The 97,060-nt window shown below is 61.6% G+C and carries 87 protein-coding genes, 7 pseudogenes and 1 riboswitch; of the genes and pseudogenes, 46 read left to right on the top strand and 48 right to left on the bottom strand.

All coding sequences use genetic code 11. The features are described 5' to 3' along the window. Window positions 1-402: pseudogene (locus tag GGQ66_RS23165) on the top strand (hypothetical protein); the annotation flags it as partial. After that, a pseudogene (locus GGQ66_RS19505) lies at window positions 341-673 on the top strand (ATP-binding protein); the annotation flags it as partial. The pseudogenes GGQ66_RS23165 and GGQ66_RS19505, both read left to right, overlap by 62 nt. Window positions 674-772: 99 nt before the next feature. Here the strand turns inward: GGQ66_RS19505 and GGQ66_RS23160 are convergent. From GGQ66_RS23160 to GGQ66_RS19465, 7 genes and pseudogenes are all read right to left on the bottom strand, one after another. Further along, window positions 773-1,407 (bottom strand): annotated as a pseudogene (locus GGQ66_RS23160) (IS3 family transposase); the annotation flags it as partial. Between the two features lie 88 nt (window positions 1,408-1,495). After that, a pseudogene (locus tag GGQ66_RS19490) lies at window positions 1,496-1,639 on the bottom strand (IS256 family transposase); the annotation flags it as partial. A 142-nt stretch (window positions 1,640-1,781) separates the two neighbouring features. Next, window positions 1,782-2,354 carry a GNAT family N-acetyltransferase gene (locus tag GGQ66_RS19485; protein WP_183794771.1) on the bottom strand — a complete coding sequence of 191 codons (573 nt, stop codon included), beginning with the start codon at window positions 2,352-2,354 and terminating at the stop codon, window positions 1,782-1,784. A gap of 39 nt (window positions 2,355-2,393) precedes the next feature. Then, window positions 2,394-2,825 (bottom strand): pseudoazurin, encoded by a 432-nt coding sequence (locus tag GGQ66_RS19480; RefSeq protein ID WP_183794769.1) that lies wholly within the window; start codon window positions 2,823-2,825, stop codon window positions 2,394-2,396. 13 nt (window positions 2,826-2,838) lie between these two features. Beyond that, window positions 2,839-3,615 carry an ABC transporter ATP-binding protein gene (locus GGQ66_RS19475; protein WP_183794767.1) on the bottom strand — a complete coding sequence of 259 codons (777 nt, stop codon included), beginning with the start codon at window positions 3,613-3,615 and terminating at the stop codon, window positions 2,839-2,841. Next, window positions 3,612-4,622 (bottom strand): FecCD family ABC transporter permease, encoded by a 1,011-nt coding sequence (locus GGQ66_RS19470; RefSeq protein WP_183794765.1) that lies wholly within the window; start codon window positions 4,620-4,622, stop codon window positions 3,612-3,614. Before GGQ66_RS19470 ends, GGQ66_RS19475 begins: the two co-directional genes overlap by 4 nt. Window positions 4,623-4,645: 23 nt before the next feature. Beyond that, on the bottom strand, window positions 4,646-5,656 hold the full coding sequence (locus GGQ66_RS19465; protein WP_183794763.1) for an ABC transporter substrate-binding protein: 1,011 nt from the start codon (window positions 5,654-5,656) through the stop codon (window positions 4,646-4,648). Window positions 5,657-5,753: 97 nt separating this feature from the next. Beyond that, a riboswitch (cobalamin riboswitch) is annotated at window positions 5,754-5,945 on the bottom strand. Window positions 5,946-6,428: 483 nt separating this feature from the next. Between GGQ66_RS19465 and GGQ66_RS19460 the strand changes: the two genes are divergently transcribed. From GGQ66_RS19460 to GGQ66_RS19405, 12 genes are all read left to right on the top strand, one after another. Beyond that, the gene (locus GGQ66_RS19460) at window positions 6,429-7,928 is read left to right on the top strand and encodes an NAD(P)-binding domain-containing protein (protein WP_237358998.1); all 1,500 of its coding nucleotides are present in this window, start codon (window positions 6,429-6,431) and stop codon (window positions 7,926-7,928) included. After that, window positions 7,921-8,565 (top strand): 2-hydroxychromene-2-carboxylate isomerase, encoded by a 645-nt coding sequence (locus GGQ66_RS19455; RefSeq protein WP_183794761.1) that lies wholly within the window; start codon window positions 7,921-7,923, stop codon window positions 8,563-8,565. Before GGQ66_RS19460 ends, GGQ66_RS19455 begins: the two co-directional genes overlap by 8 nt. Next, window positions 8,562-9,563, top strand: a complete 1,002-nt coding sequence (locus tag GGQ66_RS19450) for a dipeptidase (RefSeq protein ID WP_183794759.1) — start codon at window positions 8,562-8,564, stop codon at window positions 9,561-9,563. Before GGQ66_RS19455 ends, GGQ66_RS19450 begins: the two co-directional genes overlap by 4 nt. A 29-nt stretch (window positions 9,564-9,592) precedes the next feature. Continuing rightward, complete coding sequence (locus GGQ66_RS19445) at window positions 9,593-10,666, top strand: ABC transporter substrate-binding protein (protein WP_183794757.1); 1,074 nt, start codon at window positions 9,593-9,595, stop codon at window positions 10,664-10,666. A gap of 20 nt (window positions 10,667-10,686) precedes the next feature. Further along, a complete protein-coding gene (locus GGQ66_RS19440; RefSeq protein ID WP_183794755.1) occupies window positions 10,687-11,742 on the top strand; it encodes an ABC transporter ATP-binding protein in 1,056 nt (351 codons plus the stop codon). Beyond that, complete coding sequence (locus GGQ66_RS19435; RefSeq protein ID WP_183794753.1) at window positions 11,742-12,617, top strand: ABC transporter permease; 876 nt, start codon at window positions 11,742-11,744, stop codon at window positions 12,615-12,617. The genes GGQ66_RS19440 and GGQ66_RS19435 overlap by 1 nt, the downstream gene beginning before the upstream one ends. A gap of 8 nt (window positions 12,618-12,625) precedes the next feature. After that, the gene (locus GGQ66_RS19430; RefSeq protein ID WP_183794751.1) at window positions 12,626-13,414 is read left to right on the top strand and encodes an ABC transporter permease; all 789 of its coding nucleotides are present in this window, start codon (window positions 12,626-12,628) and stop codon (window positions 13,412-13,414) included. 7 nt (window positions 13,415-13,421) lie between these two features. After that, window positions 13,422-14,933, top strand: a complete 1,512-nt coding sequence (locus GGQ66_RS19425) for a carboxylesterase/lipase family protein (protein WP_183794749.1) — start codon at window positions 13,422-13,424, stop codon at window positions 14,931-14,933. Window positions 14,934-14,977: 44 nt separating this feature from the next. Further along, window positions 14,978-15,934 carry a LysR family transcriptional regulator gene (locus tag GGQ66_RS19420; RefSeq protein ID WP_183794747.1) on the top strand — a complete coding sequence of 319 codons (957 nt, stop codon included), beginning with the start codon at window positions 14,978-14,980 and terminating at the stop codon, window positions 15,932-15,934. 207 nt (window positions 15,935-16,141) lie between these two features. Continuing rightward, entirely contained in the window at window positions 16,142-16,846 is a 705-nt protein-coding gene (locus tag GGQ66_RS19415; protein WP_183794745.1) for a GntR family transcriptional regulator, read from the top strand. A 119-nt stretch (window positions 16,847-16,965) separates the two neighbouring features. Then, the gene (locus GGQ66_RS19410; RefSeq protein ID WP_183794743.1) at window positions 16,966-17,928 is read left to right on the top strand and encodes a dihydrodipicolinate synthase family protein; all 963 of its coding nucleotides are present in this window, start codon (window positions 16,966-16,968) and stop codon (window positions 17,926-17,928) included. Between the two features lie 218 nt (window positions 17,929-18,146). Continuing rightward, complete coding sequence (locus tag GGQ66_RS19405; protein ID WP_183794741.1) at window positions 18,147-20,228, top strand: carboxy terminal-processing peptidase; 2,082 nt, start codon at window positions 18,147-18,149, stop codon at window positions 20,226-20,228. Between the two features lie 144 nt (window positions 20,229-20,372). Here GGQ66_RS19405 and GGQ66_RS19400 read toward each other — a convergent pair whose 3' ends face one another. The 4 genes from GGQ66_RS19400 to GGQ66_RS19385 all read right to left on the bottom strand — a co-directional run bounded on the left by GGQ66_RS19400 (window position 20,373) and on the right by GGQ66_RS19385 (window position 25,453). After that, on the bottom strand, window positions 20,373-21,740 hold the full coding sequence (locus GGQ66_RS19400) for an enoyl ACP reductase FabMG family protein (RefSeq protein ID WP_183794739.1): 1,368 nt from the start codon (window positions 21,738-21,740) through the stop codon (window positions 20,373-20,375). A gap of 322 nt (window positions 21,741-22,062) precedes the next feature. Beyond that, window positions 22,063-22,986, bottom strand: coding sequence for an N-carbamoyl-D-amino-acid hydrolase (locus GGQ66_RS19395; RefSeq protein WP_183794737.1), 924 nt, complete (start codon window positions 22,984-22,986; stop codon window positions 22,063-22,065). Then, on the bottom strand, window positions 22,983-24,236 hold the full coding sequence (locus GGQ66_RS19390) for a Zn-dependent hydrolase (RefSeq protein WP_183794735.1): 1,254 nt from the start codon (window positions 24,234-24,236) through the stop codon (window positions 22,983-22,985). Before GGQ66_RS19390 ends, GGQ66_RS19395 begins: the two co-directional genes overlap by 4 nt. Continuing rightward, window positions 24,233-25,453 (bottom strand): diaminopropionate ammonia-lyase, encoded by a 1,221-nt coding sequence (locus GGQ66_RS19385; RefSeq protein WP_183794734.1) that lies wholly within the window; start codon window positions 25,451-25,453, stop codon window positions 24,233-24,235. Before GGQ66_RS19385 ends, GGQ66_RS19390 begins: the two co-directional genes overlap by 4 nt. A gap of 117 nt (window positions 25,454-25,570) precedes the next feature. On the opposite strand from GGQ66_RS19385, the gene GGQ66_RS19380 reads away from it, so the two are divergent. The 6 genes from GGQ66_RS19380 to hydA all read left to right on the top strand — a co-directional run bounded on the left by GGQ66_RS19380 (window position 25,571) and on the right by hydA (window position 31,884). Next, on the top strand, window positions 25,571-26,464 hold the full coding sequence (locus tag GGQ66_RS19380) for a MurR/RpiR family transcriptional regulator (RefSeq protein ID WP_183794732.1): 894 nt from the start codon (window positions 25,571-25,573) through the stop codon (window positions 26,462-26,464). Between the two features lie 136 nt (window positions 26,465-26,600). Continuing rightward, the gene (locus tag GGQ66_RS19375; protein WP_210287339.1) at window positions 26,601-27,680 is read left to right on the top strand and encodes an extracellular solute-binding protein; all 1,080 of its coding nucleotides are present in this window, start codon (window positions 26,601-26,603) and stop codon (window positions 27,678-27,680) included. Window positions 27,681-27,682: 2 nt separating this feature from the next. Further along, entirely contained in the window at window positions 27,683-28,789 is a 1,107-nt protein-coding gene (locus tag GGQ66_RS19370) for an ABC transporter ATP-binding protein (protein WP_183794730.1), read from the top strand. A 3-nt stretch (window positions 28,790-28,792) separates the two neighbouring features. Next, window positions 28,793-29,662: an ABC transporter permease gene (locus GGQ66_RS19365; protein WP_183794729.1), complete on the top strand. Its 870-nt coding sequence runs from the start codon at window positions 28,793-28,795 to the stop codon at window positions 29,660-29,662. Window position 29,663: 1 nt separating this feature from the next. Further along, window positions 29,664-30,440 (top strand): ABC transporter permease, encoded by a 777-nt coding sequence (locus tag GGQ66_RS19360; protein WP_183794727.1) that lies wholly within the window; start codon window positions 29,664-29,666, stop codon window positions 30,438-30,440. Window positions 30,441-30,453: 13 nt separating this feature from the next. Beyond that, window positions 30,454-31,884: a dihydropyrimidinase gene (gene hydA, locus GGQ66_RS19355; protein WP_183794725.1), complete on the top strand. Its 1,431-nt coding sequence runs from the start codon at window positions 30,454-30,456 to the stop codon at window positions 31,882-31,884. A gap of 33 nt (window positions 31,885-31,917) precedes the next feature. Here the strand turns inward: hydA and GGQ66_RS19350 are convergent, their stop codons facing one another. Together GGQ66_RS19350 and GGQ66_RS19345 are read right to left on the bottom strand one after the other, a co-directional pair. Next, window positions 31,918-33,072, bottom strand: a complete 1,155-nt coding sequence (locus GGQ66_RS19350; RefSeq protein WP_183794723.1) for an iron-containing alcohol dehydrogenase — start codon at window positions 33,070-33,072, stop codon at window positions 31,918-31,920. A 102-nt stretch (window positions 33,073-33,174) separates the two neighbouring features. Then, the gene (locus tag GGQ66_RS19345; RefSeq protein WP_183794721.1) at window positions 33,175-33,909 is read right to left on the bottom strand and encodes a FadR/GntR family transcriptional regulator; all 735 of its coding nucleotides are present in this window, start codon (window positions 33,907-33,909) and stop codon (window positions 33,175-33,177) included. 282 nt (window positions 33,910-34,191) lie between these two features. On the opposite strand from GGQ66_RS19345, the gene GGQ66_RS19340 reads away from it, so the two are divergent. The 11 genes from GGQ66_RS19340 to gabD all read left to right on the top strand — a co-directional run bounded on the left by GGQ66_RS19340 (window position 34,192) and on the right by gabD (window position 46,158). Beyond that, entirely contained in the window at window positions 34,192-35,436 is a 1,245-nt protein-coding gene (locus GGQ66_RS19340; RefSeq protein WP_183794719.1) for a branched-chain amino acid ABC transporter substrate-binding protein, read from the top strand. A 96-nt stretch (window positions 35,437-35,532) separates the two neighbouring features. Next, entirely contained in the window at window positions 35,533-36,474 is a 942-nt protein-coding gene (locus tag GGQ66_RS19335) for a branched-chain amino acid ABC transporter permease (RefSeq protein ID WP_183794717.1), read from the top strand. A 3-nt stretch (window positions 36,475-36,477) separates the two neighbouring features. Beyond that, window positions 36,478-37,698 carry a branched-chain amino acid ABC transporter permease gene (locus GGQ66_RS19330; RefSeq protein WP_183794715.1) on the top strand — a complete coding sequence of 407 codons (1,221 nt, stop codon included), beginning with the start codon at window positions 36,478-36,480 and terminating at the stop codon, window positions 37,696-37,698. After that, complete coding sequence (locus GGQ66_RS19325; RefSeq protein WP_183794713.1) at window positions 37,698-38,450, top strand: ABC transporter ATP-binding protein; 753 nt, start codon at window positions 37,698-37,700, stop codon at window positions 38,448-38,450. Before GGQ66_RS19330 ends, GGQ66_RS19325 begins: the two co-directional genes overlap by 1 nt. Window positions 38,451-38,470: 20 nt before the next feature. Next, entirely contained in the window at window positions 38,471-39,172 is a 702-nt protein-coding gene (locus tag GGQ66_RS19320) for an ABC transporter ATP-binding protein (RefSeq protein WP_370686392.1), read from the top strand. A 22-nt stretch (window positions 39,173-39,194) separates the two neighbouring features. After that, window positions 39,195-39,662: a VOC family protein gene (locus GGQ66_RS19315; RefSeq protein WP_183794709.1), complete on the top strand. Its 468-nt coding sequence runs from the start codon at window positions 39,195-39,197 to the stop codon at window positions 39,660-39,662. A gap of 10 nt (window positions 39,663-39,672) precedes the next feature. Continuing rightward, window positions 39,673-40,410: an SDR family NAD(P)-dependent oxidoreductase gene (locus tag GGQ66_RS19310; protein WP_183794707.1), complete on the top strand. Its 738-nt coding sequence runs from the start codon at window positions 39,673-39,675 to the stop codon at window positions 40,408-40,410. 19 nt (window positions 40,411-40,429) lie between these two features. Further along, window positions 40,430-41,185, top strand: coding sequence for an SDR family NAD(P)-dependent oxidoreductase (locus GGQ66_RS19305; RefSeq protein WP_183794705.1), 756 nt, complete (start codon window positions 40,430-40,432; stop codon window positions 41,183-41,185). A 31-nt stretch (window positions 41,186-41,216) separates the two neighbouring features. Then, the gene (locus GGQ66_RS19300; protein ID WP_183794703.1) at window positions 41,217-43,406 is read left to right on the top strand and encodes an alpha-ketoacid dehydrogenase subunit alpha/beta; all 2,190 of its coding nucleotides are present in this window, start codon (window positions 41,217-41,219) and stop codon (window positions 43,404-43,406) included. 14 nt (window positions 43,407-43,420) lie between these two features. Further along, window positions 43,421-44,680 (top strand): pyruvate dehydrogenase complex dihydrolipoamide acetyltransferase, encoded by a 1,260-nt coding sequence (locus tag GGQ66_RS19295; RefSeq protein ID WP_183794701.1) that lies wholly within the window; start codon window positions 43,421-43,423, stop codon window positions 44,678-44,680. A 26-nt stretch (window positions 44,681-44,706) separates the two neighbouring features. Further along, entirely contained in the window at window positions 44,707-46,158 is a 1,452-nt protein-coding gene (gene gabD, locus GGQ66_RS19290; protein WP_183794699.1) for an NADP-dependent succinate-semialdehyde dehydrogenase, read from the top strand. A gap of 34 nt (window positions 46,159-46,192) precedes the next feature. Here the strand turns inward: gabD and GGQ66_RS19285 are convergent, their stop codons facing one another. From GGQ66_RS19285 to GGQ66_RS19240, 10 genes are all read right to left on the bottom strand, one after another. Then, the gene (locus tag GGQ66_RS19285; RefSeq protein WP_183794696.1) at window positions 46,193-47,806 is read right to left on the bottom strand and encodes a GMC family oxidoreductase; all 1,614 of its coding nucleotides are present in this window, start codon (window positions 47,804-47,806) and stop codon (window positions 46,193-46,195) included. A gap of 7 nt (window positions 47,807-47,813) precedes the next feature. Beyond that, a complete protein-coding gene (locus GGQ66_RS19280; RefSeq protein WP_183794695.1) occupies window positions 47,814-48,632 on the bottom strand; it encodes a shikimate dehydrogenase family protein in 819 nt (272 codons plus the stop codon). Between the two features lie 41 nt (window positions 48,633-48,673). Then, window positions 48,674-49,483 (bottom strand): 3-oxoacyl-ACP reductase FabG, encoded by an 810-nt coding sequence (gene fabG, locus GGQ66_RS19275; protein WP_183794694.1) that lies wholly within the window; start codon window positions 49,481-49,483, stop codon window positions 48,674-48,676. 1 nt (window position 49,484) lies between these two features. Continuing rightward, window positions 49,485-50,189, bottom strand: a complete 705-nt coding sequence (locus GGQ66_RS19270; protein WP_183794692.1) for an ABC transporter ATP-binding protein — start codon at window positions 50,187-50,189, stop codon at window positions 49,485-49,487. Next, window positions 50,176-51,993 (bottom strand): branched-chain amino acid ABC transporter ATP-binding protein/permease, encoded by a 1,818-nt coding sequence (locus tag GGQ66_RS19265; RefSeq protein WP_183794690.1) that lies wholly within the window; start codon window positions 51,991-51,993, stop codon window positions 50,176-50,178. Before GGQ66_RS19265 ends, GGQ66_RS19270 begins: the two co-directional genes overlap by 14 nt. 8 nt (window positions 51,994-52,001) lie before the next feature. Further along, window positions 52,002-52,889 (bottom strand): branched-chain amino acid ABC transporter permease, encoded by an 888-nt coding sequence (locus tag GGQ66_RS19260; RefSeq protein ID WP_183794688.1) that lies wholly within the window; start codon window positions 52,887-52,889, stop codon window positions 52,002-52,004. A gap of 97 nt (window positions 52,890-52,986) precedes the next feature. Beyond that, window positions 52,987-54,189 (bottom strand): ABC transporter substrate-binding protein, encoded by a 1,203-nt coding sequence (locus tag GGQ66_RS19255; protein WP_183794686.1) that lies wholly within the window; start codon window positions 54,187-54,189, stop codon window positions 52,987-52,989. A 38-nt stretch (window positions 54,190-54,227) separates the two neighbouring features. After that, on the bottom strand, window positions 54,228-55,961 hold the full coding sequence (locus tag GGQ66_RS19250; RefSeq protein WP_183794684.1) for an acetolactate synthase catalytic subunit: 1,734 nt from the start codon (window positions 55,959-55,961) through the stop codon (window positions 54,228-54,230). Continuing rightward, window positions 55,958-56,959, bottom strand: coding sequence for an NAD(P)H-quinone oxidoreductase (locus tag GGQ66_RS19245; protein ID WP_183794682.1), 1,002 nt, complete (start codon window positions 56,957-56,959; stop codon window positions 55,958-55,960). Before GGQ66_RS19245 ends, GGQ66_RS19250 begins: the two co-directional genes overlap by 4 nt. Beyond that, window positions 56,956-58,002: a zinc-dependent alcohol dehydrogenase gene (locus GGQ66_RS19240; protein ID WP_183794679.1), complete on the bottom strand. Its 1,047-nt coding sequence runs from the start codon at window positions 58,000-58,002 to the stop codon at window positions 56,956-56,958. The genes GGQ66_RS19245 and GGQ66_RS19240 overlap by 4 nt, the downstream gene beginning before the upstream one ends. A gap of 130 nt (window positions 58,003-58,132) precedes the next feature. On the opposite strand from GGQ66_RS19240, the gene GGQ66_RS19235 reads away from it, so the two are divergent. From GGQ66_RS19235 to GGQ66_RS19210, 6 genes are all read left to right on the top strand, one after another. Continuing rightward, window positions 58,133-58,849 carry a GntR family transcriptional regulator gene (locus tag GGQ66_RS19235; protein WP_183794677.1) on the top strand — a complete coding sequence of 239 codons (717 nt, stop codon included), beginning with the start codon at window positions 58,133-58,135 and terminating at the stop codon, window positions 58,847-58,849. A gap of 388 nt (window positions 58,850-59,237) precedes the next feature. Beyond that, window positions 59,238-60,032 (top strand): shikimate dehydrogenase family protein, encoded by a 795-nt coding sequence (locus tag GGQ66_RS19230; RefSeq protein WP_306414084.1) that lies wholly within the window; start codon window positions 59,238-59,240, stop codon window positions 60,030-60,032. Window positions 60,033-60,040: 8 nt separating this feature from the next. Then, a complete protein-coding gene (locus GGQ66_RS19225; protein WP_183794675.1) occupies window positions 60,041-60,853 on the top strand; it encodes a sugar phosphate isomerase/epimerase family protein in 813 nt (270 codons plus the stop codon). A 163-nt stretch (window positions 60,854-61,016) separates the two neighbouring features. Continuing rightward, window positions 61,017-62,777 (top strand): FAD-dependent oxidoreductase, encoded by a 1,761-nt coding sequence (locus GGQ66_RS19220; RefSeq protein WP_183794673.1) that lies wholly within the window; start codon window positions 61,017-61,019, stop codon window positions 62,775-62,777. After that, a complete protein-coding gene (locus tag GGQ66_RS19215; RefSeq protein WP_210287338.1) occupies window positions 62,767-64,527 on the top strand; it encodes an FAD-dependent oxidoreductase in 1,761 nt (586 codons plus the stop codon). Before GGQ66_RS19220 ends, GGQ66_RS19215 begins: the two co-directional genes overlap by 11 nt. Beyond that, complete coding sequence (locus tag GGQ66_RS19210; protein WP_183794671.1) at window positions 64,514-65,125, top strand: NIPSNAP family protein; 612 nt, start codon at window positions 64,514-64,516, stop codon at window positions 65,123-65,125. Before GGQ66_RS19215 ends, GGQ66_RS19210 begins: the two co-directional genes overlap by 14 nt. Before the next feature lie 55 nt (window positions 65,126-65,180). Here the strand turns inward: GGQ66_RS19210 and GGQ66_RS19205 are convergent, their stop codons facing one another. The 4 genes from GGQ66_RS19205 to GGQ66_RS19190 form a co-directional block, all read right to left on the bottom strand. Further along, entirely contained in the window at window positions 65,181-65,975 is a 795-nt protein-coding gene (locus GGQ66_RS19205) for an IclR family transcriptional regulator (protein ID WP_183794669.1), read from the bottom strand. A gap of 141 nt (window positions 65,976-66,116) precedes the next feature. Further along, window positions 66,117-67,283, bottom strand: coding sequence for a 4-hydroxybenzoate 3-monooxygenase (gene pobA, locus GGQ66_RS19200; RefSeq protein WP_183794667.1), 1,167 nt, complete (start codon window positions 67,281-67,283; stop codon window positions 66,117-66,119). A 21-nt stretch (window positions 67,284-67,304) separates the two neighbouring features. Then, window positions 67,305-67,868: an NIPSNAP family protein gene (locus GGQ66_RS19195; RefSeq protein WP_183794665.1), complete on the bottom strand. Its 564-nt coding sequence runs from the start codon at window positions 67,866-67,868 to the stop codon at window positions 67,305-67,307. Window positions 67,869-67,962: 94 nt separating this feature from the next. After that, window positions 67,963-68,862: a helix-turn-helix domain-containing protein gene (locus GGQ66_RS19190; RefSeq protein ID WP_183794663.1), complete on the bottom strand. Its 900-nt coding sequence runs from the start codon at window positions 68,860-68,862 to the stop codon at window positions 67,963-67,965. Between the two features lie 118 nt (window positions 68,863-68,980). On the opposite strand from GGQ66_RS19190, the gene GGQ66_RS19185 reads away from it, so the two are divergent. Genes GGQ66_RS19185 through GGQ66_RS19175 form a run of 3 tightly spaced genes read left to right on the top strand, consistent with a single transcriptional unit; the run spans window position 68,981 to window position 72,214 of the window. Beyond that, a complete protein-coding gene (locus tag GGQ66_RS19185; RefSeq protein ID WP_183794661.1) occupies window positions 68,981-70,690 on the top strand; it encodes an FAD-dependent oxidoreductase in 1,710 nt (569 codons plus the stop codon). After that, window positions 70,687-71,466 (top strand): SDR family NAD(P)-dependent oxidoreductase, encoded by a 780-nt coding sequence (locus tag GGQ66_RS19180; protein WP_183794659.1) that lies wholly within the window; start codon window positions 70,687-70,689, stop codon window positions 71,464-71,466. The genes GGQ66_RS19185 and GGQ66_RS19180 overlap by 4 nt, the downstream gene beginning before the upstream one ends. Next, window positions 71,459-72,214 (top strand): SDR family oxidoreductase, encoded by a 756-nt coding sequence (locus GGQ66_RS19175; RefSeq protein WP_183794656.1) that lies wholly within the window; start codon window positions 71,459-71,461, stop codon window positions 72,212-72,214. The genes GGQ66_RS19180 and GGQ66_RS19175 overlap by 8 nt, the downstream gene beginning before the upstream one ends. Window positions 72,215-72,289: 75 nt before the next feature. On the opposite strand, the gene GGQ66_RS19170 is transcribed toward GGQ66_RS19175, so the two are convergent. From GGQ66_RS19170 to GGQ66_RS19145, 6 genes are all read right to left on the bottom strand, one after another. Further along, window positions 72,290-73,012: an ABC transporter ATP-binding protein gene (locus GGQ66_RS19170; protein WP_183794654.1), complete on the bottom strand. Its 723-nt coding sequence runs from the start codon at window positions 73,010-73,012 to the stop codon at window positions 72,290-72,292. Window position 73,013: 1 nt separating this feature from the next. Next, window positions 73,014-73,775, bottom strand: a complete 762-nt coding sequence (locus GGQ66_RS19165; RefSeq protein WP_183794780.1) for an ABC transporter ATP-binding protein — start codon at window positions 73,773-73,775, stop codon at window positions 73,014-73,016. A 2-nt stretch (window positions 73,776-73,777) separates the two neighbouring features. Next, on the bottom strand, window positions 73,778-74,752 hold the full coding sequence (locus tag GGQ66_RS19160) for a branched-chain amino acid ABC transporter permease (RefSeq protein ID WP_183794652.1): 975 nt from the start codon (window positions 74,750-74,752) through the stop codon (window positions 73,778-73,780). Further along, window positions 74,749-75,627, bottom strand: coding sequence for a branched-chain amino acid ABC transporter permease (locus GGQ66_RS19155; RefSeq protein ID WP_183794650.1), 879 nt, complete (start codon window positions 75,625-75,627; stop codon window positions 74,749-74,751). The genes GGQ66_RS19160 and GGQ66_RS19155 overlap by 4 nt, the downstream gene beginning before the upstream one ends. Before the next feature lie 93 nt (window positions 75,628-75,720). Continuing rightward, complete coding sequence (locus tag GGQ66_RS19150) at window positions 75,721-76,848, bottom strand: ABC transporter substrate-binding protein (RefSeq protein ID WP_183794648.1); 1,128 nt, start codon at window positions 76,846-76,848, stop codon at window positions 75,721-75,723. Between the two features lie 301 nt (window positions 76,849-77,149). After that, on the bottom strand, window positions 77,150-78,049 hold the full coding sequence (locus GGQ66_RS19145) for an NAD-dependent epimerase/dehydratase family protein (protein ID WP_183794646.1): 900 nt from the start codon (window positions 78,047-78,049) through the stop codon (window positions 77,150-77,152). 190 nt (window positions 78,050-78,239) lie between these two features. On the opposite strand from GGQ66_RS19145, the gene GGQ66_RS19140 reads away from it, so the two are divergent. Then, a complete protein-coding gene (locus tag GGQ66_RS19140) occupies window positions 78,240-79,304 on the top strand; it encodes a Gfo/Idh/MocA family protein (protein WP_183794644.1) in 1,065 nt (354 codons plus the stop codon). A 9-nt stretch (window positions 79,305-79,313) separates the two neighbouring features. On the opposite strand, the gene GGQ66_RS19135 is transcribed toward GGQ66_RS19140, so the two are convergent. The 3 genes from GGQ66_RS19135 to GGQ66_RS19125 form a co-directional block, all read right to left on the bottom strand. Further along, window positions 79,314-80,162: a shikimate dehydrogenase family protein gene (locus tag GGQ66_RS19135; protein WP_183794642.1), complete on the bottom strand. Its 849-nt coding sequence runs from the start codon at window positions 80,160-80,162 to the stop codon at window positions 79,314-79,316. 86 nt (window positions 80,163-80,248) lie between these two features. Continuing rightward, on the bottom strand, window positions 80,249-81,178 hold the full coding sequence (locus GGQ66_RS19130) for a LysR family transcriptional regulator (protein ID WP_183794640.1): 930 nt from the start codon (window positions 81,176-81,178) through the stop codon (window positions 80,249-80,251). Between the two features lie 4 nt (window positions 81,179-81,182). Next, entirely contained in the window at window positions 81,183-83,084 is a 1,902-nt protein-coding gene (locus GGQ66_RS19125) for a bifunctional sugar phosphate isomerase/epimerase/4-hydroxyphenylpyruvate dioxygenase family protein (RefSeq protein WP_183794779.1), read from the bottom strand. Between the two features lie 116 nt (window positions 83,085-83,200). Here GGQ66_RS19125 and GGQ66_RS19120 point away from each other — a divergent pair, with 116 nt between their 5' ends. Continuing rightward, a complete protein-coding gene (locus GGQ66_RS19120) occupies window positions 83,201-83,896 on the top strand; it encodes a TetR/AcrR family transcriptional regulator (RefSeq protein ID WP_183794639.1) in 696 nt (231 codons plus the stop codon). Here the strand turns inward: GGQ66_RS19120 and aroQ are convergent. From aroQ to pcaD, 11 genes are all read right to left on the bottom strand, one after another. Further along, window positions 83,874-84,311: a type II 3-dehydroquinate dehydratase gene (gene aroQ / locus GGQ66_RS19115; protein WP_183794637.1), complete on the bottom strand. Its 438-nt coding sequence runs from the start codon at window positions 84,309-84,311 to the stop codon at window positions 83,874-83,876. The two genes, GGQ66_RS19120 and aroQ, sit on opposite strands and share 23 nt — an antisense overlap. Next, entirely contained in the window at window positions 84,308-85,177 is an 870-nt protein-coding gene (locus tag GGQ66_RS19110) for a shikimate dehydrogenase (protein WP_183794635.1), read from the bottom strand. The genes aroQ and GGQ66_RS19110 overlap by 4 nt, the downstream gene beginning before the upstream one ends. A gap of 56 nt (window positions 85,178-85,233) precedes the next feature. After that, window positions 85,234-85,995: an amino acid ABC transporter ATP-binding protein gene (locus tag GGQ66_RS19105; protein ID WP_183794633.1), complete on the bottom strand. Its 762-nt coding sequence runs from the start codon at window positions 85,993-85,995 to the stop codon at window positions 85,234-85,236. Between the two features lie 13 nt (window positions 85,996-86,008). Continuing rightward, a complete protein-coding gene (locus tag GGQ66_RS19100) occupies window positions 86,009-86,848 on the bottom strand; it encodes a transporter substrate-binding domain-containing protein (protein ID WP_183794631.1) in 840 nt (279 codons plus the stop codon). Between the two features lie 51 nt (window positions 86,849-86,899). Continuing rightward, a complete protein-coding gene (locus GGQ66_RS19095) occupies window positions 86,900-87,550 on the bottom strand; it encodes an amino acid ABC transporter permease (protein ID WP_183794629.1) in 651 nt (216 codons plus the stop codon). A 10-nt stretch (window positions 87,551-87,560) separates the two neighbouring features. Further along, window positions 87,561-88,229, bottom strand: a complete 669-nt coding sequence (locus GGQ66_RS19090; protein WP_183794627.1) for an amino acid ABC transporter permease — start codon at window positions 88,227-88,229, stop codon at window positions 87,561-87,563. Window positions 88,230-88,597: 368 nt separating this feature from the next. After that, window positions 88,598-89,659, bottom strand: a complete 1,062-nt coding sequence (locus GGQ66_RS19085) for a 3-carboxy-cis,cis-muconate cycloisomerase (RefSeq protein WP_183794625.1) — start codon at window positions 89,657-89,659, stop codon at window positions 88,598-88,600. A 5-nt stretch (window positions 89,660-89,664) separates the two neighbouring features. Continuing rightward, window positions 89,665-90,285, bottom strand: a complete 621-nt coding sequence (gene pcaG / locus GGQ66_RS19080) for a protocatechuate 3,4-dioxygenase subunit alpha (protein WP_183794623.1) — start codon at window positions 90,283-90,285, stop codon at window positions 89,665-89,667. Between the two features lies 1 nt (window position 90,286). After that, window positions 90,287-91,027 carry a protocatechuate 3,4-dioxygenase subunit beta gene (gene pcaH, locus GGQ66_RS19075; RefSeq protein ID WP_183794621.1) on the bottom strand — a complete coding sequence of 247 codons (741 nt, stop codon included), beginning with the start codon at window positions 91,025-91,027 and terminating at the stop codon, window positions 90,287-90,289. Beyond that, complete coding sequence (gene pcaC, locus GGQ66_RS19070) at window positions 91,024-91,443, bottom strand: 4-carboxymuconolactone decarboxylase (RefSeq protein WP_183794619.1); 420 nt, start codon at window positions 91,441-91,443, stop codon at window positions 91,024-91,026. Before pcaC ends, pcaH begins: the two co-directional genes overlap by 4 nt. Window positions 91,444-91,445: 2 nt before the next feature. Next, on the bottom strand, window positions 91,446-92,243 hold the full coding sequence (pcaD, locus tag GGQ66_RS19065; RefSeq protein WP_183794617.1) for a 3-oxoadipate enol-lactonase: 798 nt from the start codon (window positions 92,241-92,243) through the stop codon (window positions 91,446-91,448). An 87-nt stretch (window positions 92,244-92,330) separates the two neighbouring features. On the opposite strand from pcaD, the gene pcaQ reads away from it, so the two are divergent. From pcaQ to GGQ66_RS19045, 4 genes and pseudogenes are all read left to right on the top strand, one after another. After that, entirely contained in the window at window positions 92,331-93,263 is a 933-nt protein-coding gene (pcaQ, locus tag GGQ66_RS19060; protein WP_183794615.1) for a pca operon transcription factor PcaQ, read from the top strand. Window positions 93,264-93,405: 142 nt separating this feature from the next. After that, a pseudogene (locus GGQ66_RS23425) lies at window positions 93,406-93,582 on the top strand (IS6 family transposase); the annotation flags it as partial. Then, window positions 93,574-93,909, top strand: a pseudogene (locus GGQ66_RS23150) (flavin reductase family protein); the annotation flags it as partial. The pseudogenes GGQ66_RS23425 and GGQ66_RS23150, both read left to right, overlap by 9 nt. Window positions 93,910-94,483: 574 nt before the next feature. Then, window positions 94,484-94,690 (top strand): annotated as a pseudogene (locus GGQ66_RS19045) (IS3 family transposase); the annotation flags it as partial. A gap of 117 nt (window positions 94,691-94,807) precedes the next feature. Here the strand turns inward: GGQ66_RS19045 and GGQ66_RS19040 are convergent. After that, entirely contained in the window at window positions 94,808-96,613 is a 1,806-nt protein-coding gene (locus GGQ66_RS19040; protein ID WP_370686391.1) for a methyl-accepting chemotaxis protein, read from the bottom strand. Window positions 96,614-97,060 lie beyond the last annotated feature (447 nt).

Raw genomic sequence — 97,060 nt, 5'->3', positions numbered from 1 at the left:
CTCAAGATACTTGCCGCCACGATTAAGGCCAGATGGATCTGTGAACAGGCACATCAGCAATTGAAGGAAGAGCTCGGTCTCGACCACTTCGAAGGCCGATCATGGACTGGATTACATAGACACGCCTTGATGACCATGATCGCCTACGCCTTTCTCCAAGCCCGCCGCCTCAAAGCTGCGGGACGGAAAAAAGAGTCGGCGGCCCACCGCCACAACCGAGCATGCCAGCGATTAGACAAGCCATTCTCGACCTCTTCATGCGGTCGCCACCCGGCAGATGCCCGCACTGTCAGAAGCTGCTGGCACACGCCCGAGAATCTAAACTGCCAAAGTAGTGCTAGACGGTCGGTTCCCTCGATTGGTCGACAAGCTCGCACGTGTTCAATTGCTCATCTTGGATGACTGGGGAACCCATGCGCTCAGCGATCAGCAGCGGTTGGATCTCCTGGAAATCTTCGAAGAGCGCTACCGCAGGAAATCCACCCTGATCACCGCCCAACTCCCCGTGGCGCAGTGGCACGAAATGATCGGCGAACCGGCTATCGCTGACGCCATCCTCGACCGTATCGTTCATAACTCTCACCGAATTGCTCTCGAAGGCGAAAGCATGAGAAAGCAAAAGCGAACCTTCCTCTTGACCGACGCGCCAAACGTCGAAATCAATAACCCATGACATCAACCAGGCGAACGAAAGTCGATCCCGCAAGACTGTCCGCGATTTATTGAAACAACTGTCCGGGATTTACCGGAATCGATGTCCCGTTAATCCGAAATCCGCATATTGGGGGCCGCCGTGGTCGCTGTCGGTCGTCTTCTTGTAACGTCGTTTCTGCAAAGCTTTCAGTCCATTATCCCGCATCAGGCGCGCCACGCGATGACGCCCCACCTGAATTCCGTCTTCCTGAAGCTCAACCGTCATGCGCGGGCTGGCATAGGTTTCGTGCGACGTGGAAAATTGTGAGCGGATATGCGCCAGCAGAACCATGTCGTCCTTCTGCCGCCGACTGAGCGTGCGACCCTTCCAAGCGTAATAGCCGCTCACACTCAATCCAAACAAAGCGCAACTGCGATGAACGGGTATCGAAACCTTCTCCGTATCGATAACCCGAAACATCACCTCGTGGTCTCCTTCGCGAAGAAGGCGGCTGCTTTCTTTAATAAATCGCGCTCCTGGCGCAAAATCTCGTTTTCCTTGCGTAGCCGCGCCAGCTCCCGGCTCGTATCCGAATGCGGTCCCGATAAAAGCGCCGCTTCTCGGTGTTGTGTCAGCCAGCATGTCAGCGTCGATTTTCCGATTCCCAGATCTTCGGCAATCTTCCCAACGGGGCGGCAACTCGTCTCAACAAGACGCACTGTTTCTGCACGGAACTCCGGCGTCACGCCCGCATGGCGGCCACGACCGCCCAATGTCTTCTTCTCTTCTTTAATGGATCAAACTCCTATCAAATTTGAGGAGTTCGCCCTCCACTTTTTCCGGGCAAGTCCAAAGGTCGTTCTTCTCGCCATAGGCCGCGCCAGTCTTTAAGCCGATCTCCAGCTCCATCAGCTTTTCGGCCGCAAAGCCAATCATCTCCCGCAGCAAATCCGCGTCGGCGCTCTTCTCAACGAGTGAACGAGGGTCCATCATGTCTTTGGTCATCGGTGGTCTTTCCATCATGTTGTGCTTGAACAACCCAACCCTACCGGCAAATCCCGATGACCACCCTTATTTAGCTACACCATCTCCCGGGACACGATCTCGCCCGCGCGTATTCTGAGGGACCTTTGTTCTGGATGGACCCTCAACAGAGTGGTTTGTCAAAATCGACGCTCATATCAACTCGCCCGTTGGCGTCGTAGGAAAACCGGCCAAATTCCCGGTAACCGCAATGCTCCCAGAACCGCAAGGTCGACGCGGCGAGCGCGTCGGCGTGAAGATAGGATATTTGGTAGCCGAGTTTCAAAGCGGTCTCTTCCAGTCGGGTGACAATCCTTGTGCCCAGCCCCTTTCCCCGCATGCACGGCGCGAGATAGACGCGGACGAGCTGGCACACAGCAGCGTGTTGATCGTATCGCGGACCGAGGCGGGCGACCGTGCCAGGTTTTCGGGAGAAGCCATGGAGCCCGCCTGTAGCGATCATGTTGCCGGAAGCGTTGTAAACCACGCAAAATGCGCCACGGCTGGCCTCGGCATACCAGTTTCCGTCGCCGGTCTGCAGCAGGGCATCAAGATCTGCGTGCCACTGCGCATGGTAATCGATGGCATAGGTCTGCCGGATCATCTCCAGACAGAAATCCCGTGCTTCGCGATTAATACACCGCTCCTGACTGCCATCAAGAAACTGGAGTTCAAATTGTTCGTTGTCCGACGTCATCAATGAAGGTTCGTCCTCAAGCCTGTCGAAGGCGTTCGCTCACGGGGCGTTATTCCTGCGGGCAAGGATTTCCAGCATGCGTTTGCGGGCTGCGACGGGCAAATCGGCGGGCAGGTCTGCTTCTGTAGCGCCCCTGTTCCCGACCTGGATGAGCATGGCCATGCCCATCGTGTAATGGGGTGAGCATTTGATGCCCCAGATCCCCTCTGCCGTCAGCGTCACCTCGATCTCCTCATTGATTTTGCCAGTGAACTTCTTGCCATCGCCCGGGATCATCCCGGCAATGGTCGCGGCATTGTGGCCGGGATCGGCGGCAATGAACCTGACCGTGTCACCGGGCTTGATAACCAGATATTCCGGTTCGAAGGGCATCGGTCCCGTGTCGTTGCGGTTCAGCATCTTGACATCGAATGTCTCGGCCATGGCCGGCACGGTCATCAGGCAAAGCAGGAGAAGGCTGCGCAGCAGCATGGTTCATGTCCTTTCAGGTGAGACTGCGAAAAGAGAAGAGGGGCCTTCCGCCGGCCGGATCGGGAATACGCATCGCCTCGACAGCAAAAATCTCGCCGATGATTTCAGGCGTCAGCACTTCCAGCGGAGGACCAAGCGCGATGCAGCGCCCGTTTTTCATCGCCAGAATACGATCGCAGCGCAAAGCGTGGTGCATGTCATGCAAGGCGATGACGATAGTTGCCGGCAATCGTTCGACCAGATCGAGAATGGCGATCTGGTGATGGATATCGAGGTGGTTCGTAGGCTCGTCCAGCAAAAGGATCGGGGTCGCCTGCGCCAGTGCCCGGGCGATCTGCACGCGCTGGCGCTCGCCGCCCGAAAGTGAAGACCAGTCGCGGCATACCATCGTCTGCATGCCGACAACGCCGAGGGCCTGCGCAACGGCCTCGTCATCCTCCGGGCCCCAGGGGCGTAGAGCGCTGAGCCAGGGGGTACGCCCCAGCTCCACGGCGTCGCGTACCGTGATGCGTTCACCGGTATCCGCTTGCTGGGCCACGAAAGCTATGTGCCGCGCGATCTTGCGACGACGCATATGCGCCATGGAATGGCCGCAAATGTTGATCTCGCCACGGCTTGGCCGCACCAGCCCGGCAATCATATTTAGCAATGTCGATTTCCCGGATCCGTTCGGTCCGATCAGCCCAAGTGTTTCTCCGGGTTTCAGGGACAGGTCGATGTCCGAGACGATTATTTTACCGTTGACCGTGCGACTGACGCCCGTGAGGTCCAGAACCGAGGTGCTGGTCATTGCTTCCTGCCCCGTATCATGATGACGGCGAAAGCTGGTGCGCCGACCAGTGCGGTGACGACGCCGATAGGCAGGACCTGTCCCGGAAGCGCGATACGCGAAACCACATCGGAAACGACGAGAAAAACCGCTCCGGCCAACGCCGTTGCGGGCACAAGCCGGCTGTGACGCGAGCCGACCAGAATGCGCATGGCGTGCGGCACGACAAGGCCGACGAAGCCGATCGCACCTGCAAGCGATACCATGATCGCCGTGATCAGCGTTGCCGTTCCGATGAGAACGATCTGCGTGCGGTGCACGTCGACGCCGATGGACGCGGCGCTATCCGCGCCGAACGTGAAGGCATCCAGTGACCGCACATGCCATAGAGAAAGGCCAAGGCCCAGCCCGGCCATCGGCAGGGCCAGCCATGTGTCCGGCCAGCGAATGCCCGAAAGGTTACCCAGCAACCAGAACATGATGCCGCGCGCCTGTTCGGCGCTGGCGGATTGCGCAATGATCAATGCGGTCAACGCGTTGAACATCTGTGAGCCGGCAATGCCGGCCAGGATGATGACGCCAGCCCCGCGCGCACCGGTGCTGCCGCCAGCCGCATGGGCAAGCAACGCCACCAGCGCAAATGCTGTCAACCCGCCCGCAAAGGCGCCGGCCGACATGCTGACGATCCCCGCACCGATGCCGGCCACGGACACCGAGACGGCGCCTGCGGAAGCGCCGGCCGAAATGCCGAGCAGATAGGGTTCCGCCAGTGGATTGCGCAACAGCGCCTGCAAAATCAGACCGGACAGGGCGAGGCTGGCCCCGCCACAGGCCGAAACAATGGCGCGTGCCAGCCGGTAGTTCCATATGACGCTCATGTCGATGGCATCGACTTCAGCATGCGAAAGGCCTAACTTGACCGAGAGGACATCGATGACCGTGGCAAACGGAATACGTGTTTCTCCGATGGCGGTGCCAAACATCAGCGCCGCGGCCAGAACAACGGGAGATAGCCAGAACCATCTCATATGACGGGCCGCGATACCGTTTCTCACTTGGTCAACCCGAAACCGGCCAGTGCGCCGGACAGCTTTTCAAGTGCGAAGATGGCGCGCACGGAAGGGTCCATTGCGTTCGCTTCAAGTGTCAGAATGCGATCTTTCTTGACCGCTTCCATCTCCTTGGCCAGCGGATCGCTGGTCAGATATTCGCGCTTGACCGCGATGTCGTCGGCGGGGAAGCGGCGACGGTTCATCTCGGCAGTCACGATGAAGGTGGGCTTTGCCTTGGCGATGGTTTCCCAGCCCACCGTCGGCCATTCTTCCTGCGAGGTGACGATGTTCTTCACGCCCAGTTTCGAAAGCATCCAGCCCGGTACGCCGTTTGCGCCGGCAACATAGGGATCGATCTCGATGTCTGCCGAGGAATACCAGAAGACGCCGGAAACATCGGCGGGAAGGTTGAGCGCCTTGGCCTTGGCGACGGCGGCCTCTTCCTTTGCCATCAGATCAGTGATCAGCTTGTCGCCGCGTTCCGTCACGTCGAAGATCAGGGCCAGTTCCGAAATACCCTGATAGAGCAGTGCGGTGTCGAACAGCTTGGTCCGCGCGCCATCCATGCTCTGCGTGTTGTCCTTGCCGACGCATTCGGTCGGCATGATCCAGCTTGCGATCTTGGCATCGTCGAACATCTGGCGTGTACCGACCGCGCCCTGAGGACCGATCATCCATTCATAGGGGGTAACGACCAATTCCGGCTTCTTCGCAACGACGCTTTCAAAACTGGGTGCATTGTCGGCCAGGCGCTCAACCGTCTTGTCGATCTCGGCCAGTTCCGGCAGGACAGGATTGATCCAGAGCGCGGTGCCCTTCACCTTCTCGCCAAGGCCGAGCATATAGAGAATTTCGGTCGTGCTCTGGCCAACGCTGACAACGCTTTCAGGCGCTTTCGCAATGTTGATTTCGTGGCCGCAGCTCGTCAGCTTGAGCGGATACTCCGTTCCCGCAAAAGCCATGGGTGCAAGGCTCAGGGTGGCGGCGATCGCCACTGTCAGTCTCAACATAATGTTTCCTTCCGCTCCATTATGGTCGAACGGGCGAAAGGCGGGTTGATGCTGGCATGGGTGCCGGCAACAGTCCCCACTCGAGCCGACCCGCTCGGTTGGTAAATCTGCGTCGGCAGGTCTCCTGACTGACGGGTCGTCGCTTCCTCGACCTTCCCGAACGTGAGTTCAGTGGTATCTTCGAGTTCAGCTCGCCGCCTACAGTTGCGGGGGCAGTTCCGGTTGGCTGCTGGAGCAGCTACGGATTCCCTATTAGTTCCTTTCGGAAACCGACACCCAGTCCGTAGCTTTTTAAAACGGATACTGCAACCGCTGCTCGCCTCATTTTTCCATTGCATACGGCAGGTAGGTCAAACGGATATGAGCCGATGTGGCCATGGCCATAGGGAGGGAGCGTTGATCGTATCGCAACACAGGCGGTTATTTTTTTTGGAACGGGTTTCGCGGAGAAGCGGATTAAAACGGGGACGCGTTGTGGGCTTTTGAAGCTCAAGACCGCGGCTGCGTCCCCGCGACGGAAACCGTGAATCATACCCAGTTTCATTAAGGGGCCGTCAGCCCGGGCAGCTTGTCGTGCAAGCGCTGCACCCTCGTTCATCCGGCCTTGTACCCGGGCGCATTTGCGCTGTCCGGAGCCTTATCCGGCCATGTTTGGTGAAAGTTTATCGCGAACGACCGGTTTCATGGATTGATTTTTCTTCCCGTCGCTTGCGTTCTGTGATTTTTATGATGCTGAAATAGAATTCATGGCAATCATTAATTCGAAAAAGACATGATTGAAGACACGGAAAAACATGGACCGCACATGCGTCCCTCCGGCCTGAAGGCTCTTGAGGACAGGCTGGCGCATGAACTGCTCCTCCTTGAGCGTCCGGCCAGGCCATGGGTGCCGCCAACCGAGATCGACGGAAACCGTGTTCTGGATGTCGCCGTGATCGGCGCGGGGCTTTGTGGTCTTACCGCACTGGCGGCGCTGCTTTTCGCCGGCATTGATAATGTAAGGGCGTTCGACAGGGCGCCTGCAGGCCGCGAAGGTCCGTGGGTGACGTCTGCGCGCATGGAAACGCTGCGCACCCGCAAGGAGCTTGCCGGCCCGGCGCTCGGGGTTCCCGCGCTGACCTATCGCGCGTGGTTCGAGGCGCAGTTTGGCGCGCAGGCTTACGAGGACATGGTGCTCATTCCGCGTGAAAGCTGGATGGATTACATGGTCTGGTACAGGCGGGTTCTGTCGCTGCCGGTGGTCAACGATACCGCGCTTGTAAAACTCACGCTGCGCTCCGACGGGTTGCTGGAACTCGATCTCGACGGGCCTGCCGGGTACAGCCGTGTTCTGGCGCGACGCGTGATCCTTGCGACCGGTCTGGATGGTCTGGGAGCTCCGAGGCTGCCGGATGTCGCCGCGACGGTGCCGTCCCGCTACGTGCGCCACAGCGGCGATGTGTTCGATGTATCCGATTTCCGGGGCAAGCGCGTTGCGGTGGTCGGCGCCGGTGCGTCCGCAATGGACAACGCGGCGGCGGCGCTTGAAGCAGGGGCGGCCCGCGTTGATCTTTTCATTCGCCGAAAGGACATTCCCCGCGTCGAGAAATTTGGCGGCGTTGCCGGTCTTGGCATGACCCACGGTTTCATCGGCTTGCCGGATGAAGATCGCTGGACTTTCATGGCTGAAGCGGAGCGCACGCAAATTCCGCCGCCGCGTCACAGCGTTCTGCGGGTTTCGCGCCACGAAAATGCGTTCTTCCATCTCGGGAGCCCGATTGAGGCGCTGACCGAGACGGTTAACGCCGTGGAGATTTCGACGCCGAAGGGGCGTTATACGTCGGATGTCATCATCTTCGCTACGGGCTTTGATGTCGACTTCGCGCGGCGCCCGGAATTCTCCGCCCTTCAGGGGCGCATTCTCTTGTGGCGCGATGCCTATCAGCCGCCCGCCGATAACCGCAATGATGCGCTCGCCAGCTATCCCTATCTCGGGCCTTCGTTCGAGTTCATGCCCAAGCCCGGCCTTGGCGCGGCGGAGGCAGAAACGATCTCGCGCATTTACTGCTTCGCTTACCCTGCGGTTCCCTCGCACGGGAAGATCACCAGCGGGATTCCGGCCGTCAGTTTTGGCGCTGAAAGGTTGGCGGAAGGTATCTCGCGTTCGCTGTTCGTCGAGGACCGGTATCGCCATATCGAAGCCTTCATGAGCTACGACGGCTCGGAAATCCTGGGCGACGAATGGTGCGATGCGGATGCGCAACAGAACGGACAGGAGATTGCCAATGGCTGAGCAGGCTGCGAAACTTGAAATATTCTACGGGATATCGTCGCCCTGGGCCTATTTCGGCGCGCCGCGCGCGGTGGAGATCGCCAGGGCCAACGGGGCCGAGATCGTCTTGCGTCCCATTCGCATCATCGAAGCCAATGGCGGCATCCCATTGCGAAAGCGCCCGGATGCGCGCCAGCGTTACCATGCCGTGGAGCTTGATCGCTGGCGTCGTCATCTCAACATGCCGCTGAACCTGACGCCAAAATTCTATCCCTGCGCCACCATCGAACGCGCTGCGCAAGCCGTGATTGCCGCGCAAAAAGCTGGCCTCGATGCCATCAGTCTTTCCTTTGCGATCCAGAGGGGGTTGTGGGCCGAGGAACTCGACATCGCCAACCTGGATACGCTGCGCGCGATCGCCACCGAAACCATCGGTCCCCAAGGGGCGGCGCTGGTGCGAGACCCCCAGCCCGATGACATTGTTGCCGAATGGCACGGCAATCTTGCGGAAGCCGAGCGTCTCGGGATCTTCGGAACGCCCACATACGTTGTGGATGGCGAGTTGTTCTGGGGGCAGGACAGGCTGGAATTCGCAGGCCGCGCTCTGGCGGCATCGAAGCAGAAACACACAACATCCGCTGTGAGGACATTCCGATGACCGATGCCGCCAAACTTCACGACGAAGCCATCGTTATCGATGGTTTGCAGACCTGCCAGTGGAGCCGGTCCGTGTTCGAAGATATGCGCAAGGGTGGCCTGACGGCCGTCAATGCTTCCAGCCTGATCTGGGAAAACTTCCGTGAAGGCATCGGCTATATCAGCGAGTGGAAACGCTTCCTGCGCGAGAACGACGATCTCATCCGCCCGGTCCGCACGGTTGCCGATATTCACGCGGCGAAGGCCGAGAACAAGACCGGCATCATCATCGGCTGGCAGAACACGTCGCCGCTCGAAGACAAGCTGGATTATGTCGAGATCTTCAAGGATCTGGGCGTCGGCATCATGCAGTTGACCTACAATACCCAGAACTATTCCGGCGCGGGTTACCTGGAGGAAAATGATAGCGGACTGACCGGCTTCGGCCGCGAAGTGGTTGCGGAAATGAACCGCGTCGGCGTGTTGTGCGATCTCAGCCATGTGGGCGACAAGACGACCGCGGATGTCATCGACAGGTCAAAATCGCCAGTCTGCATTTCCCATGTTCTGCCGCGCGCTTTGCGCGATGTAAAGCGCAACAAGCCGGATGAACTTTTCAAGGCATGTGCCGAAAAGGGTGGCCTCATCGGCGTCAGCCTTTTCGCGCCCGGTCTTGCCGCCGGTAACGATGCGACGGTAGACGATTACCTCGATGCCATGGCTTATGTCATCGATCTGGTCGGTGAGGATCATGTCGGCATCGGGACGGATTTTTCGCAGGAGCGTCCGCGCCCCGGCCCGTGGCAGATCTGGGCCAACCGCGACAAGGGCACGGCCCGCACGCTGACCGAGTTTGCAACCGTCAAGATTTCAAAGCCGAAGGGTATCGAGCGTATCGGCGAAGTGCCGAACGTCACCGAACGAATGCTGGCGCGCGGCTGGAGCGAGGCGCTCGTTCTCAAGCTTCTCGGGCAGAACTGGCTGCGCGTACTCGACGCCGCCTGGCGGCCCGCAAACTGATCATGCAACACCAAACGGAGGCAATCGAAATGAAAAATGCTATAAAAGGCCGCAAGGCCGCGACCTTCGCCGGCATCGTAGCCGCCGGCATTGCATTCCTTTCCGGCACTGTCTTCGCACAGGACGCGACGAAGGGGACCGTCAACGTTGTCGGTTTCTCCGGTGTGTTTGCCGATAACTACCAGAAGTTCATCATCGATGCCTTCAAGGCAAAATATCCAGGCATCGAGGTGACCTACCAGCAGAGCAAGAACTCGGCGGAAACGCTGGCATTGCTGACGCTACAGCGCGCCGATCCGAAGGTCGATGTCGCGCTGATCGACGTTTCGGTGGCAATCAAGGCCAACAAGGAAGAGCTGTTCACCAAGCTCGACGCTGCCAAGGTGCCGAATCTTGCCGATCAGCCGGAATGGGCACGTATCGATGGCGACCGTTCCGTTGCATTTTCGCAGGATAACCTCGCCATTCTCTATAACACCGACAAGGTGAAGACCCCGCCCACGAGCTGGGCCGACCTTGTCGATCCACAGTACAAGGGCAAGATTGCCGCCAAGCTTTCCGATACGCGCGGCGTTATTCTGCTGCCGATCCTGACCCGGTTGAAGGGCGGCGACTACAAGAACTCCGTCGATCCGGGCATCGAATTCCTCAAGCAGATCGCACCGAGCGTTTCCACGTTCGAACCGGCGCCGGATTGCTATGCCGTCGTGCAGAGCGGCGAGGTCGACCTTTCCATTTGCTGGAACGGTCGCGCGCAGTACCTGCATGACACGCAGGGCGGCAAGATCGGTGTGGCTCTGCCCAAGGAAGGCTCCATCGGCCAGACCAACACCATCGGCCTTGTCGAAGGCTCGAAGAACAAGGAAGCGGCTGAGTTGTTCGTGAACTACGCGCTTAGCGCGGAAGCTCAGGCGACCTTCGCCGAAAAGAGCTTCTACGGCCCGGTCAATACCAAGGTTTCGCTGACTGAGCCGGTAGCCGCCCGCATCTACGGCACCAAGGAAGCGCAGGCCGCGCAGTCCTCGCTGGACTGGAACTTCGTGGCGGACAAGTATTCGGCATGGATTCAGCGGATCAACCGCGAGGTTATCGCGGCGAACTGAGAAAAGAGGCAGAGGACGCCATGGCCGATCACCACCTCGAGATCGATAATCTCGTGAAGACCTATCCGGGCGCCCTCAAGCCCTCTGTCGACCGCGTCAGCCTTTCCCTGCCACGCGGGGAAATGCTGGCGTTGCTCGGCCCTTCTGGCTGCGGCAAGACGACGATCCTGCGCATGATTGCGGGTCTTATTCCCGTGACAGCGGGTGAAATTCGTCTCGATGGCCGTGGCATATCGGCAATACCGGTTCACAAGCGCAACATGGGCATGGTCTTTCAGGCCTATGCCCTGTTTCCGCATATGACGGTTGCCGAAAACATAGGCTTCGGGCTGGAAATGCGGGGTGTCGGCAAGGCGGAGAGAACCGAACGCGTGCTGAAAGCACTCGATCTCGTCAAGCTCTCCGGTTATGGCGAGCGCCGCGTTTCGCAGCTTTCCGGCGGCCAGCAGCAGCGCGCCGCGATTGCCCGGTCGCTGGTCATCGAACCCGCTCTCCTGTTGTTCGACGAGCCGCTGTCCAATCTCGACGCCAAGCTGCGTGACGAGATGCGCGATGAAATTCGCGACATCCAGAACCGGACCGGCGTGACCAGCATTTTCGTGACGCATGATCAGGATGAAGCCCTCTCGATGGCTGACAGGCTGGCGGTCATGTCCGAGGGACGGCTGGAACAGATCGGCACGCCGCGGCAAATTTTTGACCGGCCGAGAACCGATTTCGTTGCGTCCTTCATTGGCGCCGGGTCATTTCTGACGGGCACGGTTGTCGCGCCGGGCCGCGCGGACGTGCCCGGGCTTGGCATCCTGCATTTTACAGGTGACGTGCCTGCGGGCGGCAAGGCACGATTCCTCGTCCGGCCGCATCGCTTTGTGCTGGGTGAAGGCGTCAACGCCTTTTCAGGTGTCGTCGAGCATGTGGTCTATCGCGGCCAGATACTGACGATTGCCGTGCGTGCGGGCGATCATCGTCTTCAGGCCGACCTGCCCACCCATGCCGCAACCCTTCCGGCGAAGGGGGACCGCGTAACGCTTTCCGTCGCGCCCGATGACGTGACGCTGGTCGGGGAGGCCGCGTGATGGCGGCGGTACGCCATTCCTCCAGCGACGGATCGTCCCATCGGGGCATGCTGCTCCTGCTGCTTTTGCCGGGGCTTCTGGCGCTGTTGACGACATTTCTCCTGCCGTTGATCTGGCTGGTTCGAGCGTCCTTCGCCTCGTCCGCCGTCGCGGCGCTGAAGGGTGGCGACTGGACGCTCGAATCCTATCGCACGGTACTGTACGACCCGTTTTACTGGAAGGTTGCCTGGAACACGCTTTATCTCGGCGTCAATGTCGCGATCTTTGCCGTGGCGCTGTCCTATCCCATTGCTCTTTTTCTCGCTCGCACGAAAAGCCGCTGGCGCGGTGTGCTGACGGCGCTGGCCGTTGCGCCTCTGCTCACGTCTTCGGTTGTGCGGACCTATGGCTGGATGGTCATTCTGGGCGATAGGGGCGTGATCAATGCCGCTCTTCAGTCGTCCGGACTGACGGATGGCGTTATCCGCCTGACGAACAACTATTTCGGCGCAACGGTGGCGCTGGTTGAAATTCTGATGCCCTACGCCATTCTGGCCATGTTGAGTGGCTTTGGCCGGCTGAACACACAGTTCGAGGAAGCAGCGGCCCTGCTTGGCGCCAATCGTTTCCGCGTTTTCACGCGCATTATCCTGCCGCTTTCGCTGCCGGGCGTGCTGACCGCGGCCCTTCTTGTTTTCGTTCTGGCGATTTCTTCCTTTGTCACGCCGCGCCTGATGGGCGGCGGGCGCGTGTTCGTGATCGGCACGGAGGTCTACAACGAAGCGACGGTAACGTTGAACTGGCCGCTGGCCGCCGCACTTTCGGTGCTGCTGCTGGTGTTGTTCGGCAGCGTGATCCTGATTTACCAGCGCGCCATGCGCGCGCTTGAAACGTGAGGCCGCCCATGGATGCGAAACTCGCCCGCTTCGCCTTCGCGCTGCTGATCACATTGCTCTACCTGTTCCTGCTGGCGCCGATTATCGTCGTGCTCGTCATTTCCTTCGATACGCGGCAATACCTTGCCTTTCCTCCGGAAAGCCTGTCTTTCGGTTCCTACGCCAAGGTTTTTGCCAATGTGAAGTTCATTTCAGCCTTCTGGCGCAGCTTGGGTATCGGCCTGTTCGTGGGCCTCGTTTCGATCTTTGCCGGTCTGCTTCTGTCGCTTGCGCTCTCGCGTCACGATTTTCGTGGCAAGGGCGCGATCAATTTCCTGATCCTCGCGCCCTTTCTCGTGCCGCATATCGTGCTAGCCGTCGGTGTCATGCTGGTGCTCGGTCCGCTTGGGCTTCTCGATAGCTATTCGGGCATTTTCCTTGCGCATCTGGGCATTACCACACCCTATACGGTGCGGACGATTACCATGAGCCTGATGGCGGTGGACCGCCGTATCGAGGAGGCGGCCCGTGTCCATGGCGCTTCGCCCGCGATGGTGCTGTGGCGCATCACGCTACCGCTGGTTCGGCCCGGCCTCATTGCCGGCGCGGTGATCGCCTTCCTGATCTCCTTCGATGAAGCGACCATTTCTCTGTTCATCGTTTCGGTCAAATCCTCGACGCTGCCGACGGAAATCTACCACTATCTCGAATATTCGACCGATCCGCAGATCGCTGCGCTTTCGGTGATCCTCATCCTGATTTCCGTGGGTGTCGTGGTGGTCGTGGAGCGGCTGATTGGCCTGCGCAAGGCATTGTGAGGGGCGAATGACGATTGTGGAAACCGCGAAAGGCGTGCTCCGCGGCAGCGTCGAAAAGGGTGTTCATGCCTTTCTCGGCGTGCCCTATGCCGCGCCGGTCACGCCTGAATTGCGCTTTGAAGCGCCGCAGCCGGTTTCCGCGTGGCAAGGCGTGCGGGATGCGACGAAGCTCGGCCCCGTTTGCCCGCAGATCCCCACTTACGGTCCGGTCGGGACGGCTGCCGCCTCCAGACTGGCCTTCGGGACGGAGTTTCTGACGGTCAATATTCGCACGCCCGATCCGGCAGGCAAGGCGCCGGTATTGTTCTGGATTCACGGCGGCGGCTATGCGGTCGGTTCCGCCAACGAGGCGGTGTTGCAGAGCGGCGCTTTCGCGGCAAGTGGAATTGTCGAAGTGACGGTGAACTACAGGTTGGGCGCGCTCGGCTTTCTGCATCTGGATGGCAGGCCGAATAACCGCGGGCTTCTCGATCTCGTTGCGGCACTGGGGTGGGTGCGTGACAACATTGCGCTGTTTGGCGGCGATCCCGAACAGGTGACGCTTGCAGGCCGGTCCGCCGGCGGCTTCGCAGTTGCCGCGCTTATGGCTATGCCTGCCGCGCGTGGCTTGTTTCACCGCGCCATGCCGCAAAGCGGGGCCAGCACCGCGGTCTCTTCACCCGAAGACGCCATCAAGCTTTCGCGTCGGCTCCTGTCGGCCGTGGCGACTGGGAATGTGTCGCTCGAAGACATTCCGTTCAGTCGGCTACTCGAAATCCAGCGCGACCTTTGCAACGAGTCCTATGAGCGGCATGATTTCGCCCGCGATGGTTCGGCGGCGATGCTCGGTGTTCCCTTCGTTCCGGTGATAGATGGCGTGAGCCTGCCGGAGCATCCGGAAGCTGCCGCTGCGGCCGGGCGAACCGCACCCGTGCCGATGATGATCGGCTGCACGACTGCGGAATATCTGACCCACGCCACGGCGCAGCCCGAGATGGATTTCGATCTCTGCGCTGCGTTGCTGCACGAACGGGTTCTGTCGCGTGGATTGAGCGGCCGTGAAATCGTTGACCGTTATCGTCGCGAGTTGCCAACGCATGATGCGCGAGGCATCTGGCGTGCGGTGGCGGGCGATCTGGTTTTCCAGCTTCCGGCCGTGCGGTTTGCGCGGTTCCATTCCCGTGCGCAAACCGTCTTCAAGTATCTTTACGGTGGAATTGAAGCCAATGAACGCGGCTCGGCGCATGGCGCCGAGGTCGGCGCGGTGTGGTTCCGGCCGGGGCGCGAAGAGCGTGAGTTGCCTGAACGTCAGCGTGTTACCGACACCGTTTTCGCGACTGCAGTCCACGATCTCTGGGCGACCTTCATCCGGGATGATCTGCCGGTTGCGCGTGGCGGTGCATGGCCGCCTTACACGGAGCTTGAGCCGGCCGTTCTCCGACTGGAGCCGGATGGCTTCCATGTGGCGACAGACCCCTTCGACGGGCGTGAGGCGCTGTGGCTCAACCCGGCTGGCGAAACAGGCGAGAACGCGGCATAAGCCGCGTGGCACGGAAGACGTGAATTCTCGTGGCGGAGTGAAAAATGGTGTCTGACTATCTCGATACACGGCAACTTGAAGCCTTTGTCGCCGTTGTTTCGATTGGCAGCGTAACCGGCGCCGCCAAGGCGTTGGGAAAGTCGCAACCGGTGGTGACCCGGCTTGTTCAGGATCTCGAAGGCGAACTGGGCTTCGCGCTTCTTCATCGCAATGGTCCGCGCATCACGCCGACGGAAAAAGGTGTGGCGTTCTTTTCACAGGCGGAGCTGTTCCTGAGCGGTCTGCGAACCATCAGCGAGCGGGCTCGGCGCATCGAATCTGCCCGGCCGACCGCCATCGAGGTCGCTTCCATTCCCGCCATTGCCGCCAGCCTTTTGCCACGCGCACTTGCGGCTCTCTCTGCCGAGCGGTTTCCCGATCACGTTCATCTACAGAGCATATCATCGGAAAACGTGGTGCAGGCGGTGGTGGCCGGAACGGCCGATCTGGGCGTGGTGAGCCTTCCGCTCGATAATCCCGGTATTGACGTTCACTGGCTGGGCGAGGTGCCCTGCGTCGCCGTGGTGGCGGACGATCATCCTCTGGCGGACAGAGATATTCTCACGGGTGATGATCTTGCCGGTAGGCGCCTTATTGCCTCCGCCAATCCCTTCCGGCTTCGGATGCGGATTGATGAGGCCCTCGCGAAGCTTGGCGTCTCTCCTGCTGCGGTCATCGACAGCAACGCTACCTATGTGTCGCTGTCGCTGGCGCGGATGGGGCTCGGTATCGCGATCGTGGAACCCGTGACACTCTGGGGGCTTCCCGTGCAGGGTGTGAAGGTTCTGCCTCTTTCATTCCGGATTCCGTTCCAGTGGGGTTTTGTGACGGCCGCGGGTCGACCGGTCGTCTCCGAAGTGGAGCAACTGGTTGCCTCCGCCCGCCAGATCGTGGCCGATATTCCTCAAGCCGTTGTCTATGACACACTGGCGCAGGTTCCGACTTTTGACAGGAACGTGTAAGCGCGCCCAGGCGGCATTTTCTCTCCGTACAATTTCCGACAACGCGATTTGCGGCTTCGGGACGCAGACCGTGACCTGCGCTTGCCTTGGCGTTTTGGTTGTGCGGCGCAATCGTATTTCGATTGGACGTTCGCAAACGTGAGCAAGCACTATATAAGGTTCTCCCCTAACGCCGGTCGCCACCGGTAAATTAGCGAGGAGATGACAATGACGGATACCGAAGCGAACGCGCCGAACGAGCGCAAGCGTGGATCGGGTGTTCGTCTTGTCTACGACCTCCTGCGGGATGAAATTCTCGATCTCGTTCTTCCACCCGGTAGTCCGATCGATGAAGTACAACTGGCCGAACGGTTCAAAATGTCGCGAACGCCGATCCGTGAGGCGCTTGTTCGGCTTGCAGGGGAGGGTCTCATCGATACGCTGCCGAACCGGTCGACCATGGTGGCGAATGTCGACTTTCTCAACATGCATACCTATTTCGACGCGCTGGTGCTGATGTATCGCGTCACAACGCAACTTGCGGCGAAATACCATCGTGCGGCTGACCTCGATATCATTCGCGGTCATCAGGCGGATTTTGCCAAAGCCGTAGAAGCGCAGGATGCCCTGGCGATGATCGCAACCAACGCCGCATTTCATCTGGCAATCGCCGAAGCCGGCAGAAACCCTTATTTCACAAGCCTGTTCAAGCGGATACTGGATGAGGGGCGTCGTATCCTGAGGCTTTATTATCAGTCCTACGAGGATCGTTTGCCCCACCGTTTCGTGGAGGAACACAACGAGATGATCGAGGCGATTGCCGCCCGCGATCTTGAACGGGCCGAGCGTCTGGCTCGTGAACACGCAGAGCAAATCGTGCGTCAGGTGCAGAAACTGCTTGTCCGTGACGACCGTCTGGAGATTCGGCTCTAACTCACTAAATTCTTGTCGACAAATAAAATACAAATATGTAAACAGGATCGAACAGGGTGGGTTCGGCCTCCATTGGGCGCGTGCTCTCCTTCGAATTCACGATTGAAGAGGAGCGAAAGATGGCGGCCAATATTTTTTCTGGCATCGTCCCTGCATTGATGACCCCGGCCAAGAGCGACAGAACGCCTGACTTCGATGCGCTGGTGCGCAAGGGCAAGGAACTGATTGCGTCGGGCATGTCCGCCGTTGTCTATTGCGGTTCCATGGGCGATTGGCCGCTTTTGACCGACGCCCAGCGCATGGAAGGGGTGGAGCGTCTGGTCAAGGCTGGCGTTCCTGTCATCGTCGGTACCGGTGCCGTCAATACGGCCACCGCCGTCGCCCATGCCGCTCACGCCCAGAAGGTTGGTGCGCAGGGTCTCATGGTCATCCCCCGCGTCCTTTCGCGCGGCACGGTCATCGCCGCGCAGAAGGCCCACTTCAAGGCTATCCTCTCCGCCGCACCGGAGCTGCCGGCCGTCATCTACAATAGCCCTTATTACGGTTTCGCAACCCGCGCCGACCTGTTCTTTGCCCTGCGCGCCGAACACAAGAACCTTGTGGGCTTCAAGGAGTTCGGCGGTCCTGCCGACATGCGCTACGCCGCCGAAAACATCACCAGCCGCGACGATGACGTCACCTTGATGATCGGCGTCGACACTGCTGTGTTCCATGGCTTCGTCAATTGCGGCGCAACGGGCGCCATTACCGGTATCGGTAACGTGCTGCCGAAGGAAGTCATTCATCTGTGCAACCTGTCGCAGGCTGCCGCCAAGGGCGATGCCGATGCCCGCACCCGCGCGCTGGAACTGGAGCAGGCGCTCGCTGTCCTCTCTTCCTTCGATGAAGGCCCGGATCTCGTTCTCTTCTTCAAGCATATGATGGTCATGAAGGGGAACCCGGAATACACATTGCACTTCAACGAGAGCGATGTGCTGTCGGACAGCCAGCGTGGTTATGTCGAAGCGCAACTCAAGCTGTTCGACAACTGGTACGCCGAGTGGAGCAGGTTGCCCGGCGCCGTACAGACGTACAAGGCCTGATTTGTCCTGATCCTCCGGGCCAAAGGCTTTACGACCTGCAATGCACCGCCGTGGATACTTCGTCCGCGTCGGTGCATTGCAGTCAAGGCCGGCCAGCGCAAGTCCCCACAATCCGTTCAAACATAAATCGTCCACAGTCGCGACTTAAGCAGAAATTTCGATCATTATCCCCTCATCACGCTATAAAGATTCGATTTCGCAACGGGAAGCTAAGCTGAATGCGCCTTGGATACGGTTTTATTGCTCTCATTCTTGCCATCGCTCCGCCGGCCTATGCGCTTGAAGCCGGGGCTTTACCGGTTCTGGCACCAAATGAGCAGCAGGCGCAGGCAGCGCATCTAAGCGCACAGTTCCTGACGCGGTATGCCTACAAGTCCGTTCCGCTCGACGACGCCTTGTCCGCGAAGATCATGGACCGGTTCATCAAGTCTCTCGATCCGGACCGCAACCTTTTCCTGCAAGCGGATATCGACGGGTTTATGGTCGACAGGACGAAGCTCGACGATGCCATCGCGCGTGAAGACCTGAGCATCCCGTTTTCGATTTTCAATGTCTATTCGCAACGGGTTACCGAGCGCATCAGCCATGCGCGCGATTTTCTCGGCCAGAACTTCGATTTTACCGTGCAGGAGAGCTATTCGCTGCCTGACGAAAACGGTACCTGGCCGAAAACGGAGGCGGAAATCAACGATCTCTGGCGCAAGCGGGTCAAGGCCGACTGGCTGCGGCTCAAGCTGGCGGGGCAGGGCAATGCGGCAATCCGGGAAACGCTCGATAAGCGCTACAAGAACATTCTGGCGCGTGTTCATACATACAAGAGCGATGACGTTTTCCAGTCGTTCATGGCCGCCTACACCACATCGGTCGATCCCCATACCGACTATTTCGGTGCGGCGGCTTCGGCCGACTTCGATATTTCGATGAAGCTTTCGCTGGTCGGCATCGGCGCGGTTCTGCAGGATCGTGATGGGTATACCACGGTGCGCGAACTTGTGGGCGGCGGCCCAGCACAATTGTCCGGCAAGCTTGCTCCCGGCGACCGTATCGTCGGTGTCGGTCAGGGCGAAGACGGCGCCATTCAGGATGTTGTCGGCACCCGTCTCGATGCCGTCGTGCAGTTGATCCGGGGAGCGAAGGATTCGGTCGTGCGCCTCGATATCCTGCCGGCGGATGCCGGGGAGGGTGGCAGCCACCGGGTGATCCGTCTCGTTCGGGACAAGGTCAATCTGGAGAAGCAGGCCGCGCAGAAGACGGTCCTTCCCGTCAACGATGATGGCGTCACGCGCAAGATCGGCGTGATTGCCCTGCCGACATTCTATGAGGATTTCGACGCGCGCCAGAAAAACGACAAGGACTATAAAAGCGCAAGCCGCGATGTGGCCCGGCTTCTGGGCGAACTGAAGCAGGAAAAGGTCGATGGCGTTCTGATCGACCTGCGGGACAATGGTGGCGGTTCACTCTCCGAGGCGATCGATCTGACAGGTCTGTTCGTCGGCAAGGGCCCGGTGGTTCAGCAGCGTAACGCGGAAGGCAAGATCAGGATCGAAAGTGACGACCTGCCCAAGCCTGTCTGGGACGGGCCTGTCGGTGTTCTTATCAACCGGGGTTCGGCATCGGCCTCCGAGATTTTTGCCGCGGCGATACAGGATTACGGCCGCGGTGTGATTATCGGTGAACCCAGCTTCGGCAAGGGCACGGTGCAAACGGTTGTCGATCTTGATCGGGTCGCAAAGAGCAACGAGCCCAAATTCGGCCAGTTGAAGTTTACTGTCGCCCAGTTCTTCCGTGTCGATGGGGGGACAACGCAGCTTCGTGGTGTTGCGCCCGATATCAGCTTGCCCGGTCTGACCGACCCCAAACTCCTTGGGGAGGCAAGCTACGACAATGCGTTGCCCTGGGCCCAGATCAAGCCAGCCAGCTACAAGATGGATACCAAAGTGACTGCCCTTCTGCCGGAACTGCAGAACCGGCATGCGGCTCGTGCGAAGCAGGACCCTGACTTCCAGCGCTTCATGGAGGACGTGGCAGAACTGAAGGCGCAGCGCGCCAAACGGACAGTCTCGCTTAACGAAGCCGAGCGCCGCAAGGAGCAGGCGGCTCTTGAAAATCGTCTGAAGGCTGGTGCGCAGGACAACTCCGATCCGCTTCGCCGGAAAGACGATGGTCTGCAGTCGGATGAGCGTGGTCTCATGGCGGATATTGCCATGGAAAATGCCCGCAAGAATGCAAAGGATGTCCTGAAAAACGCGGCGGCTTCCATCGTTGCCGATCAGGCCGAACTGCTGGCCCAGTCACGATAACATGCGGTTTGACCGCCATGGAAAAGCGCCGGAGAACGTTCCCTCCGGCGCTAAGGCTTGCCTGCCACTGCGGTATTGATTGGGGCGAAACCCGTTGCCATTTACACCCGATGCAGAGCCCCGGTTGCGGGTCCGACCGCGCCCTCAAGCCGTCTTGAGACGGGGCGCGTCGGTGGCGGTTGACGAAGTTGCCGTGTTCTTGTGGGAAACATTGAGACACTGCGCCACGATGTCATGGTTGAGCCACAGGACGGGACCGGCGGGTTCGGACGATGAGCCGAAGATGAGCTTGCCGGTTGCGTCGACGACCAGCGTGCTCAGGTGGTCGCTGATCAGCGCCTTGCCATCCTTGTGCATCTGCGTGATCTCATGCGACGTGCCGATGGTTAGGTCAGCCTGCGCCTGACTGTTAGGCATCGGCCATGCCGAGAAGCTGTAGAACGGGATCATCACGTCGCTGGCCTGCAAAGCGGTGATCTTTGCGATGACGTCCTCCATCGAGAAACCATCGGCCAGAAGCGCTTCACATGCCTGCCATTGCGCTTCCGCCCACGCACCGCCGCCTTCCTTGCGCAAGGCCAGAAGGAGAGGGATCAAGGGAAGCTCGATGCCCGTGAACACGTCGGAAGAATTGGTGCGGATCTCGGGGCAATTGTAGACGGTCGCCTTGATGCCGGCGTTCCACGCCTTCTTCGCGATGCCTTCCAGCCGCATTTTGGCATAACCCTGCGTGTAGTTTGTGTAGGTCTGCCAGCGATACTCGCCGTTCATGAGAATGCCGGTGCCGTGATACCCGTAAGCGGTGTAACGCACCTGGCCACCCGATGCCTCGACCCGCTCCCGGATCGCAGAACTCAGGTCGATGAGGTGGCCAAAGGTATCTGCGGATACCGCGTCGAAATTCTGAAGGATCAGTTTGCCGAGATCGCTGTCGAGCAGGGTCTGCGACGACATATGCCGCGCTCCCGTTCCCTTGTAGATGCGGTTGGCAAGCACCAGGAAGACTTTCGCCTTCGGAATGCCGCCAGCCATCGTATGGGCGAAGAACACATTGCGGCCAGCCGGGATCATGCCATCGAGAACGGCCATGACCTTGGAGACGGCATCGGTGAACCGCTGGGTTCCAACCTTACGGCATTCCTCGATATGGGCCCAATCCAGCTTGTCGCTTTCCCAGCTTGCGAGTGTCATGTCCGCGAGAAGATCGGTCGGTGTCGGGCTGCCGGCGGGTGCATCGAGATCGAAGCCGGCCATGACCGGGATGTTGATGATCTTGCCACCCAGCCGGGCTTCGGCAGCGGCAAGTTCCTCAGCATCCAGCGGTCTCAGCGCGTTATTCTCGTCGCGGCGACCGACCGTGATCCCGATGATCTCCATTTCCGCCTTTCGGGCTTCTTCGAGAAGGCCCGTCGCATAGCCACGGCCGAAAAGCTCACCGAAGAGGACAAAAATGTCGCCCTTACGAAACACGCGGTTCTCAGGAAGTTGCTGCAGAGCGATCGGGTTTTTCATGGGATACGTTCTTCTATCAGGCGTCGACGACCAGTTCAGATCATTATTGATCCCTTAATGACTGTATTGGCGCGGTACAGGAACTCATTTTGCGTGACAGAGCATTGCAGAACGTGAACCTTGCCTCTTCAGCGGAGGTAAGTTGTTGTATTTTATGATTATTATGAATGCGCAAGCGGTCGTGAAAAAATTGTGCCACCCGGCCGGCGCGGTGACGCATGAGGTTCCGAAAAGATTGTTTCAGCGTTGCGTGGCGCGCCTGACGATTCGATGCCTTGCGAGTGAAGCCCCGTTTCGCCGGGGCTTCACTCTCGCACAATGATCAGACCGGGTCGGTCGCGGTCAGAGCCGTGTAGATCTCCGGCCGGCGATGCAGGCGGAAATTGAAGATGTTGGCGCGGATTTCCGTGCAGCGGTCGAGATCGCAATCATGGACGACCAGTTCGTCGCCAAGCGTGCTGGCCATGGCGACGATCTCGCCTGTCGGGGCGATGATGCAGCTTTGGCCGATAAGATCGCAGCCTTCTTCCTTACCCGCCTTTGCGACGCCGATGATCCACATGCCGTTCTGGTAAGCGCCGGCCTGCATGCACAGGTGGTTGTGAAAACATTGCAGGTGGTCGTGTTCCGGCGCCAGTGGGTAATGGACTGGCGTGTTATAGCCGATCAATACCATTTCGGCGCCGCGCAGAGCCAGTTCGCGGTAGGTTTCAGGCCAGCGGCGGTCGTTGCAGATGGCCTGCCCGATCTTGCCACCAAAGGCGTCGGCGGTGGAAAAAGGCTCCATGCCCGGCTCGAAATAGCGCTTCTCAAGGTGCTGGAAGGCGCGCCAGGGCTCGTTGTTCTTGTGGCCCGGCAGGTGAATCTTGCGGTAGCGGTGAACGATGCCTCCGGCCTTGTCGACCACGATGGAGGTGTTGTACCGGTGCAGAACGCCATCTTCCTCGACCATTTCCGCATAGCCGAAGGAGAAGCCGATCCCCAGCACTTTTGCGCGTTCGAAGAGCGGCGCGGTGGCGGCATTGGGCATCGAACGCTCGAAGAAAGTGTCCACCTCGGCCTGATTTTCCATGAACCAGCGCGGAAAGAACGTCGTCAGCGCCAGTTCCGGATAAACTATGAGGTCGCAGCCGCGAGCGGCGGCTTTTTCCATGAGCGCGAGCATTCGCGCAACGACGCTTTCACGACTTTCCGCGCGGTCGATGGGGCCAAGCTGGGCGGCGGCGGTAACGACGATTCTGCTCATCGGGTCTCTTCTCCATTCGTAGGCAGGGCCTGCTTCAGTGTGACCTGAAGCAGCACGTTCGCGCCGTTGGCGAGATCTGCTGCTGCCGTAAATTCCGTAATGTTGTGGCTGATGCCGTTGACGCTCGGCACGAAAATCATGGCGGCCGGTGCAATGCGGGCAATCATCTGGGCATCGTGGCCGGCACCGGAAAAAAGCCGGCGTGTGGAAAGACAGAGCGCCCTGGCCGTTTCGTCCACCTGATCGATCAGCACCGGGGCGAAATCGACCGGCTCGAAACGGGCGAGACTGCGGGTTTCGAAGGTAACGTTCTCTTCGTCCGTCACGGTTTCGATAAGCGCCGCCAGCCGCGCTTCGGCCTGCTTCAACAGCGTTTCATCCGGGTTGCGAAGGTCGACCGTCATCACCGCCTTTTGCGCGACGACGTTGACGAGGTTCGGCGAAAGCGTCAGCACCCCCACGGTGCCGACCTGATCACCGCCCATTTCGCGCACGAAAGCACCAACACCCGCAGCAATGCGGGCGGCGGCAAGCCCCGCATCACGGCGCAGGCGGATCGGCGTCGTGCCGGCATGGGAGGACCTGCCATTCAGCGTGATCTCCGTCCAGGAAATGCCCTGCACGCCCATCACCGTGCCAATCCCGATCTTCTCGTCCTCAAGGATCGGTCCCTGTTCGATGTGAAGCTCGAAATAGGCAGCGATCTCCTTCGGGCCGTGGCCGGTGCCGGCATAACCGATGGCGGTGAGTTCGTCGCCGAGCCGCTTGCCGTCGATGGAAACGATGTCGAGCGCTTCCTGCAGATGCAGCCCACCCACAAAAACGAGACTGCCGAGCATGTCGGGCGCGAAACGTGACCCTTCCTCGTTGGTGAAGGCCGCGACGGCAATGGGAAGCTCCGTCTCGACGCCGGCGTCGTTCAGTGTGGCGATCACCTCGAGACCAGCGAGAACGCCGAGCGCCCCGTCATAAAGCCCGCCAGTAGCGACCGTATCGATATGTGAGCCGAGCAATACCGCGGGGCCTTCGCGGCGCGCCTTGCGGGTGCCGAAAATATTGCCAATGGCGTCAACGGTGACGTCTAGGCCAAGCGCCGTCATTTCGGCCACGAGATGGTCGCGGCCTAGTTTTTCCGATGGCGTCAGTGCCAGACGGCAGACGCCGCCGCCTTCCAGCGCGCCTATGCCGCCCAGCCGTTCGATGCGGGCGACGAGACGGGCGGGATCGATACGAAGAGAGCCGGGCATCATGCCGAGGCCTCGACGTCGCGGCCGCTGCGACCGACAATGGCGGTGTAGAGATCGGGATCGGTGTCGCCCTCGCTGCCGAAGCACAGGATGACGGAGTTTTCGTCAAGGCCAAGCGCCGCGCGCCAGTCCGGGTGAGCGGCGGCGGTCAGAAAGCCGGCGAGACCCGCTACGCCGCTTTCGCCGCCGACCAGTGTCGCGCCGGCCTTGCCGGAAGCCAGAAGCCGCATGGTTTCGGCGGCGGCGGCGTCGGGAATGGCGATGAAGGCCGCGACGCCGCCGGCAAGGATCGGCCAGGCGATGATCGAAGGCTCACCACAGGCAAGGCCCGCCATTATAGTATCGAGATCGCCGCCAACAGCGGTCGGTGCACCGGCCACGGCGCTTTCCAGCAGGCAGGCGGCCGTATCTGGTTCTACGACGACGACGGTTGGTGCTTCCGCGCCGAGGGTTTCCCAGAAATGGGCAGTAACGGCGGCGGCGAGACCGCCAACCCCGCCCTGAATGAAGATGTGGGTGGGCTTGACACCACCTAATTGACGAGCAGCCTCGTCCGCCATCACGCTGTAGCCTTGCATGACATTGCGCGGCACGTCCGTGTAACCGGGATAAGAGGTGTCGGACACCACATGCCAACCGTGTTCAGCGGCCATGCGCGCGGCTTCGCGTACGCTGTCGTCGTAATTGCCACGGGTGCGGATCACCTCCGCGCCATAGCTGGCAATCGCCGCCTTGCGCGCCTCGGATACGGTTTCGTGGATGAAGATCACCGCCTTGCAACCGAACATGCGCGCGCCCCAGGCCACGGAGCGGCCGTGATTGCCATCCGTTGCACAGGTAACCGTCACGGCGGAAACGATGTCGCCGTAACGGCCTGAAAGAATGTCTTCCGGATCTGGGGTCCCGCCGGTCTTTTCCGCAATCATGGCGGCAAGCAGACGGTAGACCGCATAGGCACCACCGAGCGCCTTGAAGGAGCCGAGGCCGAAGCGTCCAGCCTCGTGCTTGTAGAGGATGCGAGCGACACCTGTTTGCGCGGCAAGGCTGTCGAGCGAAACCAGCGGCGTTGCGGCATAGGCCTTCCAGGCCGAAATCGCCGCCTGGGCCTCTTGTCCCGCGGCAAGCGACAGGACAGGTTTGAACGTGTCGGGGTAGGGGCCTTTGGGTGCCGGGTGACCCTTTACCAGACGGGCTTTGACAGAAGAGAACGGGGAGACCATCGTGCGGAGATTCCAAATGCGGGAAAACTGTGCCAAAGGATAGCCGCTGATTGCGTCCAGTCAACACGAAATGAAAAAGAATTTTCGTAATTTTGATTTTATGAAAATGGAGATGAGATGAGTGAGCAGGAAGACAGTCGTCCGATCGATGTGCGGATCATGGCGATCTATGACGAGTTGACGGCCAGTGAGCGGCGTCTGGCGGCGGTGGTGATGGAGGCGCAAACCAATCTTGCGAGCTTCACTGCCGGTGAGTTGGCGGCCAAGGCCGATATCTCCAACGCCACGGCGGCGCGCTTCTTCAAGCGGCTGGGCTATGCCAGCTATAACGATGCCCGCATGCATGCCCGACAGGCGGAAGACTGGGGCTCGCCGCTCTACGAACTGACGGGAACGGGCCGCAAGCGTCTGGCGCCCGGCGATTTCGGCCTGCATATCGCCCAGGATCTCCAGAACCTGACGCGTACGGCCGAAATGCTGAGTGAAGCGGATCTGGAAGAGGCGACGCGCATTCTGGCCGGCGCGAAGCGTGTTTTTGTCGTCGGTTTCCGCAATTCCATGGCGCTGGCCAATTATGCGCGGGGCCTGCTGACCAATATCCGTCCGGATGTGCAGCTTCTGCCGCTGGCCGGGACGTCGATGGGTGAGGAGTTGGCCGGCATTGGTGCGCGGGACGTGTTTCTGGTGCTGGGTTTTCGCCGCAGGCCCCTGCTTTTGCGGGAAATCATGGCGGTCGTCCGGGAAGCTGGCGCGGCCTCTGTTCTCATCACGGACATGACGGCGGCCCGCACTGCGCAATTGGCGACAATTACGTTGCGTTGCCATAATCGCGGCCACTCGATGTTCGATAGTTATGCGGCGCCGATGAGCGTCATCAATTACCTCTGTTCGGCGGTCAGTCAGGCTCTGGGCGATGCGGCGGTGGAGCGACTCGCGGAGATCGAGGCGCTTCATGATCGCCTGGATCAACTCGCGGGTCCCGTGCAGGCCAGAAAGATGCTCAAAGAATAGTCATTTGATGAAAAATGAAACGTAATTTTCATCTTGCGCAAAATATGAAAATGTTTTTTTATTTCGGTCGAGCCGGACACGAAGCCGGACGCCTGTTCAACGGTCTCTCAGAGGGGACCCCACAAGGACCGAGCCCATGAATTTTCAAATCAACCGTCGTGGACTTTTGAAAACCGCCGCTGCCGGTGCTGCCTTTGGCGCGTTGCAGCCTTTCAACCGCGCTTTCGCGGCCACCGATCTCGTCTGGATGACCTGGGAGAACCTGGCCAAGGACGATTACCTCGCCGCCTTCCTGAAGGGGGGCGATGTCTCCCTCACCAAGAATTTCATCGGCACGGATGACGAACAGTTCGCCAAGCTGCGCGCCGGTGGCGCCTCTTCCGTCGATCTGATTACGCCCGGCCTCGACAAGGTGGAATACTACGTGGCCTCCGATCTGCTGCAGCCGATCGATTTCGCCAAGGTGCCGAACGCAGCCCTGCTCTACGACACCTTCAAGAAGACCGACCTCGGCAAGAAGGACGGCAAGACCTACGGCATTCCCTTCTATTGGGGCATCAACCCCATCGTCTATCGCGCCGACCTGATGGACGGGGAGCCGGACTGGTCCGTCTTCTTCGAGGGCGACAAGTACAAGGGCAAGCTGGCCATGCGCGACTACGCGCTCGAAGGCATCATGATCGCGGCCCTTTATCTCGGCATCCCCAAGGACAAGATGTTCGACATGGATGACAAGGAACTGGCCGAAGTGAAGAAGGCGCTCCTTGCCCAGAAGAAGCTGCTGCGCACCTACTGGAACTCCATCGGCGATCTGACCAACCTGTTCGCTTCCGGCGAAGTAGTCTGCGCCTTCTCGTGGGTCCCTCCCTATTACGACCTTTCCGCCCGCGGCCTGAAGATGGGGATGGCCAAGCCCAAGGCCGGCGTCATCGGCTGGTGCGATACGATTGCCGTGCCGAAGGGTGTGGAAGGCGAGAAGCTCGACAAGGTGTTCAGCCTCGTCAATTACCTGCTCGGGCCGGAATATGGTGAAAAGCTTGCCTTCGGCGGTCCCTATGCACAGGGCACTTCGGCGGCACTCGACAAGCTGCCCGATGAGCAGAAGGAAAAGATCTTCGTCAAGGATCTCTCCATCATGGACAGCTTCGTCTGGAAGAAGAACCCGGCCCGTTACAATGACTGGGTTGCGCTCTGGAACGAAGTGAAGGCGAGCTGATCATGATTGCCGCAGATCGGGCCAAGGATACGAGCGGGCAGGAAAACCGCCCCCTTCTTCAGGGCATCGCCGTTCACAAGGACTATGGCGGGGTTCATGCCGTTCGCGGTGTGGACTTCCGCATCGCTCCCAACAGCTATGTGACCCTGCTCGGACCCTCCGGCTGCGGCAAGACATCCCTGCTGCGGATGATCGGTGGCTTCGAGGCGCTCTCTTCGGGCGTTCTCGAACTCGACGGGCAGTCGCTTGCCGGCGTTCCCGCCAGCAAGCGACCGGTCAACACCGTCTTTCAGAACTATGCGCTCTTCCCGCATCTTTCGGTGCAGGAAAATGTCGGCTTCGGTCTTGCCTATCGCAGGCTTTCGAAGGGGGATATGGCGTCGCGCGTCGAAGGCGCGTTGTCGCAGGTGCAGATGACACCCATGGCGAAGCGCCGCCCCCGCCAGCTTTCCGGCGGGCAGCAGCAGCGCGTGGCGCTCGCTCGCGCCATCGTCAACGAGCCACGCCTTCTGCTTCTGGACGAGCCGCTTTCGGCGCTCGACCGGCGCATGCGCAAGGATATGCAGATCGAGCTGAAAGACCTTCAGCGTCGGCTCGGCATGACCTTCCTGCATGTAACGCATGATCAGGAGGAGGCCTTTGCCCTCTCCGACGAAATTATCGTGATGAACAATGGCCGGATCGAGCAACAGGCTTCGCCCGCGGAAATCTACCGCCGCCCGGCCAGTGCCTATGTCGCTGATTTCATCGGCGGCGCCAATCTTGCGCCGGGCACGATCCTGGGGGCTGTGGGAGAGGCTGCGGTGATCGATACGCCGCTCGGCCGGTTCGAGTGCCCCGCTGTCGCAGGCCTGCGCGATGGCGACAAGGCTGTGCTCTGTATCCGGCCCGAACTGTTGCGTCTTCAGGCGGGCGAGGATGGTTTCGAGGTGGTGGTTACCCACACCGTCTTCCGGGGCGCGGAGTGGCTGGTCGAAGCGAAAGCGTCCGGTGACATCACGATCTCGCTGATCGTCGATGACCCGGAGCCGCCGGCCGTTGGCAGTGCGGTGCGTCTGGGTTTCGATCCCACGCGCGCCTGGATCGTTGCTGCTTCGGCGGGGGGCTGACGCATGGCCCGTTCGCGTACCGGCTTCTGGCTTTCCGTTCCCGTCTATGCGGCGGTTGTGGCGCTTTGCGTCGCGCCGCTTCTCATTCTGCTCGCCTATTCCTTTTTTCAGGTGTCTTTCGTCGCCGTGCTCAAGGAGCCGACCCTGAAGAACTATGTGAGGATCGTCGGCTCGGACACTTATCGCTGGCTGATCCTGAAGGCTTTCGGGTCCGGCTTGATGGTTGCGGCAATCACGGCTGTGATCGGCTATCCCGTCGCCTGGTTCATCGCCAAGCGCGTCGTGGCAGCCAAGTCCGCATTCCTGACGCTGCTTCTGGTGCCCCTGTACACCGGCGATCTCGTGCGTATTTTTGCCTGGCGCATGCTGCTCGGCGCGGAGGGGGTTCTGAATACGTTTCTGATGGCGTTCGGCGCCATTCGCGAACCGATCGGCGCGCTGCTCTTCTCTTCGCTCGCCACCCATATCGTACTGACCTACAACTATCTGCCGTTCATGGTGCTCGGTCTTTGGCTTGCCTTCGAGGCGCTGGATGACCGGCTGGTCGAGGCCGCCGCCGATCTGGGTGCCGGTGCCGTATCCACCTTCCGCCGGGTGACGCTGCCGCTCACCGTGCCGGGGCTCGTCGCCGGCTCCATGATGGTGTTTGTCATGGTCGTCGGCGATTATCTGACGCCGCAACTGGTGGGCGGTGCATCCGGCATCACCATCATCAGTGCTATCAACGATCTTTTCGGCACGGCCTTCGACTGGCCGCTCGGCTCGGCCATTGCCTGGACCATGCTGGCTATTCTGGCGCTCGCCTTTGCCGGTGCCGCCATCGTTATCAATCGGTCGTCGCTCGGCAAGGCGCTTGCGGCAGGGGAGGCCTGAGATGCGGCGCGGCGGTTTTCCTCTCCTGTGGGTCTGGCTCGTTTACGGCTTCATGTATCTGCCGATTGCAGTCATTGCCCTGTTTTCCTTCAATGCGTCCGAAATCATCGCCTTTCCCCTGCAGGGTTTTACCCTGCACTGGTTCGGGCAGGTGCTCGCCGATGCCCGCCTCGGCAAGGGGCTTGGCCTTTCCTTTCTGGTATCCGTCCCAGTGGCCGCGCTCGCAACGCTGTTCGGCGCCATGGCGGCACTGGCACTGACGCGCTATCCTTTGCGTGGCCGTGGCGTGCTCTTCGCCGTCATCCTGCTGCCCTTCCTCATTCCGAAGGTCATTCTGGCGGTGGCACAGCTCATTCTCCTGTCTGAACTCAAGATCGAGCGCAGCCTCGCGACGATCATTGCCGGGCAGGCGATCATCATCCTGCCGTTCACCACGCTCATCATCGCTTCGGTGCTGGTGCGCATCGACCGGCGGCTGGAAGAGGCTGCGGCCGATCTCGGGGCGAGTGGCTGGAGCACTTTCCGGCGCGTGACATTGCCGCTGATGAAGAACGGACTGACCGCAGCCTGGTTCATCGCCTTCGTGCTGTCGTCATCGGAATATGTCCTGACCTCGTTCCTCAGCGGTCGTTACCAGCCGCTTTCGATCCTCGTTGCCTCGGACTTCCGCTTCAACATTTCACCGGCGCTGAATGCGCTGGCGCTGATGATCGTCGCCGTCAACCTCGCCTTCATCGCCATTGGCGAGTTTATCCGGTTGCGGTCGAAACAAGCATAGGGAAACAATCGACATGGCTGATTTCGATCTCGTTATCCGTGGCGGCACCTGCGTGACGGCGGCCGATACGTTCCGGGCCGATGTGGCGATCCGCGACGGCCGCATCGTTGCGACCGGGGAGAATCTCGGTTCGGCGGCAAAGGTCATCGACGCCTCCGGCCTGCTGGTCATGCCGGGCGGCATCGACAGCCATGTGCATCTTGCCCAGCACGCCCCGGTCGGCGCGCCCCAGATGGCCGATGGCTTCGAAACAGGAACCCGTTCGGCTATTGCCGGTGGCACGACCACGGTTCTCTCCTTTGCCGTGCAGCCGCGGGGTGCCGGCCTTCGCGAGAGTGTTCTGGATTACCATACGCTGGCCGACGGCAAGGCCTATTGCGATTACGGATTCCATCTCATCATCACCGACCCGACACCCAACGTGCTCGGACAGGAACTGCCGGCACTCGTCAAGGATGGATACACCTCGTTCAAGGTGTTCATGACCTATGACGACATGGTGCTTGATGACCGGCAACTTCTCGATGTCTTCGATTGCGCGCGCGGTTGCGGTGCGCTCGTCATGGTTCATTGCGAAGGCTATGACGCCATCCGTTACATGACCGAGAAGCTGGAACGGGCCGGCAAGACCGCACCCTATTACCACGGCGCATCCCGCCCGCAGGTGGTGGAGAGGGAGGCCGCACACCGGGCCATCAGCCATGCCGAACTGGTGGATGTGCCGATCATGATCGTCCACGTCTCCGGGCGGGAGGCGATGGAGCAGATCCGCTGGGCGCAGCAGAAGGGCCTGAAGATCTACGGCGAGACCTGCACGCAGTACATTGCCCTGACGGCGGACGACATGAAGGGTCTCAACATGGACGAGACCGGCGGTAAATATGTCTGTTCGCCGCCACCGCGTGATCATGCAAGCTGGGATGCGATCTGGGAAGGCATTCGCGGCGGCGTGTTCCAGACTTTTTCCTCGGATCATTGCCCCTTCTTCTGGGAAGGTCCGGATGGCAAGCAGAACCCTAAGGCGAAGACCTCTTTTCGCTGGGTGCCGAACGGCATTCCGGGCGTCGAGAACCGTTTGCAGGTCTTCTTCTCAAAGGGGGTCAGCGAAGGCCGGATCACGCTGAACGAGTTTGTGGCGCTGACCTCTACCAACCACGCCAAGATGTACGGGCTTTACCCGCGCAAGGGCTCCATCGCGCCGGGTTTCGACGCCGATATCGTGTTGTGGGACGCCAACCGCGAGGAGACGATCAGTCAGTCGCTGATGCACCATGCCGCCGACTATACGCCCTATGAAGGGCTGAGGGTAAAGGGTTGGCCGGTGATGACCATACTTGGCGGCAAGGTCGTATGCGAGGAAGGGCGCATTACCGGAGCACCCGGTCAGGGCCAATTCCTGCCCCGCGCCCTCTCTCCTTTTGCCCAGGTCCCGGGTGGCTTGTAACTGCTCGGCGCCAAACCGGTAATACCGCCAACCCTATAGTGCGTCGCGGTAGATTGACTGTACGTCGTCCAGGTCCATGTCGCGCGGGTTCGCGGCGATGAGGCGGCTGATCTTTTCCACGACCTCACGGGCCATGTCCGGGATCGCGGCTTCTGTTACGCCAAGCTTCGACAAGCGTGTTTCAAGCCCGCTTTCGGCGAACATGGCTTCCAGTTCATCGATCATCGCAGCGGCAGCCTGCCCGGGCGAAATGAAATGCCGGCCGGGCAGCACATGAGTTGCGAGGCGGGCGTATTCGTTTTCCGCCGCCGGCATGTTGAAGCGGAAAACCCGTCCCATCACGAGCGCGTTGGCATGGCCGTGCGGTACGTGGAAGCCCGTGCCAAGCGGGTAGGAGAGGGCGTGAACTGCGCCGACACTGGCGTTGACGAAGGCCATGCCGGCCAGGGTCGCGCCCAGCAGCATCTGCTCGCGTGCGGCAAGATCGGACGGCACGTCGAGAACGCGGCGGAAATTTCCGGCCAGAAGCGTCAGCGCCTTTTCGGCCATTGTGTCGGCCAGCATGTTCTTGCGGGTCCGGCTCGTCGAGGCCTCGATGGCATGCACCATCGCATCGAGCGCGGTCGCTGCCGTGATGTGCCGGGGCATTCCAAGTGTCAGGGTTGCATCCAGAAGGGCGATATCCGGCAGCAATTGCGGCGCATAGATCGCCTTTTTCTCATGGTTGTCCGAGGTTACGACAGAGACCCATGTGACTTCGGAGCCGGTGCCGGCGGTGGTTGGAACCTGAACGAGCGGCATGCGCCGTCCCGTCGCCTTGTCGGTACCGATCATGTCGTCAAGCGGTTGGCCGGTGCGGGCCGCAAGCGCCACCAGCTTGGCTGTATCCAGCGAACTGCCGCCGCCAAGACCGACGATCCCGTCCGCGCCGAAGCCTCGCGCCATGTCGACCGCACGGTTTACCACCGCCATGGGCGGATCGGCCTGCACATCGGCGAAAATCTCGGCGGTCAGGTCGACCGCTACCAGAGAGGCACGGGCCCGTTCGGCGAAACCGCAGGCGACCATGCCGGGGTCGCACACAACCAGAGCCCGCGTCACGCCAAGGCCTGCCATCAACGTGCCCAGATCATCCAGTCCGCCAGCCTTCAGAATGAGGCGCGGTGTCGTCATGAATTCGAAGCTCAATGTTACCTCCCTTGAGCACTGATTGCGGCGCGATGCGCCTTTCTCCGGCGATCGGTTGCGTCTCTTCCCCGCAACTTTCGCCACCTGTCACGACCTGAATTGTCAGGCCAGTTTCGCCACGTCGGGTTTCTCTGCGGGGCTGTCGAGATAAAGCCGCAGCCGTTCGCGGGCGTTTCTCAGGTGACGCTCGGCCTCGAAACTTGCCCGCTCCGGATTGCCCTGCTCAATGGCCTCGTAAATCGCCTTGTGTTCGTTCTGCACGTCCTGCATCAGGTCGGCGAGATGCATCTTCGTGTTGGCGCGGGCCTGGCGGATGACCTGCCGGGCGCCGAATTCCAGATGCTTGCAGAGCGCCACGAAATGCGGATTGTGGGTAGCCGCGACGATGGCGTCGTGAAAGGCATAGTCCTCCTCATCACCCAGCCGGTCGCTGGCGATCGCATATTCCATGCCGATCAGCGCGCGCTTGATCTTCTTCAGATCCTCGGGTGTGCGTTTTTCGGCTGCAATACGGGTTGCCGCCACCTCGATCGTCACCAGAAGCTCCATGAGTTGGTCGAGCGAACGGGTTTCACCCACCACGACTGGCTGGACGCGAAACGCCCGCGTGCCGCTTTCATCGACGACATACACACCGCTACCGGCGCGGGCCTCCACCAACCCCTCCAGCTTTAACTGTGAGAGCGCCTCGCGCACGACGGGTCGGCTTACGGCATATTCGGCCGAAAGCTCTCGTTCGCTCGGCAGTTTGGCGCCGACCGGAAACTCGTTGACGCTGATGCGTCGCTCCAGATCCCGAGCGATTTCCTGCGGCAGATGGCCAGACGTTTTTTTCATCAATCACCTTTCCGGCCAGCCGGATAATACCGGTGGTATTCGTGACAAAGGATGCTGAAACCGGTCTAACAAGTCAACCCAACACCGGTCAAACTCGACGCCAACAGCGTGGTTTCGGGCATGGTATGTCACGTCGTGATGTACGAAAAACAATACATAAACAAATACTAAATGGAAATTTCAATTTTGGTATTACTTCTTTGTTGACTGGTAAGGCCAGTTCAGTTTAGGACTCTGCGCAACGGAAGACGGAGGGGTCTTCCAGTCCCTGAGGAGGAAAGCATGACTTTCAACGCATTTCTGCGTGCGGGCGTCGCCTGCGCCACCATCGCTCTGGCTGGAGCCGCTGCAGCGGAGCCGCTCAAGATCGCGCTTGTCGAAACTCTATCCGGCCCGCAGGCCTCCACCGGTCTGCTCTATCGCACGGCCGTTCAGTACCAGATCGGCAAGATCAACGCGGCGGGCGGTTTCAACGGCGAGAAGATCGCGCTTGTCGAATATGACAATCAGGGCGGCCCGGTGGGCGCGGCGGATCGGGTAAAGGCAGCCATCGCCGATGGCGCGCAGATCATCCTTCAGGGATCGTCGTCGGCTGTCGCCGGCCAGATCACCGAAGACGTGCGCAAGTTCAACCTGCGCAACAAGGGCAAGGAAGTCCTTTACCTCAATCTCGGCGCCGAAGCGCTCGAACTCACGGGTGCGAAGTGCCACTTCTACCACTTCCGCTTCAGCCCCAACGCTGCCATCCGGTTCAAGACGGTTGCGCTCGGCATGAAGGGCAAGGGCATTCTTGGCACGCGCGCCTATGCCATTGACCAGAACTATTCCTGGGGTGTGGACGTGGAGAACACCGTTGTCGCCAATGCCAAGGAGATCGGTTACGAGGTCGTCGACAAGACCCTGCACGAGGTCAACAAGATCCAGGACTTCTCGCCCTATGTCGCGAAGATCCAGGCCGCCAATGTCGATACCGTCTTCACCGGCAACTGGTCGAACGACCTGCTTCTGCTGATGAAGGCCGCCAGTGGCGCGGGCCTCAAGGCGCGCTTTGCCACGGCCTTCCTCGACCAGCCAGGCAATATCGGCAATGCCGGCGCAATCGCTGAAGGCCATGTCGTATCGACACCCTTCAACCCGGAAGCCAACGGCGACGCCACGAGGGTCTTTGCCGAGGACTACAAGGCCGTGACCGGCCACTACCCGGCCTATGTCGAGCCCGCCGCCGTCTTCGGCCTGATGCTGTTCGGCGAAGCGCTCAAGGATGTGAAGCTCGACGGCGGCAAGATCGACACGACAAAAATCGCCCTGTCGATCGAAAAGGCCACGGTCAAGACGCCGATGGGCGACTATTCCATGCGCTCCGACGACCATCAGGCCCAGTTCCCGATGGTGGTGCAGACGGTGTCGAAGGAAGCGAAGGTCAAGGCGGACGGCACCGAGTTCGGCTTCCTGCCCATCAAGTCCTTTACCGGTGCCGAGTCCATCGATCCCGTGCAGTCCACCTGCTCGATGCAGCGTCCGGGCTGATCGCAAACTCCTCCTCCCGGTGGTGTGGGGCCGGACGTTCGCTTGCGGGCGAACGGCCCCGCCTGCCGCGCGGCGTCTTTAATCACGGACCGGACAATGGATCAGATACTTTTTGCCCTCCTTAACGGAGCGATCTACGGGCTGCTGCTCTTCATGGTGTCGGCAGGTCTCACCCTCATCTTCGGCATGATGGGCGTTCTGAACTTTGCCCACGCTTCGTTCTACATGCTCGGGGCTTATCTCGCCTACACGCTGCAGCCGCTCACCGGCTTCTGGCTGGCCATCATCCTTGCTCCGCTCATCGTTGCGGGCCTGGGCATTCTGGTGGAGCGGGTCATACTGCGCCGCGTGCATGCCTATGGTCATGCCCACGAGCTTCTGGTCACGTTCGGTCTCTCGGTGGTCATCGCCGAGATCATCAAGATCTTCTATGGCAATTTCCCCGTCGAATACCGGGTGCCCGCCGAACTCCAGTTCTCCGCCTTCGAGATCGGCGGCGGCAGCTATCCCTTCTATCGCCTGTTCATGGGCGGCGTCGCGCTGATGATGTTCGCCCTGCTTTACCTTATGCTGACCCGCACCCGCATCGGCATCGTCGTGCGCTCGGCCATCTACCGTCCGCGCATGGTCGAGGCGCTTGGTCACAACGTGCCGATGGTGTTCATGGGTGTCTTCGGCGTTGGCGCCTTTCTCGCCGGTCTGGCTGGTGCGGTGGCCGGTGCGTTCTACACCACCAATCCCAACATGGCGCTTGAACTCGGTGTCATGGTCTTCGTGGTGGTGGTCGTCGGTGGCCTCGGTTCGCTCGGCGGCGCCATGATCGCTTCGTTGCTGATCGGCGTCGTCACCTCGCTTGCTGTCGGTGTGAAAGTGTCCATCGCCAGCCTTCTCGATTTCATCGGGCTCGGTGATCTCGCCCGCGATGTCGGCGGCATCTTCGTCCTCGAACTGTCGAGCGTCGCCGCGACGCTGCCGTTCTTCCTCATGCTTCTCGTGCTTCTGGCGCGGCCCAGCGGCCTTTTGGGCGAGAAGGAATAAGTCATGACCCTCAAGCGCTCCCTTCTCGTTCTTGCCGTGGTCGCTGTTCTGGCCGTGCTGCCCTATCTCGTCTCGGAATCCATGACGAATGCAGCGATCCAGATGTTGATCGCCGCCCTCTTCGCCTCGGCCTTCAGTCTGCTGTGCGGTCAGGCCGGCATGCTGTCCTTCGGCCACGCCGCTTATTTCGGGCTTGGCTCGTTCGCCGCCGTCCATGCCATGAACGCCTTCAATGGCGAGGGGCTGCTGCCGACCCCGCTCATCCCGCTGGCGGGCGCGGGCATCGGTCTTCTTGCCGGTATCGGTGCGGGTTGGTTCTCGACCAAGCGGGCCGGGGTTTATTTCGCGATGATCACGCTGGCGCTCGCCGAACTGCTGCACGCACTTGCACCCCATCTCAAGGACACGTTTGGTGGCGAAGCCGGCATTTCATCCTTCCGCATGGCGGCCTGGGGCTTCGACTTCGGCTCGACCATCCAGGTCTATTACCTGGTGCTGGCCTGGGTCGTCGGTTCCATTCTGCTCCTCTATCTCCTGACGCTGACCCCGTTCGGCCGCCTGACGCTCGGCCTGCGCGAGAACACCCACCGCCTGCGTTTCCTCGGCTACAATACCCACGCTTTGGGCACGGCGGTCTTCACCATCTCGGCCATGTTCGCAGGGATTGCCGGTTCTCTTCAGGCCGTGAACATTGAAGCCGCCAACTATGTCGTCTTCGATGCAGGGATTTCGACGACGGTCGTTCTCAACAGCTTCATCGGTGGCGTCGGCACATTCTTTGGTCCGGCCATCGGTGCCGCGGTCATGACCTTCTTCGGCCATGTCACCTCTGACATGACGCGCACCTGGCTGCTTTATCAGGGACTGATCTTCGTGCTGGTCATGATGTTCCTGCCGCGTGGCATCGTCGGTGAGGCCGCCGAATGGCTGAAGAACCGCAAATCACGACATCTTGCCATCGGGCCGCTGTTTTTCCGTCTGGCCGGGCTCGTGCTGATCGCGTTCGGCGCCATCGCCGCCATCGAACTCGCCCAGCGCTTCTTCTCCAGCGATTACAAGGCGACCGTCTCGCTCGGCAACTGGCCGCCGGTCACCTTCCTCGGTCGCGAGTGGCTACCGTTTGCGGCGACCACCTGGATCGTGCCGCTTGCCCTGCTTGGCGCCGGCGTCGCTCTCACCCTCATCGTCAACCGTCACACGGCCAAGGCCGCGGGAGAGGCATGATGACGAAAGACATTCTCCGTCTCGAAGACCTCAACAAGTCCTTCGGTCCGGCCCATATCATCCGGGGCGTGAACCTGGCCGTGCACGAGGGCGAGCGCCATGCGGTGATCGGTCCGAACGGCGCGGGCAAATCGACGCTCTTCCACCTCATTTCCGGGCAGTTCGCGCCGAGCAGCGGTCGCATCGTGCTGGATGGTGAGGAGATCGGCGGACTGGAGCCAGCAACCGTCAACCGCAAGGGGCTGGCCCGCTCTTTCCAGATCACCAACATCTTTCCCGGCCTCACGGTGTTCGAGAACATCCGGCTTGCCGTCATGCGCCGGCACAATGTCCAGTTCGTTCTCTGGCGCCCGGTGTCGGGGCTGAAGAAAGTCAGCGCCGAGGTCGAGACGCTACTGGAACAGGTGCGTCTCACGGCGCGGGCGCAAACGCTTGCCAGCCAGCTTTCCTATTCGGAACAACGCTCTCTGGAGATCGGCATGACGCTCGCCTCCGATCCGCGCGTCATCATTCTCGACGAACCGATGGCCGGCATGTCGCAGGAGGAGACGGATTACACCGTCGGCCTCATCCGCGAGATCACCAAGGGCCGGACGCTGATGATCGTGGAGCACGACATGGATGTCGTGTTCACGCTGGCCGACCGCATTTCGGTGCTGGTCTATGGCGAGATCATCGCCACCGGAACGCCGAAGGAAATCCGCGAGAACGCCCGCGTTCGCGAGGCCTATCTGGGTGAGGAGGTGCATTAATGACCGCGTCGTCCGACATCATGCTGGATGTGCGTGATCTTCACGCCCATTACGGCAAGAGCCACATTCTTCAGGGCGTCAGCTTCAACCTGCGCCGGGGCGAGGCGATCAGCCTGCTTGGCCGCAATGGTTCCGGCCGCTCCACCACCATGAAGGCGATCATGGGGCTCGTTTCGCCGACCGGTGGCGAAGTGCTGCTGAACGGTCGCGACATCGCTGGTGAGCGACCTTTCCGGATCTGCCGCGAGGGGATCGGCTTCGTGCCGGAGGAACGGGAAATCTTCCTGAACCTCAGTGTGGACGAGAACCTTCAGATGGGCGTCCAGCGCGGTGCATCCGGCGCGACGAAATGGACGGTCGAGCAGATGTTCGACTATTTTCCGCGCCTCAAGGAACGTCGCAACACCCGCGCCGGCAGCCTTTCCGGCGGAGAGCAGCAGATGCTGACCATGTGCCGCACGCTGCTTGGCAATCCGCTCGTCATGCTGATCGACGAACCGACCGAAGGGCTGGCGCCAAAGATCGTCGCTGTCGTTGCCGACATGATCCGCGACATCAATCGGCGTGGCGTATCCGTCGTGCTGGTGGAGCAAAAGCTTACCATCGCGCTCAAGGTCTCCGACCGCGTGTGCGTCATGGGCCATGGCCGGATCGTTTTCGAGGGCACGCCTGGCGAACTGACATCCAACGAAAAGCTGATGGAGGAATGGCTCGCCGTCTGACGGCTCAGCCAGGGAGGAAACAATGACCACAATGACCGCGCCGCTTGAAATCGGCCTCGCCGTTCGCGACCTGAAGCGGATGCGCGCCTTCTACGAGGACGCGCTCGGGCTTGCCTTCGTTTCGGAAATTCATGTGCCGGGCCCGAAGGCCGAGGCCGCCGCCATGTGCCGGGAAGGTTATACCGTCGTGCGTCTCCAGACGCAGAAAGGCGAGCGCATCAAGCTGCTCTGCCCCGACCGCACGCCGAACTCGAATGCCGCCGAAGGCCTCATCCTCGAACGGGCCGGATCGAGCTACGTCACCTTCATCGTCGATGATCTGCAGGGGCTTCTGGATCGCCTCGTCGCCAACGGCGCGGTGTCGATGACGGGTCCCACGGCGATTGAGGTGCGACCGGGCACCTGGCTTGCCTTCGTGGAAGACCCGGAAGGCCACATTATCGAGGTCGTCCAGTACGACGACATCGCAGCCTATCGCAGCGATCTGTGAGGACAGCGCCATGACATTCGATTTCGAAAACCGCACCCTCGTCGTCACCGGCGCCAATGGCGGCATCGGTCGCGCTATCGCCGAACTCTATCACGCCGCAGGCGCCAATCTGGTCCTGACGGATATCGACCTCGCAGCACTCGACGGTTTTGCCACCACACTCGGCGATCCTGACCGCATCGCCATGATCAAGGCCGATGCCTCAAGTGCTGATGACGCGCAAAAAACGGTTGATCTCGCCGTTCAGCGTTTCGGTGGTATCGACTTCCTCGTGCCGTCCGCCGGCATCTATCAGGCCAAGCCTTTTGCCGAAATGACGGATACCGACTGGCAGAGAACAATCTCCATCAATCTCGACGGTGTCTTCTATCTCTGCAAGCGGGCACTGCCGGCGCTGAAGGAGAATTCGTCCATCGTGACGATCGCTTCGCTTGCGGCCTATCGCGGCGCTTACGTGAACGCCCATTACGGCGCCACCAAGGGGGCGATGGTGTCCATGACGCGTGCGCTTTCGCGCGAGCTTGCGCCGAAGACGCGCGTCAACGGTGTCGCGCCCGGCATCATCGAAACGCCGATGATCAACGAACTGCTCAAGACCCGGATGGACGAGACGATGGCACAGACACCGCTGAAGCGGCTCGGCAAGCCATCGGAAATCGCCTCCGTCATCGCCTTCCTGTGTTCGCCCGCCGCCAGCTTCATCACTGGCGAGACGATCCAGGTGAATGGCGGCATCTACATGGCCTGATGGGCCAGGAGGGGGAGAAATGACCGGACTTCTGAAAGACAAGCGGGTGCTGGTGACCGGTGCTGGCCGGGGCCTTGGTGCGGCGATTGCCGCCGGCATGGCCGTGCAGGGCGCGCGCGTCGTGCTCGCCGATATCGACGGTGAGGCGGCCAGAGCGCAGGCTGCGGCCATCGCGGCGGATGGTTTCGAAGCCGAAGGCCATGCGCTGGATGTGACCGACCGCGCTGCGGTGAAGGCCTTTGCCGAAAGTGTACTGGGCCGCTTCGGCGGGCTCGATGTGCTCGTCAATAATGCCGGTGTCGCCGGCCGCGCCGCTTTTGACCAGCCCGAGGCGGCGGATGTGTGGGACCGGGTGATCGGCGTCAATCTCGAGGGTGCGTTCAACGTGTCGCATGCCTTCGTGCCGGCGCTGAAGGCCGCCAAGGGCAACGTCGTGCATCTCTGCTCGGTGGCCGGCTTCGTCGCCGGTGGTTCGACCGCGGGTTACGTGGTGTCCAAGGGGGCGATCCGTTCGTTGACCCAGGTCATGGCGCGCGATCTCGCCCCCCACGGCATCCGTGTCAATGCGGTAGCGCCCGGCATCATGATGAGCGAGATGGCCGTCGCCCAGCTCAACCGTCCCGGTGGCGCCGACTGGTTCATGAACCGCGTGATGATGAAGCGCATCGGCGAGACCGGCGAAGTCGTCGATCCCGTGATTTTCCTGGCCTCCTCCATGGCGAGCTACATCACCGGCACCATCCTGCCGGTCGATGGCGGCTTCCTGGCGGCCTGACCCTTTTCCTGCTCCAAGACCGGAGACTGACATGCCCGAATATCAAGACCTTCTTCCGAAAAGCTTCTGGCGGGAAATCAAGCCCACTGCCGCCGATCGCGCCGCCTTTGATGCAACACTTGGCGGCACGATGCTCGCCGAAATGCATCTCATCCGGGCCTTTGAAGAAAAGGTGCTGGAACTGGCGGGGCAGGGCCTGGTGCACGGTCCGGCCCATTCCGCCATCGGTCAGGAGGGCGGGGCGGTCGGTTCCGCCATCACCATGCGCCCAAGCGATCAGGTGAATGGCTCGCACCGCGCGCACCACCAGTTTCTCGCCAAGGCGCTCGGCTATGTGGCGCAGCAGGGCATCGACCCGAAGACGGCCTTCAGCGGCGATATTCGCACGCTGGCGCGGCGTACGCTTGCCGAAATCCTCGGGCTTTCGCAGGGCTTCTGCCGTGGGCGCGGCGGTTCCATGCACCTTCGCTGGGCCGAATCCGGCAATCTCGGCACCAACGCCATCGTCGGTGGTGGCGTGCCGATGGCCGCAGGTGCGGCCTGGGCGCACCGCAAGGCGGGCACGGGCGACGTCGTCTACACCTATTTCGGCGATGGCGCGACCAATATCGGCTCGGTTCTGGAAACCATGAACGTGGCGGCTGTGTGGAAGCTGCCGATCTGCTTCTTCATCGAGAACAACCGGTATGCGGTCTCGACCCATGTCGATGAGGTAACGGCGGAATCGCGGCTATCCTCGCGCGGTCTTGCCTTCGGCATTCCCTCCTTCAAGGTGGACGGCATGGACCCGATCGCGGTCTGGCTTGCGAGCGAAGAGGCGAATGCCATCATGCGCGCGGGTGACGGGCCGACGATCATCGAGGCGGATGTCTACCGCTATTTCCACCAGAACGGCCCACTGCCGGGCAGCGCCTTCGGCTATCGCAGCAAGGAAGAGGAGGCGGAATGGCGCGGTCGCGATCCGCTCGATGCGCTGGCCAAGGTGCTTCAGGAGCGTCAGGTGCTCGGCGAGGATGCCGTTCGGACGTTGCGCGAACGCTGCGTGGCGCTGATGGACGAGGTGGCCGGGGAGCTGATCGAGATGCATGAGGGCAAGCGCCGGATCGTTCCCGCGCTATGGCCGGAAGAAAGCTTCCGCGATTTCGGCCTTCGTGGCGATCTCTCAGAGTTCAGAGACGTTCGTTTCGAGGAACGTGAAAGCTTCTCCGGCAAGATCGTCGAGGACGCCAAGTTCATCGATGCGGTAGCCGATGTAATGGGGCGGCGTATGGCGACCGACGAGCGCGTCGTCGTGCTCGGCGAGGATGTTCATCGCCTCAAGGGCGGCACCAACGGGGCCACGCGAGGCCTTTCCGCAGAGTTTCCGGACCGGGTGCTGGGCACGCCGATTTCCGAAAACGCCTTCACCGGCATTGCGGGCGGCATGGCGGCGGACGGTCGTGTTCTGCCGGTCATCGAATTCATGTATCCCGATTTCATGTGGGTGGCGGCCGATCAGGTGTTCAACCAGATCGGCAAGGCGCGGCACATGTTCGGCGGCGACAGCGACATGCCGGTCGTGCTTCGCACCAAGGTTGCCATGGGTACGGGCTACGGCTCGCAGCATTCCATGGACCCCGCCGGCATTTTCGCCACAGCGCCAGGCTGGCGGATCGTCGCTCCGTCGACGCCGTTCGATTATGTCGGCCTGATGAATTCCGCGCTTCTGTGCCGCGATCCGGTGCTCGTTCTGGAGCATGTTGATCTCTACGCTTCCAAGGGGCCGGCCCCGGTGGATGATCTCGACTATTTCATTCCGCTCGGCAAGGCGAAGGTCGTTCGCCCCGGTTCGACGGTCACGGTCATCACCTATCTCGCCATGGTCGAGAAGACGCTGAAGGTGGTCGAGGCGCTCGGCGTCGATGCCGAAGTCATCGACCTGCGTACGCTCGACCGAGCCGGGTTGGACTGGGAAACGGTTGAGGCTTCCATCCGCAAGACCGGCAATGTGCTGATCGTGGAACAGGGTGCTTCCGGCACCTCCTATGGCGGCTGGCTGGCCGATGAGTTGCAGCGCCGTGTCTTCGACTGGCTGGACCAGCCGATTACGCGTGTTCACGGGGCCGAAGCTTCGCCTTCGATTTCCAAGGTTCTTGAAGCTGCTGCCGCCGCCCGCCCGCAGGATATCGAAGCCGGGTTGCGCGCCGTCATGGCTGCGCAAGGGCTGCCCCTTCAGGGCTGAGAGGAGAGAGCGACATGCCGATCGAAGTGGTTCTGCCCGCCCTCTCGGCGGGAATGGAAGATGCCGTCATCGCCAAATGGTTGAAGGCCGAAGGCGAGACCGTGAAGAAGGGCGATCTTCTCGCCGAAGTCGAGACCGACAAGGCAACGATGGAGCTGGAGGCGGAAGCCGATGGCACGCTCGGGCGCATTCTGGTGGGCGATGGCAAGCGTGCCAATGTCAATCAGGCCATCGCGCTTCTGTTTGGCGAGGGGGAGGATGCCAGCGTTCTTGCCGGGCCGGTCGCGCCGGTTTCCGGGGCTCCGGTGACGGCGGCCCTGACGCCGGCCGTTGCGGCAACCAAGCCGTTGGCCGCCGTGGCCGCGCTTGCCGAAAACACAGTTCGCCATGCCGCGTCTCCGCTTGCCCGGCGATTGGCCGCCGACCGGGGTGTTGCGCTCGATGGGCTCACCGGTAGCGGACCAAAGGGCCGGATCGTCAGGATCGATGTCGAGCGGGCCGCTCAGTCGGCCCCGGTCGTTGCTCCTGTCTCGGCGGCGGCAGCGCAGCCGATGTCCGCCGCGCCGAAAGGTGTTCCGCCCGGCATCGGCCCGCACGAGGCAGTCCCGCACACCTCCATGCGCCGGACGATTGCGCGTCGCCTGCTCGAAGCCAAGCAAACCGTACCGCACTTCTACCTGAACGCTGATTGCGATATCGATGCGCTTCTGGCCTTGCGGGCTGAAATCAACGCCAAGCGACCGAAGGACGAGCGGATTTCGGTCAATGATTTTGTCATTCGCGCCTGCGCCGCTGCCTTGAGCCTGGTTCCCGATGCCAATGTCGTCTGGACCGAAGAGGCGATCCTGAAACTTCAGGACGTGGATATCGCGGTGGCCGTTGCGACGGATGGCGGGCTTATCACCCCGCTGATCCGGCAGGCCGACCGCAAGAGCCTCGGTGCAATTTCGGCGGAAATGAAGGCGCTTGCCGCACGGGCACGGGAGAACCGTCTGAAGCCCGAGGAATTTCAGGGCGGGGGCTTTTCGATTTCCAATCTCGGCATGTATGGCGTCAAGTCGTTTTCGGCTATCATCAACCCGCCGCAAAGTGCCATTCTTGCCGTCGGTGCGGGGGAGCGCCGGCCTGTCGAACGCGATGGCCAGCTTGCCTTTGCAACCATGATGTCAGTGACACTTTCCGTTGACCACCGGGCCGTGGACGGCGCGCTGGGCGCCCAGCTTCTGGCCGCCTTCAAGACGGTGATCGAGGAACCAATGAACCTGCTCGTATGAGCCGGAATGACCTGGAGGAGACTGCAATGCAATTGAAGGACCCAAGCCTGTTGCGTCAGGCGGCCTACGTGGCGGGTGAATGGATCGAGGCGAACGGTGCGGGCATCGCGGTGACGAACCCCGCAACCGGTGCCGTGATCGGCCACGTACCGAAACTCGGCACGGCGGAAACCAGGAAGGCGATCGCCGAGGCTGAGAAAGTCCAGAAGGAATGGGCGGCCCGGACCGCCAAGGAACGCGCCGGCATCCTGCGTAAGTGGTTCGAGCTGATGATGGCGAACCAGGACGATCTCGGTCGTATCCTGACGCTGGAACAGGGCAAGCCGCTGGCCGAGGCCAAGGGGGAAATCGCCTATGGCGCAAGCTTCATCGAGTGGTTTGCCGAGGAAGCGCGACGTATCTATGGCGACATCATTCCCGGCCACCAGAAGGACAAGCGCATTCTGGTGATGAAGCAGCCGATCGGCGTCGTTGCGGCGATCACGCCGTGGAACTTCCCGAACGCCATGATCACCCGCAAGGCCGGGCCTGCCTTTGCTGCGGGTTGTGCCATGGTGTTGAAGCCGGCCAGCCAGACGCCATTTTCGGCAATTGCCCTTGCCGTTCTGGGTGAGCGGGCCGGCCTGCCGGCCGGGCTTTTCTCGGTCATCACCGGTTCTGCCAGTGAAATCGGCGCGGAAATGACTTCGAACCCCGTCGTTCGCAAGCTGACTTTCACCGGCTCGACCGAGGTGGGCGCGGAGCTTTACCGTCAATCGGCCCCGACCATCAAGAAACTCGGGCTGGAACTCGGCGGCAATGCGCCGTTCATCGTCTTTGACGACGCCGATCTCGACGCGGCGGTTGAGGGTGCGCTGATCGCCAAGTTCCGCAACAATGGCCAGACCTGCGTTTGCGCCAACCGCATCTATGTGCAGGACGGCGTCTATGATGCCTTTGCCGACAAGCTGGCCAAGGCCGTCGGCGGGTTGAAGACCGGCAACGGTTTCGACGAGGGTGTGATTCTCGGGCCGCTGATTGACGAGGCGGCGCTGGAAAAGGTTGAGGAGCATGTGTCCGATGCCGTTTCCAAGGGCGCGACCATTATTCAGGGCGGCAAGCCGCATGCGCTCGGCGGCACGTTCTACGAGGCGACTGTTCTCGCCAATGTGACAAAGGAAATGGCTGTCGCGACGGAGGAAACCTTCGGCCCGGTCGCACCGCTTTTCCGCTTCAGCGATGAGACGGACGTGATCGCGCAGGCCAACGACACCGAGTTCGGCCTTGCCTCCTATTTCTACGCTCGGGATCTGGCGCGGGTATTCCGTGTGGCGGAGGCACTGGAATATGGCATGGTCGGCGTCAATACCGGCCTGATCTCGACGGCGGAAGCGCCCTTCGGCGGCGTCAAGACGTCGGGCCTTGGCCGTGAGGGCTCCCGTTACGGCATCGATGACTTCATCGAGATCAAATATGTCTGCCTCGGCGGCGTAAACTGAGCCGACCCGATCTGAGTAAGGGCCGCCTGAGCAATCAGGCGGCCTTTGCGTCTTTCAGGATCATGTCTGCGGCCTTTTCGGCGATCATGAACACGGCGGCCTGGGTATTGCCGGAGACGATGGTCGGCATGATCGAGGCATCGGCGATGCGCAGGCCTGCCAGCCCGTGCACCCGCAATTGCGGATCCACGACCGCATCCCTGTCGCTGCCCATGCGGCAGGTGCCACAGATGTGGTAGATCGTCTGGCCATCACGGCGGGCGAAATCGAGCCAGTCGGCATCGGAGCGGCAATCCGAACCGGGGTTCATCTCCACCTCGCGGAACGCATCCATCGGCGCCTGTTCCACGATATGCCGGGCGATCTTCATGCCTTCCACCATCGCGCGTCGGTCCTCTTCTTCCGCCAGAAAATTCGGACGGATGGATGGCCCCGCGAACGGATCCGGTGATTTGGCGTGGATCGAGCCGCGCGAATGCGGCCGCATCTGCGAAACGCCAATCGTCATGCCCGGCCGGGTGTCGAGAATCCGTTCGGCGGCATTGGCGTAGCTTGCGTGCATGAAGAAGAATTGCACATCCGGACCTTCCAGTCCGGGGCGGGTGTGCACGAAACCATGCACCAGTCCGGTGCCGAGCGTGAGGATGCCCTTGCGGGTCAGGCCGTATTGCGCCACCGCCTTCACGAGCGCGAGGCCGCGGGTCTGCTCGTTCAGCGTCACCGGCTGTTTCACCCGCCAGTTCATGCGCGTGCAGAAGTGGTCGATGTAGTTTTCACCGACCTGCCGCCGCTCATGCCTGACAGGAATGCCAAGCCCTTGCAGGCGGTTGGGATCGCCGACGCCCGACAGTTCGAGAAGCTGCGGTGTCTGGGCCGCTCCCGCCGTCAGCACCACCTCTGCCCTTGCCCGGTAGCGGCGGTCGGTGCCTTTGATGCGTGCCGTGACACCGATGGCGCGCTTGCCTTCGAAATCGATACGCAGCACATGCGCGCCCGTGATGACATTGAGGTTCGGGCGGTTTCGTACCGGCTTCAGATAGGTTTCTGCCGCATCGGCGCGGCGACCGTTCCGCTGGTTGACCTGATAATAGCCGAAACCGTCCTGACGCTCGCCATTGTAATCCGGGTTGCGGGCGTGGCCGGCAGATTGTGCCGCCGCAATGAAGGCTTCCCCGATCACCGGTCGTTCCGAAACGGTGGTGATCGGCAGGGGACCGCCACGCGCACGCATCGGACTTTCCGGGCCGTCATAATCCTCGACCCTGCGGAAATAGGGCAGCACGTCATCAAAGCTCCAGCCGGTGCAGCCACGCTGCGCCCAGCCATTATAGTCCTGCGGCTGGCCGCGTACATAGATCATGCCGTTGATGAGCGTCGAGCCGCCGAGCCCCTTGCCACGGGGCACCGCGATAATACGGTTATTGGTGGCGGCCTCGGGTTCCGTCTGGAAGCGCCAGTTATAGACCGGGTTTACCAGCAGCTTCGAAAAGCCGGCGGGAATGCCGATCCACGGGCTCTTTGCCTCGCCACCGGCTTCAAGAAGCAGCACGCGGTGGCGGCCGTCTTCCGTCAGGCGGTTGGCCAGCACACAGCCGGCATTGCCGCCACCAACGATGATGTAATCATATGCTTCGAGTTCTGTCGCCATGGGATTGTTATTGTGGCAGGATGTTGAAATGCCGGATCATCAGTTCGATCTGGCATTCGAGCATGGGTTTGCCAAGCTGAATGCGGCAGCCCCTGGCTTGTGCGGCGCGCAGCAGCGGCGTCATTTCAGGCTGCATGATGGCGTCACCGACGACCTGGTCCGCATGCAGTTGGTCGAAATCGACCGGCGGTGCATCCGTTTCCTTCATGCCGAGCGAGGTGCCGTTGGCGACGAGCTCGTGATCGGCGACCGTCGTGGCATCGGTGGAAATTGTGATCGCCGGATAGACGGCGCGGATGCGCGCACTGAGTTCCTGGGCCTTGGCTTCAGTGCGGTTGGCGATGGTCAGACGGGTGACGCCGGCCTTGGCGAGCGCAAAGGCAATGGCCGAAGCGGCACCGCCGGCACCGGCCACGAAGGCGCTCTTGCCCTGCGGGTCGAAGCCGGTCACGGTTTTCAACGCCTCGACAAAGCCGGTGCCGTCCAGCATTGCGCCGACCATTCGGCCATCCGGATCGCGGCGGATGCAATTGACCGCGCCGATGTGGCGGGCCTCTCCCGTCACTTCGTCGCACAAATTGATGATCTCCGGCTTGTGCGGAACGGTGGCGATGAGGCCGCCGAAATTCTCCATGCTCGCAAGGCCTGCCACGACGGCGGCCAGCCCCTCAGGCTTGACGTGGATGGGGATCAGCACGGCGTCGATGCCAAGGCGGGCGAAATTCGCGTTCATCACCTGTGGCGTCTTCACATGGTAGATCGGGTCGGCGACGATGCCAAAGATGCGGGTATTGCCCGTGATCTGGCGTTCGGATGGATTGGTCATGTCATTCTCCAGGGTGTGCGGGCTGTTGGGAGCAGCCCGTTTCAGGTCATATAAAGGCCACCGGCGACGTCGATGGTCTGGCCGGTGACGAAGCTCGATTCCGGTGAGGTGAGCCAGACGGCGACATCCGCCACTTCCCCCGGCTGGCCAAGCCGGCCCATCGGCGTCAGCCGCACCTGCTCCTCGTTCACGGTGCCGGCAACGCCGCGCACCATCGGCGTTTCGATGCGACCCGGCGCCAGTGCATTGACGCGGATATCGTGAGGCCCAAGTTCGGCTGCGAGGTGCTTGGTGAAGCCGATCAGGGCCGATTTCGTCGCGGCATAATGGCAGGCGACCACCGGTGAATAGGTCTTGCCGGCGACGGACGAGAGGTTGACGATCCAGCCGCGCCCGGCCTCCCGCATGGAAGGGGTGAGCGCGCGAATGGTGTTGAACGCGCCGGTGAGGTTGACCGCCACGACGCGGTCCCACTCGGCGGGGTCCATTTCCCATACCTTGTGGGCGACGCCATCATGCTTGGGGGAAATGCCGGCATTGTTGACGACCGTGTCGAAGGCTCCACCCATGAGAATTGCCGCTTCGGCCAGAGCCTTTTCCACGCTGGGATAATCTGCGACATCGAGCATCAGCGGCACGCCCTTGCCGTGGCCGGAAGCTGCAATGAGCGCCACGGTTTCGGCAATGTCGGTCTCGTTCATGTCGGCAACGCCGACGGCTGCGCCGCGCGCTGCAAAGCCGAGCGCAATGGCCCGGCCTATGCCGCGCCCGGCTCCGGTTACGAGGACACGGCGGCCGGCGTGGCTTTGGCGGTAAACGAATTCGGCGGCATTCTCTTCCTGTTTCGGCATGTCAGATTCCCAGATAGGCCTGTCTTACGTGATCGTTGCTCAGCAGCGCCTCGGCATCGTCGGTCAGAACGATCTCTCCGTTTTCCAGCACATAGCCGCGGTCGGCAGCCTTCAGCGTGTGGAACACGTTCTGTTCGACGATGAGCACAGTCGCGCCGGTTTTCACGATGGTGTCGATCACCTCGAACACCTGCTGCACGATGATCGGCGCAAGGCCGAGCGAGGGCTCGTCGAACATCAGCAATTTCGGTTTCGCCATCATGCCGCGCGCAATCGCCACCATCTGCTGCTCGCCGCCGGAAAGGGAGCCGGCGTTCTGGGCCAGACGCTCCTTCACGCGCGGAAAAAGGGAGAGGACATAATCCAGCGTGTCGTGCTGGGCGGCACGGGCCGCCTTGCGGTAGGAGCCCATCAGCAGGTTTTCGAGCACCGTCATGTCGGAGAAGAGCTGTCGTCCTTCGGGGATGAGGGTCACGCCGAGTTCGACCGTCTCATGCGCGGAAAGCTTCGTGATGTCCTCGCCTTCGAAAGTGATCTTGCCCGAGGATGGCCGGATCAGTCCGGCGATGGTGCGCAGCGTCGTTGTCTTGCCCGCGCCGTTTGCGCCAACAATGGTCACCACCTCGCCGGCGGTGACATGGAGAGAAACGTCCTGGAGGATAGTGGTCGCGCCGTAGCCGGCATGGATGTTCTCAAGCGTGAGCATGGGTGAATTCCTTTCCGAGATAGGCCTCGATCACGGTGGGATCGCGCACCACATCCTGCGGCTTGCCTTCGGCGATGATCTGGCCGGAGTTCAGCACGATCACCCGGTCAGAGAGCGACATGACCGCCTGCATGACGTGTTCGATGGCGATGATCGATACGCCCGTGTCGCGGATCGACAGCATCAGGTCGATGGCGCGGCGTACATCGGTCTGGTTAATACCGGCCATCACTTCGTCCAGCAGCAGGATGCGGGGCTGCATGGCCATGACGCGGGCGACTTCCAGCCGCTTCAGGCCGCCGATGGTCAGTCCTCTTGCTTCGGCGTTCAGCCATGGGCCGAGACCCATGCGGTGCGCTGTTTCGCGGGCGGCTTCGCGGGCATCGCCGACATCGTGGAAGCGATGGAAGGCGCCGACCATGATGTTTTCCTCCACCGTCATGGCTGCGAAGGGCTGAACGATCTGGAAGGTGCGGCCGACACCGATGGCGGCGAAATCACCCGGGGTCGTCGGCGAGACGAAGTTCCCGGCGGCGTCGCGCACCTTCACGCCGCCACTGTCCGGCGTCAGGAAGCCGGAGAGCATGTTGAAGACCGTGGTCTTGCCAGCGCCGTTCGGGCCGATCAGGGCGAGGATCTCGCCCTCCTTCAGGCTGAAACTCACATCGTTGGTGACATGCAGGCCGCCGAAATGCTTGTCCAGATGGTCGGCAACCATGATTTCATGACCGATGGCGGGCCGTTCCGAAGCACGCGGCGTCGCGGCAACGGAGGCCGCCTGAACGCCGCGTTCCGGCTCGGCCTTGCCGAACATGCGTTTCATCGCGCCCATCAGCCCGTTCGGCATGAAGAGAACCACGAGCACGAGCACGATGCCATAGACGAAGCCGTGCAGGCCGAGCGCATGAGCGCCGAGCCAGCCGCGCGCCAGTTCGGAAACCGGCACGAGGAAGACCGCGCCGATCAGCGGGCCGAACACCGTTCCGATGCCGCCGATAAGCGCAAACATGGCGATTTGGATCGATGTCGTCAGCGAGAACATCGCCGCAGGCTCGATGAAGGTCAGGTACATGGCATGGAAGGTGCCGAACATGGCGCAGAGCGCTGCCGACACCGATACCGCGATGAGCCGCACCTTGACGGTGGAGACGCCCGCCGCCTGGGCCGCGCTTTCACGCTCGCGGGTCGCGACGAGATAAAAGCCGAGGCGGTGAGAGCGGATCCACCAGGCAGCGGCGAGCGACACCAGCATCATGCCATAGACGATGACAAGAGCGGGCAGGCGCTCCCGGAATACCATCCATTCCCAGCCGAGTTTCAGCGGGATCATCAGACCGGTGGCGCCGCCGGTCAAACCGGAGAAATGCAGCGCCAGAACGCGGAACACTTCCAGAAAGGCGATGGTGGCGAGCGCGAAGAACGGTCCCTTGAGGCGGAAACACGGATAGGAGATGACGATGGCGGCAACAACGGCGACCGCTGCCCCGGCGAACATGCCGATCCAGGGTGAAATGCCCATGTTCATCAGGATGATGCCGGCATAGGCACCGATGCCGTAGAAGATGGCATGGCCGAGCGAGAGCTGGCCGGCAAAGCCGCCGACGATGTTCCACGCGGTCGAAAGACCGGCGAACAGGCAGATGGTGATGAAGACGTGATAGACGAACTGATCACCGATGGCGACCGGAACGAGGAATATCGCGGCCAGGAACAGGACAAGCGCGATCAGGTTGCGGCGAGGCCGGCCGGCGGCTGGCTTGTCGGCGGCCGGGGCGGCGAGGCTTGCGGCGGTGGTATCTGTCATGGGCTTCCTCATGGCGATACGTGAGAGAGGTTGAGGCTTTTGCCGAAAAGGCCGGACGGCTTCAGGATGAGGATCAGCAGGAACACGCCGAAGACGGCGACTTCTCTGAGATCGGATCCGATGTAGAAACCGGAGAAACTGTCGATCAGCCCGATGACCATGGCACCGACAAAGGCACCACCGATGGAGCCGAGGCCCCCCAGCACCACGACCACGAAGGCCGTCAGCACGAAGTAGGTGCCGATGTTCGGAGAGGTCGGATAAAGGGGCGCAATCAGCGTAGCGGCGAGACCGACGCAGGCCGCACCGATGCCGAAGGTCAGCACGTAGATGCGGTTGACGTTGATGCCCATGAGCTGGGCGGCGGCACGGTTCTGGGCGACGGCGCGGATCGCGCGTCCTGTCTGCGTCTTTTGCAGGAAGAGACGCAGGCCGATGACGAGCGCAATTGCGGCAATCAGAATGAACAACTGTCCGGACAGGACGCGCACGGGGCCGATTTCGACCGGCGTGCGCAATCCGCCCGAGGGCGTATTGGCGATATCCGCGCCGAAGATGAGCAGCGCGAGATTGATCAGCGCCGTTGACAGGCCGACGGTGGCGAAAATCTGGATATGGTCGTCGCGGGCGCTCATCAGCGGCTGGATGATGAAGCGCTGCGTGGCCGCACCTGCGAGGAACAGCAGCGGTGCGACGATGACGATTGTATAGAGCGGGTGAATGCCGAGCCAGCCGGTCACCACGAAGGTCAGGTACATCCCGATCATCAGGAATTCGCCATGGGCGAAGTTGACGACCTTGACGATGCCGAAGATCAGGGTCAGGCCTATGCTGACAATGGCGAACAGCGCGCCGAGCATCAGACCGTTGGCAAGCACTTGCAGAAAAGTTTCCATCACGCCTCGCAGCCGGTTCCAGCGAAGGAAATGTCCTTCGCAAGGGTTGGAGATGATCGACCGGGCGGCGCGGGGTGAGGCCGCCCGGTCGCGGGCCTTACTTGCCGATCTTCATCGGTGCCGTAGCGGCCTCATCCGGGTAAACGGCGACGAGCTTGCCGCCCTGCCACTGCATGCCCATCATCTTGGCGCGATCGTTCTGGTTGTTCGCGCCGAACTTGATGCCATAGCCCGTTGCGGTCGTGCCGTCGGCAATGTCGATCGCCTTCGCTGCCTCGACGATGGTGTCGGGTTCGAAACCCTTGGCCTTGTCGAGCGCCTCGAGGATGGCCTTCGAGCCCATGTAGTTGGTCAGCGAGTGACCGGAGCGGGGGGAAATGCCATACTTTTTCTTGTAGGCCTCCACAAAGCCTTCAAGGCCGGGCGTCGCCTTGGTGTTGACGAGATACTGGGTGAAATCGACGTCGAGCACGCCCTCGATCTTGTCGTGGCCCACGGCGTCCGCCGTCGGCTGGGTGGAGTAACCGCCGCCGCCGCCGATCACTGCACCGGGCTTGAAGCCCTGTTCGCCAGCCTGCTGGAGAAAGAGAACTGCATCGTTCTGGTAGGCCGTCTGGAGCACCACATCTACGCCCGCCTGCTTGAGTTCGAGCACCAGCGATGACATGTCGACCGTGTTCGACGGATAGCCGGAGGAAACGACGACGTTCAGTCCCGCTTTCTTGGCGAATTCCTTCTGGTGGTTCGAAACCGAGGTGCCGTAGCTCGAATCCTCATAGATGATGCCGACCTTCAGGTCTTCCGGCTTCTTGCCGAGTGCCGGCGCAACCTTCTTCACCGTCATGTCGATGATCATCTCGCCCATGTGCAGGGCGTAGGGATTGGTGCGGAAGAGATATTTCAGCCCGCGGCCCGTCACTTCGTCGGCCACCGCGCCGAGTTCGAAATAGGGAATGCCGGAAAGCTCGGCCACCTGGCTTGCGGCAATCGAGCGGGCGGAGGAATAGGAACCGAAGATCGCGGCGACCTTTTCGAGCGAGATCAGCCGGCGGGCCTCGCCGATGGCCTGATTGTTGTCCACGGCGTCACCGCGCACCAGAACGATCTTCTCGCCCTGGATGCCGCCCTTGGCGTTCAGTTCATCGACGGCGATTTCCAGACCGCGCGCGCTTTCCTCCCCAAGAAGCGCAAGCTGGCCGCTGAACGGATAGAGCGAGCCGATCTTGACATCGGCATGGGCGGCGCCAGCCGTCAGAAACACGGCGGCGGTGGTAGCTTTCAGCAAAGACGACAGTTTCATGTTTTCCTCCCTTGGAACGGTCGCAAGCGTTGAAATGGTCAGTAGTCGAGAGCCTCCCTGCCCTCGAAAGAGGTGATCGGCGGATGGGCCCGCTCGTCGGTGACGACATCGAGAACGGTCACGGCATCCGACGCGAGTGCCGCCTTCAGCGCCGGCAGAAAATCGGCCGGATTTTCGATCCGCACGCCCGCGCAGCCTGTTGCCCGCGCAATCGCGGCATGATCCACCGGTTCGAAATGGCAGACATCGGTGAACCCGCCGAACAAGCTGAGTTCGGCATGTTTCTGGTAGCCGAGGATCTGGTTGTTGAGCACGATGACGACGACCGGCAGCTTCATGCGCCGCGCCGTTTCCAGCTCGCCCCAGACATGGCCGAAACCGCCGTCGCCCGTCAGGCAGACGACCGGTGCGTCAGGCCGCGCCACCTTCGCACCGAGCGCAAACGGCAGGCCCCAACCGAGACCGGCAAGCCCGCGCGGGGTGAGAAAGCGTTGCCCCGCCTTGCGGGCGGTCAGCCCGTTTGCGATCCAGATCGAGGAATAGCTGGCGTCGGCGACGGTGATCGTTTCCGGCGCCAGAACCAAGTCGAGGTCGGCCATCAGGCGCTCGGGGCGGATCGGCTTGGCGTCCATATCGACCAGCCGGCGCAGGTCTTCGGCATGGGCCGCACGGGCGGCGGCGATCTTCTCTTCCAGTTGCGGCCTGCGGGCGGCGAGACCGGAAAGATCGCCGGTCTTCAGCGCCGCCACGAGCGCGGTCAACGTCAGTTTGGCATCGCCCGCAAGCCGCAAGGCCTCGAAATTGCGGCCGATCTCGTTGCCGTCGATATCGAGGTGGATATAGCGGGCGTCCTTTGGATAGAGCGACCAGCTATCGGTGCCGTTCTGGTTCGTGCGATTGCCGACGAGGAACACCACATCCGCATCCGTCACGAGATCGCGCAGATGCGAGGCGCGCGCGCCCGGCGCCATGAAATAACCGGCGATGCCGACCGAAAGCGGATGCGTTTCATCAGTTGCACCCTTGCCCATGACGGTTGTCGCAACGGGCAGGCCGAGGTCTTGAAGTGCGGCAAGTTCGCGCCATGCCTGCGAAGAATGAATGCCGCCGCCGGCAATCACGATGGGGCGGGCGGAAGCGGCCAGCAGGTCGGCCGCTTCGGCGATACGGGACGGATCTGCCGAGACACGATCGAGTGGAAAGGTGCCGAGCGTGGCGTTTCGGTGTGGCGCGGCGGGGTCGAAACCGGGGTGTTCGTCCAGCACGTCGAGCGGTACGAGCAGAACGGCAGGGCCGGCGCGGCCCGTTGCCGCTGCCGTGAACGCCATGTCCACATAATCGTCGATGCGAGCGGCGTCGGCGACACGGCGCACCCACTTCGCCACGCCCTGAAACAGCGCGAAATGATCAAGTTCCTGGAAGGCGTTCTTGTCCGTGAAGCGGCGGGAGACATCCTGCACGATGGCAACCACCGGGATCGAGGCCTTCAGCGCTTCGGCAAGGCCGGGTACCAGCAGCGTGGCCGCCGGGCCGTTCTGGGCCGTCACCACGGCCACCTTGCCCGAAATGCGGGCGAAGGCGTCGGCCATGGCCGCGCCGGCGTTTTCCGTGCGGTAGCCGATCTGGCGGATACCGTAGTCGGGTGCGGCAAGGAAGAGCGCGGAGGGAATGGACTGGCCGAAGATTTCCTTGACGCCGTGGCGCTGAAGGGCGGCGGCCAGACGATGCGCGCCCGTGGCGTTCGCAGCGGGAATACGGGAGATCGTGTTCATGCTGTCGGCTCCATCACGAGGACGATCTTGCCGACATGCGCACCGGCATCCATGCGGGCGTGGGCATCGCGCACCTTCTCGAACGGGAATGTGGAATCGATCGGTGGCCGCGCAATACCGGCCGCCAGCAGCGGCAAAACACGCTCTTCCAGTGCCTGCGCCAGCTTCGCTTTCATGGCGAGCGGTCGCGCGCGCAGCGTCGAGCCGGTGAAGGTGACGCGCTTCATCAGAAGCGGCAGGAAATCCACCTCCGCTTTCGATCCCTGCTGGAAGGCAATCTGGGCGATGCGACCGTCGACGGCGACAGCTTCGATATTGCGGGCGATGTAGTCGCCGCCGACCATGTCGAGGATTACGTCCGGGCCGCGTCCGTCCGTCAGGTCACGGGCGGCGGTCACGAAATCCTGCGTGCGGTAGTTGATGGCGGCGTCGGCCCCGAGCGCGAGGCTTGCCGCGCATTTTTCGTCCGAACCGGCGGTGACGATGACTCTCGAGCCGAGCGCCTTGGCGAGCAGCGTCGCCGTCGCCCCGATGCCCGAGGTGCCACCGTGGACGAGCAGCGTTTCGCCCGGTTTCAACCCGGCGCGCTCGAAAACGTTGCTCCAGACCGTGAAATAAGTCTCGGCAAAGGCACCGGCCTCGATCATTGACATGCCATCGGGAACGGGCAGGGCGGAAGCCTCCTGCACCACGGCCCATTCGGCATAGGCACCGGAATGAACGAGCGCCATCAGCCGGTCGCCCGGTTTGAAGCGGGTGACGCCGGGACCGACCGCGACCACCATGCCTGCGAGTTCCAGTCCCAGCACGTCGGATGCGCCGGGCGGGGGCGGATAATTGCCCTGCCGCTGCATCACGTCCGGCCGGTTGATACCGGCGGCGCCAACGCGCACCAGAAGTTCTCCGTCGCCGGGAACAGGGCGCGGCCGTTCGATGATTTCGAGCACATCCGGGCCACCGGGGCGGGCCGCAATGACGGCGCGGGTCGTTTCGGTCATTGGTCTTCCTCCTGTGGGGGTATCAGCATCACCTTGACGGCCTGCCGGGCGCGGGCGAGCGCAAAGGCTTCCGCTGCTTCGGCAAGCGGTTTGCGGTGGGTAATCATGCGGGCAAGGCTGTCTGCGTTGCCCGAGAGCAGGCTGATCGCTTCCTCAAAGGCAGCGTGCGTCGTATCGTGGGCGGCGCGAAGCTGCTTCTTTTCGCGGATGAAGCGGGTCAGGTCGAGTTCGAGCGGTTTCGTGTGGATGCCCGCGGCGGTGAGGATGCCGCCCGGCCGCAACACGGTCAGCCCATCGGTGATGCTGTCGACAATCCCGGTCGCCTCGATCACGCGGTCTGCCTTGTCGCCGAAAGCGGCTTTCACCGCATTATCGAGCGATGTCGTTGCGATGTCGACGGCGCCGGCAATGCCCATATCGCGGGCGATGGTCAGGCGGGCGGTATCATTCAAACCGGCTATCAGCACCTGCGCACCCCGCCGGGCTGCCACCAAGGCGGCACCAAGGCCGATGGGTCCGGGGCCGAGCACGACGACCCGGTCCCCCTCGCCGATATCGGCCACATCGACGGCATTGACGGCGATCGAAAGCGGCTCGGCAAGCGCCGCGGTTTCGAGATCGAGGCCGTCCGGAACGCGAAAACAGTTGCGGGCGGGCACTTCCACGCAACGGGCAAAGCCACCGTTGCGGTGCAGTCCGATGACCTTGCGTTCGGGGCAGTGCTGCAGGCGTCCGGCCATGCATGCCGTGCAGCGGGTGCAGGCAATCGTCGGCCAGCAGACGACACGCTCACCCGGCATTCTCTCGGTCACGGCAGTGCCGACACTGCGCACGATGCCGGAAAACTCGTGGCCGATCGTCAGCGGAAGATGTGCGGCCATGAATTCATAGCCGGGCGTCCACTCATAGGCATGGACGTCGCTGCCGCAAATGCCGGTGGCGACTACCTCGATGATGACGCTATCCGCCGATGGCACGGCTGGCGCGGCCATGCGAACCAGTTCCGCACCGAACGCGGCGGCGGTTTTTCGCAGCGCAATCATGCTGCGCCTCCTCCCTGTTGATCCCGATCGCCCAGGCCTCCCCGCCTGTTGCCCGGCTGCAATTTATGCTTCGCAGTCGGTGGAAATCGTGATATGTAATTTGTTATAACAAACAGTCGAGAGGTTGCCGATGTCAAGGCCCCCCCAGCAAAATGAAGCAGGTTTGCCGGAAAATGCGGATTGGGTACGCCCGATTCTGAAGGAAAACCTCAGCGAACGGGCCTATCTTGATTTGCGGGGAGCTTTGATGCGTGGCCAGTTGCGCCCCGGGGAACGCCTGCGCCTGCGGCCTATGTCGGCCCGGTTCGGCATCAGCGCCACACCGATGCGCGAGGCGCTGTTGCGGTTGGTCAGCGAGAAAGCGCTGATGCTCGATCAGCGTGGCACGGCGGTCGTTCCCTCATTGACGCTCGCGCAGCTTCTGGAAATCCGCACCATCCGCATGGATCTTGAAGGCCGGGCTGCTGCGCTTGCTGCGAAACGCGCCAGCAGGGAAGAAATCGATGCGTTGGAGGCTATTCAGGAGGAAATCGCCGACTGTCACCGCAAGAGTGATTTCGTTCACGCCGTTGATCTCAATACGGAATTTCATCTCGCCCTGTGCGGTATCGCAGGGTCGCCGATCCTTTATGACATTGTGGAAAGTCTATGGGTGCGTTGCGGGCCGATTATCTCGCATCTCTACGATGGCGGTCTGCCGGATTGGGACCCGCATCCGCATGTTCTGGTCATTCAGGCATTGCGTGCCCGTGATGACGAGGCCGCGGCTGCGGCCATCGCACGCGATATCGAGCATGGCGGCAAAGGTCTGCTGATCCACGCCCAGCATTTCGGCGGGGAAATTTGACGGTTGACCCCGGTCATTGAGCGGTGCTGCCTTTAAGCACCGTTATTGCCGGGGTGGCGTGTTGACCCTTGCTTTGGCGCAAGGGGCTGTCGTTTTGCGCAAAATCTCATCGGCTTTCTGAGACTCGCGGCCGTTTGCCGCCACCCCGTCTGCTGCTTTTAGCATAAGAGCGGGTATCAGATCTTGGGGCGCATGTGCGCTTCTTGCTACTTCCATTTATTGCCTTGCCCTGTGATCGTCCCTTTCCGCGCGCTCTGGCGCCTGCGGAGCAAGTTGGTGTGGCGCAGGGACGGCTACTTCACCGGCTGGCAGCAAATCTCCTCTGGACGATCATAAAATGGATGTGTATTCAATAATGAAATGACATTCACATTTTATGGAGGAGGAAATGATGAATCTGGAACTGAACGGCGCTTCGCGCCTGTGCTTTGTGATCGGTGATCCGATTGCCCAGGTGAAGTCCCCAGCCGGCGTCAGTGAAATGCTGCAGGCGCGCGGGCTGAACGCGCTGTGCATTCCGGGTCATGTTGCGCCGGAGGATCTGGAGACATGCTGGTCCGGTCTGAAGGCCCTCCAGAATCTCGACGGTGTCATCATCACCGTGCCGCACAAGATTGCAGCCGTCACCATGGCCGATCGGCTTTCCGAGCGCGCCGCCTTTCTCGGCGCCGTCAATACGCTGCGGCGCACGCCGACAGGCTGGGAGGGCGACATGTTCGACGGTCTGGGTCATGTTTCGGCGCTCAAGAAAGCCGGCTGTGTGCTGGACGGCAAGCGGGCGATCCTCGCCGGTGCCGGTGGTGCAGGCAGTGCGATTGCGCATGCGCTGGTTCTTGCCGGCGTCTCCGAGCTTGCGATCCATGAAATGGACGAAGCACGCCGCAATGCGCTGATCGGGCGGCTTGCGTCGCTGGGCAAGGCAAGGGTCTATGCCGGCAGTGCCGATCCGACCGGCTTTGACGTGGTGGTGAATGCCACTCCTGCCGGCATGCGCGAGGGCGACGCCCTGCCTTTCGATGGCGACAAGCTGACCGCTAACATGTTTATCGGTGAAGTCATTACCCAGCCGGCGGTTTCCCCGCTTGTGGCGCGTGCCCGCGAAATCGGCTGCGGCGCTATTACCGGCGTCGATATGTTCGTCGAAGTTCGCGATCTCATGGTCGACTATCTCTGCGCGAAGTGAGGCCGGTCATGACAAGACAGTTTTCTCTCGCCTTTTTGACTGTTGCCGATCTTGCGCCGGCTGAAGCCATCCGCGTCGCGGCGGAAACCGGCTATACCAGTGTCGGCCTTAGGTTGCTGCCAGCCGCTGCAAGCGGTGAAGGCCCTTATCCGATCCTTACCGACAAGGCGGTGCTGGCCGACGCGCAGGCGGCACTCGCGGAGACCGGTATCAGTGTGGGCGATGTCGAGATTGTGCGTCTCAAGCCCGAGACCCGGCCGGGCGATTTCAAGCCCTTTCTCGAGTGCGCACAGGCGCTGGGCGCTTCAAAAATCCTCGTGGCCGGAGACGATACCGACCACAGCCGGCTGACCCAGACCTTCGCGGCCTTTGCAGAACTGGCGGCAGGCTACGGATTGACCTCCGATCTCGAATTCATGCCCTGGACCGGCGTGCGTAACGCGGCGCAGGCGCTCGCGATTGTCGAGGCGGCCGGCCAGCCCTCCGGCGGCGTTCTGGCGGACGCGCTGCATTGGGACAGAACCGGCCGCGACCCGGATGATCTGAAACGTATTGCGCATGAGCGTATCCACTATTTCCAGATCTGCGATGCACCGGCCGAGTACGATCCGAGCGATGCCGGACTGATTGCGATTGCCCGTGGCGGACGTCTTCTGCCGGGCGAGGGCGGTATTGACCTCCACTCCTTCGTTCGTGCCCTGCCGGACGATGTTCCGGTGAGTGTCGAGATTGCTTCGGCCGATCTCATGCGACGTCTGACGCCCCGCGAACGCGCCGTTCAGGCTCTGGCTGCCGCACGTCACGTCATTGAGACGTTATAAATGGAATGAAATTATTATTTTGAATAATATTCCATTTTATGTATAAAGGTGATGGAGAACGGTAAGGGTTGGCCCTGGAGGAGGGTTCCTTTCCGGCAGAATGACGGACCTGCCCGGTTTTGTGCGCCGGGCCGGTTCGTGCTCCCAGAGGAGGCGGATGAGCATGACGGATGCGGATCACGCGGGGGCGAGCGCCCGCGCGGAGTGTGATGTGCTGGTGATTGGTTCGGGTGCCGGCGGCCTTTCCGCCGCGGTCGCCGCTGCCCATCGTGGCCTTGATGTCATCGTTGCGGAAAAGGCGGATGTCTTCGGCGGAACCAGTGCCTATTCGGGCGGATGGCTCTGGGTGCCGAATGCTCCGCACGCTGTTGCCGCCGGAAAGGGTGAGGGGGCGGAGGCGCCAAGAACCTATCTGCGCGCCGTGCTCGGCAATCATTACGACGAGACGATGATCGACGCTTATCTCGATGCGGCGCCGAAAATGCTGGAATTCTTCGAAAAGAACACGGAAGTGCATTTTACGCCCGGCAGCGGCGTGCCGGATTTCCATGGCAACCTGCCGGGTGCGGCGACCGGCTGGCGCTCGGTGGTGGCTACGCCCTATGACGGCCGGGAGCTTGGATCGTTGATTGCCAGCCTGCGCTCACCGATCCCCGAAACCACTTTTCTCGGCATGGGCATCGCATCCGGTGTCGATATGCGCATGTTCCTGACGGCGCTGCGCTCTGCAAAGGCGTTTACCTATGTAACGCGTCGTGTGCTGATCCATCTGCGCGATCTGGCTGTTCATCGCCGGGCCATGCAGCTCGTCAATGGCAACGCCCTGATTGCCCGGCTCCTGCGCTCGGCAGCCGACCGGGGCGTTGCGCTGTGGTCGAGCGCGCCGGCCCGTGAACTGATCCGTGACGGGCGCCGCGTTACCGGCGCCGTGCTGGAAACCCGGTCCGGTCGCGTCAGCGTCATCGCCCGGCGTGGCGTTGTGCTGGCGGCTGGCGGTTTTCCGCATGACCCGAAACGCCTGAACGATCTTTTGCCGCATGTGCAGGCGGGTACCGCGCATAGCTCTGCGGCTCCAGAGACCAATAGTGGCGATGGTTTGCGGCTTGCGGAAAGCGCGGGCGCGCGGGTTTCTTCCACGCTCGCCCATGCCGCCGCCTATGCACCGGTTTCGCTCGTGCCGCGTGCGGATGGCAGTGTCGGGCGTTTTCCCCATCTGGTGGAACGCGGCAAACCGGGCATCATCGCCGTGACGGCGGCTGGCAAGCGCTTTGTCGATGAGGGCGGCCCCTATCATGACTATGTCCGCGAAATGATCGCGGCCACGCAGCCCGGTCAGCCGGCCGTTTCCTGGTTGATCTGCGACCGCCGGTTCCTGCGGCGCTACGGCCTCGGCGCGGTCAAGCCTGCGCCGGTGCCGATCGGCGCCTTTCTCCGTAACGGCTATCTGATCGAGGCATCGAGCATCGAGGCTCTGGCGCAACGTTGTGGCATCGACCCCGTCGGCTTGAAGCAGACGGTTGAAACGTTCAACAGACATGCCGCACGCGGCGAAGACCCCGCGTTCCATCGTGGCGTCACACCTTACCAGCGGGTTCAGGGTGATCCGGACCACAGGCCCAACCCCTGCCTCGCGCCCATAGAGACCGGACCGTTCTACGCGGTGAAGGTGGTGCCGGGCAGCCTTGGCACCTTTGCCGGCATCGAGGCGGATGAGAAGGCGCGTGTGCTCGACGGCTCGGGCGTGCCGATCCCCGGCCTCTTCGCCGCCGGCAACGACATGAACAGCATCATGGGCGGGCATTATCCGAGCGGCGGTATCACGCTCGGCCCTGCCATGACCTTCGGATTTATTGCCGCCGAAACCATCGCAGGAGGCGATGAGGCGGAAGATGAACGCTACGGGAGGAAAGAGAATGCCGGGTGAAAGAAAGGCTGAGACGATGGAAGAGGTCGACCTTCTTGTCTGCGGCGCGGGCGCCGGTGGCATGACGGCAGCGCTGGTTGCAGCGCTTGAAGGGTTGAACGTCGTTCTCGCCGAAAAGACCGCACAGGTGGGAGGGACGACATCGACGTCCGGCGGCACCACCTGGGTGCCGGGAACACATCTTTCCGAACAGGCTGGCGTGCCGGACAAGGTGGAAGACGCGCGCGCCTTTCTGGAATCCGTGGTCGCCAATCGCGGCGGCGCGCGTCTTCGGGAAGCGTTTCTGGCATCGGGCCGCGCAGCCATCGAGGAACTGGACCGCAAGACGGATGTCAAGTTCGTCGCTGCTGCCGCGCATCCTGATTATCTTGACGGGCCGGGGGCCGCCTATGGCGGTCGCGCGCTCGGCCCGGTCATGTTCGATGGCAAGCTGCTCGGGCGCGAGGATTTTGACCGTGTGCGCCCGCCGCGCCGTGAATTCATGGGCCTTGGCGGCATGATGGTGGGGCGCAACGAACTCGGCGCGCTGCTTTCGCCCTTTGCCTCGCTTGCCAATTTGCGCAGCACGCTTGGCATTGTCGGGGGGTATGTGCTGGATAGGGTGAGCTACAAACGCGGCACGCGGCTGCTGATGGGCAATGCGCTGGTGGCCCGGCTTCTCTATAGCCTGCGCAAGGCGAAGGTGCCGGTTCTCTTCGAATCCGGCGTCAGGGAGTTGATGATCGAAGATGGTCGCGTCGTTGGCGCGGTGCTGGAAGGACCGACGGGCACCCGCCGCATCCGCGCTCGCAAGGGCGTCGTGCTGGCCACCGGCGGCATCTGCTGGAACCGCAAGATTCGCGAACGGCTCTTCCCGGCGGGCACCCGTGATTATGCGCTGGGTCCGCAGACGAATACCGGCGACGGCGCCGATGTGGCCATGGCCGTCGGCGCACGTTTCGACGATGGCGGCGACAGCCCGGCCTTGTGGATGCCGTGCTCTTCCTACACGCGCCCGGACGGTTCGCTGGCGGTGTGGCCGCATATCATTCTCGACCGCGCCAAGCCGGGCCTGTTCGCTGTGGATGCGAAGGGAAAGCGTTTCGTCAACGAGGCCAATTCCTACCACGATTTCGCCATGGGTCAGATCGCCACCGGCGCGATCCCCGCGCATCTCGTCTGCGATGCAGCGTTCATGCGCCGCTATGGCATGGGCATGATCCTGCCAGGCGCTGGCAATCTCGCGGCGATGCTGAAGGCCGGTTATGTCATCGAGGCGAAGACGCTCGCCGAGCTTGCGGGCAGGCTCGGCTGCGATGCGAAGGTGCTGGCAGAGACGGTCGAGGCCTATAACCGTTCGGCCTCAACGGGTGTCGATGAGGCCTTCGGGCGAGGCTCCAGCGTCGTGAACCGTTTCAACGGCGATGCGGAGGCCGGTGGTTCCAACCCCTGCCTCGGCCCGGTCGGTGCCGGTCCCTATTACGCGATGGCGGTGCGCCCCGCCGATCTCGCCTCCAGCGCCGGGCTTGCCGGCGACGAATTCGGCCGGGTGCTGAACGAGGAAGGCGAGCCGATTGCCGGCCTCTATGCTTGTGGCAACGACCTCGCCTCGATCTTCCGTGGCACCTATCCCGGACCGGGCACCACCATCGGCCCGGCCATGGTCTTCGGCTGGCGTGTAGCCAAGCACGCCGCCGGTAAACTCACGGATCAGCCGGAGACGGTTTCCGGCGTAATGACGGATGAAAGGACGAAAAATGCAACGCTATGAAATCGCGACACTTTCTACGACAATGGGAGCGGCCGCCAAGGCGGCGCCCGCCATCGAAGCGTTTGCTTCCGAAGGCAAGGGCAAGCTCCTCGGCATCTTCTATGCCGATATCGGCACGTTGAACCGCGTGCTGGTGTTCCGCGGTTTCGACACCGTGGCCGACTATGACAGCGAACGCGACCGCACGCTGCGCGCCGCCAATCCTTTTGGCTCTTCGGAATGGCTGACGGGTCTGGAACTCGAAGGTTATGCACCGTTTCCGTTCCTGCCGCCGGTCGAAACCGGCAGCTTCGGCCCGGCTTATGAATTCCGCACCTATGTGCTGAAGACCGGCGGTCTGGAGCCGACGATCAAGGCTTGGGAAGCGGCGGTTCCCGCGCGCACCGAACTTTCGAAGCTCACCATCTGCATGTACGGTATCGACGGCAAGCCGCGCATGACGCATATCTGGCCTTTCTCATCCGTCAACGAACGCGGTCAGATCCGTGCGGATTCCGTGGCGCAGGGCGTGTGGCCGCCGAAGGGTGGGCCGGACTGGCTGACAACCGACATGCGCTCGACCATTGCTTTCCCGACGGCGAACTCGCCGCTGAAGTGAGCGTCAGCCAGTGAAATGAAAAGGCCCGCATCCCCACGGTGCGGGCCTTTTGCGTTCATGCGCTTTTGTGCAGGCCGGGGAAGTAGCGTGAACCGCTGGCGGCAATGCCGATTTCCTGCGCTGCCTGCATCAGATGCGGCGCGAGCTCGGCCATGCGTTCAACCGTCATGCGCACGGCGGGACCGGCGATGGAAAGGCAGCTCACGGCCTTGTCGCCGTTCATGATGGGAACGGCCATGGCGGCCATGCCGATGATATAGCTGTTGACGGAAACCGCGTAGCCGCGTTGGCGGGTTTCCGCAAGAATGGCGAGAAGCTCGGCAATGGTGCGGGGCGCGCCGGGCCCACTGGTCGCGCCGGCGCGGGTGAGGCCTTGCCGGGATACGCGTTCGAGTGCTTCCTCGTCCGACATGGAGGCAAGCCAGGCCTGACCCCCGGAGCTTGAGGCCAGATGCACGACCACTCCCTGTTCCTGACCGGGGTCATAGCGCAAGCCGCTGGTCGCGCCCTGCGCCACCGCCACCCAGATCAGGTCGTCGCCATCGATCACCGAAAGACGAATCAACTCACCGCTGATTTGCGCCAATCGATCAAGGATGGGTTGTGCCACGTCGCCGACACCGGTTCGCCCGAGAAAGCCGACGCCAAGTGCTGCGAGTTTCATGGTCAGCGCGTAATCGCCCTGATCCTGCACCTGACGCACATAACCCAGCCGGATCAATTCGTTAAGCGTGCGATGCACGCCGCTGGCCGGCTGGTTAACCTGGTTTGCGATGGCGGAAACGGACAAGCCAGCCGGCTTTGCCGCCAGAAGCTCGATAATGGTGAGGGATTTTTCGAGAGTGCTCATGCGTTTTCCAATCTGGATTGTCATTCCAGTTTTGACGCAAGAGACTGACCAGTCAAGCGCATTCGCCTTGCCGCTGCGTAAACGGCAAAAAAGCCGCAAGCGCGGGTGCACCTGCGGCGTTCCCGAAAACATTGTCGACTGTCAGTAAGGCAGGCCGACATAGTTTTCGGCAAGCGCGGTCTGCGCCGCCTTCGAGCCGGCGAGATACTCGATTTCGGCGCCCTGCATGCGCCGCAGGAAATCGCCCTCGGTAGGGAAATTGTGCAGCATGCGGGTCATCGACCAGGAGAAGCGCGAGGCCTTCCACACGCGGGCAAGCGCCGTCGCCGAATAGGTTTCCAGCAGGCCGGCATCGCCGGCATAGCGGGCAATCAGCGCGCGCGACAGGTAATAGACGTCGGAGGCGGCGAGGTTCAGACCCTTGGCGCCGGTCGGCGGCACGATGTGAGCGGCATCACCGGCGAGGAAAAGGCGGCCCCAGCGCATCGGTTCGGAAATGAAGCTCCTGAGTGGCGCGATGGATTTTTCGATCGAGGGGCCGGTTTCCAGCGTATCGGCAAGTTCTTGCGGCAAGCGGCGGCGCAGTTCGTCCCAGAAGGCGTCATCGCTCCAGTCCTCCACCTCGTCGGTCAGCGGTACCTGAAGATAGTGGCGGCTTAGATGCGTGTGGCGCATGGAGCAGAGCGCAAAGCCCCGATCCGAGCCGGCATAGACCAGTTCGTCGTGGAGCGGCTTCGTTTCCGAGAGAATGCCGAGCCAGCCGAAGGGGTAGACGTGTTCGTATTCCCGGCGCGTGCCCTCGGGGATCGTGCGGCGGCTCACCCCGTGGAAGCCGTCGCAGCCTGCTATGTAATCACAGTCGATGCGGTGGCTGACGCCATGGTGGGTGAACGTGACATAGGGCGCATCGCCGTCCGCGCCGTGGATTTCGACGCCTTCCGCCTCGTGGAAGATCGGTGCGCTGGTGCGGTCGAGTTCGTCGTAGAGGTCGCGGGTCACTTCCGTCTGGCCGTAGATTGTCACGGCGGAGCCGGTGAGCGCCTTGAAATCGATATGGACTGTCTGGCCATGGGCGGTGATCAGCGTGCCGTCATGCACAAAGCCCTCGGCATCGAGCCGCTTGCCGACGCCCGCCTCATGCAGAAGGTCGCAGAGGCCCTGTTCGAGCACGCCGGCGCGGATGCGGGCGAGCACGTAGTCGCGGGTTCGCTGTTCAAGCACGATGGCGTCGATGCCAGCCCGGCGCAGAAGCAAGGAAAGAAGCAGGCCCGAGGGGCCGCCGCCGATGATACAGACCTGATGACGCATTATTATGGTTCCTCCCGAAAATCAAAGCGGTGAAAAGGCAAGCGGGCGCAGCACGATATGGCCCGTGCCGGAAACCGGTTCGGCGGCCACGGGATCGCTGCTGCGCGGCAGAAGGGACAGCGGGCCGGACGGCGCACCCGACAGCACATCGAACACAGCGACTGCGCCATTGACGGCAAGACCGGTGACGAGCGCAGAAGCGGACGGGGCGAAGAGTGGCGCACCAGGCTCACGGGCCGGGTGCGGATTGCGCCGCTGCCGCAGCACTTCATCGAAAACGTGCGATGAGGTGGAGGCCCGCAGGAAGCGGTTTTCCTGCTCTTCCACCAGCGCGAAGGCGCGGGGAATGAAACCGTTTACCCATGCCTCTTCGGTGGCGAGCGTTGCCCGGCAGGCTTCGCGCTCGGTCCAGTCCGCATAGCTCCACAAGTGGTGAATGGTGTTGAGCGGCCCGGTTTCGCCCAACCAGTAGCCGGTCATCGGCAGGTGACGGGTCACGAGCGGCAGGCCCTCATCGGCCAGAAGTGCCAGATAGGTGGGTGCCGCGCCGGGTTTCAGCCGGTAGCTTCGCCATTCATGGATCATGTCGTCCTCCCCTGCCCGGCAAACTGACCAAGGGAGGCGATTTTAGAAATGGACGGAGCGTCGGAAAGATTGGACGATACCCGGAGGGGCCGTGTCACGCTTCCTGGTGAAGCGCCTGCTTGCGGAAGGCACCCGGCGAAACGCCGACCCGCTGGGTGAAGAAGCGGTTGAAATAGGCGGGATCGTCGAAGCCCGTCAGATGCGCCACCTGCGCCACGCTGCTTTCGGTATAGACGAGATAGCGCTTCGCTTCGATAACGATGCGCTCGTAGAGCAGGTCGGAGGCCGTCTTGCCGGCGCGTGCCTTGCAGGCAGCGTTGAGACGTGCCTGCGTCACGGCCAGATCATTGGCGTAGAATACAAGCGAGCGCTCGCTGCGGAAATGGGCCTCAAGCAGCGCGCGATAGCGCACCAGCAGATCGTAATCCCGGTCGGGCGCGGCGATGCCGGGGTCGTCATGGGTGACATTGAGGCGCAGCATCACGACGAGAATGCGCATGTATTGCGCCATGATCGCCGTGCGGCGGCCCGGCGCCGACCAGATGAATTCGCGGTGCAGCCACTCGAACGTGTCGATGACCGCGGGGATGCTGACGCCGGTGCCCTCCAGCGGATAGACGGCAGGCCGTTCCGCCGCCTTCAACAGGCGTGGATCGGAAGCGGCAGCCGTCTTGAGGCACCCGAGTGCTGCCGTCACCACAAACCCGTCCGTGCCGGGGTTGAAGTCGATCTGGTGGACGATTCCGGCGGGCACGACAAGAATGCCGGGCACCGGAATGGGCAGGATCTGCTCTTCCATGCGGATCGTGCCGCCGCCGCTTTTCACCAGCAGAACCTGCATGTGGTCAGGGTGTGTGTGCGGACGAATTCTCCAATCATGGGGGCCGGAGCGGTCGCGGATCGGTTCCATGTGCAGGAAGTCGAGTTCGACATCCGCGCCTTGATCGCCATAGAGATAGTAATGCGGAATACCGCTCAACGCTTCCTGCGCCATTGTTCCTCCCGAATGTCTCCCGACCGAATTGTGCAACAATTGCGCGGGTGCGTCCATTGGTCTGTTCGGGTGGTCGGGTTAGCAAAGATCAATAGCATTGACGACAGGGAGGAATGGAATGGAGCGACTGGGAGAGGAGGAGCGCGTCTGCGATGTGCTCGTGATCGGATCGGGGGCCGGTGGCCTCGCGACCGCCATTACCGCGAAAAAGCACGGTCTCTCGGTGATCGTGATCGAGAAGGAGCCGGTTTTCGGCGGCACCACGGCCTTTTCCGGCGGTGTGCTGTGGATACCGGGCAACCGCCACGGCAAGGTCAACAACCCGGCTGATACACGCGAGGCCGCGCGCCGCTACATGAAGGCAGAAACCGGCAACTGGTTCGATGATGGCGCGGTGGACGCCTTTCTCGAAACCGGGCCGAAAATGCTGGACTGGTTCGAGAAGGAGACTGAGGTCAAGTTCGTGCCGACGCTCTATCCCGACTATCACCCGACGGTGGATGGTGGCGTGGACGTAGGCCGATCGGTGCTGGCCGCGCCCTTCGACACGAGCGCGCTCGGCGATCATCTCAAGCGGCTGCGCCCGCCGCTTTCCACCATCACATTCATGGGCATGATGTTCAATTCGTCCAATGCCGACATCAAGCATTTCTTCAATGCCACGAAGTCGGTTACCTCCTTTGCCTATGTGCTGAAACGGCTCGCCGCCCATGCCGGCGAAGTCGCGCGCTACGGTCGCGGCGTGCAGGTCACAAGCGGCAACGCGTTGGCCGCCCGCCTGGCGAAAAGCTGCTTCGATCTCGGCATTCCGATCCTGACGGAAACCCCGGCGCTTCGGCTTATCAAGGAGGGTGATAGGGTCACGGGCGTGAAGGTGGGTGGCAAGGCAGCGGGCACGATGATCGCCCGTCGCGGCGTTGTGCTGGCCTGCGGCGGCTATGCCCATGACCTTGCCCGCCGGGCGAAGGTCTATGCCCATCTCAAGGCAGGCGCCGGGCATTATTCGCCGGTACCGGAGGGCAATACCGGCGACGGCATTCGTCTGGGCGAGGAGGCCGGCGGCGCTTTCGATGCGGAATTCGCGCAGCCGGCGGCGTGGATGCCGGTCAGTCGCGTGCCGGGTAAGGGCATCTTCCCGCATCTGCTCGACCGCTACAAGCCGGGCATGATCGCGGTGCTTTCCAACGGGAAGCGATTCACCAATGAAAGCGAGAGCTATCACGATGTCGGCGCGGCCATGGTTGCGGCGGGAGAGGCCTCGGCCTGGCTGGTCTGCGACCACCGCACCATCCGCGAATACGGGCTCGGCCACGCCAAGCCCGCACCCATGCCGCTGACGCCGTGGCTTTCGTCCGGCTACCTGAAAAAGGGTCGCACGCTGGCCGACCTCGCCCGTGCCTGCGGCATAGATGCCAAGGGGTTTGAAGCGACGGTTTCCGACTTCAACCACGGCGCAAGGCAGGGCCGGGACGAAGCCTTCCATCGTGGTGAAACGTCGTTCAACCGCTATCTCGCCGATCCCGACAACAGACCGAACCCGTGCGTTGCTCCGGTGGAGCAGGGGCCGTTCTACGCGGTGAAGATGGAGATGGGCGATCTCGGCACGTTCGACGGGTTGAAGACCACCGTTCCCGGCGAAGTGCTCGACCGGCAGGGCGGGGTCATTCCCGGTCTCTTCGCCGTCGGTAATGATCGCGCCTCGATCATGGGCGGCAATTATCCGGGTGCGGGCATCACGCTCGGCCCGGCGATGACTTTCGGCTGGATCACCGGTCGTTATTTGGCGGGCATCGCCCCGGAAACGCAGAAAAAGGAGAACGCCGCATGAGCTGGCTTGGACTGAACGGAAAGACGGCTGTCATCACGGGTGCCGGGGGCGGCATCGGGCAGGCGCTGGCGCGTGCCTTTGCAGGCGAGGGCGCCCGCGTCGTGCTGCTTGACCGGGACGAGGAACGCACCGGACCGCTTGCGGCCGAACTCGGCAACGGCGCCTTCCCGCTCGTCTGCGATCTTTCGAAGGCGGACGATATCGCCGCCGCCGCCGAAAAGGTCGAGGCCGAAGGCGGCGCCGACATTCTCGTGAACAATGCCGGCATTCTTCGGCCCGGCCCGCTTGAAAGCGTGGCGGAGGCCGACTGGTCGGCCATGCTGTCGGTCAACCTCACAGGCTATCTCGCGACGTCGCAGGCCTTTGGTAAGGGCATGATCGCGCGAGGCGCGGGCGCGCTCGTCCACGTGGCGAGCATCGCCGGTTCGCAGCCGCAACCGGCGAGTGGGGCCTATTCGGCGTCAAAGGCGGCAATTCTCATGCTGTCGCGCCAGCTTGCCTATGAATGGGGCCCGAAGGGCATTCGCTCCAACACGGTCAGCCCCGGTCTGGTGCGCACGCCGCTTTCGGAGCCTTTCTACCGGGACGAGACGGTGAAGGCGAAGCGCGAGGCCATGGTGCCGCTGCGCCGCATCGCCTCCCCGGAAGACATGGCGGATGTGGCGCTGTTCCTCGCTTCCCGCCGCGCGTCCTACGTGTCCGGTCAGGACATCGTGGTCGATGGCGGTCTTTCACAAACCTTGATGGGGCTTGTGCCGAGGCCGGGCTATGCTTGAAATCAAAAACGCACTGGTGACGGGCGGGGCCGACGGGATCGGCCTCGCCATTGCGCAGGCGTTGGCCGCTGCCGGCTATCGCGTGACCATCGCGGATCTCGATGGCACGAAGGCAGCGGAGCGCGCGACGGAACTGGGAGAGGGCCATCGAGGGCTCGCGTGCGACATTATCGACGAGGCGCAGGTGGTGGCGGTATGCGCCTCCGCCGCCTTCGACGTTCTGGTGAATAATGCCGGTATCGGCGACAGCCATCTGCCGACACTGGAACAGGGCCTCGATGCCTTCCGCAAGGTGCTGGACGTGCATCTCTCCGGCACTTTCCTGATGTCACGCGAGGTGGCCAAGGGCATGGTGGAACGCGGTTCCGGCGCCATCGTCAACCTCTCCTCGATTGCCGGCCTGACCGGCCTGCCGAAGCGCAATGCCTATGGCGCGGCCAAGGCGGGTGTCGTCGCCATGACGCGGGCCATGGCCTGCGAATGGGCGGGCAAGGGTGTGCGGGTCAACGCGGTTGCCCCTGCCTTCGTGGAGACGGCACTGGTGAGGAAGCTTGCGGACGCCGGTCGCATCGACCTGCCGACGTTGCGCCGTCGCACGCCCATCGGACGGTTGATCCGCGCTGAAGAAGTCGCGGCGGCGGTCGCATTCCTCGCCTCGCCGCTGGCCTCGGGCATTACCGGCGCGGTGCTTCCGGTCGATGGCGGCTGGACCGCCTTCGGCGATTTTGGCGATGCCTCGGCGGGTTGAAGCAGTATTCAGGAGAGAGAAAAGGCCCGGCGATGATCTCGCCGGGCCTTTTCGTGTCCGCCTGTGGAGGACGGGTCAGGCGGTGTCCTCGATGTGGCCGCCGAGGAAAAGCTGGCCGACACGGGGGTCTTTCAGGAGCTTGTCGGCCTTGTCGAACATGCGGGTCTGGCCGAGTTCGAGAACAAGGCCGTAATCCGACATGGCGAGCGCCGCCTTGGCGTTCTGCTCGACCATCAGGATGGTCACGCCCTGATCGCGCAGGCGAATGAGCGTCTGGAACACTTCCTGCACGAGGTTGGGCGACAGGCCGATGGACGGCTCGTCGATGAGGATCATCTTCGGATCGAGCAGCAGGGCGCGGGCAATCTCGAGCTGCTTCTGCTGGCCGCCGGAAAGTTCGATGGCCTTCTGGTCCTTGCGCTGGCGCAGCATGGGGAACTGGTCCATGACCTCTTCCATGCGGCGCTTCACCTTGGCCTGGTCCTTCGAGGTGATGCCGCCGAGTTCGAGGTTGTGGAGCACGGAAAGCTGCGGCACGACATTGCGGCCCTGCGGCACGTAGGTCACGCCGCGGGCGATCATTTCCGCCGGGCTCTTGCGCGTCACATCCTCGCCATCCAGCAGGATCTGGCCGGAATTGATGTTGAGCAAGCCGAAGATCGCCTTGAACACGGTCGATTTACCCGCCCCGTTCGGCCCGATCACGGTGGTGATCGAGGCCTTGGGAATGGTGAAGGACGTGCCGTTGAGGATGGTGATGCGGCCATAGCCGCCGTTCAGGTTTTTCAGCTCCAGCATGTCAGCCTCCGAGATACGCATCGATGACCATCTGGTTCGACCGGATTTCGTCCGGGCTCCCCTCGGCGATGATCTCGCCCTGCGCCAGCACGATGATGCGGGTGCAAAGCGACATGACGAATTCCATGTTGTGCTCGATGACGACGAAGGTCGTGCCGTGCTCGCGGTTGTAGGTGATGAGCCGTTCCTTGAGGTGGCCGAGCATGGTGAGGTTCACCCCGCCCGCCGGTTCGTCGAGCAGCACGATGCCGGGGCCGGCCATGAAGGCCATCGCAGCATCCACCAGCTTCTGCTGGCCGTAGGAGAGCGAACCCGCCGGCGTGTCGCGATAGGGCGTCAGGCGGAAAAATTCGATGAGCTGTTCGGCCTTTCCGGTAAGGCCGGCGTCGGGCTTGCCGAACAGGCGCGAAAGCATCGAGCCCTCATGCTCCTGCCCGGCCTGAATGACGTTGTCGAGCACCGTCATTTTCGGGAACACCGAAAGCTGCTGGAAGGTGCGGCCGATGCCCATCAGCGACAGGTCCGCCGGGCGCACGCCGTCGGTGTTCTGGCCGTTGATTTCGCAATGACCTTCCGTCGGACGGAGCTGGCCGAGAATGCAGTTGAACAGTGTCGATTTGCCGGAGCCGTTCGGACCGATCAGCCCGAGGATCTCGCCCTTCTGGACATCGAAGCTCACCCCGTTGACGGCGCGGATACCACCGAATTGCTTGGAGATGTTGCGGACCGAAAGAATGGGTCCGTTGTGGTTCTTGGCGTGCATGTTCACAGTTGGACCCCCTGCTTCAGATCGCGACGGGCTTCATGCTTCGGCTTGAGCTTTTCGACCAGCTTCTGACCGAGGCCGATCAGGCCGCTCGGCGAATAGACCATCAGCACGATGACGAGGAAGGCATAGATCATGAGGTAGTAACCCTCGGTGAAGCGCAGCACTTCCGGCAGAAGAATGACGACGGCGGCGCCCAGCATGGGGCCGAAGAAGAAGCCGGAGCCACCGACGACCACCATGAGCAGAAGCTTCAGCGAGTGGACGAGTGCGAAACTCGACGGCTCGATGAACTGCACGAGCGGAGCCTGCAGCGCACCGGCGAGACCGCCGAATGCCGAGCCGATGGCGAAGGCCAGCAACGTCTGGCGGCGAACCTTGAGGCCGAGGCTTTCGGCGCGGACGGGGTTTTCACGCAGCGCCTTGAAGGACCGGCCCCACGGCGAACGGAGAATCCACCACAGCGCGAAGGCGGCCACGAGGAAGCAGACCAGCGAGAAATAGTAGAAGGCGATGTTGCTGTCGGTGCTGAAACCGAAGAAGGACGGGCGTTCCATGCCGGAGAGGCCGAAGGAACCACCGGTGATTTCCTCCTCGTTGCGCAAGACGAGGAACAGCAGTGTGTTGAAGGCGAGCGTGACGAAGGCGAGGAAATGGTGCTGCACGCGCAGCGCCGGATAGCCGAGCAGCAGGCCGACCGCGAAGCTCGACACGATCGATACGATGACGGCGATGCCCCAGTGAATGCCGGCAAGCGTCATCAGCGCGGTGATATAGGCGCCGATGCCCATGAAGCCCGCCTGCGCGAGGCTGACCTGACCGGCATAGCCGAGCGTGAGGTTAAGCCCCATCGCGGCGATGGAGAAGAGCAGCCACGAGCAGAGTGTGTAAACGATGTAGTTGCCCTGCCCGATAGGGGCCGCAATCAGTGCGGCGATGCCGAGGATGATGAGAAAAGGTTGAAAGCGGGTCATACGGTTCTCCCTTCCGGGGTGCCGAGCAGGCCCTGCGGGCGCAGCAGGATAATGGCGATGAGCAGGATCAGCGGCATGGCCGAGCGATACTGAGCGGAAATATAGACCGCCGAGAGGTTGTCGATGATGCCGATCAGCAGGCCGCCGACGAGGGCGCCACGGATCTGGTTGAAGCCACCGACGATGGCCGCAATGAAGGCGACGAGGCCGAGCGTTTCACCATTCGAGAACTTGGCGAGGTAGATCGGCGAGATCAACACCGAGGCGATCGTGGCAAGGGTCGCATTGATCAGGAAGGTGTAGAGCACCATGCGCTTGACGTTGACGCCGAGGATCTGCGCGACGGCCGGGTTCTGGGCGCTGGCCTGCATGCAGCGCCCGGTGCGGGTGCGGCTGAGGAAAAGCTGGAGGCCACCGATCGCGAGCATCGAGACGGCAAGGTTGCCGATGTCCTGCAGCGAAACGCTGGCGCCGGCAATGTGATAGACATCCTGCGGGAAGATGGCGGGGAAAGGCTGGGCGGTGGCACCGTAGAACTCCTTGACGCTTTCCTTCATCAGAACGCCGAGCGCGATGGTGGCGATGACCAGCGGCAGCGTGCCGTGCGGCAGCATAGGCTCGACGATCAGCCGCTTGAAGGCGACGCCAAGAAGGATGAGCGACAGAACCAGCGCCAGAATGACGGAGGTCCAAAGCGGCAGGCCGAATACGGTCATGCCGATCAGCACGAAGAAGGCTGGCAGCATGACGAACTCGCCCTGGGCGAAGTTGATCGTTTGCGACGCCTGCCATAGCAGCGTGAAACCGACGGCGGCGAGCGCATAGATGGAACCGGCGGCAAGGCCGGAAATAAGGATTTGTAGAAGCTCGGCCATGGGTTCGTCCTCAAGGGCTGGTGGTCGGCTTGGCGATGGTGGTGATGGGCCGGCGGCAATTCCTGCCGCCGGCGATTGGACTGGCCGTCAGGCTCAGTTCGGGGGCAGGATGGCCTCTACGACCTGCTTGCCGTTCTCGACCTTCACGAAGAAGCTCTCGCGCGACATTTCGCCGGTGTCGTCCCAGCTTACATCCATCAACACGCCCGGATATTCCGACGCCTTGAGCGTCAGGCCGTGCAGCTTTTCGGCAATCGCCTTGCTGTCCGGCTTGCCGACCATTTCGGTCACGTATTTCAGCGTCCAGGCGGCGGTGTAACCCTTGATGGCGTTGTGGTCCGGCGTGTACTTGAACTTGGTCTTGAAGCGCTCGACCATGTCCTTCAGCGCGGGCACATCGGCATCCGGCGTCAGGCCCACATGGCCCATGGCGCCGTTGGCGGCCTCGCCGGCCAGTTCGATGACCTTGTGGCCGATCAGCGTGGTTTCACCCAGCAGCGGCTTGGTGATGCCCTGCTTGCGGGCTTCGCGCAGGAAGCGGGCGCTTTCCTCCTCGGTGTAATAAACGAAGAAGGCTTCGGCGCTGGAGTTCTTCAGCTTGAGCACATCGGCGGAGAAGTCGGCCTGGGCCTGTTCGGAGGGAACGTCGACGACGATTTCGAGGCCGGCCTTCTTGGCTTCATCGATGAAAGCCTGATGGCCGCCCTTGCCGAACTCGGTGTTCGCCCAGGCGACGCCGACCTTCTTCACGCCCATCTTTTCGACCATGTACTTGATCAGCTTCGGCACGCCCTTCTGCGAACCGAAGGCGGTGCGGAAGATGTAGGGATTGCCCTTGGCGGTGATCGACGGCGCTTCCGAGCCGGTGAACTGCGGAATGCCATACTGCTTGGCGACCAGCATGTTGACGACCGTGGACGAGGAGAACACCGTGCCCATGATGGCGTAGATGTCCTCGTCAATGGCCTTCTGCACCATGGCGCGCGAGACCTGCGGGTCGGTCTGGCTGTCGTATTCGAGAATCTTGACCGGTTCCTTGAGGATGCCGCCCTGCGCGTTGATTTCCTCAAAGCCCATGTTGACGCCATCGCGGAAGTTCGTTCCCGCCGCAGCGCCCGGACCGGACAGCTCTACGATGGAGCCGACCTTGAGTTCAGCGAGTGCCGGCATGGCGCCCAACGCAAGCACCATTGCGGTTGCGGAAAGCAATTTCTTGATCATCATGTTCCTCCCGTGAATGATCATTTTGAAAATCCGGCGCGTGTCGCTCAATGCGCGCTCCGGAACGCTGACTTTCGGGCTCCTTCCCCCAAAGTCGCGATTTCTGTCAGTCGGCTTTCTCCATCCTCCCAGATGGTCCACAGCCAGCACCATAAGGGTTGCTCCGGCGTGTTGACGAATACCGATTTTCGCCTCTGCGTAACCTTATGTTAATTCTGCGCTCCCATGCGTCAATTTGACCGACCTCCTTTGATGTTTGACAAAATCACGGGGCCTGCATCCGGGAAATGGACGATGGGGACTAAACATTGGACGATTCCTCCGGGCCCATGGCTTTCAACGCGGTAAGCGACTGGTGGATGCCATCCGCTATCGTCGTGACCGGGTGGTGGCCCAGCATGGTGGGAACCGGATCAGAGGCAAGGTCGGCGGGAATGCGCAGCGGCGGCCCGACAATGGTGATCCCGTCCCAGCCGGTCTGGTGACGAAGTTCCCCTACGAAGGCCTCCATTGCGGTGGTGTCGCCGGCCATGGTCAGCGCCATCGCCGCTTCGAGCGGCGCGGTCATCGCCGATGTCAGCAGGCGGGCAACATCATCCACATGCACGAAGCCGACACGGCCGGAAAAGCGGATTTCCGCCGGTTCGCGGCGTACTGAAGCGGCAATGGCAATGGATGGACCGGCAGCAATGCCAGCGCTGATGCCGGGTCCGTAGACAATATAGGGGCGCAGGCCAAGGCTTGGTACACCGTGATCGAGGAAGAAGGCGCGGGCGGCACCCTCAACTGCAAGCTTGGTTGCGCCATAGATGGTCATCGGCTGTGGATGAGTGGCATCCTGTGGCCCGAAGACGCCCGCGGTGGAGAGGTAGGCAACGGGCAAACGACGCTCTTTCGCGGCCTCGAACACGTTAAGACTACCGATGAGGTTGACGCGTGCGCCAAGCACCGGATCGCGGGCGCAATCGACCGTCATCAGTCCGGCGAGATGGATAATTCCATCGCAATCACGGGCCGCGTCGATAACCGATGTGGTGTCGGTAATATCGCCGGAAACGATTTCTGCAGGGATGTGCGCCGGCAGGCGCTCGGGGCGCGGCGCAAGATCGAAGATTCGGACGGCATGGCCGGCGGCGTGCAGGGCGGCGACTGTACGCAGGCCGACGAAGCCGGTGCCGCCAGTGACGAGAATGCGGCTCATGCGCGGACTTTCCCGGATGCTATGCGGCCATTCGTCGATGCGTACGTCATGCCGCTTCCTCCCCGAAATGGCCGATGTCTTTCTGTTGATCCAGATCATTGCAAAAAATGGAATGACATTCAATATTAAACTTCAGTTCCATTTTTATTTTTGTTTTGCTACCCTGCCTGCATTGATCAGGGAGGATCGCATGACAGGAAAAATCGGCGTTGCCGTCATCGGCGCGGGCGCCATCGGGCGCACCCATATCGACACGCTTGGCAAGATGGAGGGGATGCGGCTTGCGGCATTGGTCGATCCGGCACCCTCGGGCCGGTCCCTGGCCGATACGCTCGGCGTACCGTGCATGCCGGATGTGGCCGCACTTATCGATGCCGGACTTGCCGATGCCGCCATCGTGGCGACGCCGAATGAAACGCATCTGCCGGTATCGGCAGCGCTCCTCAATGCCGGCATTCCGGTGCTTTTGGAAAAACCGGTGGCCGAAAGCCTCGAATCTGCGTTGAGCCTGATCGGATTGGCTGAAAAGGCGGGCGTACCGCTGCTGGTTGGCCACCACCGCCGTCACAACCCCATCATTCGTGCGGCTCATGCCGCGATCCACGGCGGCAAGATCGGCGATCTTGTGATGGCCACGGTCACCTGCTCTCTCGCCAAGCCCTCCTCCTATTTCGAGGCGACATGGCGGCGTGCGCCGGGGGCTGGCGGACCTTTGCTCATCAACCTCGTTCATGAAATCGACCTTATGCGCCACTTCTTCGGGGAGGTGGCGAGCGTGCAGGCCATTGCCAGCCACGGCCGGCGCGGCTTTTCGGTGGAAGACACCGCTGCCGTGGCGCTGACCTTTGTGAAGGGCGGGCTGGCAACGCTTTGCATTTCCGATGCAGCCACCGGGCCCTGGGCCTGGGACCTTTCCGCCGGTGAAAACCTTGCCCGGTTCCCGGCCCATCCGGTGACGGCGCATCATTATGCTGGCAGCCGGGCGGGGCTGTCCCTGCCGGACCTGACGCTCTGGGAACCGGAAGGCGAGCCGGACTGGACCCGTAAACTGAGGCCGTCGAAGCTCGCTTTTGAGCCCGCCGACGCTTACGAAGCGCAGCTCGCCCATTTCGCAGACTTGATCCGGAATGGTGGTGCCCCGCTCGTTTCCGCGCGCGATGCAACCGTGAACCTGATCGTTCTGGATGCGATTCGCACCGCCGCTGAACGCGGAGAGACGGTAACGGTGGACCTCTCGCCGCTCGATACGGTGTAGCAGCATGCCTCAGACGGCGGAGTTCTCTCCGCCGTCCAGCGCCTTGCGCAGTCGCTGCTCGTCCACCGGCAAGCCCGTGAAGATGCGCCAGGCATCGACGCCTTGCCCGATAAAGAGCTCATAGCCGGAAATGGCCTGTAGCCCTTCCGCCACGGCGTCCCTGAGAAACTGTGTTTCGAGCGGCGTATACACAGCGTCGAACACCCAGGCGGCTCCCTTCATAGCGGTGCGCTCAAGGGGGGTGCCGTCGTAGCCGATCATGCCGACCGGCGTACCATTGACAAGTCCGCGTGCGCCAGCGGCAAGGCCCGTTGCATCGCTGCCGATACGGATGATGAGATCCGGCCTTTCCGCCTTCAACGCATCGGCGAGCGCCGTCGCGCGCGCCAGATCACGATCGACGATGCGGATTTCCTGAAGGCCAAGCGCGATGAGAGCAAAGGCGATGGCTTTACCGACGCCGCCAGCGCCGATCATCAGAACGGGGCCGAGTGGGGTATCGCCACGCACGCGACGATAGGCGGCGATGAAGCCGCTGTAATCGGTGTTGAAACCGTGCGGACCGCCTTCATCGAACAGCACGGTGTTGACCGCGCCGATGGCGCGCACCAGCGGATCATCGATCCTGACCCGTCGGGCGGCCCGCTCCTTGTAGGGATAGGTGACGTTGACGCCGCGATAGTCACCGGCGGCGATGGTATCGAACAGGGTATCGAAATCAACGCCGCGCTCGGCAGGGATCAGGCGATCATAGACGACGGTGCGTTTGTTCTGGGCGGCGGCCAGCCCATGCAGGCGCGGTGAAAGCGACTTGCCGATATTGTCACCGATCAGGCCGAGATGAATTGTATCTGTCATGCTTCGTTTCTTCGCAAAGAGAGGTGACGCAATCCTTTCCCGGCTTGTCCATAACCGCAAATACCGGGATCGCGGTCAGCGTAACCTCAGGTTAAGGGCGGCGGATTGCCGAGCGGACGCAGCGCGATGGCCGCAAGCTCCTGCTGGAAGTGACGGATGGCGTGTTCAGTGAAGCTTGAAAGCTGGCGCCCGCGCTTGTGAATGGCATAGGGCGTGATCGTCGCCGGTTCCTTCAGCGGGCGGCGCACCAGGCCGGGGATCTGCGGATCGGCCACCGAGAATTCATCGATGACCGCCACGCCGAGGCCCTGCCGCACGAGGGTGACGATGCTTTGCGAGAAGCGTCCGCGCAATGTGTGGCGCGGCTCGATGCCGGCTTCGCGGAAGGGGTGGGCCAGAAGGCGGCCATAGGGATCGTCGGGATCGACGCCGATAAAGGGATGGCGCACGATGTCGTGTACGGACACGGCGTCGTGTTCGGCAAGCGGGTGGCCCTCCGGCATGATGGCGAGAATGCGTCCGCGCGCCAGGGGTTTGTTGCGCACGGCGGGATTATCGACCGGCGAACTCATGATGACCACCTCGCCACGTTCCAGCAGCAGATAATCCAGCGTTTCCTCGATCTTCAGGATGTCGAGGTCGATCATCAGATCGGGAAAGCGCTGGCGCAGATGCTTGATGACGCGCACCGCGACAAACTGTGCGATGGAGGGCGCAGAGGCGAAGGACAGTGCAAAATCCTGCCCCTTCTGCAAGGAGGAAACGGCAGCATTCAGGTTTTCCATCTGCCGGTAAACCTGATTGAGCATTTCGAAGATTGCCTGCGATTCCGTCGCGGGCACGAAGACGCCGGCCTTGCGTTCGAACAGACGCACGCCGAGCCCATCTTCGGTGTGCTTCAGAAGGCGACTGATGCCGGGCGCCGAGACGTTGAGGAGATCGGCGGCACCCTGAATGGTGCCGGCAATCATCACCGCGCGGATCACCTCGATCTGTCTAAGCGTCAGATCCTTCATGCGTTCATCGCTTCGGCATTCCTTCCGGGCGCAGCAGGCGCCGTTGGGCGGCGATGCGGAACGGGGCGTTCATCGCGCCATAGCCTGCATAGGCGCCCCGCCGCTCGATGATCTCGAAGAAGAAACCCTCGCCGAAGGTGCGGCTATAGATCTGGAAATACTCGCCATTATCGTCGCGGTCATAGAGAATGCCGGCCTCGCGCATTGCGTCGGAAAAGTCCGGGTCGAGGCCGAAACGGGCTTCCAGATCCTCATAATAGTTCCGCGAAATCGGCAGCGCCTGAAAGCCGAGCGTAGTCAGGGCCTTTGCGGTCGCGAAGATGTCGTTCGTCGCAAAGGCGATGTGCTGTATACTGGTACCGAAGCCTTCGGCAAGGAACTTGCCGGCAAAGGTCTTACGGCTGTCGGCACCATTCATCGTCAGACGGAACAGCGGTTCGGGCTCACTCTCTATGGCCTGACTGCGCACCAGCCCGCCGGGATCGACCACGTCAACCATCGGCGTGCGCCGGGTGGAAAAGATCGAGGTGTAGAACAGAAGCCAGGTCAGCATCTCGTCGTAATGGGTGGTCTGCGCCAGATGGTCGATGCGCGTCAGGCGGGCGTTGGCGGTGGTCTTTGGGGCTTCCACGGGTTCGAACTCGTTCTGCCAGATGGAGGCGAGTGCGGGTGAGCCGTCGAGAAAGTAGATCACACCGTTACCCACGCCCTGAATGGCAGGCACCGTGACTTCGCCCGGCTTGCGCGGTTCGGAAAAGGTAGGCGCGCCAAGGGCTGCGGCACGCTTCAGCGCATCCCCGGCATTGTTCACTTTCAGGCCAAAGGCATAGGCATTCGTGCCGTGGACCGAGTAGGACGCGCCGGCAAAGCTGTCGCCGGTACTGTCCGTGTTGATGACGATACGGATATCGCCCTGCGTATAGAGATCGACGGCGCGGTTGCGGTGGCGCGCGGTGTACGTGAAGCCGAGCGTCCCAAGCAGCGCCGTCAGGTTGGCCTTTTCTTCCGGCGCGGTGGTAAACTCAACGAATTCCACACCCTGCGTCTCAACACGGTCCGGCATGTCAGGCACGTCGATGCGGATATCAGGCTCCAGCCGCTTCACCCGGTCCATGACGTTGACGAGAGAACGATGACCGTCCTCGGCGAGCGCCCGGGCCGAACCTCCGCGGAACTGGTCGTTGAAGATTTCCAGCGACAGCGGGCCAGTATAACCGGTGGCGGCTACGGCACGCATGAAATCCACCACTGGCAGATCGCCTTCGCCCGGCATGTTACGGAAATGGCGGCTCCAGTAGAGCAGGTCCATGTCGAACAGTGGCGCATCGGCAAGCTGCACGATGAAGATCTTGTCGCCGGGGATAGAGCGGATCGAGTTCGGGTCGATCTTGCGGGAAAGCGTATGGAAACTGTCGAGAATGATGCCGACATTGGGATGATCGGTGCGGCGGACAATTTCCCACGCATCGCGGTGATCGTTGACGTGCCGGCCCCAGGCGAGTGCCTCGTAACCCACTCGCACGCCATGGCGGGCCGCCATGGTGCCCAGTTCGCGGAAATCGGCTGCGGCGCGGTCGATGCCGCCAAGCGAAACGGGCGACACGTTTGAGCAGATCAGCATGAGATCGGTGCCGAGTTCGTTCATGATCTCGAACTTGCGCTCGGCGCGTTCGAAGGCGCGCCTGCGCAGTGGTTCGGGCATGCCCTCGAAATCGCGGAAGGGTTGGAAGAGCGTAATCTCAAGCCCATGATCCTCTGCCATCTTCGCCACGTCGCGTGGGGAAGCATCATAGGTCAAGAAGTCGTTTTCGAAGATCTCGACACCGGTGAAGCCGGCCCGAGCAATTGCCGCCAGCTTTTCCGGAAACTCGCCGCTGATGGAGACCGTCGCGATCGAGGTCCGCATCTTCACGCTCTGATTGCTTGTCTCTTGGCTGGCCATATTGCCTTCCTTTTCGGCTTTATGTACTAATTAGTTAATAATGGGCGCGATTCAAGACCGGGCCCGATGATGAGGGAACGATGAAACGGAACGCGACGGTGAATGAGAGCAAGGAGGCCCGTCCGGCAAAGCGGGACCCCGAGGGGGTTCGCCGCGATATTCTTTCGGTTGCCATGGAGGAGTTTTCCCAGAACGGGCTTTCCGGCGCGCGGATCGATGAGATTGCGGCACGCACGCGCACATCCAAGCGCATGATCTATTACTATTTCGGCGACAAGGAAGGGCTTTACCAGCATGTTCTGGAAGAAGCCTATGGCAAGGTGCGTGGCGGCGAAAGCAACCTCGAACTCGACGGGCTCGATCCGGTCGCTGCCCTCGGCAAACTCTGTCGCTTCACCTTCGACCACCACCGCCGAAATCCGGCCTTCATCCGCATGGTCATGATCGAGAACATCCATCACGGCCGCCACATGCAGCTTTCCAGAACCATTCGCGCGTTGAACCAGCAGGCCATCGAAGCCCTGGAGGCGGTGTTGACACGCGGGCAGGACAGCGGCGTTTTCCGGCTGGGCGTCGATCCGCTGGAACTGCACTGGCAGATCAGCGCCCTGTCCTTTTTCAATGTTTCGAATGCGGCCACCTTCTCGTTCATTTTCGGCGATGGCCTCTTTACCGCAGACGGGCAGGACACCCTGTCGCGCCATGTGGCCGACATGGTGTTGCGCTATGTGCTGCAGCCCGAACATATGGGCGCTATCGCGAAAGACGGCCAATGAGGTGGCGGAGCGCCGCCTCATAACCTTCGACACCAAGGCCGGCGATCACCCCTTCCGCGCGTGTGGAAACGTAGGAATGATGGCGGAAGACCTCGCGCTTGTGGATGTTCGAGATATGCACCTCGATCACCGGCGCTTCGAAGGTATTCAGCGCATCGAGGATCGCCACCGAGGTGTGGGTGAAGGCGCCCGGATTGATGACGATGCCCGCCGCCTTGCCGCGCGCTTCGTGAATCCAGTCGATCAACTCATATTCGCGATTGCTCTGGGCGAATAAGATCTCGTGGCCGGCGGCTTCCGCCACCTTGCGGCAGTTTGCCTCGACATCCGCCATCGTCTCGCGTCCGTAGATTTCCGGCTGACGCTGGCCAAGCAGGTTGAGGTTCGGACCGTTCAGAACGTAAAAAAGGCTCATGCTACACCCTCCGCAAGGCACATTTCGGTAAAGTGGGCGGTCATGCGGACAGGGTCCGGCTCGCGCCCGCAGAAAAGCCGGAAGGCTTCGACCGCCTGAAACACGGTCATGCCGCCACCGGGCAGTGTCCGGCAGCCCTTGCTCGCCGCTGTCGCCAGAAGTTGGGTGACGAGGGGCATATAGACGATATCGGCCACCCAATGGCGTGGTTCGATCAGGTCCGGCGAAACCGGAATGCCGGGATGCGCGGGCATGCCAACCGGCGTCGCGTGAATGAGGCCATCCGCGTGCTGCAGCGAATCCGCCGGCGCGTCGACGGCGAAGGCGCGGGGGCTACCGAAACGCGCGTTGAGGTCGGTAGCCAGCTTGATGGCTCGGTTCTTGTCCTGATCGAAAATGTCGAGATGCACTATGCCGAGCTTCAAAGCAGCATGGGCCACGGCCACGCCGGCCCCGCCTGCACCGATCAGGAGTGCCCTGTCGCGCTTTGCGTCCGGCAGGCCGCGCTGAAAGCTCTCGTAAAACCCATACCAGTCGGTGTTATGGCCGATGCGCTTGCCGTCCCGGAACACGACGGTGTTGACCGCGCCCAGCATCCTTGCATCTTCGGAAAGACTGTCGAGATGGGCAATAACGGCTTGCTTGAAGGGATGGGTGATGTTGGTTCCTGCGAAGCCGCGCCCTTCGAGTTCCGAAACAAGATCGGGCAGGGCGCTTTCAGGCAGGTGACGGGCGTGAATGTCGACCAGTTCGTATTTGTAGTCGAGCCCGTGGGCAGCACCTTCGCGCATGTGCAGCGCGGGTGTTTTTGAAAGCTGGATATCGGCGCCGATCAGGGCAACGCGATAGGTGTTTCGTTCTGTCATGGTTGCGGACCGTTCGTTCGGCGTGGAAGGGGCGGCGGGTTGCCCCGCCGCGCGCTTCAGTGATGCGCGAGAATTTCGCCCAGGAAGGTGCGGGTGCGCTGGTGCTTCGGGTCGCGGAAGAACTCCTCCGGCGGCCCTTCTTCAATGATCTCGCCCGAGGCCATGAACACAACACGGTCGGCGACCTGCCGGGCGAAGCCCATTTCATGGGTGACGCAGATCATCGTCATGCCGTCGCGGGCAAGGCCGATCATCGTGTCGAGCACTTCCTTGACCATTTCCGGATCGAGCGCCGAGGTCGGCTCGTCGAACAGCATGGCTTTCGGCTCCATGCATAGCGCGCGGGCGATAGCAGCACGCTGCTGCTGGCCACCCGAAAGCTGTGCCGGGTACTTGTCGGCCTGATCGATGATGCGCACACGCTCGAGATATTTGCGCGCGGTGGCTTCCGCATCCGCCTTGGAAACGCCCTTCACCCGCATGGGGGCAAGCGTGCAGTTTTCCATGATGGTCTTGTGCGGAAAGAGGTTGAAGCTCTGGAACACCATGCCGACCTCCCGGCGCACCGCATCGATGGTGCGGGCGGAGGCGGTCAGCGTGGTGCCCTCGACGGTGATCTTGCCCTCCTGGATTTCTTCCAGATGGTTGATGCAGCGGATCAGCGTCGATTTTCCCGAGCCGGACGGGCCGCAAAGAACGATCTTCTCGCCCTTGCGAACCGTCATGTTGACGTTTTTCAATGCGTGGTAGGCTCCATACCACTTTCCAACGCCATCAAGGGCGATCAGCGGAGCCTGAGCGGCGGCGGATTGCGGCATGGAAACCTCCTCGTTACTTCACGGTGAAGGGGATTTCGGGCAGGGAATCCGGGAATGCCGGAACCTCGCGCTTCATCCACTTGGCGTAGATCTTGGTCAGTTCGCCATCAGCCTTGATCTTGTCGATGAAGGCATTGATGGTTTCGTTCCAGTCCTTTTCGCCCGGGCGCGTGCCTGCGCCGTTATAGAGCGTCGTCAGGTCGAACTTGGTTTCGTACTTGCCTGCGGCAGCCGCGTTCAGGCGGTCGCCATAGAACTGATTACCGCCGACGGCTTCCACCTGGCCGGCGATAAGGGCCTGAATGTTGGCGGCATCGTCGTCGAAGCGCAGAATGTTGGCCTTGGAGCCAGCGCCAGCGGTGATCGTGGTGTCCATGGCGCTCGACTTCGGCACGCCGACGGCCATGCCGGTCAGATCGTCAAAGCCGGCGATCTTCTTGTCCTTCGGGCCATAGACCGAGAGAACGTTGCCGGCATAGGGCTTGGAATACTGGATGGTCTTGGCGCGCTCGGCGGTCATGCCCATCGTGGCGAAGAGTACGTCTACCTTGCCGGTGAGCAGGGCCGGAATGCGGTTGGCGACTGCCAGCGGCACGAACTCAGCCTTGACGCCAATGTACTCGGCAAATGCCTTGCCGATGTCGGCGTCGAGACCGTCCTGCACGCCGCTGGAATTCACGAAGCCCCACGGCGAGTTGTCGCCCTGAATGCCGATCACGACCTTGCCCTTGGCCTTGGCCTCCTCCACGGTGCCGGCGAAGGCATCAACCGGCGCGATAAAGGGCAGGACTGCCGCTGCTGCGGCCAGAGCGAGCACCGCGCGGCGCCCGAATTTCATGCTGTTTCTCATCATTTGCTCCTCCTTACAAAGCTGATGAACTGCGTATTGGCGAATGCAGAGGCTTCATCGTGAAGCGGTCTGCAGCCGCCTTTCCATGCTGGCGCCCCAAAGCGAGAGCGGCCAGCAGATCAGGAAATAGATGATGCCGACGATGGCGAAGACGGTGAGGGGGCGGAACGTCTGGTTGGAGACGATCTGGCCGGCGCGCGAGAGTTCGACGAACCCGACGATGGCGGCAAGCGAAGTGCCCTTGATGAGCTGCACCAGAAAGCCGATTGTTGCGGGCAGCGAGATGCGCAGCGCCTGGGGCAGGACCACGTCCTTCATCCGCGACACGTAATGCAGGCCAAGTGCATTGGCCGCTTCCGTCTGTCCCTTCGGAACGGCCTGGATGCCACCGCGCCAGATTTCGCCGAGAAAGGCGCTGGCATGCAGCGTGAAGGCGACGGCAACGGCGACCCAGGCATCGACGTTGAAGCCCATCAGCGCTACGCCATAATAGACGACGAAGAGCTGCATCAGAAGCGGCGTGCCCTGGAAGATGGCAATATAGCCGGCGGTGAAACGGCGGGCGAACGGGGCCTCCGAGGTGCGGGCGAGCGCGACCGCGAGACCGAATACACCGCCCCCGATGAAGCCGATGATCGTCAGCGCCAGCGTCCACTTGAGACCCTGCATCAGGAAGTACAGTTCGTTGGGACCGATGGTTGCCATTGTCTTGTCCTCACTTGACCGGATAGCTGAAGGAAACGCGGGAAATGAGCGCGAAGACGCCCATCATCAGCGAGGAAATGATCAGGTAGAGCAGAGTGATCGAGAAATAGACCTCGAAGGAGCGGAACGTGTCCGCCTCGATCTTCTGGGCGACGGAGGTCAACTCGTAAGCCGCAATCGAAGTGCAGACAGAGGTCGTCAGCGTCAGCATGATGAATTGGCTGGTAAGCGACGGATAGACGGCTCTCAGCGCCGGTTTCAGGATGATGTGGCGGAAGATCTGCGCAGGGTGCAATCCAAGCGCCTTGCCCGCCTCGACCTGGCCCTTGGGAATGGAATCCACCCCGCCGCGGATGATCTCGATGGCATAGGCGCCACCGTTCAGCGCCAGCGCGATGATCGCGGTCGCGGTCGGGTTGAGGCGCACGCCGATCTGGGGCAGCGCGAAGAAGATGAAGAAGATCTGGACGAGGAACGGTGTGTTGCGGATCGCTTCCACGAAGCCGATGACCAGTCCGCGCAAAAGCTTGAAGCGCGATCGGCGCGCCAGAACGCCGAGAACGCCGATGACAGTGGCCAGCGCCATGCCGGCAATCGCCAGCCCTATCGTCGCAAGGCAGGCGACAAGCAACTCGGGCAGGCGGTCCACGACCACCGAGAAATCGAGATTATACGACATAATTCCTCCGGGCCCGTCACGCAGGCCTGAACAGGCTTGGCCTGTATTCTCCTGTTCGCTCGCCTCGCGGCCTCGAACCCTCCCAAATATCTCTCCGGTCTCTCCATCGGGTGCGGTCTCCTTCCGCGCTCCGATCCGGTTTGATGAATGTTTGTACCAGTTAGTTCATTTTTGTGTCAAGCCATTCCTCGGCGGGAAATCGGCATTTCGCATTTCTTTTCCGCGCGTCGGTATTTTGATTTTATAGTTTTATTTCAATATGAAACGGGTGTTCTCTATCGCCTGAATTCAAACGCCGACGCCCCCGCGGCGTACCGCGAGGGGTTCAGAAAATTGCTGGCCAGCCTGTCATGATGGCTGGTTTGATGTCAGGCTCGGTCCTGTCCAAGCCGTTCGATCTGGCCGGCCAAACGGTTGGCCGTGACAAGGGCGACGCCCGTTGCCAGCACCATTTGCGGCAACGTCAGCCACTCCAGCACCCATGCCGCCCCTGACCGTTCCTGCTCGTGCACCAGCGACTGGTGCAGGGCGGAAAGCTGCGTGGCGTTGAAGCGTGCGAGCGTGACCAGAAGTTCGGCCGCGACCGGATTCTGCTTGTGCGGCATAGCGGATGAACCGCCCCCGCCGGAAAGGCGGATTTCGCCGCCGGTTTCGGCCAGCAGCGCCACATCCTGCCCGAACTTGCCGAGGCTGCCGGTGATGAGCGACAGAAGCCCGGCCAGTTCGCCGATATTGTCGCGTTGACTGTGCCATTGCGGCCGGTCGACGAGGTCGAGCCGCGCGGCGAGAGCTGCTCGCACTTGCGGTCCCTTGTCTGCGAACTTCTCCAGCGTGCCGGCTGCGCCGCCGAATTGCACGGCAAAGCCGTGGGCTGCGAATTCGGCAAGCCGGACTGCGGAGCGCTCCAGCGGGGCACGCCATGAGCCGATGCGGTCGCCGGCGGTGATTGCGATGGCCGCCTGCATGCGGGTGTAACCCATCAACGGGCGCAAGCCATCGCGGTCTGCGAGGGCGGAAAGGCCGACGGACAGAACCGCCAGCCTCTTTGCTATGATGTCCGTCGCCGTCTTCAGGCGCAGCATCAGGCTCGTGTCGATCACGTCCTGGCTGGTCGCGCCGAAGTGAACCTTTTCCCCCTCGGGGCCACCAACCGCCTGGCGCAATTGCCGAACGAATTCGGGGATCACAACGCCATCCTGTGCCACGCCTGATGCGAGGGCGGCCATGTCCGGGACGAAGCCGGAAAGCCTGGAAGCGATGGCGGCTGCAGCGTCAGCAGGGATGACGCCGCAGTTTGCCTCGGCTTCGGCCAGGGCGATTTCAAACCGCAGCATGGCGGCTATATCGGCCTCTGCAGAAAACAGCGGCGCAATCTCTGCATCGCCCAAGATGCCGGCCAGGAACGGGTGCTCGAAGGGAGAAAGGCTCATGGTGGTCAGATATCGAAGAACACGGTTTCGCCTTCACCCTGAAGCCGGATGTCGAAACGATAGGTGTTGTCGCCTTCCTTCTTTGCGATCAGCGTCGGGATGCGCGGCTTGTGTTCGACGCGGGCGAGAACCGGATCTTCGGCATTCGCCTGCTCCTCTTCGGGGAAGTACATGCGTGTGTGAAGCCCAATATTGATACCGCGCGCGACAATCCAGAAGGTGACATGCGGGGCCATCCAGCGACCGTCCTTGAAGGGAACGCGGCCGGGCTTGATGGTTTCGAACACGAACTCACCGGTATCCATATCGCCGGGCGAGCGGCCCCAGCCGAGGAAGTTCGGATCGGCCGCGCCGTGCGTTTCGCTCGGGCTGTTGTAGAAGCCGGCGTCATCGGCCTGCCAGATTTCCACCAGCGCATCCTTCAGCGGGTTACCGCCGCCGTCATAGACGGTGCCGCGAATGGTGATACGGGTGCCGCGCGTCTGTTCATTGTAGAGCGCGCCCGAGCCGAGATCCTTGTCGAATACGCCATGGATGCCGACGAAGTTCGGCGTGCAGCCGATATGGACGTAAGGGCCTGCAGTCTGCGAGGCGCTTTCCTTGAGATAGCCAAGCGGTTGAACCATGTCAGTTGCCCTCCGGGCGGTTCTCGAAGAAGGTGGAGCGGCGGCCGCGCAGCACGATGTCGAACTTGTAGGCGCGCATGTCCATCGGAATGGTGGCATTCATGTCAAGCGGCGCGATGAGTTGATGGATCGCGTTCTCATCCGGGATCGTCTTGACGATCGGACAACGCCAGATCAGCGGATCGCCTTCGAAATACATCTGGGTGATCAGACGCTGCTGGAAGCCGTGGCCGAAGATCGAGAAGTGGATGTGGGCCGGACGCCAGTCGTTAACGCCGTTCGGCCATGGATACGGGCCGGGCTGGATCGTCTTGAACCAGTAATAACCGTTCTCGTCGGTGATGGTGCGGCCGACGCCACCGAAATTCGGATCGACCGCCGCCAGATAGGTTTCCTTCTTGTGGCGGTAACGGCCGCCGGCATTCGCCTGCCAGAATTCCACCAGCGCGCCCGGTACGCCGACGCCGCGTTCGTCCAGCACGCGGCCATGCACAAGAATGCGCGGGCCGATAGGCATCTCGCCGGGCTTGGCGTAGTTCAGGATCAGGTCGTTATCCAGCGGGTTCAGCATGCCGTGGCCAAAGACCGGACCGGTGATTTCGCTCTTGGTGCCCTCGAGCGAAATCAGGGCGCGCTGTGGCGAGCGCAGGATGCTCGTCTTGTACCAAGGCGCGTAGGCCGGCGGATGCATGTCGCGGTCACGCGCGAAGAAAGGCCCGGTTTCGGGCGGTCGGTTGCTCATTTCGTCTCCTCCGTCTGCGAATTATTGACCTGCCTTTCGGCCAGTGCAAGCTTGGCGATCTTGAAGGCGTGGTTGGCAGCGGGAACACCCGCGTAAATCGCCACGTGCATCAGCGCCTCCCTGATGTCTTCCTCCGTCGCACCTGTATTGGCGGTGGCGCGCACATGCATTGCCACTTCGTCATCCTGGCCGAGTGCTGCCAGAAGCGCGATGGTGACCATCGAGCGCTCGCGTTTCGTCCAGTGCGTGCCCGACCAGACGGTGCCCCACGCGGATTCGGTAATCAACGTCTGAAACGGCTGGTCGAACGGGGTGGCATTGGCGCTGGCGCGGTCCACATGTGCATCGCCCAGCACAGAGCGGCGGGTAGCCATGCCCCTGGTATAGCGTTCGGAAGGCTTGGCGTTGTCGGTCATAATCAGTGCTCCGGCAGGGTTTTCAGGAAAGCGGCCACGGTGGCGGAATAGGTGGCCGGCTGTTCGACGCAGGGAATATGGCCGCAGCCGGCAATTTCGGCATAGGCGCTGGCGGGAATGAGGGCGGCGAGCGACTTCACGAGGGCCGGAGGGGTCGAGCCGTCCTGATCCCCGACGACGCAGAGCGTCGGCACGGCGATGCGAGCGGTTGCGATAGTATAATCGGCATCGCGGATCGCCGCGCAGGTGCCGCAATAGCCATCGACCGGTTGGCGGGCGAGCATGGCGCGGCAGCCTGCGTAAACGGCGTTGTCGTCCGTGCGGAAGGCGGGCGTGAACCAGCGCTCCATGATCGGATCGATCATGTCCGTCAGGCCGTTCTTCAGGATCGTGTCGATGCGGGAATTCCACATCTCAGGCGTGCCGATCTTGTGGGCGGTATTCGACAAAACCAGCCCGCGCACGAGATCCGGACGGCTGGAATAAACCGCCTGGGCGATCAGGCCGCCGACCGAAAGCCCCCAGATCACCGCCTTTTCGACCTTGAGGTGGTCGAGAAGCGCGATGAGATCACCGGCATGGGTTTCAATGGAATAGGGCGGACTTCCCGCGCCGGACAAACCATGGCCGCGCTTGTCGTGGAGAACATAGGCGTAGGCGTCACCCAGCTCTTCCATGACCGCATCCCAGATGCGGAAATCGGTGCCGAGCGAGTTGATGAAGGCAATGACCGGTTTGCCGGGCTCGATCCCTTCGGCGCGATAGTGAATGACAGCGTCGCCGACCTGCAGAAAATTCATGAGTCAATCTCCTCTTGAAGGCGACATTGCAATGTCGCTTCGGTTAAGTAAAATGAGATTTACGCCTCATTTCATAATTGAATGGTTATGGTTCAGCCGATCGATCCACGTATCAAGTTCCGCCACCTGCAAGCCTTCGTTGAGGTGGCGCGCCAGAAAAGCGTCAACAAGGCGGCTGAACTTCTGCATGTCAGCCAGCCGGCGGTGACCAAGACCATTCGCGAACTGGAGGACATGCTGGGCGTTGCGTTGTTCGAGCGCGACGGGCGGGGCATCCGCATGACGCGTTACGGCGAGGTGTTTCAGCGCCATGCGGGCGCAACGATGACGGCGCTCAGGCAGGCGGTCGACTCGGTGTCGCAGGAGGCGGCGCGGGCCGGTGCACCGGTGCGCGTCGGGGCGTTGCCCACGGTGTCGGCGAGGATCATGCCGCAGGCGATGACCCGCTTTCTGGCCGAGGGAACGGCGACACCGGTCAAGATCGTAACGGGAGAAAATGCCGTGCTTCTGGAGCAGTTGCGGGTCGGTGATCTCGATCTGGTCGTGGGCCGCCTTGCCGCACCTGGCAAGATGACGGGCCTCTCCTTCGAGCATCTCTATTCGGAGCGGGTACTGTTTGTGGTGCGCACCGATCATCCGCTGCTGGCGCCGGGCACCAATCTTTTTGATCGGTTGCAGGACTTTCCGTTATTGATGCCGACGCGAAACTCGGTCATCCGGCCCGTGGTCGAGCAGTTCCTGATCGCCCTCGGGGTATCGGTTCCGGCAACCCAGATCGAGACGGTTTCAGACTCGTTCGGCCGCGCCTATCTACGCATGAGTGATGCTGTCTGGATCATTTCGGAGGGTGTGGTTGCCGGCGACATCGCTGACGGTGTGCTCGCAGCGCTGCCGCTAGACACCGACGACACCCGAGGCCCGGTCGGCCTTACCATGCGCACCGACACGCTGCCTTCGCTGGCGCTTACTCTGCTCACCAATGCCATCCGGGACGCCGCCGCGACAATCCGCGCAGGTTGAGGACGTTGTGCAATGGATTTGATGCTGGCGAAGACATGGCTGTACGGCATCGTCAATGCAATCAAGCGTGGACCTGGGTGTGGGAAACTCGGCCCTGACTGACCGAGATCCGCTTTAACGTCGCTATCGTTTTCCTGCCGAGATCATCGCCCATGCCGCGTGGCCGTATTTCCGGTTTCCGCTCAGCCTGCGGCTGATCGAGGACATACTGGCGGCTCGAAGCATCGTCGTTTCGCATCAAGCCACCCGGCTGTGGGCGGAAAAATTCAGCGGCACCTTCGCCAAGCAGATCCGTCAACGTTTGTACGGCCAGTTCGGCCCTGAAGCGGACGAGATGGAAGAGGCTGACCTTGTGAACAGGCCAGACGGTGAGCAGTCCGGGCATTCTCGTCGCGCTCGCAGATCTTGAGCGCCGCCGTCACACGACATTGCAGGTCGGTCCTGCGCGCGCGATGATCCTGGGCGTGGTGCTGGCCTTTATGTTCGCGACGATGCCGTCAATATCGATAGTCTCCATGTCGACCAGCAGACGATGGGTGCAGTCGGTCGAATGGGCGGCCACACCTATGCCCTCATCCGCAATCAGTTCGACATCAAGACCATGACGCTTCAGGAATGGGAACACCCGAAGGCGGCGGTCGAATGACCGACAGTCCCCATTTTTCCCAGGGATGGCGGGCTGCCGCCACAAACGCAGACACCTTCCGGCAGGAGGTGTTCACGACGTCTTGCGGCGATCCCGGGAACGGTGATGAGCGATATCCGTCACTAGCGTTTTGCTGCATTGGGGCGCGACCCGCGCCTGGATCATTTCGCGTCCTTTGAGCGGGTTTGCAGAAACCTTCTTTCGCGCAATACCATCGCAACTTCCGCTACCTGTCTTACAAGGACGTCAATGGCCATCCCGATCTGTGCCCTCGGCGAACAAGAGCGTATGAACACGACGTGTTGGCGGTTCGCGTCCCATTACAGGCCGGACTTCGAGGACAGTGTGGTGCCCAAGATCAAAGCTTCGTTTGTTAGCCTTGAGGCCGTGAGCCTATTGGTAATAGCCTGAAAGTTTCGGCCAAAGCGGGACGAAGGTGTCAGGGCAGGTTCGATCTACGGATAACTTCCATCCCAGGCGACACTTTCTAGAAGCGGAACTGGGTCCCCGCCCATAGGCGACTTGGTTGAAACGCCAATGAGGCTCAGCAGATGAAGCGCGGACAGCCCGGCGACCCGCGACTGTCAAAGGTTACCACTACAACAGCCATGCCCAGCTAACCGCCCACCTTCATGACTTCGTTGACGCCTACAATTACGGCTGGGGGTTAAAGACGCTATGCGGCCTGACGCCCTACGAATACATCTGCAAAATCTGGGTAACAGAGCCAAAACGGTTTAAACTCAATCCGTACCATCAAATGCCGGGACTAAACAGCTAGCCTCTGGCTATGTTTGATGCTGTGCCGGGCATCCTCGATGATGTTGCTGCTCGGAAGGCTGTGCTGATCGCGGCGCGGGTAACAGGGTCAACTCCGCGTGGAAACCAGCATCCGTTATCAAAATTCCTCCCAGCTGTCGCTGTCTTTAAGGGCCGCGTTTCCCTGGAATGCTTGCACGACCTTTGTAGTCATCTGCCGGACCGGGTTGATCGTCATTCGAGGTTGGGCAGATGTCGCTCTTGGCGCCGAACGCTGGGATTGCACAGCGCCAATATTGAACTGAGACAGAAGTTGGAACAGCGCGTCGGCCTCTTTCGCTAGACCGTGGGCCGCGGCGGAAGTCTCCTCGACCATGGCCGCGTTTTGCTGCGTGCTCTGGTCCATCGTGTTGACGGCGGTATTGATCTCCTTCAGGCTTGTCGCCTGCTCGCGAGAGACGTCGACGATTGCCCCGACATTGCTATCGACATGAACAACCTGTCTGACGATTTCCTCCAAGGCTTTTCCGGTTTCTCCGACGAGGGCAACGCCGTTCTTGACATGTCCGTTGGATGCGCCGATCAGCCCCTTGATCTCCTTCGCCGCTTTGGCCGAGCGCTGGGCAAGCTCGCGAACCTCTTGCGCGACAACAGCAAAGCCCTTGCCGGCTTCACCGGCGCGAGCGGCTTCAACGCCTGCATTCAAGGCAAGCAGATTGGTCTGGAACGCGATCTCGTCGATCACGCCGATGATGTTGGCGATCTCCGATGCTGAAGCCTCGATCTTGCCCATGGCTTCAACCGCATGTCGGACGACCAGTCCGGAACGCTCGGCATTTTCTTTAGTCTTGCGGACGAGTTGGCCGGCTTCTTGTGCCCTGTTGCTCGAGTCTGATACTGTGGTGGTAATCTCTTCAAGGGCTGCTGCGGTTTCCTCTACGGAAGCGGCTTGCTGTTCCGTCCGACGAGAAAGGTCGTCAGACGCCGTCCGGATTTCCTTTGACGCGGCAGCGATGGCGCCCGCATTATGTGCGACGGTCTCCATAGCGGACCGAAGTTTTGATGCGGCGCCATTAAAATCCAACCGGAGCTTTTCCAAGGTCGGTAAGAATTGCGTGCCGAGCTGCTGGGTCAGGTCGCCGCCTGCGAGACATTGCAATGCCGTGGCGAGGTGATCGACGTTTTCGACTCGCTTCGTGACGTCGGTTGCAAACTTCACGACCTTGAAGACCTTGCCGTTCATGTCGAAGATCGGGTTATACGAGGCTTGGATGTAGACCCTCTTTCCGCCTTTCCCGAGGCGCAAGAATTCGTCGGCGACAAACTCGCCTCCTGCCAATCGCGACCAGACGCGGCGATAGTCATCGCTGTTGGTGTAGGCGGGTTCACAGAACATCGAGTGATGCTTGCCCTTGATCTCCGACAGCTGGTATCCGAGCGTATTCAGAAAGTTCTCGTTGGCCGTCAGAATCTCGCCCGTCGGCGTGAACTCAATCACGGCCTGAGCGCGCGACAGCGCGTTCAGCTTGCCTGCATCTTCGGCGCTCTTCAGTTTTTGCGCGGTGATATCGGTCGCGAACTTGACCACCTTATAGGGTTTTCCGCTCCTGAATACCGGGTTGTAGGATGCCTCGATCCAGATCTCCTTGCCGCCCTTGCCTATGCGTTTGTATTGACGCTGGTCAAATTTTCCCGCGGCCAGATCGCTCCAGAACTGGCGATACTCGGCGCTCGAAGCCTCGCGTGGATCGACAAACATCCGATGATGCCGCCCTACGATTTCGCCGAGCTCATAGCCGAGCGCGGCACAAAAGTTCGAATTGGCGGATAGGACTGTTCCGTTGAGATCGAACTCGATGATCGCTTGCGACTTGCTCATTGCGGCAAGCACTGCGTTAGCATCGGACCAGAAAGCAAAAGACATAACACCCAAGACACACTCCATGTCTGCTGAGGGCTCGCGTCCGACGATTGGGGATTCTTTGGACGTACCGGCCTTGACAATTCGCTGCAAGTGGACCGGCTTTGCGCGTTTCACGATGCTTTCTCCCGGCATCCCCAGTTCTAGGGGTAAGCTCTGAATGAAATCTTAAAAGTCATATCCGCAGTTTAGCTTTCGCTCAAAAAGTGTGCATGTTGCCGTTCATGCAATCAGAGTCTTGATTTTCAGATTGGCTTAATCCGATCGAGTCCCACTGAGTGGCTCTGCGGGTGACCACCAATGTTTGGATTTGGACTTGCCCGCAAAAAGTGGAGAGCGAACTCCTCAAATTTGATAGGAGTTTGATCCATTAAAGTGAACCGCGCCGGATTTACCGGCGACCCCAACGCGTGAGAAGTAGGGTCTATGACAAGCGGAACGACGAATAAGTTCTCTCCTGAAGTCCGCGCC

This window comes from Allorhizobium borbori, from assembly GCF_014196535.1.
GTDB classification, from domain to species: domain Bacteria; phylum Pseudomonadota; class Alphaproteobacteria; order Rhizobiales; family Rhizobiaceae; genus Ectorhizobium; species Ectorhizobium borbori.
The sequence above is the reverse complement of the archived record's forward strand: the minus strand, read 5'-3'. Positions and strand labels throughout refer to the sequence as shown.

Excerpts from the sequence above, each read along its gene's own strand:
- GGQ66_RS19485 (WP_183794771.1), bottom strand. The coding sequence starts at position 2,354 with ATGACGTCGGACAACGAACAATTTGAACTCCAGTTTCTTGATGGCAGT.
- GGQ66_RS19480 (WP_183794769.1), bottom strand. The coding sequence starts at position 2,825 with ATGCTGCTGCGCAGCCTTCTCCTGCTTTGCCTGATGACCGTGCCGGCC.
- GGQ66_RS19475 (WP_183794767.1), bottom strand. The coding sequence starts at position 3,615 with ATGACCAGCACCTCGGTTCTGGACCTCACGGGCGTCAGTCGCACGGTC.
- GGQ66_RS19470 (WP_183794765.1), bottom strand. The coding sequence starts at position 4,622 with ATGAGATGGTTCTGGCTATCTCCCGTTGTTCTGGCCGCGGCGCTGATG.
- GGQ66_RS19465 (WP_183794763.1), bottom strand. The coding sequence starts at position 5,656 with ATGTTGAGACTGACAGTGGCGATCGCCGCCACCCTGAGCCTTGCACCC.
- GGQ66_RS19460 (WP_237358998.1), top strand. The coding sequence starts at position 6,429 with ATGATTGAAGACACGGAAAAACATGGACCGCACATGCGTCCCTCCGGC.
- GGQ66_RS19455 (WP_183794761.1), top strand. The coding sequence starts at position 7,921 with ATGGCTGAGCAGGCTGCGAAACTTGAAATATTCTACGGGATATCGTCG.
- GGQ66_RS19450 (WP_183794759.1), top strand. The coding sequence starts at position 8,562 with ATGACCGATGCCGCCAAACTTCACGACGAAGCCATCGTTATCGATGGT.
- GGQ66_RS19445 (WP_183794757.1), top strand. The coding sequence starts at position 9,593 with ATGAAAAATGCTATAAAAGGCCGCAAGGCCGCGACCTTCGCCGGCATC.
- GGQ66_RS19440 (WP_183794755.1), top strand. The coding sequence starts at position 10,687 with ATGGCCGATCACCACCTCGAGATCGATAATCTCGTGAAGACCTATCCG.
- GGQ66_RS19435 (WP_183794753.1), top strand. The coding sequence starts at position 11,742 with ATGGCGGCGGTACGCCATTCCTCCAGCGACGGATCGTCCCATCGGGGC.
- GGQ66_RS19430 (WP_183794751.1), top strand. The coding sequence starts at position 12,626 with ATGGATGCGAAACTCGCCCGCTTCGCCTTCGCGCTGCTGATCACATTG.
- GGQ66_RS19425 (WP_183794749.1), top strand. The coding sequence starts at position 13,422 with ATGACGATTGTGGAAACCGCGAAAGGCGTGCTCCGCGGCAGCGTCGAA.
- GGQ66_RS19420 (WP_183794747.1), top strand. The coding sequence starts at position 14,978 with ATGGTGTCTGACTATCTCGATACACGGCAACTTGAAGCCTTTGTCGCC.
- GGQ66_RS19415 (WP_183794745.1), top strand. The coding sequence starts at position 16,142 with ATGACGGATACCGAAGCGAACGCGCCGAACGAGCGCAAGCGTGGATCG.
- GGQ66_RS19410 (WP_183794743.1), top strand. The coding sequence starts at position 16,966 with ATGGCGGCCAATATTTTTTCTGGCATCGTCCCTGCATTGATGACCCCG.
- GGQ66_RS19405 (WP_183794741.1), top strand. The coding sequence starts at position 18,147 with ATGCGCCTTGGATACGGTTTTATTGCTCTCATTCTTGCCATCGCTCCG.
- GGQ66_RS19400 (WP_183794739.1), bottom strand. The coding sequence starts at position 21,740 with ATGAAAAACCCGATCGCTCTGCAGCAACTTCCTGAGAACCGCGTGTTT.
- GGQ66_RS19395 (WP_183794737.1), bottom strand. The coding sequence starts at position 22,986 with ATGAGCAGAATCGTCGTTACCGCCGCCGCCCAGCTTGGCCCCATCGAC.
- GGQ66_RS19390 (WP_183794735.1), bottom strand. The coding sequence starts at position 24,236 with ATGATGCCCGGCTCTCTTCGTATCGATCCCGCCCGTCTCGTCGCCCGC.
- GGQ66_RS19385 (WP_183794734.1), bottom strand. The coding sequence starts at position 25,453 with ATGGTCTCCCCGTTCTCTTCTGTCAAAGCCCGTCTGGTAAAGGGTCAC.
- GGQ66_RS19380 (WP_183794732.1), top strand. The coding sequence starts at position 25,571 with ATGAGTGAGCAGGAAGACAGTCGTCCGATCGATGTGCGGATCATGGCG.
- GGQ66_RS19375 (WP_210287339.1), top strand. The coding sequence starts at position 26,601 with ATGAATTTTCAAATCAACCGTCGTGGACTTTTGAAAACCGCCGCTGCC.
- GGQ66_RS19370 (WP_183794730.1), top strand. The coding sequence starts at position 27,683 with ATGATTGCCGCAGATCGGGCCAAGGATACGAGCGGGCAGGAAAACCGC.
- GGQ66_RS19365 (WP_183794729.1), top strand. The coding sequence starts at position 28,793 with ATGGCCCGTTCGCGTACCGGCTTCTGGCTTTCCGTTCCCGTCTATGCG.
- GGQ66_RS19360 (WP_183794727.1), top strand. The coding sequence starts at position 29,664 with ATGCGGCGCGGCGGTTTTCCTCTCCTGTGGGTCTGGCTCGTTTACGGC.
- hydA (WP_183794725.1), top strand. The coding sequence starts at position 30,454 with ATGGCTGATTTCGATCTCGTTATCCGTGGCGGCACCTGCGTGACGGCG.
- GGQ66_RS19345 (WP_183794721.1), bottom strand. The coding sequence starts at position 33,909 with ATGAAAAAAACGTCTGGCCATCTGCCGCAGGAAATCGCTCGGGATCTG.
- GGQ66_RS19340 (WP_183794719.1), top strand. The coding sequence starts at position 34,192 with ATGACTTTCAACGCATTTCTGCGTGCGGGCGTCGCCTGCGCCACCATC.
- GGQ66_RS19335 (WP_183794717.1), top strand. The coding sequence starts at position 35,533 with ATGGATCAGATACTTTTTGCCCTCCTTAACGGAGCGATCTACGGGCTG.
- GGQ66_RS19330 (WP_183794715.1), top strand. The coding sequence starts at position 36,478 with ATGACCCTCAAGCGCTCCCTTCTCGTTCTTGCCGTGGTCGCTGTTCTG.
- GGQ66_RS19325 (WP_183794713.1), top strand. The coding sequence starts at position 37,698 with ATGACGAAAGACATTCTCCGTCTCGAAGACCTCAACAAGTCCTTCGGT.
- GGQ66_RS19320 (WP_370686392.1), top strand. The coding sequence starts at position 38,471 with ATGCTGGATGTGCGTGATCTTCACGCCCATTACGGCAAGAGCCACATT.
- GGQ66_RS19315 (WP_183794709.1), top strand. The coding sequence starts at position 39,195 with ATGACCACAATGACCGCGCCGCTTGAAATCGGCCTCGCCGTTCGCGAC.
- GGQ66_RS19310 (WP_183794707.1), top strand. The coding sequence starts at position 39,673 with ATGACATTCGATTTCGAAAACCGCACCCTCGTCGTCACCGGCGCCAAT.
- GGQ66_RS19305 (WP_183794705.1), top strand. The coding sequence starts at position 40,430 with ATGACCGGACTTCTGAAAGACAAGCGGGTGCTGGTGACCGGTGCTGGC.
- GGQ66_RS19300 (WP_183794703.1), top strand. The coding sequence starts at position 41,217 with ATGCCCGAATATCAAGACCTTCTTCCGAAAAGCTTCTGGCGGGAAATC.
- GGQ66_RS19295 (WP_183794701.1), top strand. The coding sequence starts at position 43,421 with ATGCCGATCGAAGTGGTTCTGCCCGCCCTCTCGGCGGGAATGGAAGAT.
- gabD (WP_183794699.1), top strand. The coding sequence starts at position 44,707 with ATGCAATTGAAGGACCCAAGCCTGTTGCGTCAGGCGGCCTACGTGGCG.
- GGQ66_RS19285 (WP_183794696.1), bottom strand. The coding sequence starts at position 47,806 with ATGGCGACAGAACTCGAAGCATATGATTACATCATCGTTGGTGGCGGC.
- GGQ66_RS19280 (WP_183794695.1), bottom strand. The coding sequence starts at position 48,632 with ATGACCAATCCATCCGAACGCCAGATCACGGGCAATACCCGCATCTTT.
- fabG (WP_183794694.1), bottom strand. The coding sequence starts at position 49,483 with ATGCCGAAACAGGAAGAGAATGCCGCCGAATTCGTTTACCGCCAAAGC.
- GGQ66_RS19270 (WP_183794692.1), bottom strand. The coding sequence starts at position 50,189 with ATGCTCACGCTTGAGAACATCCATGCCGGCTACGGCGCGACCACTATC.
- GGQ66_RS19265 (WP_183794690.1), bottom strand. The coding sequence starts at position 51,993 with ATGACAGATACCACCGCCGCAAGCCTCGCCGCCCCGGCCGCCGACAAG.
- GGQ66_RS19260 (WP_183794688.1), bottom strand. The coding sequence starts at position 52,889 with ATGGAAACTTTTCTGCAAGTGCTTGCCAACGGTCTGATGCTCGGCGCG.
- GGQ66_RS19255 (WP_183794686.1), bottom strand. The coding sequence starts at position 54,189 with ATGAAACTGTCGTCTTTGCTGAAAGCTACCACCGCCGCCGTGTTTCTG.
- GGQ66_RS19250 (WP_183794684.1), bottom strand. The coding sequence starts at position 55,961 with ATGAACACGATCTCCCGTATTCCCGCTGCGAACGCCACGGGCGCGCAT.
- GGQ66_RS19245 (WP_183794682.1), bottom strand. The coding sequence starts at position 56,959 with ATGACCGAAACGACCCGCGCCGTCATTGCGGCCCGCCCCGGTGGCCCG.
- GGQ66_RS19240 (WP_183794679.1), bottom strand. The coding sequence starts at position 58,002 with ATGATTGCGCTGCGAAAAACCGCCGCCGCGTTCGGTGCGGAACTGGTT.
- GGQ66_RS19235 (WP_183794677.1), top strand. The coding sequence starts at position 58,133 with ATGTCAAGGCCCCCCCAGCAAAATGAAGCAGGTTTGCCGGAAAATGCG.
- GGQ66_RS19230 (WP_306414084.1), top strand. The coding sequence starts at position 59,238 with ATGATGAATCTGGAACTGAACGGCGCTTCGCGCCTGTGCTTTGTGATC.
- GGQ66_RS19225 (WP_183794675.1), top strand. The coding sequence starts at position 60,041 with ATGACAAGACAGTTTTCTCTCGCCTTTTTGACTGTTGCCGATCTTGCG.
- GGQ66_RS19220 (WP_183794673.1), top strand. The coding sequence starts at position 61,017 with ATGACGGATGCGGATCACGCGGGGGCGAGCGCCCGCGCGGAGTGTGAT.
- GGQ66_RS19215 (WP_210287338.1), top strand. The coding sequence starts at position 62,767 with ATGCCGGGTGAAAGAAAGGCTGAGACGATGGAAGAGGTCGACCTTCTT.
- GGQ66_RS19210 (WP_183794671.1), top strand. The coding sequence starts at position 64,514 with ATGCAACGCTATGAAATCGCGACACTTTCTACGACAATGGGAGCGGCC.
- GGQ66_RS19205 (WP_183794669.1), bottom strand. The coding sequence starts at position 65,975 with ATGAGCACTCTCGAAAAATCCCTCACCATTATCGAGCTTCTGGCGGCA.
- pobA (WP_183794667.1), bottom strand. The coding sequence starts at position 67,283 with ATGCGTCATCAGGTCTGTATCATCGGCGGCGGCCCCTCGGGCCTGCTT.
- GGQ66_RS19195 (WP_183794665.1), bottom strand. The coding sequence starts at position 67,868 with ATGATCCATGAATGGCGAAGCTACCGGCTGAAACCCGGCGCGGCACCC.
- GGQ66_RS19190 (WP_183794663.1), bottom strand. The coding sequence starts at position 68,862 with ATGGCGCAGGAAGCGTTGAGCGGTATTCCGCATTACTATCTCTATGGC.
- GGQ66_RS19185 (WP_183794661.1), top strand. The coding sequence starts at position 68,981 with ATGGAGCGACTGGGAGAGGAGGAGCGCGTCTGCGATGTGCTCGTGATC.
- GGQ66_RS19180 (WP_183794659.1), top strand. The coding sequence starts at position 70,687 with ATGAGCTGGCTTGGACTGAACGGAAAGACGGCTGTCATCACGGGTGCC.
- GGQ66_RS19175 (WP_183794656.1), top strand. The coding sequence starts at position 71,459 with ATGCTTGAAATCAAAAACGCACTGGTGACGGGCGGGGCCGACGGGATC.
- GGQ66_RS19170 (WP_183794654.1), bottom strand. The coding sequence starts at position 73,012 with ATGCTGGAGCTGAAAAACCTGAACGGCGGCTATGGCCGCATCACCATC.
- GGQ66_RS19165 (WP_183794780.1), bottom strand. The coding sequence starts at position 73,775 with ATGCACGCCAAGAACCACAACGGACCCATTCTTTCGGTCCGCAACATC.
- GGQ66_RS19160 (WP_183794652.1), bottom strand. The coding sequence starts at position 74,752 with ATGACCCGCTTTCAACCTTTTCTCATCATCCTCGGCATCGCCGCACTG.
- GGQ66_RS19155 (WP_183794650.1), bottom strand. The coding sequence starts at position 75,627 with ATGGCCGAGCTTCTACAAATCCTTATTTCCGGCCTTGCCGCCGGTTCC.
- GGQ66_RS19150 (WP_183794648.1), bottom strand. The coding sequence starts at position 76,848 with ATGATCAAGAAATTGCTTTCCGCAACCGCAATGGTGCTTGCGTTGGGC.
- GGQ66_RS19145 (WP_183794646.1), bottom strand. The coding sequence starts at position 78,049 with ATGAGCCGCATTCTCGTCACTGGCGGCACCGGCTTCGTCGGCCTGCGT.
- GGQ66_RS19140 (WP_183794644.1), top strand. The coding sequence starts at position 78,240 with ATGACAGGAAAAATCGGCGTTGCCGTCATCGGCGCGGGCGCCATCGGG.
- GGQ66_RS19135 (WP_183794642.1), bottom strand. The coding sequence starts at position 80,162 with ATGACAGATACAATTCATCTCGGCCTGATCGGTGACAATATCGGCAAG.
- GGQ66_RS19130 (WP_183794640.1), bottom strand. The coding sequence starts at position 81,178 with ATGAAGGATCTGACGCTTAGACAGATCGAGGTGATCCGCGCGGTGATG.
- GGQ66_RS19125 (WP_183794779.1), bottom strand. The coding sequence starts at position 83,084 with ATGCGGACCTCGATCGCGACGGTCTCCATCAGCGGCGAGTTTCCGGAA.
- GGQ66_RS19120 (WP_183794639.1), top strand. The coding sequence starts at position 83,201 with ATGAAACGGAACGCGACGGTGAATGAGAGCAAGGAGGCCCGTCCGGCA.
- aroQ (WP_183794637.1), bottom strand. The coding sequence starts at position 84,311 with ATGAGCCTTTTTTACGTTCTGAACGGTCCGAACCTCAACCTGCTTGGC.
- GGQ66_RS19110 (WP_183794635.1), bottom strand. The coding sequence starts at position 85,177 with ATGACAGAACGAAACACCTATCGCGTTGCCCTGATCGGCGCCGATATC.
- GGQ66_RS19105 (WP_183794633.1), bottom strand. The coding sequence starts at position 85,995 with ATGCCGCAATCCGCCGCCGCTCAGGCTCCGCTGATCGCCCTTGATGGC.
- GGQ66_RS19100 (WP_183794631.1), bottom strand. The coding sequence starts at position 86,848 with ATGATGAGAAACAGCATGAAATTCGGGCGCCGCGCGGTGCTCGCTCTG.
- GGQ66_RS19095 (WP_183794629.1), bottom strand. The coding sequence starts at position 87,550 with ATGGCAACCATCGGTCCCAACGAACTGTACTTCCTGATGCAGGGTCTC.
- GGQ66_RS19090 (WP_183794627.1), bottom strand. The coding sequence starts at position 88,229 with ATGTCGTATAATCTCGATTTCTCGGTGGTCGTGGACCGCCTGCCCGAG.
- GGQ66_RS19085 (WP_183794625.1), bottom strand. The coding sequence starts at position 89,659 with ATGAGCCTTTCTCCCTTCGAGCACCCGTTCCTGGCCGGCATCTTGGGC.
- pcaG (WP_183794623.1), bottom strand. The coding sequence starts at position 90,285 with ATGGTTCAACCGCTTGGCTATCTCAAGGAAAGCGCCTCGCAGACTGCA.
- pcaH (WP_183794621.1), bottom strand. The coding sequence starts at position 91,027 with ATGAGCAACCGACCGCCCGAAACCGGGCCTTTCTTCGCGCGTGACCGC.
- pcaC (WP_183794619.1), bottom strand. The coding sequence starts at position 91,443 with ATGACCGACAACGCCAAGCCTTCCGAACGCTATACCAGGGGCATGGCT.
- pcaD (WP_183794617.1), bottom strand. The coding sequence starts at position 92,243 with ATGAATTTTCTGCAGGTCGGCGACGCTGTCATTCACTATCGCGCCGAA.
- pcaQ (WP_183794615.1), top strand. The coding sequence starts at position 92,331 with ATGGTTCAGCCGATCGATCCACGTATCAAGTTCCGCCACCTGCAAGCC.
- GGQ66_RS19040 (WP_370686391.1), bottom strand. The coding sequence starts at position 96,613 with ATGGAGTGTGTCTTGGGTGTTATGTCTTTTGCTTTCTGGTCCGATGCT.